The sequence below is a fragment of the Cellvibrio sp. ATLC23 genome, from assembly GCF_057196725.1.
Window position 1 is genome coordinate 115,343 of sequence record NZ_JBXUOS010000009.1, and the last position, 91,208, is coordinate 206,550.

The 91,208-nt window shown below is 48.1% G+C and carries 69 protein-coding genes (1 of these 69 cut by a window edge); 43 read left to right on the plus strand and 26 right to left on the minus strand.

From position 1 onward, the window contains the following. The 3 genes from AC2CG4_RS14820 to prsK all read right to left on the minus strand — a co-directional run. Positions 1-10: the 5' portion of a fibronectin type III domain-containing protein gene (locus tag AC2CG4_RS14820; protein WP_484487006.1), read on the minus strand. Its footprint begins 935 nt before the window's first position; the window shows 10 of its 945 coding nt (coding positions 1-10); its start codon is at positions 8-10; its stop codon lies off the left edge, out of view. Between the two features lie 266 nt (positions 11-276). After that, positions 277-1,668 (minus strand): PEP-CTERM-box response regulator transcription factor, encoded by a 1,392-nt coding sequence (prsR, locus tag AC2CG4_RS14825; protein WP_484487007.1) that lies wholly within the window; start codon positions 1,666-1,668, stop codon positions 277-279. Continuing rightward, positions 1,665-3,722 (minus strand): XrtA/PEP-CTERM system histidine kinase PrsK, encoded by a 2,058-nt coding sequence (gene prsK, locus AC2CG4_RS14830; protein ID WP_484487008.1) that lies wholly within the window; start codon positions 3,720-3,722, stop codon positions 1,665-1,667. The genes prsR and prsK overlap by 4 nt, the downstream gene beginning before the upstream one ends. 236 nt (positions 3,723-3,958) lie before the next feature. Between prsK and AC2CG4_RS14835 the strand changes: the two genes are divergently transcribed. Beyond that, the gene (locus AC2CG4_RS14835; RefSeq protein WP_484487069.1) at positions 3,959-4,360 is read left to right on the plus strand and encodes a c-type cytochrome; all 402 of its coding nucleotides are present in this window, start codon (positions 3,959-3,961) and stop codon (positions 4,358-4,360) included. A gap of 63 nt (positions 4,361-4,423) precedes the next feature. Here AC2CG4_RS14835 and rep read toward each other — a convergent pair whose 3' ends face one another. Beyond that, on the minus strand, positions 4,424-6,442 hold the full coding sequence (rep, locus tag AC2CG4_RS14840; protein WP_484487070.1) for a DNA helicase Rep: 2,019 nt from the start codon (positions 6,440-6,442) through the stop codon (positions 4,424-4,426). A gap of 218 nt (positions 6,443-6,660) precedes the next feature. On the opposite strand from rep, the gene AC2CG4_RS14845 reads away from it, so the two are divergent. Further along, positions 6,661-8,376, plus strand: coding sequence for a putative bifunctional diguanylate cyclase/phosphodiesterase (locus tag AC2CG4_RS14845; protein WP_484487009.1), 1,716 nt, complete (start codon positions 6,661-6,663; stop codon positions 8,374-8,376). Between the two features lies 1 nt (position 8,377). On the opposite strand, the gene AC2CG4_RS14850 is transcribed toward AC2CG4_RS14845, so the two are convergent. Both AC2CG4_RS14850 and AC2CG4_RS14855 read right to left on the minus strand, forming a co-directional pair. Then, positions 8,378-9,889, minus strand: a complete 1,512-nt coding sequence (locus AC2CG4_RS14850; protein WP_484487010.1) for a YifB family Mg chelatase-like AAA ATPase — start codon at positions 9,887-9,889, stop codon at positions 8,378-8,380. Positions 9,890-10,009: 120 nt separating this feature from the next. After that, the gene (locus AC2CG4_RS14855) at positions 10,010-10,234 is read right to left on the minus strand and encodes an accessory factor UbiK family protein (protein WP_484487011.1); all 225 of its coding nucleotides are present in this window, start codon (positions 10,232-10,234) and stop codon (positions 10,010-10,012) included. Positions 10,235-10,678: 444 nt separating this feature from the next. Here AC2CG4_RS14855 and AC2CG4_RS14860 point away from each other — a divergent pair, with 444 nt between their 5' ends. From AC2CG4_RS14860 to AC2CG4_RS14870, 3 genes are all read left to right on the plus strand, one after another. Next, a complete protein-coding gene (locus AC2CG4_RS14860; protein WP_049631555.1) occupies positions 10,679-11,017 on the plus strand; it encodes a P-II family nitrogen regulator in 339 nt (112 codons plus the stop codon). Between the two features lie 31 nt (positions 11,018-11,048). Then, positions 11,049-12,317: an ammonium transporter gene (locus AC2CG4_RS14865; RefSeq protein ID WP_484487012.1), complete on the plus strand. Its 1,269-nt coding sequence runs from the start codon at positions 11,049-11,051 to the stop codon at positions 12,315-12,317. A 185-nt stretch (positions 12,318-12,502) separates the two neighbouring features. Next, positions 12,503-12,841, plus strand: coding sequence for a P-II family nitrogen regulator (locus tag AC2CG4_RS14870; RefSeq protein ID WP_007639554.1), 339 nt, complete (start codon positions 12,503-12,505; stop codon positions 12,839-12,841). 153 nt (positions 12,842-12,994) lie between these two features. On the opposite strand, the gene AC2CG4_RS14875 is transcribed toward AC2CG4_RS14870, so the two are convergent. Then, a complete protein-coding gene (locus tag AC2CG4_RS14875) occupies positions 12,995-13,318 on the minus strand; it encodes a hypothetical protein (RefSeq protein ID WP_484487013.1) in 324 nt (107 codons plus the stop codon). A 301-nt stretch (positions 13,319-13,619) separates the two neighbouring features. Here AC2CG4_RS14875 and AC2CG4_RS14880 point away from each other — a divergent pair, with 301 nt between their 5' ends. From AC2CG4_RS14880 to AC2CG4_RS14975, 20 genes are all read left to right on the plus strand, one after another. Further along, a complete protein-coding gene (locus tag AC2CG4_RS14880; RefSeq protein WP_062059966.1) occupies positions 13,620-13,931 on the plus strand; it encodes a hypothetical protein in 312 nt (103 codons plus the stop codon). A gap of 282 nt (positions 13,932-14,213) precedes the next feature. Next, complete coding sequence (gene potA / locus AC2CG4_RS14885; protein ID WP_484487014.1) at positions 14,214-15,314, plus strand: spermidine/putrescine ABC transporter ATP-binding protein PotA; 1,101 nt, start codon at positions 14,214-14,216, stop codon at positions 15,312-15,314. After that, positions 15,304-16,176, plus strand: a complete 873-nt coding sequence (potB, locus tag AC2CG4_RS14890) for a spermidine/putrescine ABC transporter permease PotB (RefSeq protein WP_484487015.1) — start codon at positions 15,304-15,306, stop codon at positions 16,174-16,176. Before potA ends, potB begins: the two co-directional genes overlap by 11 nt. Beyond that, positions 16,160-16,927: a spermidine/putrescine ABC transporter permease PotC gene (gene potC, locus AC2CG4_RS14895; protein WP_484487016.1), complete on the plus strand. Its 768-nt coding sequence runs from the start codon at positions 16,160-16,162 to the stop codon at positions 16,925-16,927. The genes potB and potC overlap by 17 nt, the downstream gene beginning before the upstream one ends. A gap of 1 nt (position 16,928) precedes the next feature. Beyond that, positions 16,929-18,026 (plus strand): extracellular solute-binding protein, encoded by a 1,098-nt coding sequence (locus AC2CG4_RS14900; RefSeq protein WP_484487017.1) that lies wholly within the window; start codon positions 16,929-16,931, stop codon positions 18,024-18,026. A gap of 157 nt (positions 18,027-18,183) precedes the next feature. Continuing rightward, a complete protein-coding gene (hemC, locus tag AC2CG4_RS14905) occupies positions 18,184-19,128 on the plus strand; it encodes a hydroxymethylbilane synthase (RefSeq protein WP_484487018.1) in 945 nt (314 codons plus the stop codon). Between the two features lie 3 nt (positions 19,129-19,131). After that, positions 19,132-19,980, plus strand: coding sequence for a uroporphyrinogen-III synthase (locus AC2CG4_RS14910; protein WP_484487019.1), 849 nt, complete (start codon positions 19,132-19,134; stop codon positions 19,978-19,980). A 4-nt stretch (positions 19,981-19,984) separates the two neighbouring features. Beyond that, on the plus strand, positions 19,985-21,082 hold the full coding sequence (locus AC2CG4_RS14915; protein ID WP_484487020.1) for a uroporphyrinogen-III C-methyltransferase: 1,098 nt from the start codon (positions 19,985-19,987) through the stop codon (positions 21,080-21,082). Then, complete coding sequence (locus AC2CG4_RS14920) at positions 21,082-22,305, plus strand: heme biosynthesis HemY N-terminal domain-containing protein (protein ID WP_484487021.1); 1,224 nt, start codon at positions 21,082-21,084, stop codon at positions 22,303-22,305. The genes AC2CG4_RS14915 and AC2CG4_RS14920 overlap by 1 nt, the downstream gene beginning before the upstream one ends. 58 nt (positions 22,306-22,363) lie before the next feature. Next, on the plus strand, positions 22,364-25,492 hold the full coding sequence (locus AC2CG4_RS14925; RefSeq protein ID WP_484487022.1) for a hypothetical protein: 3,129 nt from the start codon (positions 22,364-22,366) through the stop codon (positions 25,490-25,492). Then, on the plus strand, positions 25,489-26,277 hold the full coding sequence (locus AC2CG4_RS14930; protein WP_484487023.1) for a mechanosensitive ion channel family protein: 789 nt from the start codon (positions 25,489-25,491) through the stop codon (positions 26,275-26,277). Before AC2CG4_RS14925 ends, AC2CG4_RS14930 begins: the two co-directional genes overlap by 4 nt. A gap of 64 nt (positions 26,278-26,341) precedes the next feature. Next, the gene (locus AC2CG4_RS14935; RefSeq protein WP_484487024.1) at positions 26,342-27,163 is read left to right on the plus strand and encodes an ion transporter; all 822 of its coding nucleotides are present in this window, start codon (positions 26,342-26,344) and stop codon (positions 27,161-27,163) included. Positions 27,164-27,190: 27 nt separating this feature from the next. Beyond that, positions 27,191-28,111 carry a mechanosensitive ion channel family protein gene (locus tag AC2CG4_RS14940; protein ID WP_484487025.1) on the plus strand — a complete coding sequence of 307 codons (921 nt, stop codon included), beginning with the start codon at positions 27,191-27,193 and terminating at the stop codon, positions 28,109-28,111. An 87-nt stretch (positions 28,112-28,198) separates the two neighbouring features. Continuing rightward, the gene (pbpC, locus tag AC2CG4_RS14945; protein ID WP_484487026.1) at positions 28,199-30,526 is read left to right on the plus strand and encodes a penicillin-binding protein 1C; all 2,328 of its coding nucleotides are present in this window, start codon (positions 28,199-28,201) and stop codon (positions 30,524-30,526) included. Positions 30,527-30,589: 63 nt separating this feature from the next. After that, positions 30,590-31,279, plus strand: a complete 690-nt coding sequence (locus AC2CG4_RS14950) for an SDR family NAD(P)-dependent oxidoreductase (protein WP_484487027.1) — start codon at positions 30,590-30,592, stop codon at positions 31,277-31,279. Between the two features lie 108 nt (positions 31,280-31,387). Next, positions 31,388-32,767 (plus strand): MATE family efflux transporter, encoded by a 1,380-nt coding sequence (locus tag AC2CG4_RS14955; protein ID WP_484487028.1) that lies wholly within the window; start codon positions 31,388-31,390, stop codon positions 32,765-32,767. A 32-nt stretch (positions 32,768-32,799) separates the two neighbouring features. Continuing rightward, a complete protein-coding gene (locus AC2CG4_RS14960; RefSeq protein ID WP_484487029.1) occupies positions 32,800-33,198 on the plus strand; it encodes a hypothetical protein in 399 nt (132 codons plus the stop codon). Between the two features lie 2 nt (positions 33,199-33,200). Continuing rightward, the gene (locus AC2CG4_RS14965; protein WP_484487030.1) at positions 33,201-33,662 is read left to right on the plus strand and encodes a GNAT family N-acetyltransferase; all 462 of its coding nucleotides are present in this window, start codon (positions 33,201-33,203) and stop codon (positions 33,660-33,662) included. Between the two features lie 302 nt (positions 33,663-33,964). Beyond that, positions 33,965-34,489, plus strand: a complete 525-nt coding sequence (locus tag AC2CG4_RS14970; RefSeq protein ID WP_484487031.1) for a hypothetical protein — start codon at positions 33,965-33,967, stop codon at positions 34,487-34,489. Then, the gene (locus AC2CG4_RS14975; RefSeq protein ID WP_484487032.1) at positions 34,479-34,811 is read left to right on the plus strand and encodes a hypothetical protein; all 333 of its coding nucleotides are present in this window, start codon (positions 34,479-34,481) and stop codon (positions 34,809-34,811) included. The genes AC2CG4_RS14970 and AC2CG4_RS14975 overlap by 11 nt, the downstream gene beginning before the upstream one ends. 49 nt (positions 34,812-34,860) lie before the next feature. Here the strand turns inward: AC2CG4_RS14975 and AC2CG4_RS14980 are convergent, their stop codons facing one another. The 9 genes from AC2CG4_RS14980 to AC2CG4_RS15020 all read right to left on the minus strand — a co-directional run bounded on the left by AC2CG4_RS14980 (position 34,861) and on the right by AC2CG4_RS15020 (position 43,955). Further along, positions 34,861-35,298, minus strand: coding sequence for an MAPEG family protein (locus AC2CG4_RS14980; RefSeq protein WP_484487033.1), 438 nt, complete (start codon positions 35,296-35,298; stop codon positions 34,861-34,863). 32 nt (positions 35,299-35,330) lie between these two features. Continuing rightward, positions 35,331-35,783: a hypothetical protein gene (locus AC2CG4_RS14985; RefSeq protein WP_484487034.1), complete on the minus strand. Its 453-nt coding sequence runs from the start codon at positions 35,781-35,783 to the stop codon at positions 35,331-35,333. Between the two features lie 14 nt (positions 35,784-35,797). Further along, positions 35,798-36,415 carry a LysE family translocator gene (locus tag AC2CG4_RS14990; protein WP_484487035.1) on the minus strand — a complete coding sequence of 206 codons (618 nt, stop codon included), beginning with the start codon at positions 36,413-36,415 and terminating at the stop codon, positions 35,798-35,800. A gap of 288 nt (positions 36,416-36,703) precedes the next feature. Beyond that, positions 36,704-37,717, minus strand: a complete 1,014-nt coding sequence (locus AC2CG4_RS14995; protein ID WP_484487036.1) for a hypothetical protein — start codon at positions 37,715-37,717, stop codon at positions 36,704-36,706. A gap of 197 nt (positions 37,718-37,914) precedes the next feature. Beyond that, a complete protein-coding gene (locus tag AC2CG4_RS15000) occupies positions 37,915-39,618 on the minus strand; it encodes an AIPR family protein (protein ID WP_484487037.1) in 1,704 nt (567 codons plus the stop codon). A 607-nt stretch (positions 39,619-40,225) separates the two neighbouring features. After that, positions 40,226-42,151, minus strand: a complete 1,926-nt coding sequence (locus AC2CG4_RS15005; RefSeq protein ID WP_484487038.1) for a putative bifunctional diguanylate cyclase/phosphodiesterase — start codon at positions 42,149-42,151, stop codon at positions 40,226-40,228. A 177-nt stretch (positions 42,152-42,328) separates the two neighbouring features. Continuing rightward, positions 42,329-42,679, minus strand: a complete 351-nt coding sequence (locus tag AC2CG4_RS15010; RefSeq protein WP_484487039.1) for a DMT family protein — start codon at positions 42,677-42,679, stop codon at positions 42,329-42,331. 13 nt (positions 42,680-42,692) lie between these two features. Continuing rightward, positions 42,693-43,082: a hypothetical protein gene (locus AC2CG4_RS15015; protein WP_484487040.1), complete on the minus strand. Its 390-nt coding sequence runs from the start codon at positions 43,080-43,082 to the stop codon at positions 42,693-42,695. A gap of 27 nt (positions 43,083-43,109) precedes the next feature. Then, positions 43,110-43,955 (minus strand): 23S rRNA (adenine(2030)-N(6))-methyltransferase RlmJ, encoded by an 846-nt coding sequence (locus AC2CG4_RS15020; protein WP_484487041.1) that lies wholly within the window; start codon positions 43,953-43,955, stop codon positions 43,110-43,112. A 232-nt stretch (positions 43,956-44,187) separates the two neighbouring features. On the opposite strand from AC2CG4_RS15020, the gene AC2CG4_RS15025 reads away from it, so the two are divergent. The 3 genes from AC2CG4_RS15025 to AC2CG4_RS15035 all read left to right on the plus strand — a co-directional run bounded on the left by AC2CG4_RS15025 (position 44,188) and on the right by AC2CG4_RS15035 (position 50,938). After that, positions 44,188-45,906, plus strand: coding sequence for an autotransporter assembly complex protein TamA (locus AC2CG4_RS15025; RefSeq protein ID WP_484487042.1), 1,719 nt, complete (start codon positions 44,188-44,190; stop codon positions 45,904-45,906). 2 nt (positions 45,907-45,908) lie between these two features. Next, positions 45,909-49,739: a translocation/assembly module TamB domain-containing protein gene (locus tag AC2CG4_RS15030; RefSeq protein WP_484487043.1), complete on the plus strand. Its 3,831-nt coding sequence runs from the start codon at positions 45,909-45,911 to the stop codon at positions 49,737-49,739. Positions 49,740-49,843: 104 nt separating this feature from the next. Continuing rightward, positions 49,844-50,938, plus strand: coding sequence for a glycoside hydrolase family 5 protein (locus AC2CG4_RS15035; RefSeq protein WP_484487044.1), 1,095 nt, complete (start codon positions 49,844-49,846; stop codon positions 50,936-50,938). A gap of 261 nt (positions 50,939-51,199) precedes the next feature. Here the strand turns inward: AC2CG4_RS15035 and AC2CG4_RS15040 are convergent, their stop codons facing one another. Next, complete coding sequence (locus AC2CG4_RS15040; RefSeq protein WP_484487045.1) at positions 51,200-52,093, minus strand: hypothetical protein; 894 nt, start codon at positions 52,091-52,093, stop codon at positions 51,200-51,202. A 309-nt stretch (positions 52,094-52,402) separates the two neighbouring features. Here AC2CG4_RS15040 and AC2CG4_RS15045 point away from each other — a divergent pair, with 309 nt between their 5' ends. The 5 genes from AC2CG4_RS15045 to AC2CG4_RS15065 all read left to right on the plus strand — a co-directional run bounded on the left by AC2CG4_RS15045 (position 52,403) and on the right by AC2CG4_RS15065 (position 62,401). Then, positions 52,403-55,687 carry a glycosyl hydrolase gene (locus AC2CG4_RS15045; RefSeq protein ID WP_484487046.1) on the plus strand — a complete coding sequence of 1,095 codons (3,285 nt, stop codon included), beginning with the start codon at positions 52,403-52,405 and terminating at the stop codon, positions 55,685-55,687. 378 nt (positions 55,688-56,065) lie between these two features. Continuing rightward, positions 56,066-59,011: a TonB-dependent receptor gene (locus AC2CG4_RS15050; RefSeq protein ID WP_484487047.1), complete on the plus strand. Its 2,946-nt coding sequence runs from the start codon at positions 56,066-56,068 to the stop codon at positions 59,009-59,011. Between the two features lie 99 nt (positions 59,012-59,110). After that, the gene (locus AC2CG4_RS15055; RefSeq protein WP_484487048.1) at positions 59,111-59,833 is read left to right on the plus strand and encodes a SapC family protein; all 723 of its coding nucleotides are present in this window, start codon (positions 59,111-59,113) and stop codon (positions 59,831-59,833) included. Positions 59,834-59,872: 39 nt separating this feature from the next. Continuing rightward, complete coding sequence (locus AC2CG4_RS15060; RefSeq protein ID WP_484487049.1) at positions 59,873-60,874, plus strand: cupin-like domain-containing protein; 1,002 nt, start codon at positions 59,873-59,875, stop codon at positions 60,872-60,874. Between the two features lie 42 nt (positions 60,875-60,916). Next, positions 60,917-62,401: a tryptophan halogenase family protein gene (locus AC2CG4_RS15065; RefSeq protein WP_484487050.1), complete on the plus strand. Its 1,485-nt coding sequence runs from the start codon at positions 60,917-60,919 to the stop codon at positions 62,399-62,401. A gap of 69 nt (positions 62,402-62,470) precedes the next feature. Here the strand turns inward: AC2CG4_RS15065 and AC2CG4_RS15070 are convergent, their stop codons facing one another. Further along, complete coding sequence (locus AC2CG4_RS15070; protein WP_484487051.1) at positions 62,471-62,932, minus strand: hypothetical protein; 462 nt, start codon at positions 62,930-62,932, stop codon at positions 62,471-62,473. A 157-nt stretch (positions 62,933-63,089) separates the two neighbouring features. Next, a complete protein-coding gene (locus AC2CG4_RS15075; protein ID WP_484487052.1) occupies positions 63,090-63,797 on the minus strand; it encodes a hypothetical protein in 708 nt (235 codons plus the stop codon). A 630-nt stretch (positions 63,798-64,427) separates the two neighbouring features. On the opposite strand from AC2CG4_RS15075, the gene AC2CG4_RS15080 reads away from it, so the two are divergent. The 3 genes from AC2CG4_RS15080 to AC2CG4_RS15090 all read left to right on the plus strand — a co-directional run bounded on the left by AC2CG4_RS15080 (position 64,428) and on the right by AC2CG4_RS15090 (position 70,611). Next, complete coding sequence (locus AC2CG4_RS15080; protein WP_484487053.1) at positions 64,428-66,980, plus strand: glycoside hydrolase family 3 protein; 2,553 nt, start codon at positions 64,428-64,430, stop codon at positions 66,978-66,980. A 28-nt stretch (positions 66,981-67,008) separates the two neighbouring features. Next, positions 67,009-69,150, plus strand: coding sequence for a family 16 glycosylhydrolase (locus AC2CG4_RS15085; RefSeq protein WP_484487054.1), 2,142 nt, complete (start codon positions 67,009-67,011; stop codon positions 69,148-69,150). Between the two features lie 105 nt (positions 69,151-69,255). After that, on the plus strand, positions 69,256-70,611 hold the full coding sequence (locus tag AC2CG4_RS15090; protein WP_484487055.1) for an ADP-ribosylglycohydrolase family protein: 1,356 nt from the start codon (positions 69,256-69,258) through the stop codon (positions 70,609-70,611). A 149-nt stretch (positions 70,612-70,760) separates the two neighbouring features. Here the strand turns inward: AC2CG4_RS15090 and AC2CG4_RS15095 are convergent, their stop codons facing one another. Further along, positions 70,761-71,039 carry a hypothetical protein gene (locus tag AC2CG4_RS15095; RefSeq protein WP_484487056.1) on the minus strand — a complete coding sequence of 93 codons (279 nt, stop codon included), beginning with the start codon at positions 71,037-71,039 and terminating at the stop codon, positions 70,761-70,763. Positions 71,040-71,043: 4 nt separating this feature from the next. Here AC2CG4_RS15095 and AC2CG4_RS15100 point away from each other — a divergent pair, with 4 nt between their 5' ends. Beyond that, positions 71,044-73,287 (plus strand): hypothetical protein, encoded by a 2,244-nt coding sequence (locus AC2CG4_RS15100; RefSeq protein WP_484487057.1) that lies wholly within the window; start codon positions 71,044-71,046, stop codon positions 73,285-73,287. Positions 73,288-73,382: 95 nt separating this feature from the next. Here AC2CG4_RS15100 and AC2CG4_RS15105 read toward each other — a convergent pair whose 3' ends face one another. The 3 genes from AC2CG4_RS15105 to AC2CG4_RS15115 form a co-directional block, all read right to left on the minus strand. Continuing rightward, positions 73,383-75,053: a ShlB/FhaC/HecB family hemolysin secretion/activation protein gene (locus tag AC2CG4_RS15105; RefSeq protein WP_484487058.1), complete on the minus strand. Its 1,671-nt coding sequence runs from the start codon at positions 75,051-75,053 to the stop codon at positions 73,383-73,385. A gap of 19 nt (positions 75,054-75,072) precedes the next feature. Further along, positions 75,073-81,198 carry an MBG domain-containing protein gene (locus AC2CG4_RS15110; protein ID WP_484487059.1) on the minus strand — a complete coding sequence of 2,042 codons (6,126 nt, stop codon included), beginning with the start codon at positions 81,196-81,198 and terminating at the stop codon, positions 75,073-75,075. A gap of 230 nt (positions 81,199-81,428) precedes the next feature. After that, a complete protein-coding gene (locus AC2CG4_RS15115; RefSeq protein WP_484487060.1) occupies positions 81,429-82,592 on the minus strand; it encodes a helix-turn-helix domain-containing protein in 1,164 nt (387 codons plus the stop codon). A gap of 166 nt (positions 82,593-82,758) precedes the next feature. On the opposite strand from AC2CG4_RS15115, the gene AC2CG4_RS15120 reads away from it, so the two are divergent. The 4 genes from AC2CG4_RS15120 (at position 82,759) to AC2CG4_RS15135 (ending at position 85,483) form a co-directional block, all read left to right on the plus strand. Next, on the plus strand, positions 82,759-83,760 hold the full coding sequence (locus AC2CG4_RS15120) for an alpha/beta hydrolase (RefSeq protein ID WP_484487061.1): 1,002 nt from the start codon (positions 82,759-82,761) through the stop codon (positions 83,758-83,760). 99 nt (positions 83,761-83,859) lie between these two features. Further along, positions 83,860-84,816, plus strand: coding sequence for a DUF368 domain-containing protein (locus AC2CG4_RS15125; RefSeq protein WP_484487062.1), 957 nt, complete (start codon positions 83,860-83,862; stop codon positions 84,814-84,816). Between the two features lie 47 nt (positions 84,817-84,863). Beyond that, entirely contained in the window at positions 84,864-85,157 is a 294-nt protein-coding gene (locus AC2CG4_RS15130) for a type II toxin-antitoxin system RelE/ParE family toxin (RefSeq protein WP_484487063.1), read from the plus strand. A gap of 8 nt (positions 85,158-85,165) precedes the next feature. Next, positions 85,166-85,483 carry a HigA family addiction module antitoxin gene (locus AC2CG4_RS15135; protein WP_484487064.1) on the plus strand — a complete coding sequence of 106 codons (318 nt, stop codon included), beginning with the start codon at positions 85,166-85,168 and terminating at the stop codon, positions 85,481-85,483. Positions 85,484-85,581: 98 nt separating this feature from the next. Here the strand turns inward: AC2CG4_RS15135 and serA are convergent, their stop codons facing one another. Further along, a complete protein-coding gene (gene serA, locus AC2CG4_RS15140; RefSeq protein ID WP_062064759.1) occupies positions 85,582-86,811 on the minus strand; it encodes a phosphoglycerate dehydrogenase in 1,230 nt (409 codons plus the stop codon). 281 nt (positions 86,812-87,092) lie between these two features. Here serA and AC2CG4_RS15145 point away from each other — a divergent pair, with 281 nt between their 5' ends. Next, positions 87,093-88,307 (plus strand): MFS transporter, encoded by a 1,215-nt coding sequence (locus AC2CG4_RS15145; RefSeq protein WP_484487065.1) that lies wholly within the window; start codon positions 87,093-87,095, stop codon positions 88,305-88,307. 20 nt (positions 88,308-88,327) lie between these two features. On the opposite strand, the gene AC2CG4_RS15150 is transcribed toward AC2CG4_RS15145, so the two are convergent. Both AC2CG4_RS15150 and tsaA read right to left on the minus strand, forming a co-directional pair. Further along, entirely contained in the window at positions 88,328-89,059 is a 732-nt protein-coding gene (locus AC2CG4_RS15150) for a DUF4197 domain-containing protein (RefSeq protein WP_484487066.1), read from the minus strand. Between the two features lie 30 nt (positions 89,060-89,089). After that, positions 89,090-89,812 carry a tRNA (N6-threonylcarbamoyladenosine(37)-N6)-methyltransferase TrmO gene (tsaA, locus tag AC2CG4_RS15155; RefSeq protein WP_484487067.1) on the minus strand — a complete coding sequence of 241 codons (723 nt, stop codon included), beginning with the start codon at positions 89,810-89,812 and terminating at the stop codon, positions 89,090-89,092. Between the two features lie 306 nt (positions 89,813-90,118). On the opposite strand from tsaA, the gene AC2CG4_RS15160 reads away from it, so the two are divergent. Further along, positions 90,119-91,054, plus strand: coding sequence for a choice-of-anchor A family protein (locus AC2CG4_RS15160; protein ID WP_484487068.1), 936 nt, complete (start codon positions 90,119-90,121; stop codon positions 91,052-91,054). The last annotated feature ends 154 nt before the right edge of the window (positions 91,055-91,208 follow it).

Genomic DNA, 91,208 nt, shown 5'->3' on the forward strand with positions numbered 1-91,208 from the left:
GCATGTACATCAATAAACACCTGCTGAAAAATTACATCGATATGTTTGTGTGACAGCGAACCAAACTATTGAAGTAGACGTGATATGTTTAGCACCTTCTTGTGTAAGTAGAATGGTGAATATTCTATTTTTGTTAATAATGCGACTGTTTATTCACTTGTTGTGCGGGATTGATTGCTAAGGGACGGATGCCATTATGTCTTTTTCTTATATTGGTGTGGAGGTCGCATGGGTAACTTCGGCCGCTGTATTTTTATAAGTATTCATTCATACGTCTTAATTTTCGTCTAAATCATTATTTCCGCTTGGACATTCCTGACTCATTCCGTATTTTTTGATTAAATCATAAAACGTTGGGCGCGTTACGCCGAGCAATTTAGCCGCGGCAGAAATATTGTTATCGGTCATGCTGAGTGCGCGCAATATGGCGCCTCGTTCTGCTTCTTGGCGCACATGACGCAAGTTTAGTGACAGCTCACCTGCCTCAGCCAAGCCTAAATCTTCGCGAGTAATATGTTTGCCATCGGCCATAATGACTGCGCGTTTTATTTTATTTTCCATTTCGCGAATGTTGCCGGGCCAGGTGTAATTTTCAATGGCGGCTATGGCATCTGGTGTAAATCCAGTGACATTCTGGCCGTGTTCCTTGGCAAATTTGAGTTTGAAATGGCGCGCGAGTAACACTTTGTCGCCCAGACGATTGCGCAGCGGTGGAATCATTACCGTCATTTCACAAATGCGATAGAACAAGTCTTCGCGAAAACTGCCGTCTTTTACCATTTCTTCAAGATTTTTGTTGGTTGCGCAGATCACGCGTACATCAACCGGAATCTCGGAGCGCCCGCCCACACGCTCAATAACCCGTTCTTGCAAAAAGCGCAAAAGCTTTGCTTGTAGATTGAGAGGCATGTCACCAATTTCGTCGAGAAACAGTGTCCCTTCATTGGCGGTTTCAACTTTGCCAATGGTCATTTTGTTTGCGCCGGTAAAGGCGCCTTTTTCGTAACCGAAGAGTTCGCTCTCTATTAAATTCTCTGGCACTGCTGCGCAGTTGATTGCCACAAAGCGTTTGTTTTTGCGCGGGCTCAGTTGATGGATGGCGCGTGCCATCACTTCTTTACCTGTGCCGCTTTCGCCCAGCAGGGTGCAGGTGACGGTGGTGGGAGAAATTTTTTCCAGTTGACGGCAGATTTTCAGCAGTTGCGGGTCATTGGTGATTAATCCTTCCAGTGGTTCCTGCTGCGATACACTGAGGCGGCGGTTGTAGTCTTCCAATTCATGGATGTGAAAGGCGCGCTGGACGATTAAGTCGAGCGTGTTGGGATCAACCGGTTTTTGATAAAAATCATAAGCGCCCATGGCGACGGCGCGCAGGGCGTTGTCGCGGTCGGTTTTACCGGTCATCACTATGACTTTGCTGTTGGGGGCGATACGCAAAATATCCTGAATACATTTGAAGCCTTCATCGACACCATCTTCATCGGGCGGTAGGCCCAAATCCTGAATAATGACGGATGCTTCGTGCAGGCGCAGCGCGGCGATTGCATCCTGGCGGTTATCGGCGACTATGGTTTCGTACTGATCAAAATGCCAGCGCAATTGGCTTTGCAGCCCGCTGTCATCTTCAACAATGAGTAAGATGGGTTTGGACGAGGTCGATTTGCTCATGCGCTGGGCTGATCCTTATTCAACGGGAGGGTGATGGTAATGGTGGTGCCTTCGCCGGGTTCACTGGCGACATTCAGTGTGCCGCTCAGCTCGCTGATATATTCGCGTGACAGGTAGACACCAATACCCATACCTTTGCCGGATTTAGTAGTTTCAAATGGCTTGAATAGACGGTTGTGAATGAAATCCCAATCCATGCCGGAACCGGTGTCTTCGATAGTGATGATCGCCGAGTTGCTGTCGATTTGCAGTGTAACATGAACTTTTCCATCGTCAGGCGTGGCTTCCTGCGCATTTTTGATGAAGTTGGTAATGGTCATCACCAGACGTACCTGATCGGCATTGATGGTGCGCTGGGTGGGTTGTATCTCAGCTGTAAGTGAGCGGCCGCCGCGCTGGCACTCCTGTACCGCCTGATACACCACGTCCATAATCGATAAACGCTTCACCAGATCCGAGTCATCGCGGCGCAGTTTTTTCAGCAGGTTGTTCATGCGATCAACCGAGTTGCTGATGGTTTTGATCGCATCTTCAAAAAAGGCTGGATTGCCTTTGTGTTTTTCAGCGTTGCGCACGACCAATGCCTGTTGTGCGATCAGGTTATTCAAGTCGTGGATAATAAACGCCACTAGCTTGTTATAGGTATCAAACTGCCGTCCTTCTACTAATTGTTCTGCTTGCTGATGGCGCTTGAGATAGCTGGCGATTTGGCGCCCCATGGTTTTGAGCAAGTCCAGATCTTCCCAAGTGAGGGTTTCATCGCCTGCGGGTTTGGTCAATGCCATAAAGCCCACCAGCTCCTCACCTACAATCAAGGGGAACATCAGCCAAAGATTAGGAATGTTATGCGCCCAACTGGGCAGCAGCTCATTGTGCTGGCTCAGTGCTTCGTTATCGCCGCTGTCGGGGATAAACACCCATTCGGACTCGATAAAGGCGCGACAGAAAGGGCTATCAACTGGCTCTTCTTGCAGCTCGATAAAATTGGGCAAATTGGCGCGATAAACCGGTTCATAGAAGCCCTGTTTACGCAGCCAAATCGCACCTGCTGGTGCTTTGGTAGTAGACGCGACGGCAAAAAATGCGCGCTGATTTACTTCGCTGGCCTCTGCCGGTTGCGCAAGATAGTTGATCAGGCGCAGCCACTCATTGCGATAATCATATTTGTAGCGAAACAGATGTTTATTGATCAAAACCGACAGCTTCATGCGTATACGGCTAGAGATAAACACGGTGGTGATCAATAAAACGGCGCCCACCAGTAACAGGCTATAAAAAACTGTGCCCCAGTTGCCACCATAGAGGCGCACGTAATAGCCGCCGAGAGAAAGCACGGTGATTAATATCCCCACTGCGACCAGTGAGGTGGTGTAAAAGGCAATCGGCCGGGAGAGATTAAAGTTGGCGGGGCGGTCATTGCGTTGCAGCAATAACATTCCGCCCAGTGCCATAAATAGACAGGTGGCAATGGACACGGCGGCGCGTGATTGCCAGAGCATGGGGTCGAGCCCCTTGAAGATCAGCGCATGGGTAAATAAGTAGATGTCGTAGAGAAAAATCGCCGCTAGATTCATGCACAGCAATTTGATCTGACGGTCATTTTCTGCAGCATAGCGATAAAGCTGCTCAACGCTGACCAGCGCGATCACCGCCAGTCCCAGCGCAAACCACACCGATAATCCCGCCTGATTCATATTGGGGAGAAACAGCATCGCAATTGCGAGCGCAGTGATTGGCCAGCCGCCGCTAAACAACAACTGCAAGCTGGTCGGCAGTTGTTTGCGCTGGGTATTGTGTTTGAGGCTAAGTCCGATACAGAACACCCAGGCGTTAAAATGCAGGTATTCAAAAATGATCAGCAAGTAAAGCGGGATTGACTGCTCGGAAAACGACAGCGCGATAGTCCCGAGGTGCAGAGTATGGACGGCGGCAGCGCCGGCAAATAGCCAGGTTTTTTGATTGCGTACCAGTTGCAGCAAATAGGCGACAGTGAGCAGGGCGGACACGACTGCGGCACTAAAATAGGCTACAAAAGTAACGCTGTTATATTCCATACTGACTAGAATCCTATGCGGCGGTATAAAACGTGGCAATAAGCATAACAGTTGGCACTGGCAGATCAAAACGTCACAAGATTCTTAAGTGTCTATTGAATACCGCCATCGCCTGTGTGGGTATTTGCCGCTATAATGCGCGCCCTAAAGATCGTTTGATCACCTGAATTTACACTGGGCAGACTGAAGCTGGGTTTCAGTCGCCTTATATCAACGAGGAAAATGCCGTGAGTCATATGAAAACATTGGTTGGAATTCTGTTAATGACTGCTTTAGTCAGCGGCGCTGCTGTTGCCAGCGATGAAGCCGTGCAGTCGCGTATTGCGCCAGTGGGCGGTAGTTGTATGCAGGGTGATGAATGCGCTGCCGCTCCTGCACCCGCTGCTGCTGCGGGCCCAAAGTCCGGTAAAGATGTCTACGGTAGCTTTTGTACCACTTGTCATGGCGCCGGTGTAATGGGGGCTCCCAAACTAGGTGCTGCCGCCGACTGGGCGCCGCGGTTGAGCAAAGGGTTGGATACGCTCTACACCCATGCAATTGGTGGGTTTAATGCTATGCCGCCTAAGGGAATGTGCGCCGCTTGCTCCGATGATGAAATTAAAGCTGCAGTGGATTACATGCTGGACGGCAGTAAGTAATCAGTTCAGCACTATTGATGCAAAGGCGGCACTGAGCCGCCTTTGTTGTTTTTGTCGCGACGATTAATCAAACAAATTGAGCAGGTTGGACAGCGTTTCTTCACCCTTAGCGATATTCTTTTCCGGGCTCTGCTCGCCAAACCCCTCCCATTCCACATCTTCTTTTGGCAGCTCATCCAAAAAACGGCTGGGGGTGGTTTCGCTCATTTCGCCAAACTGTTTGCGTTTTCCGGCCAGTGTCATCGACAAGGTGCGCTGGGCGCGGGTGATGCCAACATAAGTCAGGCGTCTTTCTTCTTCTATATTATTGTCTTCAATGCTGTTGCGATGGGGCAGTAAATCCTCTTCCATACCCACCATAAACACATGGGGAAACTCTAAACCCTTGGATGCGTGTAGTGTCATGAGTTGCACCTGATCGCTTAAGTCCTCTTCCTCTTGACGCTCCATTAAATCGCGCAGCACCAGTTTGGCGATGGCATCTTCAATACGGGATTCTTGCTCCTCATCGTCATTGGCATTTTTATCCAGACTTTTTTGCAGTGACTCGACCAGATAGAACACATTCTCCATGCGCTTCTCGGCCGCTTTACTGCTCGCCGAGTTTTGGTGCAGCCAACCTTCGTAATCTATGTCGCTCAGCATCTCGCGGATGCTATCAACGGGTTTGTCGCCGCGACAGTTGTGGGTAATCTGTTTGATCCAGTGCGCAAAACGCTGCAAACGCTCCAGGTTTTTTTCAGGAATGCGACTCTGTAAGCCCATCTCATCCAAAGCAGCAAATAAACTGATTTCCCGTTCGCTTGCATAACTGCCCAAGGCTTCCAGCGTGCTGGTGCCGATCTGGCGACGGGGGGTGTTGATGATGCGCAAAAAAGCATTGTCATCATCCGGATTAACAATCAGGCGCAGATAAGCCATCACATCCTTGATTTCAGTTTTGGCAAAAAACGAAGAGCCGCCACTGATTTTGTAGGGAATTTGGTGATGCTGGAATTTCATCTCTAGCAATCGCGCTTGATGGTTGCCGCGATAGAGCACGGCAAAATCGCGGAACTTGTATTGCTTTTGCAGGCGCTGGGTGATGATTTCGGTGGCGATGCGCTCGGCTTCGGCCTCTTCGTTTTTGCAACGCAGCACACGAATCGGGTCGCCCAAACCCATTTCGCTCCAGAGCGCCTTATCGAATTCGTGCGGGTTGTTGGCGATGAGATGGTTGGCTACCCGCAGGATGCGGCTGGTGGAGCGGTAATTCTGCTCCAGTTTGATCACGCGTAAGCTCGGATAATCCTGCTTGAGCAGGCTCATATTTTCCGGCCGCGCGCCGCGCCAGGCGTAAATTGATTGATCGTCGTCTCCCACCACGGTGAGCGCGCCGCGATCGCCTACAATCAGTTGTACGAGTAAATATTGGCTGGAGTTGGTGTCTTGGTATTCATCTACCAGCAGATAGCGGATCTTGCGTTGCCAGCGGCCAAGTACCTCCGCATTGGTTTGAAATAGCTCCACCGGGATCAGGATTAAATCGTCAAAGTCCACTGCGTTGTAGGCGCGTAGCGCTTGGTTATAACGTTGGTAAATGATGGCGATGGTCTGTTCAGCGGGACTTTGCGCCATGCTTAGTGCACGCGCGGGGTTAACCAAATCATTTTTCCAGTTAGAGATTTGGTATTGCACCGTATCCAGATGATCGCTATCCAGATCGCCTTCTTTTAGCATCAGCTCTTTGAGCAGTGAGCGAGCGTCTTCGGAATCAAAGATGGAAAAGCCAGGTTTAAACCCCAGGCTTTTGTGTTCGCGGCGGATGATGTTGAGGCCGAGGTTGTGGAAGGTGGATACAGTGAGTCCTCTGGACGCACTGCCTTTCACCAGTTTGCTGGCGCGCTCTTTCATCTCGCGTGCAGCTTTGTTGGTAAAGGTGAGCGCAGCTATGTGACGTGCAGGCATATCGCACTGCTCGATCAAATAGGCGATCTTACGGGTAATCACGCTGGTCTTGCCGCTGCCGGCACCGGCCAGTACCAGACAGGGGCCATCGATATAGAGCACGGCTTCTTTTTGGCGTGGATTGAGTTGAGTCACAGTGGCGGCCTTAAGCAGAAGGGTGAGCATTCTAACAAGCTCGCTTGCGCATGCAACGTTGATCTTGGCTGCTATAACCACAAGGCAAGACAGGAAAGGTTCTAGCTGTTATTTGTTATATCGCAAAGCGTTTAGTTTGCTCGGTGCGACTGTTACCATGATGTTGATTTGTGTGCGGGATTTTGTGCCCAACAAGCGCTTGAAAGGGATCGAGAGCAATGGACAAGAAAATAAAAATTTTATTTATTGATCGTGAGCAGGGCGAGTATCTGCTCATCGCTGAAGTGTTGTCGCATATTCGTCATGTTGAGTACGAACTTGTCTGGTGCGATCAGCTGGATCTCGCACTGAATAAAATTTTATCGCAAGAATTTGATGTGGCGCTGCTCGATTATTATTGGGGCGATTCCAATGCGCGCGAACTGTTAAATACCGCTCGCGTGCAGGCCTGTCAGACACCGATTGTAGTGATGACCGATGAGATGGAAACCGAGGTGGATCGCGAAGCGATTCGCGCCGGAGCTGCCGATTATTTAATTAAAGGTCAGATCGATCACCTACTTTTAGAGCGCACATTGCGCTATGCCATCGAGCGCAAACAAACCGAGCAACACCTCACTCGCCTCGCACATTACGACCCTCTTACCGATGTGCCCAATCGCATTTTGTTTCGCGATCGCCTCGAGCACGCAATTCATTTGGCCGAGCGCGATAGCGCCAGTTTTACTTTGATGTTTATCGACCTCAACGGCTTTAAACAAGTTAATGATAATTTTGGCCACGACGCGGGCGATGCGATTATTCGTATCTGTGCTGAGCGGTTAAATGCCTGTTTGCGCCGCAGCGATTCTGTCGCCCGAATGGGGGGCGATGAATTTACGCTGTTGCTGCAAAAAATTGCGATCAATACCGATGTTGCACACATCGCCGAAAAAGTTATTGGCGCGATTGAGCGGCCTGCTGACATTAATGGTCATGAAGTGGTGGTGGGCTGCAGTATCGGTATTGCTATTTATCCGCAGGCGGGGCGCGATGCCGATACCTTGCTCAAGCACGCCGACATGGCGATGTATAAGGCCAAACAGGAAAGTGGCAGCAGCTATCGATTTTTTACCGAAATGATGAATCAGGACGTGCGCCGTCAATTATTGTTGGAGTCTGATTTACGTGCGGCGTTAAAAAAACAACAGTTTATATTGCACTACACTCCGCGCGTTGATGTCACTTCCGGCAAAGTCATAGCGCTTGAAGCTCTGTTGCGCTGGGACAAACCCGGTGTGGGTATAGTCAATGCGAGCGATTTTATCGCCACTGCAGAAGAAACGGGCATTATTACTGCTTTGGGTTACTGGGTGATACGTCAGGCCTGCAATGATTTAAAAATGTTGCAAGAGTTTTGGGATGGCCCGTTGATGATGGCGATTAATCTCTCCATGCGTCAATTCAAGGATGACAATCTGGTGCATGAAGTTGCGCAGATTTTTGCGGACAACGATATTCAGCCGGGCGATATTGAATTTGAAATTACCGAAACAGTGTTTGCCGATAATATAGAGTTGGTGTCGCTGTGTATGCGGCCACTGTCTTTTTTTGGGATTAATTTTTTGCTCGATAGTTTCGGTGCGGGCAATTCATCGCTGTTGCATTTACAGCGCTTGCCGATCAGCACAGTGAAGATTGATTTGGGCTTTTTGCAGGAATTAAATCGCAGTCATACCGACAAACGGTTAGTTTCGGCCATGATCACGCTCGCGCACAATCTTGGAAAATTGGTGGTGGCTGAAGGTGTGGAGACTAAAGAAGAAAAAGAATGGCTGAAGGAAATGGGCTGCGATTTGATGCAGGGCTATTATTTTTCCGCGCCCAAGTCCTACGCTGAAATTATCAATTGGTTGCAGATGTCGGCTTCACATCAGCATTTAATGCTGAACTGATTTAGGTGCTGCTGCTCTGGCGATCCAGTGTACGATAACTCAAGGCTTCACTGATATCCACGGTATTAACCTGTTCACGGGCGGCCATATCGGCCAAGGTGCGCGCCAGCTTTAGTACGCGATGATAAGCACGTGTCGATAGCCCCAATTTTTCAATCGCCTGTTCCAGCAGGGCTTTGTCCGCAAGTGTAAGTTCGCAGTGCTGCTCTAATTCGGGTGCGCTCAATTGGTGATTGGCTTTGCCCTGCCGCGCGATTTGCCGCGCACGCGCCTGCTCCACCCGCGCGCGAATGACGCTGCTGCTGTCCCCCTGCGTTTTGTTCTGCAATTCGCCTTGGCGCAGACTTCTCACTGGCACGTGCATATCGATGCGATCAAGCAGGGGGCCGGAGATCTTGTCGCGGTAGCGTCTAACCTGGTCGGGCGTGCAGCGGCAGCGATTGGCGTCGCTGCCGTGATAGCCGCAAGGGCAGGGGTTCATTGCGGCCACCAGCTGAAATCGTGCGGGGAAACAAGCTTGGTTGCGCGCGCGTGAGATGCGTACCTCGCCACTTTCGAGCGGTTCACGCAGTACCTCGAGCACTTTGCGCGGGAACTCGGGTAATTCGTCGAGAAAAAGCACACCGGCGTGGGACAGTGAAATCTCCCCCGGTTTGGGATTGCTGCCACCGCCAACCAGCGCAATTGCCGACGCTGTATGGTGTGGGGCGCGAAAAGGGCGGCGGCGCCCGTGGTAATCCTGCCCTTGTGCGGCGACTGAGTAGATCGCCGCGACATCTAACATTTCCCGCTCGCTCAGGCCCGGCAGTATTCCCGGTAAGCGGCTGGCGAGCATAGTTTTTCCGGTGCCCGGTGGGCCGTAAAACAGCAAGTTGTGACCGCCGCTGGCCGCGATCTCCAGTGCCCGTTTGGCTTGCGACTGGCCTTTTACGTCGAGAATATCGAGCATATCTTCAGTGAATTTGCCGTCATCCTGGGTATATTCGGCTTGCTTGAGTAGTTCGCGTTGGTGCAAGTGCGCGCAGACCTGCAATAGGTTATCTGCACCAAATACGCGCGTAATACTGCTAAACGCGGCCTCTTTGGCATTGGCGTTACTGATAATCAAGTCGCGTGCCGCATCACCACAGGCAAGCGCTGCCGGTAGCGCCGCGCTAATAGGGCGCAATTCGCCGGAAAGTGCCAGCTCCCCCAAAAATTCGTAGTGCGCTAACTGCGCCACAGGGATTTGACCTGATGCGGCGAGTATGCCGAGTGCTATGGGTAAATCGTAGCGCCCACCCTCTTTGGGCAAATCAGCGGGCGCTAGATTGACGGTGATGCGCTGGGCGGGAAATTCCAAATGGCTGTTGATCAGCGCGCTGCGCACCCGATCTTTGCTTTCTTTTACTGCTGTTTCGGGTAGGCCGACGATGGAGAGGCTGGGCAAGCCATTGGAGATATGTACTTCAACGGTAACTTGCGGGGCATCTATGCCGAGTTTGGCGCGTGAGTTTACGATGGCGAGAGACATGGACAATCCTTGTGGTTGTTTTTGAACAGTTTTTTTATTTCGCCACAAACCTTGCAGCGAAATATTGGCCGACTATAAAGCAATCAGTCGGCATAAAACAATTGGCTGTTGGGCCTTTCTTTATTGTTCCAGGCGCGTCAGTTCCTGTTCTAGTGCTTCCAGTTTTTGGCGGGTGCGCAGCAACACCGCCGTTTGTGCGTCAAATTCTTCGCGGGTAACCAAATCCAGTCGCGCCAGTGCTGCCTGCAGTGCGAGATGTAACTCGCGCTTGGGGATGAGGCGCTCGGCATTGGGGAGTTGTGTGTGCAGCTCTTCCAGTAAGCGCTGCGCTAGATCATTTATCATCAAAGGTTATCCTGTCAGTAAATTTATTGCAGTCTACCTCCTGCCCAATCCCGCTGCATCCATCGTTTATCTCCTGTTTTGTTAATTTGCCGGCAGCTGTGGCTGTCAAATGTTGCTTTTGACGTCGATGTGCATAAATGGTGCTTGCTGTTTATTGCATTGCTCAAAAATGGTGCAACACTTGTATGCGAACTTGGATATTTTTGCGTCTCGCTATGGGGGTATATCGTAACATATTGATTTTTATCGGGTTTATGAAATTGGCCTGCTCTGTGCAAAATTGCAAATGAATCATTTACGAGGCTAGGTTAGTTGTTTTCGCATTGTTTGCGTTGCCCAAAGTGTTCAGGTAACCAGGTTTGTGCGATATCCACTCACCTCTTGATAGTTTTTCCGGTGTTTCCCGCACCTCCAGGTGCGGGGATTTTTTTAGGAGCGGGATGAATGAAATTGGTAACAGCGATCATCAAGCCATTCAAATTGGATGTGGTGCGTGAAGCACTCTCCGACATAGGTGTGCACGGCATGACCGTGACCGAAGTAAAAGGTTTTGGTCGTCAGAAAGGCCATTCCGAACTCTACCGTGGGGCAGAGTACGTGGTGGATTTTTTGCCGAAAACCAAAGTGGAGATTGCCGTCTCAGACGCTGAAGCTGACTCAGTGGTTGAGGCTATCAGTAAGGCTGCCAACAGCAGCAAGATTGGTGACGGCAAAATCTTTGTATCTGATTTGGAGCAGGTGGTGCGAATTCGTACCGGCGAAACCGGCGACCAAGCGTTGTAATTCACTTTAATAAACAGACGGGGAAAGACCAATGGAAGAGAATATTTTTCATCTTCAGTACGCGATGGACACCTTTTACTTCTTAGTATGCGGTGCCTTGGTGATGTGGATGGCGGCTGGTTTCGCCATGCTCGAAGCGGGCTTGGTGCGCGCTAAAAACACCACTGAGATTTTGACCAAAAACGTAACGCTCTACGCCGTTGCTTGCACTATGTACATGGTGTGCGGTTATGCCTTTATGTACGGCGGCGACTTCTTCCTGTCTGGTATCGCCAGTGTTGATGTTGATGAAACCTTGAAGGGCTTTGCCGAGCGCGAAGATGGTTTCACCGGCGGCTCTATCTATTCCGGCGCATCAGATTTCTTCTTCCAGGTAGTGTTTGTTGCGACGGCCATGTCGATCGTTTCAGGTGCTGTTGCTGAGCGTATGAAGCTCTGGGCATTCCTGTTGTTCGCAGTTGTGATGACCGGTGTTATCTACCCAATCGAAGGTTCCTGGACTTGGGGTGCCGAAGGCATGTTTGGTTTGAACATCGATGACCAATTTGGCTTCAAAGACTTTGCTGGCTCAGGCATTGTACACATGGCGGGTGCCGCTGCGGCGTTGGCTGGTGTGCTGTTATTGGGTGCGCGTAAAGGTAAATACGGTCCAAACGGTGAGATTCATGCAATTACCGGTGCAAACCTGCCCTTGGCAACTTTGGGTACATTCATCCTGTGGATGGGCTGGTTCGGTTTCAATGGTGGTTCTGTATTAAAGCTGGGCGATATCGCTAATGCTAACTCTGTTGCTATGGTATTCCTCAACACTAACGCTGCTGCTGCTGGTGGTTTGATCGGTGCGTTGTTGGTTGCCCGTATTCTATTTGGTAAGGCTGACTTGACCATGGCGCTCAACGGTGCCCTTGCTGGTTTAGTTGCCATTACCGCCAGCCCGGATACTCCAAGTGCTCTTGCTGCAACAGTGATTGGTGTGGTTGCTGGTGTGCTGGTAGTGTTCTCTATTCTTAGTTTGGATAAAGTGCGTATCGATGACCCAGTAGGTGCTATCTCTGTGCACGGTGTGGCCGGTTTGTTTGGTTTGTTGGTTGTACCTTTCACAGCTGAAGGTACTACTTTCTTTGGTCAGTTGGCGGGCGCTGCGATTATCTTTGCTTGGGTGTTCGGTGCTAGTTTGCTGGTCTGGTTTGTGATCAAGTTGGTGATTGGTATCCGCGTCTCTGAAGAAGAAGAGTTCGAAGGTGTGGATATTGCTGAATGTGGTATGGAAGCTTATCCAGAATTCACTCGCAGCAAGTAACATTCATCGCCACTGCCAAATCGCTTAAGATTTGGCAGCAGTAAAAACTCTATCCGCTATAAAGTTGTTGTTGATGTGCGAAGCTTGGGTGTATCTTAACCCCAAGCTTCCGGATTCAGACTAATCGCAAATTGGTATGAATTTCCGGCACCGGCACTCACAAAACTCCAGCAAAGGAATTAATAATGAAACTGATTACCGCTGTTGTAAAACCGTTCAAACTCGATGATGTGCGCACTGCATTATCTGACGTAGGCGTTCAAGGCATGACTGTGACTGAAGTAAAAGGCTTTGGTCGTCAAAAAGGTCACACTGAGCTGTATCGTGGTGCTGAATACGTTGTAGATTTTCTGCCGAAAGTAAAAATTGAGTTGGCTGTAGATGACTCAATGGTCGAGCAGGCAGTAGAGGCTATTACCAAAGCGGCACAGACTGGAAAAATTGGCGATGGTAAAATTTTCATCGCTCCGCTCGATGAAATTATTCGTATCCGTACCGGCGAAACCGGTTCCGATGCTGTTTAATTGAGCAGCTAGGCACAACTTTATTAAGTTGTTGTGAGTAACAAAAACGCCACTTATACCGTGGCGTTTTTTTATGGTTTAGTATTGATGCTCGATTTCGATACTCTTCGAGCTATTGCTAAACAACCCTAAAAAATAATTTCCGATTATTTTTTAGGGTAAAAGTTTTTGTAAGCTATGGCGCAATTGTTTGATAAAGCGGCGCTGCTGAATAAAAAAATAGGTTGGCAGCGCGACCAACATCAAAATAAGTGCGCTGGTTTGCTGTGACATGCCCAGCGCTGGCCGCAGCACCAGAACAAACAAAAAGCACAGACTTAGCATAATAGCGGCGCTAACCAGATTGTTGCGCCAGTTTTTCATTTTATGCTCTGTGGCAAAGGCATTTTGGTAAGCCTGAGTGAGCAGCGCTTGTTGTTCTGCTGGCTCCATTGCTGCCAATTCTGGAAAATGTTTTGCAAGTTGTTTGTAGTTCATAAGCTTAATAAATAGTCGTTTGAAGGGTACTTGGCGTGCAAAAATTTAGCTATAACTGAAGCTTTTCTGTAACTTTTATTCACGCCTCTGATGGGTGCTAGACTTGCTTAAGGTTAATAACTAAAATCCGCCGCAATGGCTGTTGGTAAGACAAAAAAAGCCTAAAAATTCATCACCAAATATCATGACGTTTAAAAGAGTCTGCGCTATAAATTAGCCCAAGCCTTTATCGAAATACGCTAGGCTTTGGTTGGGATGAAAATACTAAGAACTCACATTGTACAAGTTTTCAGGTGACATTATGACTGATGAAGACCCCATTAACGACGAAGAGATTGAAGATACTGGCGTAGAGGGGGAGGACGACGCCGATGAGGTGGACGGTGCGCTCGATAGCGACGAAGTGAGCTATGCCAGTCCGGCCGCCAAGGTGGTTGAGTCTGAAGCACTGGAGGATTTCAGTATCGCCTCGCGTCAAAAGGCGCGCGATGAGCTAGAAGCGCAAATTGCCGCCTTCCTTGCGCGTGGTGGCAAGATTAATGAAGTGCCGGCTAATGTCACCGCTGATCCACCGAAAAAACCGACCCCGGATTATGGTGGTCGCCCTATCTAAAGAGTCTCTATCCTCTGTCGGCCCCGCACTGGGGTCGACGTGTTTTTGCCAGTGAATATCTCTCAATCTTTTTTGCTTTAAATCCATAGGCTTAGCCAATGTGGCCAGGCTGTTTTTTGCGCCGCTGAATGCTGGATTTTTAGCTGCTCATTTGAGTAGAATGGCCGCTCTTTTGCGTAGGTTCGCAGCTGAATTTTTCTCTGTTGCTAACCTGAACCGTCCCGAGCGCGCCTGCACGTGACATCTGATCCCTTGCCAAATAACCAGAGGAGCTCTGTCGAGGTGAATGAATCGCGCGCCTTGCTAAATCTCAATAATTTGTCCAAAACCTATGGTACTAACCGGGTTCTCGATAATTTTGATCTGACTATCTTTGACGGTGAATTTTTTACCTTACTAGGCCCTTCTGGTTGCGGTAAAACGACCGTGCTTAGAATGATTGCCGGGCTGGAAGATACAGACACCGGCGACATTCAATTGGATGGCCACAATATTGGCCAGGTTCCTGCCGAAAAACGCCCGATCAATACCGTATTTCAGAGTTATGCGCTGTTTCCGCATATGACGGTATTCGATAACGTCGCCTTCGGTTTGCGCATGAGCGGCGTAGCAAAAGAAGAAATTGCACCGCGTGTGACCGAGGCGTTGGAGATGGTGCGCTTGGGTGATTTTGCCCAGCGTAAACCGGCCCAGCTTTCTGGCGGACAACAGCAGCGTGTCGCCATCGCCCGTGCGGTGGTGAATCGCCCCAAGCTTTTGTTGCTCGATGAATCACTCTCTGCGCTCGATTACAAACTGCGCCAGCAAATGCAGATTGAACTGAAACGCTTGCAGCGCAAACTCGGCATCACCTTTGTCTATGTAACCCACGATCAGGAAGAAGCACTTTCCATGTCGGATCGCGTAGTGGTAATGAACAAAGGCAAGGTGCAGCAGTTGGGCACGCCGCGCGAAATTTACGAGCAGCCTGCAAACTTATTTGTGGCCAAATTTATCGGTGAGATCAACCAGCTTGCTGGTGAAATTGTGGAAATTGACGGCAATCACGAATACGAAGTGAAAGTGGAGGGGCTGCAGTGGCGTTTGCATGCGGAGCACAATTTTAAAGTGGGTGATAAGGTCAATGTATTGTTGCGCCCGGAAGATGTGCGGGTAGAGTACATTGATGATCCGCATCCCGACCAGTATTTGGTGGGTACAGTTGTCGAGCGCAACTACAAAGGCAAAACGCTTGATTCACTGATTCGGTTGCCCTCTGGTATTGAAGTCATCGCCAGTGAATTTTTTGATGAAGATGATCCCTCGTTCGATTACAGCTTGAATCAAAAAGTCGCGATCAAGTGGGTGCCAGGCTGGGAAGTGGTGTTGCCCCATGAAGTCTAATATTGGTCAATTCCGTTTCTGGGCAATTGGGCTTGCCAGTGTCTGGCTGACGCTGTTTGTCTTGTTTCCCAATGTGCTGGTTGTTTTGACCAGTTTCCTAACGCGCGACCCGCAAGCCACGGTAAGTTTGCCGATCAATGCTGACAGTTACGTGCGCACCCTTGATCTACTGTATTTGCGGGTATTGTGGGACTCGCTGCGCATGTCGCTGTTAGCGATGATTGCTTGCTTACTGATTGGTTATCCCTTTGCGATGGCCATTGTGAGTCTGCCCAAACGCTGGCAACCGGTGATTCTATTTCTGGTGATTCTGCCGTTTTGGACTAACTCGCTGGTGCGTACCTATGCGATTCAATTTATCCTGGGTAATCAGGGCATTATCAATAAAGCCTTGCTTGGTCTGGGGGTGATCGATAAGCCGCTGCAGCTGCTCTACACCCAATTCGCGGTGATTCTCGGTCTTTGTTATATCCTTTTGCCGTTTATGGTGTTGCCGCTTTATTCGGCATTGGAAAAGCTCGACGTGCGTTTGCATCACGCCGCCAAAGATCTGGGGGCTGGGCCCTTAAGCCGCTTTTGGCATATCACTGTGCCGCTCACCTCACCGGGTATTGTGGCCGGTTGTTTGATGGTACTCCTGCCAGCGATGGGTATGTTCTACATCTCTGACTTACTTGGCGGTGCAAAAAATCTGCTGCTCGGTAATGTGATCAAAACCCAATTCTTGCACACCCGCGATTGGCCGTTCGGCTCTGCCTTCAGCGTGATTCTGATTGTGCTGCTCGGTTTTATGTTGTGGCTCTATTTCCGCGCCTCCCGTTTTGTCAGCAAACAAGGAGGACTCAATGGCTCCGATTTTTAGATGGGGATTCACCGGGCTCATCCTGTTTGTAATTTATATCCCCATTTTGGTGCTGGTAGTGAACTCCTTTAATGCATCCAAATACGGCATTAAATGGGGCGGCTTTACCTTCAAGTGGTATGAAAAGTTCTGGAATAACGATGGTTTGATGACGGCAGCGCTCAATTCGCTAACGGTATCCATTGTTGCAGCCACTGTGGCAACCGTGATTGGCACGCTTGCTGCTGTTGCATTACATCGCTATCAGTTCAAAGGAAAGGCACTTTTATCGTCCATGGTGTTTGTGAGTATGCTCACGCCGGAAATTGTGATGGCAATTTCGCTGTTGATTGTGTTTATGGCGCTTGGCATTCAATTAGGATTTATCTCCTTGGTGATAGGTCACATCACTTTTTGTCTGCCGTTTGTCATAGTAGCGGTCTACTCTCGCCTCAAAGGCTTTGATATGAAAATGCTCGAGGCTGCGCGGGATTTGGGGGCGTCAGAAAGCAGTATTTTCTGGAAGATTATCCTGCCTTTGGCATTGCCAGCGGTAGCATCGGGGTGGCTGTTGAGTTTTACCCTGTCGCTGGATGACGTTATAGTCAGTGCTTTCGTCACTGGCCCAGGTTACGAAATCCTGCCGCTGAAGGTTTACTCCATGGTGCGCGTAGGTGTTTCACCCGAGGTAAATGCAATTTCGACGATTTTATTGGTTGTTTCTTTGGTTCTGGTTGTTATTTCCCAACTACTCTTACGTGAGGATAAATAAGATGAAAAAATGGTTGGCTTTGGCCGCAGCACTGTTGATTGGCGGATGTTCCGATAAACCCGAAACCCAAGCTCCTGCAGAAACTACCGCAGCGCCTGCTGCTACAGAAGCGGCGGCACCGGCAGGCCCGCAAAAAGTGGTGATCTACAACTGGACCGAATACATTCCTGCTGCGGTATTGGAAGAATTCACCAAAGAAACCGGCGTCGAAGTTGAGTACGCCACCTACGAAAGTAACGAGGCGATGTACGCCAAAATCAAATTGATGGACGGCAAGGGCTACGATATTGCTGTACCGTCGACTTTCTACGTTGAAAAAATGCGTAAAGAAGGTTTGATTCAACCGGTGAAAAAAGAGTTGCTGACTAACTACGGCAATCTCGACGCCAATATGATGAACAAACCCTACGATCCCAATAATGATTTCAGCGTTCCCTATTTGTGGGGCGCCACCTCCATCGCGATCAATAATAAAGATGTTGATGCCAGCAAAATCACTAAATGGGCTGACTTGTGGAAGCCTGAATACGCTGGCAAGTTGATGATCATGGACGACGTTCGCGACAATTTCTATGTTGGCTTGCGTGTAGCCGGTTTCCAAAACAACAGCACTAACGAAGAAGAAATTAAGGCCGCTTACGAGAAATTAAAAGCACTTTGGCCAAGCATCAAGGTGATCAACTCTGACTCGCCCAAAACCCCATTGATCCAAGGCAACGTCAGCATTGGCGCAATCTGGAACGGCGAAGCCTATATGGCGCAACAAGAGATGGAAGACCTGCAGTACATTTATCCGGAAGAGGGTGCGGTACTGTGGGTTGACAGCTTTGTGATTCCGAAAGGCGCTGCTAATGTCGACAACGCGCACAAATTCATCGACTTTATGTTGCGCGCTGAAAGTGCAAAAGCGGCAATTGAAGAATTGGGTTATGCAGCACCTAACACCGCTGGTATTGCGCTGTTGGACGAAGAGTTGCGGAATAACAAAACGGTATTCCCTGCGGCAGAAGATATTGCCAAAGGCAGTTTCCATCAGGATCTGGGCGATACAGTTTTGGTATACGAAAAATACTGGGAATTGTTGAAAGCGGGTCAATAAGCGCCGGTATTTCAAATATGCAATTCACCTGAAGCGCCAGTCATACGACTGGCGTTTTTTTTGGAACTCATTTCAACTCAGTAAGTATCTGCTAATCCCTAGCGCAAGTCAGAGTGTTATCATGGCCGCTATTATTCGAATAGTGTGAATTTCTATCATGACTTACTCTGCCGCGCGCCCATTGCGTATCGCCACCCGTAAAAGTTTGCTTGCCCTGTGGCAGGCTGAATATGTCAAAGCTGAGTTGGAAAAGCATCATCCCGGCCTGTTGGTTGAATTAGTTCCGCTCACCAGCCGCGGTGACAAAATTCTCGACGTTCCGCTGGCGAAAATAGGCGGCAAAGGCCTCTTTGTGAAAGAGCTGGAGCAGGCACTGCTGGCGAATGAGGCGGATATCGCAGTGCATTCGATGAAAGATGTGCCGATGGATTTTCCTGAAGGTCTGGGGCTGTCCGTCATTTGTCCACGCGAAGATGCGCGCGATGCGTTTGTCTCCAATCGATTTAACTCGCTGGATGATTTACCTCAGGGTGCGGTAGTTGGCACCTCCAGCTTGCGTCGCCAATGCCAATTGTTGGCAAATCGCCCGGATTTAAAGATTAAATTTCTTCGCGGCAACGTACAAACGCGTCTGCAAAAATTAGACGATGGCGAGTACGATGCAATTATCCTCGCCGCCGCTGGCCTGATTCGTCTGGAACTAAAAGAGCGTATTCGCGCTTACATTACACCCGAGCAAAGTTTGCCAGCGGGCGGGCAGGGTGCAGTGGGGATTGAGTGCCGGGTGGACGACGACGCCACTATTGCGTTGCTCAAGCCACTGCATCATCAAACGACCGCCGAACAGGTGCTCGCCGAGCGCGCGCTCAATCGCCATTTACAGGGCGGCTGCCAAGTGCCTATCGCCTGCTATGCTATTCATCGCGGCGATCATTTATGGCTGCGCGGATTAGTTGGCTCGCCCGATGGCAACCAAATGTTGTTTGATGAGATCACCGGTTCGGTTGCCGATGCAGAAAAAATGGGCATCGAATTGGCTGAGCGTTTGCTAGTGGCCGGCGCGGATAAAATTCTCGCTAAGGTTTACGCAAGCGCGGAATAAACCATGGCCGATGCAGCGCAAGATTATTTTATTGTCATCACCCGCCCTGATGCGCAGGCTGCACCTTGGGCTGAGCAGTTGCAAGCGTTAGGTTTTAACTGCGCGCGGGTGAATTTGCTCGATATAGTGGCGGTGAGCGACGCGGAAAAAATTCGCGCCATCAAAAATAGAATTCTGGATGTTGATCTCTATCAGAAAATTATTTTTGTCAGCCAAAATGCGGTAGATTTTGGTATGGCGTGGCTAGAGGATTATTGGCCGCAAATGCCTATAGGCATAGATTTTTTTGCGGTAGGCGCCACCACCGCAAAAAAATTAGCGAGCTATGGCGTGGCCGTGCAAGATTTGGCGGCGAGCACTGGCGGCGGCATGACCAGTGAAGACCTTTTAAGTGCGGAGCATTTACAGCAGGTCGATGGCGAAAAAGTTCTTATTTTTCGCGGCTGTGGCGGGCGCGGTCATCTCGCCGATGAATTGCGTAAACGCGGCGCCAAGGTAGATTATTGTGAATTGTACGAGCGTGTTTTACCTGCGGCAGCGCAGGCCCAATTGCTGCAATTAATTGCCGACACCGAGGCGAGTTCTGCGCAACGGTTGGTGAGCTTACACAGCGGTGAAAGTCTGCAAAATTTGTTAGCGGTGTTGGCGCAATTTGCACCGCCTGAACAGCAAAGAGTGCAAGCATGGATGAACAACAGTGTCTTTCTGGTGCCAAGTGCGCGCATAGTTGCGGCAGCGCAAGCAGCAGGATTCAAGCGCGTTATATGTGCCGAAAATGCCACCGATAAGGCGATGACGGCAGCCTTGCTAGAATATTGTCGCACGCAAGAGTGCATTTTATTACAGGATTAACACAGTGACTGATTCCGATACGACAACTCAACAACCTGCTGCTAGCTCTTCCGTGGCAGTGCCCGCACCAGCAAAAACGCACGTCGCCAGTTTTGCGCTGCTGTGGTTATTTGTAGTGCTGATTGTTGCAGCGGTGTGCTACGGCGCACTGTTCGTTTTGCAACAATCCAAGAATCAACAGCAAATTATTGAAAGCTTGCGCATTCAGGTTGAGCAGCAAGCGCAGGCAACAGAAGCGCGCCAGCAAATGTTGGAAGACAGCTTGGACAAAGAGTTGGTTGAGCAGCAGTCTGCGGTGCAGGCAAGCCTGAATGATCTGGCTGCGCAAGTTAATAGCAATAATGCACGTTTGCTGTCACTGTCGAGTGTCAATCGCGATGAATGGAAACTGCAAGAGGCGCAGTACTTATTGCGTCTCGCCGATCAACGTATTTTGTTAGAACAGGATAGCCAAAATGCAATCGCTCTTGCGCTTTCAGCCGACGATATTTTGCGCGATATGGATCAGGCAGATTTAGTCGGCGTGCGCAAACTGTTGGTTGAGGAAATTGCCGTGCTCAAGCTAGCAGGTGTGATTGATAGGGAAGGTATTTATCTGCGCTTGTCGGCCCTGTCCAATCAAATTGAAGCAATTCCTTTTATTGAACCTTTAGGCAGTCAGAATCAATTGTTAGAAGAGACTGTAGTGCCGCCAGAAGAAACCCTAAAACAAAAAATCACCCGCAATCTGTACGATCTGTTGCATAAGCTAAGTTCTTATGTGCGGGTGCGCGACCACGGCAAAACGATTAATGCAGTACTGCCGCCTGCTGAGCAAAAGTATTTGCAGCAAAATTTGCGTTTGATGTTGGAGCAGGCGCAAGTTGCACTCCTGCGCAATGAAGAAAATATTTATCTTGAAAGCTTGGTAAAAGCGCAAAACTGGATTAATCAATATTATAGCTTGAACGAAAAAGCGACTGCCGTATTGCAAGAGCTGGAGGCATTACAGCAAGAAGAAATCTCTCCTGAATTGACTAATTTCAGTAATTCTTCTGCCGCCTTGACTGAATACATCGCCAAGCGGGAAAAAATGGCTGCAGCACGTCGCGGGGTGCGCTAATGAGACGTCGTCTGTTAAAAGCTATTTTCTTTTTACTGATTGCCTGTGGTCTGGTGTTTTTTCTCTGGCGTGGCGACGGTTATCTGTTAATTGCCTACGGTACTAAAACTATTGAGATGACCTTGTGGGTCGCCGCCTTAGCGCTTGTATTGCTATATGTCGCGTTTTGGTTTGTGCGTAAATTTATGCTCGGCAGTGTGGAGATGGTGCGCCGTTTCCGTGAAATGTTTTTATTTGGCAGTGTTGAGCGCGCACAAAAACGTGCGGCAACCGGAATGGTTGATTATCTCACTGGCGACTGGCTCGCTGCACACAAGAAGTTATTGCGCACACTCGACAAAGTAGAATATCCGCTGGCGAACTATATTGCCGCTGCGCGCAGCAGTTTTGAAATGGGTGATGAAGCTGAGGCCGACAACATCCTCGACAAAGCGCTTGCCCTTGCCCACAGTGAACTACCTGTTGCGTTGACCCGTGCGCGTTTGCATGTGCAGTCCGGTCGCTATGAACAAGCCATCGAAATTCTAAAACCCATCGATATCAAAATGCCACGCCAGGCGGCGGTATTGGATTTGATGCACCATATTTATATTGCGCAGAAAAATTGGCGTGCCTTGGAAGATATATTTCCAGCCATGCGCAAAGCGAAAGTATTATCGAACGTGGAATTTGAAGCGCTGGAGGTGCTGCTCGCCTGCGAAAAAATGCAGGCGCAGAGCGTACAAAGTAAATCTCTACTGATTGCCGAGCGTCTGCCTGCATTGCAAACCCTGTGGAAATCCTATTCGCGCAGCGTGCAAAAGCGGCCTGCGGTAATTGCCGCTTATGCCCAAGCATTGGTTGAAAACTATCAAGATCAGGAAGCAGAAATAATTGTGCGCAAGGCACTTGCTAATACCTGGTATGAGCCGTTAGTGAGCCTCTACGGGCGCCTGCAAGTAAAAGAGATTCACAATCAAATTCGCACGCTTGAAGGTTGGCTGAAAAACAATCCGCAAGACCCAACACTGTTGCTCAGCATGGGGCGTGTTATGTTGCGCAATCAGCAGTGGGAGTTGGCACGAGAGTATTTCCAACGCAGTTTGAATTTGCAAAAAAGCATGGAGGCGAGCATGGAGCTAAGCAATCTCATGGAGAGGCTGGGCGAGCATCAGCGCGCCAACGAATACTATCGCTTGAGTGTTGAGTTAGCAGGTCAGCATCAGGAGCCCAATAAAGGCTGATAATTGCTATTGGCAGAATGTTTTCAATAATGCCGGGTTGTAAACAGAGAGTATTGGAATGATAAACAAAACGGCATTGGTACATATTTGTATTCTGTTGGTGCAGATCAATATTGCAATATCTGCTGCGGCAGAGACTATAGTAGCCCCCCCCCCTCCGACATCTAATTTCCATTCATCATCTGCTGCGCAGGTCACCACACTGGCGCAGCAGATTGCGGTGTTGGAAAAATTCCTTCAAAAAAAATTAGTAGGTATTGAATCCTTAGAGGGGGTAATACCTTCCGCGTGGTTGGCTGAAAGTTTTTCCACAAAAAAAGAGCGCAGAGTTGCCGAAGAACAGCTGACTCAATTGTTGTCGCAACAGGCTGCTGATTCGCTTTCTGCTGATCGACTCGCTGAGCTCAAAGAATCCATCTTGCTGTGGCAATTAAAACTGCAATGGCTGAAATATTCTGCGCCGCAACGCAAGCAATTAGTGATGGAGGCGCAAGCTAAAGCCTTGGCGTTACGTACCCAAGTTCAAGCCGAAGCCGCGATGACCCAAGCTGAAGAAGTAACGCGGGAATCGAACGATAATAAACAAGCTATCAGCGGGGCGATTGAGCGCAGTCAGTCAGCCCGTGAAACTCAATTGTTAGAGTCGCAACTAGCCCTTGAAGATGCGATGGGTGAAATAGGCTTGCAACTTCGGCAGCTCGCGCAAGCTAAAAAAATATTTGCCCGCGATATAGATGAGTGGCGGCAAGAATCCGCAAAATTGAGTGGTCTATCTGCCCCAGCGAATACTCAGGAGGAGTTTACCAGCGCACGTTATCTGCAGCGTAATGAAATAAGGATGTTGTTGCGCAAGTTGTTGTATTCAAGCAATGACCGCCTTTGGAGTCGGGCGGATTTTTTTGCCCACTATCAGGGGATCAATGAAAACGATTGGAATCCACGGATTTCTCTATCCTCTCTGCAAATTGAAGAGCAAGACTCGGAGCAAGTGCAGGCGCTAATTTTTGCTTTGCAAGAAAAACATCTAGTGCTCATTGCGCGCGCTAAAGAATTGAAACATGAACGCGAAAATCTATTACATGAAGTGCTGCGCTGGAATCAGCAGCAACGCGATGAATTGTTGGCATTACGCGGCGTTGTTATTGGCCAATTCATTGAAGAGGGTGCGTATCAATTAGGCAACACTGAGCCCTTGTGGCTGGAAATAAAAACCTTGGCGACGCGCACTTCATTTGCACTCTGGTCTATGCAATATGGCTGGTGGCGTGAATCATCGAATGGTGTATTTGCAGTTAGCAATCTGGCGCATCTGATTAATTTGCTCTTGTTGTTGTTTTTAACCACGATTTTATTAATCAAAAAAACGCCCTTGCTTGCCTCTCTGCGCAAACGTCTAAATAGTCGTGCCCAGACCGAGACCACGCGTCGCATGCTTACCTTGGGCTTTGATTTATTTAGATATTTTTACGTGTTTCTGGTGTTAATCCTGATGGGCAAGTTGGTGATTGATTTTATCGCCAGTTTAGGCTTTTCTCCGATTCTAGAACTCTTGCCAATCTATGATCATTTAGTATTGTTTTTTTTAATGTCGGGCGCGTTAAATTATTTTGTGCCGCTGCTCAGCCTACGCAATTCCAATGCGCACAGTGACAAAACTCAAGCGATTGAAGGTGCGTTAACTCTTTTACCCAAAGTGCTGCTCTATTACTGGCTGGTCGCTGGATTGGTGGAGTTGGCGCTGTTTAAAATCTTAAATGTAAATCTACTGCAACTCTATTTGATTACGCTTTTAAGGTTTGGTTGTTTTGTGGCGGTGTATATTGTAATTGCTCGTCATATACAACAGTGGCGACTTATTGGCGTCCCCATAGTTAAAGAGGGGCGCTGGGCAAAATTAATAGTTGAATCTCACAATCGCTGGTGGGAGCCATTGGTGTTATTGGTTAGCGGTGGCTTGGGTGTTTATCGCGTGTTATGGGATTTAATATCTGCACGCTTATCCGAGCTGGATATGACACGCAGTTTGCAGGCGACCCTGAGCCGCGCAATTTTGGAGCGACAAAAACCGCGCCTGCTCTTGCACGAAACACTCAATGAAATGCCTGCGGATTATCGCGATCTGTTTGATTATCGTCAGCGCATCGCGGGTGATGCTTATGTCAAACGTCCGGAGCAGGATGAACAACTGCAGACTGTGTATCGCGAATGGAAAAGCACGGGTATAGGTGCGCGGGTTATTATCAGTGGTGATCGCGGGATTGGTAAGTCGGCTTTAATCAACCATTTTCTGGAACAGGTAGATAATGCCGAAATCAGGCAATTACATCTCAATCCTGCGATGGCAAATATAGAGCTATTGCAAAACTATTTGAACAACAGTTTCCCGCTCGTTGATGGCGGTGAGAGCGATAAACTGAGTGAGCGAATAGACCAGCTGCCGCCGTCGATTATTGTTGCAGAAAATATAGAAAATTTACTGCTGCGTAAGATTGGTGGGTTTGAAGCAATTACCTTATTGATCGATATCATTTTGCACACCTCAGCGCGTCATCTGTGGTTGGTCAGCTGTAACTCCTATTCCTGGACTATCGCTAAACAGGGAGTGCGTGGCATTGATTGTTTTACTGATGCCATTGATATGGAGGGCATGACCGAAGAGGAAATTGCACATATGGTAATGGAGCGTCATGGGCTGGCGCATACGCACAAACCTGATTTCACCCAGTTGCAATTCTCCGCCAAAAGTAAAAAGTATGTTCACTCAGCCGAAGGCAATCAAAAGGCGCAGCAATTGTATTTTCGCATTTTGTGGAGCTATACCCGCGGCAATCCACGACACGCGCTCTACCATTGGAAGAATTCCTTAGTGTGGGACAAGGATCAGATTGCAGTGCAATTATTTGCTGTGCCACAACAAAAAATTTTAGAGCGTTTGCAAGATGGTTCGCTCATGTTGTTGGCCGCGCTGATTGAACACAATGGTCTCACGCTCACCGGTCTGGGTGAGGTGATGAACACAACCGAGACTATTGCACTGCGCAGAATTGAAGAGATTTCATCTTATTCAATGGTGTATGCAGTAGATGATACGGACGGTGAAAGCTGGCACGTAGACAGTTTCTGGTTTAAATCGGTAGAGAATTATCTGGTGAAAAGACAGTTTCTGTTTCATGGAGGTCAACTGTGAACCCCAATCCTTCAGAGTTATTTGAAGCCTTTGACTTCTCGCGTGTCAGTCTCTCGCTGATAGTCATTGTTATCTCACTCATTATTGCAAAAGCGGCCAAGATTTTTAGCAGCCGTATGAGCAAAGCCTTTCCTGATTATCGTTTGCGCATTGAACAGAGCATCACAGTGGTAAATTTTGTGTTGATTATCGGTTCAGTAGCACTCGCTATATTTTTATTGTTTCGCTCAAAAGAGGCCGCCATTGCGATTGGTGGCTCCATCGGTTTGGCGTTTGCGATTGGTGCAAAAGATGTGGCTGCATCGCTGCTCTCCGGTTTTATTATTATGTTTGACCGCTCGTTTCGTGTAGGTGATCGCGTCAAGTTTGGCGATATTTATGGCGATGTTATTTCCATTGGTGTGCGCTCAACCCGTATCCGCACCTTGGACGATTCGATTGTCACTGTGCCCAATAGCCAGTTTATGAATATGCCGGTCACCTCGGCTAATGCTGGTGCGCTCGACATGCAAGTGGAAGTAGAAATCTTCATTGCGCCCGATAACGATTTTATGCTGGTCAAAAAATTGGTGCGCGAGGCGGCAATTTCCAGTCGCTGCATTTATTTAGAAAAGCCGATTGTGGTATTGCTAAAAGATCAGGTGGCGGAAAATATGTTTTTTACCCGCGTCTTGCTTAAAGCGTATGTGTTAGATGTGACCTATGAAAAGCGCTTTGAATCGGAAGTGATTGAGCGCCTGCATATTGCATTTAACGAGCATAACATTCGCTGGCCCAATCAATAGCCTGTTTTGACTCACCAGCGTTCTGTTGGTGCAATTATCCTAATTTGATTTATTTGAGTGTGTTATGACCGAGTCTCTACGCGATCGCATCTATACCATTATTTTTGGTACAGATACCCCGGCAGGAAAATTATTTGACGTGGTATTGATTTATACCATTTTGTTGAGCGTGGCGGCGTTGATGCTCGACTCGATTGAAGTGGTTAATCAGCGCTTTAGTTTGTACCTGAAAATTGCTGAGTGGACCTTTACTGTGTTGTTTACGCTGGAATATGCCACGCGTATATACTGTTCGCAGAATCGATGGCAGTACATCAAAAGCGTATATGGCATTGTGGACTTATTGTCGATATTGCCTTCTTATTTGGGGCTGTTTTTTGCCGATATCACGTATCTATTAATTATTCGCTTGCTGCGGGTTCTGCGTATTTTTCGCGTGCTTAAGCTGATTAACTATTTGGATGAGGCGAATGTTCTCATTCGCGCACTGTTCCAATCGCGCAGAAAAATATCAGTATTTTTCTTTGTGGTAATTGTATTTGCCACAATTTTCGGCTCGGTCATGTATGTTGTTGAAGGCCCTGCTAATGGTTTTACCAGTATTCCGCGCAGCATCTATTGGACTATAGTCACTATTACCACAGTAGGTTATGGCGACATCACGCCGCAAACACCGCTCGGGCAGGTGGTGGCATCGCTCGCGATGTTGACCGGTTATTCGATTATTGCGGTGCCTACCGGTATTTTGACAGCGGAATTGGCACGTGAAATGCGCCGCGATGAGTTATTAATTAAGTGCCCTAATTGCGGAAAAAAAGGCCACGAGCAAGCAGCCGATTATTGTTCGCGCTGCGGCAGTGAGTTGAACAATCCTGCAGAAAATTAATGCTTTCTAAATTGAGATAAATTATTCGTGGATAATTTCTTTATGGATACGCTGGCGAGCAGTTTAAAAATAATGCAGCAAATTATGGATATTAGTCTGATTGAAATGGATGACTACAACCTAAAAGTGAGCGGGTTTTTATTTGCTGTTTTTTTATTCTTTGCTGTGTTGTTTGGCAGTAAAATATTGCAGAGAGTATTGCAACGGGTTTTCTCGGCATCCCATCGCACTACACCCGCGCAAGTCTACACCCTAACCCGTATTATTCACTATGTAATGATCGGCTTGGCAATTATTCTCACTGGGTCGGCGCTGGGTCTAAATTTCAGTAAGCTGACCTTGATCGCCGGTGCGCTGTCGGTTGGTATAGGGTTCGGCTTGCAAAATGTAGTGAGCAATTTTATCTCCGGCATTATGATTTTGTTTGAGAAATCATTAAAAATTGGTGATTTAATTGAACTTGAATCGGGCGTGTTTGGTGAAGTAATAGAAATTAATATCCGCAGCACTTTGATTCGCACGTCAGACAATGTAGATATTCTGGTGCCCAACTCGGAATTTGTCAGTGGCCGAGTAACTAACTGGACGCTTACCGATGCAGTGCGCCGTTTTCGCATTCCGTTTGGGGTTGCCTATGGCAGCGATAAAAATCTGGTGCGCACTGCCGCCTTGGAGGCAGCGCATTCAGTGGGTTGGACCTTAAATGACGAGGCCACCAACCGTTTGCCTTCGGTATGGATGACAGGTTTTGGCGATAGCAGCTTGAATTTTGTATTGGCGGTTTGGGTAAGTGCCGATGTAGTGAAGCGCCCGAGCTCCATGACATCTGAATATTTGTGGGCACTGGATGATGCATTTCGCAAGTATAAAATTGAGATTCCGTTTCCGCAGCAGGACCTACACATTAAATCTTCCCCTTTTATCATAGGCTCGCCACCGAAGAATTAATTAACAATAATAATGACAATGCGAGCAAATGAAAAAAAGCGCCGCGCAGTAAAAAGGCGCTTTATACCGCGCTACTGGCGCGGTCTAGTGGTAATCGCTGTCATAATATTTTCTGCGTTGTCATTTGCGCCGCTTCCTCCCGCGTTACAACAACAATCTTACGCCACGTTATTACTCGCGCGCGATGGCAGCTTATTGGGCGCGACTATTGCTGCAGATCAGCAGTGGCGCTTTGCACCGGTAGAATCCCTGCCCGATAAATACCATAAAGCACTGTTGTTATTTGAGGATCAATATTTTTATCGCCACCCGGGCATTAATCCGTTGGCGATTGCGCGCGCTCTGCGTGGAAATTTTTCGGCGGGAACCGTCACCAGTGGCGGCAGCACAATCACCATGCAGCTGGCGCGCTTATTGCGCCAGGAAAACTATCGCCAGCAAGATAAAAATAAACCCGCGCGCAACCTGTGGAGTAAAACGGCAGAGGCACTGCGTGCGCTGCAACTGGAGTGGCGTTTTACCAAAGATCAACTCTTAATTCACTACGCGAGCCATGCACCTTTTGGCGGCAATATTGTCGGTTTGCGCGCGGCGGCTTGGCGCTATTTTGGCAGGCCGCCAGAAAATCTATCCTGGGCGGAATCGGCGCTTTTAGCGGTGTTGCCCAATAGCCCGGCAATGATTCACCCGGGGCGCCAGCGCGACAAATTAAAACAAAAGCGCGATCGGCTATTGCATCGTTTGCATCAGCGCAATTATTTTTCTGATCTGGATTTGCAGTTGGCTCTGTTAGAGCCTCTGCCGGAAAAACCGCACGCCTTACCGCAATTAGCGCCGCATTTATTGGCGACCTTAAAACAACAATATCCTTCGCAATTTGTATTGCACAGCAGTATTGACCTGTTTGCCCAGCGCAGTGCGCAGCAAATTGTGTCGCGCCACAGTGCGCGCCTTGCCAATGAAGGGGTAAATAATATTGCATTGGTATTAATTGATCATGAAAAAATGGAGACGGCTGCCTATATAGGCAATGAAGCCTGGCGGCAACAACAGCGCTATGCGCCCAATGTAGATATAGTGCAGCGCCCGCGTTCTACTGGCAGCATTTTAAAGCCGCTGCTGTACGGCTTAATGCTGCAGGACGGTGAATTGGCTCCGACCAGTTTGATTGCCGATATTCCCACACAATTTGGCGGCTATAGCCCAAAAAATTACGACCGCAGTTTTCGCGGTGCAGTACCGGCGCAATTTGCGTTGGCGCACTCGCTTAATATTCCCGCTGTGCGTATGTTGCGCGATTATGGCATTGGAAAATTTCAACAAAAATTACAAGCCATGGGCATGAGCACTTTATTTCGCCCGGCAGATGATTATGGCCTCACTTTAATCTTGGGTGGTGCAGAAGGCACGCTGTGGGAATTAACCAGCATTTATGCGCGGCTTGCGGCCAGCGCACGTGACGGCGATAAACAACAACTTATGCCCCACATTTTACTGAATGAAAAAAAACAGTTTGCCAAACCGATCATTAAACAGGGCGCCGCTTGGTTAACCTTGCAAGCATTGATTGATGTGGCGCGCCCCGGTAATGATAATTACTGGCGCGATTTTTCTGGCAGCCAAACCATTGCGTGGAAAACCGGTACCAGTTATGGCTTGCGCGATGCCTGGGCGATTGGCAGCAACGGGCGTTATACGCTCGGCGTTTGGGTGGGCAATGCGGGCGGTGAACCGGGGAGTTTTATTAGCGGGCAAAGCAGCGCCGCGCCGGTTTTATTTGATCTGTTTGATGCGCTGCCCAGTGTGAATTGGTTTAATAAACCCGTGCAGGCGTTAAAAACAATTTCTGTTTGCGCTGACGATGGTTATCTCGCAGGAAATCAATGTGCGGCCATCGATAAAGAAATTCCCATTACCAGCCATTTTGATAAGGTCACACCCAATCATCGCCGAATCCATTTAGATCAAGCGCAACAATTTCGTGTGCATGCGCGCTGTGAAAGTATTAACAAGATGAGTGCGCAGGATTGGTTTGTATTACCACCGGTACAGGAATTTTATTGGCGTCAACATCATAGCGATTATAAAACCCTGCCGCCCTGGCGCAGCGATTGTGTTGCCGGTCTGTTGCAGGTTGATGAAGATCAGCCGATTGAATTGATTTATCCCAATGAAGAAAGTCGCATTTATATCCCCATGGATTTGGATGGCAAGCGCAGTCGCGCAATTTTAAAAGCAGTGCACCGCAATCCTGCCGCGCAATTGTATTGGCATCTCGACGATGAATTTATCGGCATAACCAAGGTTTTTCACGAGCGCGAAGTTGCGCTTGAACCCGGTGTGCATAAATTATCAATTGTCGATAAACAAGGTTACCGACTGGAGCGTCGCTTTCGGGTGATCGGCAAAGAGTAAAGATCCAAAAATGCCCGGCATTCGTATCAGTCTCATAGGCACACAACTGATGCGAGAAAACTTATGGGGCACTATTTAATTGTTGGCGGTACACGCGGTATAGGCGCAGCACTCGCTACCCAGCTTGTTGAGCAAGGTCATGAGGTAATTATCTGGGTGCGCAATTTGATAGACCTGGCCGGTGCACAAGTCTTTGTTAATAATCCCGCCGAGTCCGCACCTGATCTCGCCGGTCTACCTGCTGTTTTAGATGGCCTTGTGTATTGCCCCGGTAGTATTAATCTCAAACCCTTTGCGCGTTTAACACAGGAAGATTTTCTACAGGATTTTCAAACCAATGTACTGGGCGCTGTGCGCACCATGCAAGCAGTAGCGCCCTTGTTAAAAAAATCAGAGCAGGCCAGTGTGGTGTTATTTAGCAGTGTAGCCGCTAGCTTTGGTATGCCGTTTCACGCGAGTATTGCGAGTAGCAAAGCCGCGATTGAAGGCTTGGTCAAAAGTGTAGCGGCGGAGTGGGCACCCAATATTCGCGTAAATGGTATAGCGCCTTCGTTAACCAATACCTCGCTAGCCGAAAAGTTGTTAAATAGTGCGGATAAAATTGATGCGGCCGCTAAACGCCATCCGCTGCAAAAACTGGGCAGCCCAGAAGATATTGCCGCAATGGCGGCATTTTTAATATCGCCACAAGCCGGCTGGATCACCGGGCAAATTTTGCATATTGATGGCGGTATGTCTGCGTTAAAAACATAATCTCTCCCTGATATGCGCAGCCGCCTTACCACTTTTTAACAATCGTCTGCACCAAGAAGCTTTATACTGCGAGCGTATTATTTGTGCTCTCACTGTCAGGTGTCTCTCTTGGTCGCATCCCCCGCATTAATTTCCCTTAACGATAAGCGCGCATTTTGGCGTGCGGTGATTTTGTTATCCCTGCCTGTAGCTGCGCAAATGTTGCTGCAGTCGCTATTGGGTATGGCCGATGTAATTATGGTCGGCGATTTGGGTTCCACTGCGATAGCCGCCGTGGGCTTGGCCGCAAAAATTCATTTTCTATTATTGGTGTTGATGAGTGGCCTGGCGACGGGCTGCAGCATTTTGGTCGCGCAATATATTGGTGCAAAAGATTTTACCAGTTGTCAGCGCACGCTGGCGGTGACGCTGTTAGTAGGCACACTGGTGATGATTCCGTTTGCGCTGGTGTTTGGTTTTGCCTCTACTACCTGGGTGGGTTGGATTAATCCCGATGAAACTGTTGTAGCGCTCGCCGCGCAATATCTCATCATCACCGCGCCAGCGTTATTGTTTACCCAATGGATTGTAATTTACGAGGCATCGCTGCGCGCACTGGGCAGCACTACTATGCCGCTAGTCGCCGGAGTATTTGCAGCGGCGCTCAATATTTTGGGTAACTATGCACTGATCGGTGGCAACTGGGGTTTTCCTGCGCTGGGTGTTGCCGGTGCCGCTTGGGCAACATTGGGTTCTCGCGCTTTGCAGTTGTTGATTGTAGTGGGCTGGGTCTATGCCAAAAAACACGGCTTTGCGTTAAACCTTGCGCAATTGCGCATGGGCTTGGATAAAACACAAATCCATCGCTACCTCGCCTTCTCATTGCCGTTGGTGGCTAACTATGCGATTTGGGCAGTGGGCAATTCTACCTATCATTTGGTCACTGGTTTTGCAGGCACCGAAGCGCTCGCAGTGATGGGTGTTATCGTACCGATTGAAAGTGCATTTTTTGCTTTGTTTGTCGGCCTTGCCAATGCCTCTGCAGTATTAATCGGCCGTGAACTGGGCGCGGGGAATAATGACACCGCATGGCAACTGCATAAATTTTTTGATCGCATCACCTTTGCCTTGCTTATTATTTTTTGCACCGCACTTTGGTTTGCGCGCCCGCTAATGTTAAATATTTTTGATCAACTGGATGCAACATCTACCGAATTATTATTTAACACCCTCGGCGTGTTTTGTTTGTTGGTGTGGGTAAAAATTATTAATATGATGCGTATTATCGGCGTGCTGCGCGCCGGTGGCGATAATCGGTTCACCTTGATAACCGACACCATCGTTATGTGGGTATTTGGCTTGCCCATTTATATCGCCGTGGTCTTCCTCACTAAAATATCGTTTGTTTATATTTATGCGCTGATGTTTTTAGAAGATGGGTTGAAGTTTATTCCGGTGATTAAACGTATTGCTAGCCGCAAATGGATGAATAATTTAACGCGGTCATAATTACCAAGGCGCTTGGTTTGCTGGGGATCAATATGCACAGACTTAATCTGCTCGATGCCTGGATTCTATTGGCTATCTATCGCGCCGGAAAACAGCACAAGCTTGACTATGCGGCAATAGTGTCCTGCTTGCCCGATGTATCCCTGCCGGTTCCAACACATCAAGAATTTAAAAATGCCTATAATAAATTTCTCTATATTAAATTTATTGTGGCCGATGGCGCTAACACGGTGCTTTCGCCAGCAGCGCAGCAACTGGTTGAAAGCAGCATGCCCATCGCTGCGACTTCTGCCAACGCAATAGGCTGGGTAGAGGCATTAAACCAAACATTGTCGATATATAAATTTAGCAGCATCTGTAATCGCCACGAGTGGCAAGAAGATCAGTATGCGCATGGGCTTGAATTGTTAACTGAAACCACAAGGAGATAAATGTGTTAATTAAAATTGATGACCTGAGCGGCCCAGAAGTTGCGCAAATATTAATGGAACATCTGGAGGATATGTACGCCGTATCGCCACCGGAAAGTGTACACGCGCTCGACTTGAACAAGCTGCGCCAGCCCAATATCACCTTCTGGTCAGTATGGGACGGCACACAGCTGGCAGGCTGCGGTGCAATCAAAGAATTTGAAGTGGGGCACGCTGAAATTAAATCCATGCGCACTGCTAACGCGTATCGCGGCAAAGGTGTGGCAGTAAAATTGATGGAGCATATTTTGGCTGTAGCTGTAGAGCGAAAATATCATCGCTTGAGTTTGGAAACTGGACCGCAGGAATTTTTTCTCCCCGCCAGAAAACTCTACGAACGTTTCGGTTTTGAATACTGCGGGCCATTCGGCGATTACAAAGAGGATCCTTACAGCGCGTTTATGACCAAAGCACTTCTGGAATAACAATCTATTCCCATCCTACTGGCGCCTCCACTTCATCGGAGAAGTGGCGCGCCATTCTTTAAAACAAAAAATACTCTTGCTTATCTTGTGACGTCAGCAGCAAATTTTATTCTGGGTGGTTGATCTGCACCGTGTATTCAGAACAACATGCGATCAGCTGATTAATAGTTAATAAATCAAGGATCTGAATATGCTTTTTTCTGCATTACCTCTCACCTAAAAATCCTCTATGTCTACTAAAAAGCTATTAATCATGGATTAATAATGGGCGCATTCCAAAAACCTATATTAGGGAAATATCGATGAAATATTGCATGCTTTTTTTGCTGGCAATCTTGGTCGCATCTTGCGCGACTAATAAGCCTGTAGAGTTTTCTTATAGCGGTACATTTAAAGCATCACTGCCCATAAATTTAATGTCGGGTGCAACGGTGTTTACTGCGGACGCACTCAGTATCAAAACCCATGAAGGAAAAACAATCTCCGGGGTCGTCGCCTACAGGGAAGCTGACAACTTACCAGAGGATTTTGATATGCGCTCCTATCCCGAAATTGTTTTTGGGCTTAAACAATACACAGGCTCAAGTGCAGAAATAATGGAAAAGTTTTCAAACACCAGAATGGCATTTGAGCATTCCTATGATCTAACCGGTGTTAGTGCTGAGAATAACAATGGCGTTACACGCTATAGCACATGCAAAAATGAGCGTTGTTTGGGGTTTGTGGTAAAAAATTCATTCCCTGACCATATTCTGATGGTGTTTACGGAAAGTCTAGCTAAAGAAGATTTTGTAAAGCTTTTAAATGGAGCGTTTTATGTTAAGTAGTGAAGAAAAGGAATACCTGTATCAAATAATAGCAGCGATTGTGGGAGAGGATGCGTCCATCAAATCCTACACTCTGTATTTTAATGACCAAACAATTGTTGCAGTTGAGCAGATGGCCGAAGAAAACTTTAAGTGCAATGCAAATATGAAGGAGCTAATAAAAGGCCTGTTGGGTGGGGCAGCTAATCTGTCGCGTGGATGGTTGCGCCGACTATTAAAGAGCACCAAGAAAAAACTATCCAAAAGCGAATTAAAAGGCTACGGATGTTTGGTGCAAAGCAAGGCCATCTGGAAATCTACAATTATAGCGACGACTATTTGATAAATAGAATGAAGCGGTTCCGTATTGCGAGCCGCTTATTTCAAATAACCTAAGCGCTAAACCCCAGCACTACCCACATACACATCACAGCAACAAAATTTATTGTAAAAATAAGGCCGCGCAGGCGAATGTTTGTGGTAAAAATTTGCACAATGCTGTGAATAATTCGGCCAACTATAAACAGCCACGCAAACCATAAATAAATGGGTTGATAGAAGTCTGGGCGGGCAATTAGTAGGGTGCAGATTGCATAAAACAAAACCGGCCATTCAAATTGATTGCTCAAATTTGCGCTTGCTCTAGGTTCAATTTTAGCAAAGGGATTGGTGCCATCAGCCTTGGCACCAATGCCCCAAATTTTAGGCGCGCGCATTACCGTTAACAGCACGTAGAGCATTGCCACCCACAAAATGTGAAATAACATTGGTGCAATTAATACATCACTCATGGTGTGGCTCTGCGCAAGTTGTGCTGGTTGGTCTAGCATCCGATTAAAAAGTACCTTTTAAAAAGTACCTTTTAAAAAGTACCTTTGGTATAGGTTCCTTTCATTAGTTCGCAGCCAGACTGCAAACTAGCGGCTTCATCGGCTGCTCTTTTGTAATAGAAGAAAATCGTTTTTGCGGTTTTGGTGTTGTCGCATTTAGCTTGAAATGGTACAGGGCAACTGGCGAGGTAAGTGATTTTAGCCGCAGGCCCGCCCATCGCAACCGCCGCCTGAGACATACCTTCGCACTGCGCTTTAAAATTAGCCTCGGAAAGCCCTGCATTTTGTACGCAGTCTTTAATATCCAGCTTTATACCCATCATTGTCCCTTTTCCTTCAAGCAAACAAGCTTTATTGGCGTTGGCGAGGTTGCAAAAAAACAGGACACCAATCATAGAAAGGGTAGACATTTGTATACGCATAATGAGCCTCATATAAGGTTGTGGAGTACTCAGGCATAGTAAAACTAAAACCGGGGTTTTCAAATACTTATTATTTTTTAGGATTTGATAATGAGATAGGCGCCAGCACCAATCATAAAACTACCAGCGAAGATTTTTATGGTTTGTTCGCCTTTGAAGCCTTTGCTAAAAGTTACCACTTTGCTGGCTGAATATGCATAAGCTAATTTGATGCCGCCTACGGCGATAATCGTTACCAGCGTAATCGTTGCAATATCTGAGGCCGTTGTCGCGGTAAGATCAATGAATGCAGGAAATAAACTGGCGTAGAAAAATATGGCTTTAATATCACCCAGAGTAAGAATTAATCCAGAGAGAAAGCTGGTCACCAAGTTGGCAGATGGGCGTGTAGAAATATTTATTGGAATTGATGGCTTTGCGCGCAAAATTCCAAGGCCAAACCAAATCAGATAGAGTGCCGCCAAATACCGCAGCAGCAAGAAAAAACCTCCGGCCACTTCAGCCAATACCGTCATACCTAAAATGGCGAGAAAAACAAAAACCAAGTCACCCGTCACTATTCCTGCAGTAACCGCTGCGCCGTGTTTAAATCCCGCAGTAGATGCCCGTACAACAACCAACACAACACTAGCGCTGGGAACCAGCGCTAGTACTGTCATTACGGAAAATAAAATTGTTATCTCAGTCAAGCTCATAGTGAACTCAGTGTGGGATTGGCTTATATTTTGGTCGCCCTATTTAAATTTCTGATAAGCCCTGAAACTATTTTAACGAAAATTATTTCCATTTTTGTAGCTCTGGCCTCGCGAAGCCAGTCGCCGGAGGTTGCAGTTCCGCCAAAAAAGTAGGGCGTGCCTCGCGGAGCAGGCCGCCGAACTTCGCAAAAGGCCAAAAAGCGGACATTGACATCATTATATAAATGGGCTTTATCAAGTGATTTTTTAAAAAATCTAAAAGTAAAATTCCAGCTGAAATATTTCAAACTAATCTATACTTATATTTAAGTATTCAAATTTTATTTTGATATTTTCCTTAATAAATTTAAAGTAAGAGTTATCATAATTTGATGGCTCCCTTTCGCCAACTACGACAATATTTTTCTTCTTTAATGAATTAAATTTATGTGCATAGTGTAGAGCTTGACCTAGAGCTTCTCTGACACAATATGTAGGGCTGTAACTAGATTTCACTTCGTAAAAATAAATTGATTCACTATTTTCTCGAAAAATATCGATGTAGTTATTTTCTATCTTTATATTGTCATTTGGATATTCATATTTTAGCCATCTAAAAAGATTGTTTTGAATTATGTTGTGTCTCATTTCGGAAGTATATGAAGCTTTTTTACGAAATATTAATTTAGTGTCTTCATTTTTATATCGATCGTCACTGCCACTCATGAAACTGTCATAATCAAATGCTTTAAATAAATTGAATACAAATTCAAATCGACATTCACTTTCAGGAATCCCATTCATGATGAAGTTAAGCACAGGAACTCTATCATTTTTGTTTATTTTTATCCCATATTCATTTGCTATATTTTTGATTACATCCATTTTAAAAATTGGTGGAATTCGGCCCTCAGAATATAGTGAGGCCAGCTTCCACTTATACCAAGAATTCAATGTGATACTCTCTATTGCTTCTAAATCGCAAGTCTTTGCAGCATCAATAATCTCACATACTTTTTCAATTAAATTGAAAAAGGCCGCTTTCCTGGAAGATCCTAGCTTTTTATCCCAAGCATATTTGGAATCATGAATCGACCTTTCTGATTGTTGATTAAAGCTCCTTCCCCAGCGGAAAAAACCAAATTTAGAACTTGGATATCCTCGAATAGTTCCAAGCTTAAGGGTTCCATGTTCTACTGAATAGCAAAATGTGTTTGCATCCTCCAAACCACTATATTCTTCATAGGTCATGACTCTAATTCTTTCTATAGGCCAATTCGATAAAAACTCATTCAATATTTTACTCTTTTCTGCTGAAATCATAATTTCACACCGAAGACCTCAAAAAAATCTACCATCTACGATAAAAACTAAAAATAAATTTTGGTGCTGGAAAGCTGTTCACATTGAAAACATATATGCCAATTACAGCGTAATACAGCCATGACCGGACGTTCAGAACAGACTATTTATGGAGCAATCTAGGAGCCAGCACTTTGTTATTTGAGAGCAGTCATTGGCTATATGCTGCCCTGTATTAATTCTCTCAGCGATTCAGTAAATTCTTTATTTCTAATAGCATCGCGCCTGCTAATATGGCTTTTGTTTAGAGCAGTACTTATTGTTTCGCACGCACTAGAAAATAGTTTTCGATACTGAGTGTCGTCACAATAGAAATCAATCATCGAATCGTACCCATATCCCTTCTTATTCTTTCTTAGGTAATCGTGATAACAATGGGCTATGTACATCATTTGAAATTTAAATGGCTTGTAACTGGAATTTAAATGTCCGCCTCTGAACTCTTTTTCAATTCGGTTGTACGCTAGGCAAGCAACGTAATATGGATCTTTTGAATCAGAATCCCTAAACATTTTATTTCTATTGGCGTCTAAAAGTTCCCCATAATATCGATGCGTGCTATGAGGTTGTGCAAGAACGGATGCAACATATGATTTTATTTGAGCGGTTAAAGTCATTACTTGTCCTGCGGGAACAGACGATACACCTTCATATTGTTTAGATCTTCGTTCATAATAAATTGGCGCGCGCATATTGCTCGCTTTAGCCTTATAATACTCTTCTAAATCTTTATGAAACGCAGACAGAGACTCAAACGCCTCGTCAGTTATTATTGTTTGCTTGTTCGTCGCCTGAATAACTTTAGAAGAAAGTTCTTGATCTGTAGTTTCAATAACTTTTAAAACAATATGTGTTTCATCTGAAAGAATTGATCTGTTCTCATACAGCATATGCGATGTTTGACAGCCGTTTACTATTTGAAAATCTGTCAGCTTCATTTTACTTCCAATTGGCTCTACTTTTTTGGCAATAACCGTGATTCCGTTATTCAAAATAGCAAGGGCTGCCTGAAGCTCAGAGCTTTTCAATGTCTTATCGATATCTTTGTTTACTTTATTTTTTCCTTGAAAATCACGAACATTATCTTCAAATAGATTTTTTTGAAGTCCTCCATCAGAATCCGTTATTAGCTTTATGTACTCCTTAGCAGAAACGCTCCCAACAAATGACTGCCTAACTTTTTGTATATCTGGAAGAGCAACATGGTTATTAAAGCTAATTTCCTTGATTGTCTTTCTTCTGATTTCTCTATAATTGTCTTTTAGTTTTTCCGCATCTACAAAATTAAATCCGATATCAGAAAATAATCTAGATTCATAAAACTCTTTTAGCTCCCTCTTGACTCTTCCAGTAATTGCTTCTGGCTCCTTCCATTGACCTGTTGTAACAAAATATATTTCAAGAATAGGTGGGTCCTCTAAGTTAATAGAATTTTCGTATATTTTTTCTTTTATTAGCCTTAGGTTTTGTATGTTTTCATTCTCGGGAATCGCAGGGTTTGAATCAAAAAAGCTTTTAAGCCCAAAGATGACCGTTCCGACCTGATCGCCTTTAAATTTTGCGGAATTTTTCGACTGCACAAAAACAAACTTAACGTCTAGATATCCATTCTTCTCGACTAGATAATCTATTTCTTGTTTATCTTGCACTATATTTCCATTGACAATTATTGCTGCCCCGTCAAAACCACTATCATCCCCTCCGCCAACTGAAATATCTTCAACTTCGAAATCTCTAGGGTACTGCTTCGAAACAATGCAGTAGTTTACGAATCGCTCAAAACTATCATCGGCTGATAAATCCTGATAAGAAAATTCCTTTGTGAAATCATCTAGGTAGCCCTTCAATATTTGATCTTTCATTAATTTCTCTCAATCTATTTTTTGGTTAATCTTGTTTGTATTAATGTGATTTTCGGAAAATTTACAGCGTAAAAATATTTAATTTACCAATTAAAAATCTTATCTCAAACTTTTTCGCAACTAAGTTGTCGTATCCCAACTTCCGCTTTTGGCACCTTTGCGACCTTCGGCGGCTTGCTTCGCGAAGCGCTACCATTCTGTTGTTCTGGCTTGGGAATCCCCTTATCGCTCTTGGAGCGATAAGAAAACTGTTGAATTCAATACCAGCGATAATTAACCCGAAAACAAAACCCAACGCAATTACACAATATAACAGGCTGAAATATCAGCTGTATTACAACGATCAGCCCTCTTTAATCTCAATCCACTTTTTATTTGCGTTGGCCATAATCGCCAAATAGCGCTGTTCAAAATCGGTGGGATTGAATTTTGTGTTGCGTAGGGCGAGCAACTCTAATTCGGTTTTTAAATTCGGTAGTCATTATTTACGCGATGAGTATTGGCCACAAAGTATGTGCTTGTTAAGTGATTTTGCCAATATGGTGCTGAGGGTTATGAATGTCCGCTGTCGCGGGCATGAGAAAGCAGAGTATTTTTTAGTGCGACTTTAGTTTTGATCCTTGCGCCAAAAATCAATAAAACCGGCGACTTCATCGGCGGGCATGGGGCGGGCCCAGTAGTAACCTTGGGCTTGGTTGCAGCCGAGGCTGCGGAGGAGGGCGGCGGTGCTGGCGTCTTCTACACCTTCGGCGATGGTTTTTAAACCGAGGCTGGCGGACATTTGAATAATGGCGCGGACGATGGCGGCGTCGCCGGTTTGGTCATCCATTTTGCGCACAAAAGATTGATCGATTTTAAGTGCTTCTACTTCAAATTTTTTCAAATAACCCAGATTGGAATAACCTGTACCAAAATCATCAATTGATAAATGCACACCTTCTGCACGTAAATTTGACAGTGTGGTGACCAGCCGTTCGCTGTCTTCAATCAAGAGCGATTCGGTTAACTCTAATTCTAAATATTGTGGTGGCAAGCCGCTGGCGGATAGGGCACCTAACACAATGGTATCTATATTGCCGCGCTTAAATTGAATGGAGGAAATGTTTACCGCGACGGCAAATTCGAGTAGGCCTGCGTCGTACCACGCTTTGGCATGTTTACAGGCTTCGCAAATTACCCACTCGCCCAATTGAATAATTAAACCGGAAGATTCTGCGAGTGGGATAAACGTAGCGGGAGAGATAAAGCCCTGCTCCGGGTGATGCCAGCGCAGCAACGCCTCAAAGCCGCAGAGATCATTGGTTTGCAAATCAATTTTAGGTTGGTAGTGCAGGCTAAATTGATTGTCGGTTAAGGCTTTGCGCATACCGGAAATTAAACTGATGTGATCCAACATGCTGCAGCTGATGGTGGGATTAAAAAAGCGAAAACTATTGCGCCCTGAATCTTTGGAGTGATACATGGCGATATCGGCTTTTTTAATCAGAGTGTCCAGGTCGTCACCATCTTGCGGTGCGAGCGCGATACCAATTGAACAGGTACAAAAAATTTCGATATTGCGATAGAGATAATTTTCTGACACCAATTTCAATATTTCCAAACTGGCTTGCGATACCTCTTCTGCCGATTGGATGTGCGGCATAAATACAATAAATTCATCGCCGCCGTAGCGACAAACTCTGTCCACTTGTTTGGTGTAACCTAATAATCGCAGCGCAACTTCTTTGAGAATTTGATCGCCCGCTTGATGGCCGAGTGAATCATTGATGGGTTTTAGATTGTCGAGGTCGATAAAAATAATACCCAACAATTGTTTGTTGGAGCGTACATCTTGATAGATCTCATCGAAATTGCGTTGCGCCATTATGCGATTGGGCAGACCGGTGAGTGGGTCGTGCATCGCCATATGTTCAATATGAGTTTTCGCGGTTTTAACCCGCTCATTTTCCCGCGCGAGTTCGTCGAGTGTATTGCGGTAGTCGTGCGCAAGCATCCAGACCGCGGCGCCTATCACAATTAAAATGACTATTGCGATAGCACCAGTGGCTAGATTAATTGGCTCGATAATATTGAAATAAATACCGTATTCGTTGACATAAGCGCTAGCGCCGAGCACCAGTACCATCATGGCCAGTAACACAACGAGCAGCCGTTTATTGCCAAGCATGGCGGCAAATACTAATACGCTGCAATAGCCCAGCAGCCCGCTGTCGCGAATACCACTGCCGACCCAAATCAGATAAGAGAGCATCAGGGTAAGGGAAACTAAAAAAATGGTGGCCGCGACTACCGGGTGTTTTTTATAAACTGCCCAGTCCACACTGAATAAAAAAATCCCGGTGGCGAGCATGGTAATCGAATCGCCGTAGCGCTCGGTGCTAATGGTGATAATGCTCACCAGTAAGAGCGCCATTTGGGTGATGCGCAATAATTGAATCAGGCGTTTGACTTTCTGCCGGCTAAAATCCTGCTGGATTTGCTGGCTAAGCGCAGTTTGCACAGTTGGAATAGTGTTGTTATTAGCGTTAGTCACGTGACACCTTGATTGAATGGGCGGTCTAACCGACGGGGTAAAAGTGTCGCCGTGATCTGGGTGATCAGCCTTACTCCTGTGATCTGTCCCAGGCAAAACCCCGAGGTCAATACTGATGGTAGACGATCTGACGTGAACTGCTAGCGAGGCGGGGAAATAGCGGCATTATTTGGGAGATTAGGTAATTCTTTCTCTAAAAATAAAAAAGACTGCACCTAAAAGGCATAAGCCCGCCCAGAGATAATCGAGCTTTAGCGGCTCTTTTAAATAGAGCACCGCAAAAGGGACAAATACACTCAGGGTAATCACCTCTTGCAAAATTTTTAATTGGCCGACATTCATTACGGTATAGCCAATACGATTGGCCGGTACTTGCAAGAGATATTCAAATAGCGCAATGCCCCAGCTCACTAGTGCGGCGATAATCCACGGCTTGTGATTTAATTCCTTTAAATGCGCATACCAGGCAAAGGTCATAAAAATATTGCTGCAAAACAATAACCCAATTGCGATTAGTGAGGCTTGCATAACACCGCTCCGGTTAATTTTTTTGCGCTGCGAGTTCGATTTTTTTGCCCGCAAAATAGGAGCTGATAATGCTCAGCAACCAGCTGGCTAATAATATCCACTTACCTTGCTCCCAATAAGGCGAGGCAAAGATGGCACCGTGCAGGGTATTCCACATATGACCGATATCAAGCGCAAAATTACCTTTTGCCGCTTCCGCGCTCAGCTCCGCATTTAATTGGAATGCGACGCTGAATAAATTAATGAACAGCATAATAACCACCAAGAGTGCGGGTAGGGCGAAAATACAGCCGCGCACATAGTGGCGTAAAAAAAATAGCCCGGCACCGGGGAAGATGGTAGCCGAGAAAAGAGCGGCACGTTTTGCCAAACTGAAACTATCGGATGGTGTTGCGTTTGCCATAAATGGAGTCCAATTTTTTTGGATAAATTATTTTTCTGGAACCAGTTGTTCCAGGCGATAAAAACCGCTGTTGTTTTCAGTAAGGTTACTCACTAACCAGGGCAGCGTTTCTTCCATCGCGCGCCAGAGTGTCCAGGGTGGATTAATCACAATCATACCGCTAGAGGTCATGCCGTATTCGGGGTTGTCGGCCTGCAAGCCAAATTCCATCAACTGAATATTTTTAATGCCGGATTTTTTTAAGGCTAATTCCATTTCATCAATGCGCTGACGCAATACTACGGGGTACCAAATAGCGTAGGTGCCAGTGGCAAACCGTTTGTGTGCTTGAATGAGTTGTTTGATCAGATGTTGATAATCACTTTTAACTTCGTAAGAGGGGTCAATCAGCACCAGCGCGCGACGATCTGGCGGCGGCAAGAGCGCCTGCAAACCGGCAAAGCCATCTTCATCGGCGACTTTAATGCGTTTATCGTCGCGCATGCAATCGCGCAAAAATTGATAATCTGCCGGGTGTAATTCGTGCAGATACAGGCGATCAATACTGCGCATAAGTGTCTGTGCGATCAGTGGTGAACCTGGGTAGAGTTGCAATTGTTTGCCATCATTGACGGTACGCACTAATTCGACTAACCGAGCAATAGCTGCGGGCTGTTGCTCGCTCGCCCACAATTGCCCAATGCCATTATCAAATTCGCGATTTTTTTGTGCTTGTGGGCCGTTTAATTTATACACACCGGCACCGGCGTGGGTATCAATAATACGCAGCGGTTTGTCCTTTTGTGTCATGTACTCCAGCATGTGAATCAAGACGGTATGTTTGAGTACATCGGCAAAATTACCGGCGTGAAAGCCGTGGCGATAGCTGAGCATAAAGAAATTCCAACAAGATGCAGAATGTGTGCTGCGGCACAGAACTCGACTGGGCAGCACAAGAAGCCGAATTATAACGATCTGCAGGAACAATTACCTGAAATAGATTGTCACAAAATTAGCCTTTTAGCCGTGGTGTTTAGCGGTTACAGTAGCGCCTTATACCCACCTCACCAAGAAGATTCTGGAATTGTTGACTTCTGTTTCCCCCTTTGTTCGTGGATTCGTGCTTATGCTGACCTTGGTCAGCCTGCCTGTGTTAGCTGATGAGCCTGAGATCAAGCTGAAAGGTGGCACTAAGAGTCTGCGCGAAAATATTCGCCAACATCTGACCCTCGCCGACGAGAGTTGTAAAACGCCCCTGTGGCGTTTGAATGCATTGCTGAATGATAGCGAAAGTGAAATTACAGCGGCGGCGCAAGCGCTCGGCTTTTATGAACTTGAGTATCAAACTAGCTTGCGCAATGACAAAGAGTGTTGGGGGTTGGATATAGCGCTCACCCCCGGTGAGCCAGTATTGGTCAAAGAGGTGCGCATTGTTATTAACGGCGAGGGCAGGTTGGACGATATTTTCCAAAGCCTGTACGACAAGCCCGGCATTAAAGTGGGCAATCGCTTAAACCACGGACGCTATGAAACATTAAAAGCGCGTTTTGGCACGTTGGCTTCGCTGCACGGTTATTTTGATGCTGAATTTGAGCACTCGCAAATTTCAATCAATACTGCAGAAAAAACCGCCATTATTGAATTGATTTACAACACCGGTAAACGCTATCGCATTGGTGCGATTAATTTGCAGCATGAAATTTTAAGCGATGATTTTTTGCGGCGCTATTTTAATATCGCCGAAGGGGATTATTACGATTCCGATAAGTTGCTGGAATTAAAAAACCTCTACAACGCCAGCAATTATTTTTCGGTGGCAAGCATTAGCCCCAACTTACAAGCGCTCAGCGATAATCAGGTGCCCATTGATGTGCAATTAGAAGCGCGCAAACGGCGCGAATATTCTATTGGTGCGGGCGTGGCGACAGACACAGGTCCGCGCGTGCTATTGGGGTTTGAAGATCGCTATGTTAATTCACACGGCCACTCTATCGCGGCCGATATGAATATGGCAGAAAATAATACCTCAGCAAAGCTGGCGTACACCATTCCCATGCGGCGCCCTGCCTATGAGTTTTTGCGCGTCTATACCGGTTACGAAAAAGAAATTACCGATACCTCCAGCAGTTATAAAGATACTTATGGCACCAGTTATACTTATTATCAGGACAATAAATGGCTGCAGACATACGCACTGGATTATGTGCAAGAAGATTCCACCATTGGTCTTAATGCCGAAAACCGAACCAATTTAATTATTCCTTCCGTGGCGATAACGCGTACTAAAACCGATGGTGCTCCCTACCCCTTAGCGGGTTGGACGCTGCAAGCCAAACTATCCGGTTCACCGCAAAGCCTGGGTTCGGATTTTAGTTTTGTGCAGTTACATTTGCGCGCGAAATACGTCAAAGGCTTTTCTTTTGGGCGCGTTCTGTTGCGCTCGGAATTAGGTACAACCCAGTTGGACGATTTTAGCGAGTTGCCTGCATCGGTGCGTTTTTATACCGGTGGTGATTCCAGCGTGCGTGGCTATGACTATAAGTCTCTCGGCCCAACCGAAAAGGTTGAGGTGAATGGGGTAACCAAAGAAGTGGTAGTGGGCGGCAATAATTTATTGGTTAACAGTATTGAGTACGACTATTTATTTAACGATACCAAATGGGCTGCCGCTGTTTTTTTTGATGCAGGTAATGCGGCCGATGATACCAATCTGGATGTAAAACGCGGAGCCGGAGTGGGCGCGCGCTGGATTTCTCCCATAGGGCCTATTCGTATGGATCTTGCTAAAGCACTGGATGGCGACAAGGGGTGGCGGTTGCATATCACCATGGGGCCGGATTTATAAACATGATTTTAAGAAAAGTAAGGAATATATTTTTTAGTCTGTTGGCGCTGTTATTAATTCTGCTCGCCAGTGTCAGTGCGCTTGTTGAGACTGAAACCGGCAGCCGCTGGGTAGTTAAACGGCTCGCCAGCGCGGTGAATATTTCTCTGGGTGAGATGAGCGGTAATTTACGCAGTGGGATGGACCTTGCATTTATTGATTACACTCAGGGCGAGCATCACTATCATGCGGAGCAAGTGTCTTTTCGTTGGCGCCCGGCGGCGATGCTATACAGTGCAGTCGCGATTCAATCCTTGCGCGCGCAAAATGTTTTAATTCAACTTCCGGCGGCAAGTGATGCAAATAAAAATGCACAACCTTTTAGTCAGTGGCCGTCGCTGGCCTTACCTGTGCGGATTTTTCTCGATCAAGTACTTATTAATAATATTGATTATGTGCAGGGTGATACCCGGCTGCACTGGAAAAAATTAAGCGGCACCTTGAGCTTGGGCACTTTTCATCTGCGCTATAAAAAATTTGCAATCGAACACGCCGATTATCAATTGCTGCTCAGTGGCGCAACTAACTTACGCTTTCCCTATGACACCAGCGCTAATTTACAGTGGCAATGGCAGAATACGGCTGTTGCCGAATCCCTCGCCTATATGGGCGTGACCGAATTAAAAGGTGATTTAACCAAGCTGCAATTGCACAATCAAATCAGTTTGCCCGTGGTATTTAATGCCGACGCCAGTGTGCAGCTGGTGAATGAACAACAGCAATTGCAAACTGCACCACCTATGACGCTGGCTTTGGCGTGGCAAGAGCAAACTCTGCCCGCGCCCTGGTGGATTCCCGCCCAGCCGCAGCCTATGACCAGTGGCAAATTAACCGCGACGGGTAACTGGCAAGCCTATAGTTTACAGTTGGATGGCGATATTCATTTGCCCGATGCCCCTGCCTTGGCCATCAGCGCGGCGGCCGATGGTGATTTGGAAAAAATTAACATCGCCAATTTATTTGTCCGCGAATTACACCAGGCTATTGCACTTAATAATAATGCGTTAGGTGCTGCACCACCTGCGGTTGCTGCGGCACCATTGGCGCCTGGCAATAATAATGAGCGGGAGCTGCAACTGGCCGGTGAAGTGCGTTGGTTGCCGCAATTGGAGTGGCAGCTGCGCGCGAATGCAAAACGCTTAAACCTCGCCAGCGTAATTGAAAATTGGCCCAGCGATATTAATGTGGAGTTTGAAACTCGCGGCGCGCGTACTAAGGGTGAGTGGCATGCTGAGGTGCAGCATTTGCAAATGTCGGGCGAGTTGCGCGGTGTGAATGTGCAGGGTGATGGCGATCTATATCTGCAAGGGAAAAAAATTCGCAGCAACGCACTACATTTTATTGTAGGTGCCAATCAGTTGCGGATAAACGGTGACTTGGGTGAAGAATTTAATCTGGACTGGACGCTTAATGCGCCCTTGTTGGGTCAGCTGGATGAAAGCTTGAGTGGTAGTGTTGCTAGTCGCGGAACCTTGCGCGGCAATTGGAAAACTCCGCGTGTGCAAATGCAAGCCAGCATGGAAAAGTTTTCCTTTGCGAATTATGCCGTAGATAAATTAGAACTCGATTTAGCGCCTGACATAGCGACGGTCACCCCGCCAAGTACGGCTATTGATAATAGCGTCTTGCCAATGGATAAGACGGTGTTGAGCGCGGTGGTAGATGAGTTATTGAATAAGCATTATAAGCTGACGTTTAATGCCAAACAGTTGCGTATTGATCAGCAGCGTTTTTCTACCATAAAGATCGATGGCTCAGGTTCAATCAATCGGCATCAATTAGCAGCGGTGATAAAAAGTTCAGCCTATGGTCACACCGATTTTAAATTGGCAGGCAATTATGATGGTAATGAATGGCAGGGAAAATTAACCCAGTTAGCGCTTAAAATAAAACGTGTTCCGCGCTGGTGGCTCACCGCCAGCAAGCCAATAAAAATTAACGCAAATTCAGTTTCTTTAGGTTCGCAATGTTTCACCACGCGCAGTAATTTAACGGCGGTGGTGGAAAATGCGGAGTTGTTAGAGCGTGAACAATTGATTGGCGAGTGGATTCCCAATCAATCTCCGGTGAAAAATCCTTACGCTTGGTTGGATCAACGGCAAGCTCTGCCATCCTCGGGCATTGAAAAATACACGCTGCCGCAATTGTGTATCGATGGTGAATGGGCGAGTGCGGCGGGCGCGAGTGTGAATGCAAAACTGGATTCGATTCCGCTGCGACAATTTCTTGCGCTGTTTAAAGTAGAGGTATATTTCGCTGGAGTAATGGACGGATCACTGCACCTGACCAGTAAGGATTTTTCGCTCGCCACTACCAAGCTTCATAGCAATATCAGCACGCGCAATGCAGAGCTGCGCTACCAGTATGCCGGTGGTGCTACCGAGGTTTATGCCTGGCGCGATTTTGATGTGCGCGCAAGTTTGGACAAATCTCTCTTGGATGTTGTGGCCGGAATGGAGTGGGTTGGTTATGGCAAGATCAATGCAAACGCACAGTTAGATTTGGCGCAACAAAAAATTGTGCAAGGGAAATTGCAATCGCAGTTTGACAACCTCGCGCCGCTGGAAACGCTGATCACTTATGCCAATGATGTGAAAGGTGATTTTCGCGCGGATTTAAGTTTGAGTGGCAGTTTTTCCCAGCCTAACCTGTTGGGTGAGGTGAGCTTGCGCAATGGGACGGCCAACTTGCCACGTCTGGGTTTGGACCTCACCAATATCGAATTGCAAATCAACTCTACCCAAGCGGGCAATATTAATTTGGTGAGTCAATTGCAATCGGGCGATGGGCGTTTGTCGCTAGTTGGTGATGTGACTCAATTTGGTACGCCGAATTGGCAGCTCCAGGGTTTTGTAAATGGTGCAGATGTAAAAGTCATTTCACTGTCGCAATTAAAAGCCACACTCAGCCCCGATCTTAAACTTACGGCTAATCGCAAGCAGGTGAATATAACCGGCACAGCGGTTATTCCTTGGGCGCGGGCTAATATCAAACGTTTGCCTGAATCTGCGACACAGGTGTCGAGTGATGCTGTTATTGTCAATGAAGGTACAGTGCGCGGTGAGGCGGCCGACGCGATTGAATTTTTAACTAATTTAAAATTATCGCTGGGCGATGATGTGCAATTTAAAGGCTTTGGTTTAAACAGTAAGTTGTCGGGTAAGTTGAGTTTGTTAAAAGAATCCCAGCGACCTTTTTTTACCAACGGTTATGTCAGTGTGGCGAATGGTAGTTATAAAGCCTATGGGCAAACGCTCACGATTGATCGCGGCCGTTTAGTATTTCAAGGCCCCTATGAAAATCCGGGGCTGGATATTCGCGCGTCGCGCATTATTAAAGGAGAGGATGGCGTTAAGGTGGGCTTGGATATTAACGGCACTTTACAGCGTCCGATTGCCGATGTGTTTGCAGTGCCGGCAGAGTATCCAGAAAGTCAGATGATGATGATGTTGCTCACCGGTAAACCGGCGAGCGAAGCCACCAAAGCCGATGCTTCCATGTTGGTTGGGGCTATGGGTGGTCTGGGGATGGATTCTGACGGTTCTATAGCTACTGAAATTACGCGTTTTTTCCGCTTGGATGAATTGGAAGTAAAATCCGATGACGGTATAGACCAAAGCCAATTGTGGATTGGAAAATATCTCACGCCGAAATTGTTGGTGCGTTATGTGGTGGGCATTTTTGACAATGCATTTAGTTTGGGTATGGAGTACCAATTGACCAAACAATTTCGTTTGGAGGCGGAATCTGGTGAGGCACAAAGTGTGGATGTGGTCTATAAAATAGAGCGGTAATGATTGTGTTGTGCGGGCTGGGTAAACTTGGGTTATTCACGCTGCATTGTGTTTTTAATTGTGTTATGTCTAGCAGCCCTAATAAAAATCATGGAGGCGCCACTATGAAATTTTCCCGCTATTGCATGAAAGTGTTTTTAATTCCCATTCTGTTTTTTACCTGTGCAAACGTGCTGGCCGATGATGCCTGGCAAAACGCAAGTGGCTGGTGGAATGCAACCGATATTCCCGCATTTGATAAAAGTAAAATCACCCAGCAGCTTTCACTGGTGAAGGTTCAGGGCAATAAGTTTGTTGATGCCAATGGCAAGGTGGTGGTATTTCGCGGGGTGAATATTGCTGACCCGGATAAAATCACCAACGATAAACGCTTTACCAAAAAACATTTTGAAGCGATTAAAGCCTGGGGCGCTAATGTAATACGCGTGCCAGTGCACCCTTCTGCTTGGCGTAAACAGGGCAAAAAAGCCTATCTTGCACTACTCGATCAAACGGTTATTTGGGCGAATGAATTGGGTATGTATGTGATTATCGATTGGCATTCAATTGGCAATTTGAAATCGCAAATGTTCCAAAATAATTCCTACTACACCGATAAGGGCGAGACCAACGATTTCTGGCGCACAGTCTCCGAGCGTTACGCCGGTGTCAACGCAGTGGCCTTCTACGAAATTTTTAACGAGCCCACTGTGTTCAATGGCCGTTTAGGTGTGGTGAGTTGGGCGGAGTGGAAGGTAATTAATGAAGAAATTATTACTGTCATTCAAGCGCACAACCCAAATGCAATTTCACTGGTAGCCGGTTTTAATTGGGCTTACGATTTAACGCCAGTGGCGGCAGCACCCATCGAGCGCGACAATGTAGCCTATGTGAGCCATCCCTATCCGATGAAAGTCGGCGCGCCTTATGAAAAAAATTGGACGCGGGATTTTGGTTATCTCGCCGATAAATATCCTATCTTTGCCACTGAAATTGGCTATCAATTAGCGACTGACAAGGGTGCGCATATTCCAGTGATTGACGATGGTAAATACGGAAAACGCATCACTGATTATTTTGGCAGCAAAGGTATTAGCTGGGTAGCTTGGGTGTTTGATCCGGACTGGTCGCCACAATTAATCAGCGATTACGACACCTATTCACCAACTATGCAGGGCAAGCATTTTCGCGAAGTGATGCTGCGCGAAAACAAAAAATAACACATAGATAAAGTTGCTTTGTATACCAGCACACAAGTTGTTTGTGTGCTGTGTCCTGCTTTTAGATATTGGCGCTTAAGTGGAATTGTCTTTTGCTGCTGGGTACGTAGACTCGCTCTCAGCCTATCTTTCCCGGGCTGTGCCCAACCCTTAAGCGCTTCATCGTCCGTAGCGCATTGTTTCTGCCCGGCCTGAAAAGGCCGGGCAGTTTTTTTATGTGTGCCATCTGCCTCGGGTTATTTTAGTCGGACTCGGGTTATTTTAGTCGGAATAGTCCAGCCGTTTTTCGCATTGGCCTTGCGCAGGCAGGTAGGGTGATTTCAAGCAGAATATTTTGCGTTGGTTGAGGCGCAATTGTGCAATATCGGCGGCGTGATGTTGTTTGAACAGTCGATCAAACTCACCGCTGCGCTGCAATTTTTGTAAACCCAATTCTACTCGCTGTGCCAATCGCGGAAATTGTTTGCTGATGTGTAAATAAATCGGGTAGTCGTAGTAAATGAGCAGGTTGGGCTCTACGGCTAAAAAGGTGTATTTCGTTTTTTTGTCGCGCCAGGTGTACATGACTTCATCGGCGCCCAGCGGCAGGCATTCATAGCGTTTGGCGGCGAGCATATCAAACAGCCCTTCAAAGCTCGGGGCTTGTTTGGGGTGTATGTCATTGTGTTTATAAATTTCATTGTCGGCCCAGTTGAGCCCTTGAGCGATACGCACTTGATTGAGTGACATTAACTTTTCGCTAGTGGGAAAGTTGGCGGGGTTGATCAGGCACACCCGGTAGCCGAGCAGGCCGCGCAGTATATCGACCGGAATGGTGATCACATCGGCGCGTGCGATAACAGTGCCGGGTGAAGCCCATAGTAGGTTGAGGATCTTGCCTTCGCTGATGAGCATCGCTTGACGTTTGGCACTGGGCTCCTCGCCAAACGGCTCGGTGCGATAGTCGCCAAACTCGGGGCGAGTCACCTCTAAAATGCGTTTAATTAATTCAAATTTGTAGGCGTGGCGCGCATCCTTTAAACCGCGGTCGTAATAGCGCACCACCATAGGGGTGGCGACGGGCTCGGTTATATCAGCCCTGGTTTGCGCGCTGGTGTTGCAACTCGCCGCAAGGGTTAGTAGCCATCCACACATTAGTTGGCGCCATCTAGGCATACGCGATTCCATTGGTTGCAGTCTGACTTCGAAACTATAGCAGTAGATTGATGGCTTTCCCTCTTTGCGATTTTGCAAAGTGAGACAGGCCCAGTTTGTGTTTTGCTATCAACCTGGGACGACCTGATTGAAACAGAGGTAGAAGATGACAAGACTGGAGTGCATTCCGCTAGTCTCTCTGGCTTTCCCAAAAATAAAAACAATAACCATTACAGTGACGTTTACCTGGTTCTCCATCAGAGACGCTGTGCTCCCGGTTTTGATGACTAATTACCACGAATAATCAATAACAACCATTGGGTCACTAATATGAAACGATTCAACAGAGTTCTGCTGTTGCTGGGCGCTATCGGCTTTGCCCATGTCAGCCAATCTGCCATCCTTAATTACGGCGCTGGCAATATCAGCGATACCATTAACAGCGCTAGCTGGAAATGCACCGTTGACCACGGCAACTGGATCCACAATGCCGGTGTGGTTAAACCCGGCGTCAGCAGTTGCAATCCTATCGGCGCACCAACGCCTCTCACTCCGCAAAAAGTCGCACCGGCGACCAGTAAACCGACCATGACTCACCGCTGGTGGGGTTCGATCCCGTTTATGGGCGAGATGCGGGTGGGTTCCTCAAGTGATTCCGGCTATATCACTCCCGACCCGATTACCGCGCGGATTACCGAGCGCGGGGTGCGTATTTTAGGTATCCCAACAGGTTTGCGCACCGGCACTAACGAAACAATTTATGCGATTCCCGATCCTTTTAGCGAGGTGTTTGATGGCATCGCCGTAGGCAACTCGTCCTACTCCAATCTCGATGCCTTCCTCAAAGATTACAGCGATGGCTCGGTGACTGTGCAGTGGAAAAGCGGCGCTACTGCGGTGATGGAAGCGACCTTTGTACATGGTTCACCCTATGTGTATTTCACCGCACTGCAGGGCAATCTGGTGGTGCGCACCAAATCTGCCGATGGCGGTGAAAAGGGGGTATTCCATCAAAGTGGCAATAATCTGGGGATCTGGACTGAGGTGGCGGGCAACCGCAATGCGTTCCTGATTGTCGGCCACGATGCGACTACATTCACTGGTGTGAATACCAACAGCATTGGAGTGAACAATGGCACCAAGCGTATGACGGTGGCCTGGTTGCCCCAGTTAACCGGTACGCCATCGGCGGCAATGATCTCGGCTTTTGCGCAATACGCTACCCAGCGGGTAGACAAAGTGAATATCAACTATGCCGTTAATCGCGCCACCAATATGGTCACCGTCAACCATCAGTACCAATTTAATGGTGCCAATGTGACCACTATGGCGGGTCTGCTGCCGCTGCACTGGAAGAATTCCAGTCAGGCGGTGACCAGCTATAAAGTCCGCTCCGCCCGTGGGGTTACCAAGTTTGCTACCACTAGCAATTACAGTTACACCATTCCTTATGTGGGGGTATTGCCTTACTTCCCGGAAAACATTGGCGATTACAACGCCACCCAACTGCGCGCGCTGGTCAGTGAATTTATCAACCAAGGCAGCGCCAAGTGGAATACTGCGACCGACACCTACTGGGCCGGTAAAAACTACGGCAAAGTCGCCGAACTGGCAGCGATTGCGCGCTCAATTGGCATGACTGCCGAAGCCAATCAGCTGATCACCTGGCTCAAAGGCGAATTGCAGGATTGGTTCCGCGCCAATACCACGGGTGCTTTGGATACCACCAAATACTTCGCCTACGACAGCAACTGGAACACGCTGCTCGGCTTTGATGAATCTTTTGGCGCGCAGCAACAATTGAACGACCACCACTTCCACTACGGTTATTTTGTACGCGCAGCCGCTGAGATTTGCCGGGTTGATGCCAGCTGGTGTGGATCTACCCAATACGGCCCCATGGTGGAATTGCTGATCCGCGATTACGCCGCTGGCCGCGATGACAGCATGTTCCCCTACCTGCGCAACTTTGATCCGGCCTATGGTTTCTCTTGGGCATCGGGCCACGCCAACTTTGCCTTGGGCAATAACAACGAATCCACCTCGGAAGCGGCCAACGCTTACGGCGCAATCGTGTTGTACGGCATGATCACCGGCAACAATGCCCTGACTGAGCGCGGTATGTATCTACATGCCTCATCTACTGCGACTTACTGGGAGTATTGGAACAATATCGACCGCTTTAAAGGTCTGGGTGGCGATTACGATAACTTCACCGCCAGCTATACCAAGCCCACCACTTCAATTATCTGGGGCAATGGCCATGTATTCTCCACCTGGTTCTCGGGTGCCTACGCGCACATCCTTGGTATTCAAGGCCTGCCGCTTAGCCCGTTGGTGCTGCATATCGGTCAGCATGCTGATTATCTGAATGGCTATGTCAGTTTGGGGTTGAGTGAATCCAGCAACGGCAAGCCATCTGGTTTACCGAATGGCCAATGGCGCGATGTATGGTGGAATATCTGGTCGATGACTAATGGCCAAGCGGCGGTAGACGATATGCTCGCCTATGGTCTGAACAATCTGATTCCGGAAGAGGGTGAAACCAAAGCCCATACCTATCACTGGGTGTATACCCTGAAGCAACTGGGCCATCTGGCGACGGGTACTGGGGCGCTTACCGCCAACCATCCAGCGGCGGTGGCGTTTAACAAAAATGGCACGCTGACCTATATCGCCTACAACTTTGGCTGTTCGGCCATTAATGTTGCTTATTCAGATGGCACCAACTTCTCGGTTCCGGCCAAAGGTTATGCCTTGAAGCGCACTGGTCAATCGGTAGTTTCTAGTGGAGCAGGTTGTAGCGGCACCAGCAGTTCGGCGCCAAGTTCAGTTGCGCCGAGCAGTGTGGCCTCTTCGTCCAAATCATCGGTTGCCCCTAGCTCTGTCGCCAGTTCCACCGCGGCCACGCTTTATGGCTATACAGTGCTGACCAGCAACAGCGTGCGCTTCCATGCAAATAATGCGGCCTGGGCGGATATCCACTACACCATCAACAACGGCCCGCAACAAAATATCCGCATGACCCACAATGCCGACAACTCCAATACCTATACCCTGGGTAGCATTCCGGCGGGCGCCACGGTGCGCTACTTCTTCACCATCGCCCAAGGCGCGGGTGCAATGGATACCGCATGGGCGCAATTTGCCTGCTGTTCCGGTGGCAGCACCTCCAGTACGCCAGCCAGCAGCACACCGTCAAGCAGTGTTGCGGCCAGTAGTTCTGCTCCCGCCTTTACCCAGTTGGTGCAAGCCGAGGCATTTACCGCGATGAACGGCGTACAAACCGAAGCCACCACCGATACCGGCGGAGGTCAGAATGTGTCCTATATAGACGCAGGCGATTGGATGGCCTACGCCAATATCACCATTCCGACCACCGGCAGCTATCGCATCGAATATCGCGTTGCCAGCCCATCGGGTTCACTGCTGTCATCCGACCTGAATGCGGGCACCACTCAACTGGGTAACGTGACTATTCCGGCAACCGGCGGTTGGCAAAATTGGGTGACGGTGAACCAAACCGTGACCCTCAATGCGGGGACTGTGAGCTTCGGCATCTTCGCGCAACAGGGTGGCTGGAACATCAATTGGTTCCGCATCACCAAACTCTAAACGCCACTACGCAGCCCGTGACAAGGGCTGCAATAAACGAAATATGACGCTTAACCCCTGACAAAAATCGCTTTGTCAGGGGTTTTTTATGGGTGCCACTTTTTTCACTGAGTAGAACTTACACACCCTGCGTAGCGTGCAATTTTTTATTAAGTTATTGAAATATATGAATATTATCGGTTCCCACTCAGGGTGATAAAAAGTGACAAGCCTCAGGTTTGGGTAATTTTGAAGGTGGGACGACACGTCTGATGGCACCTGTGATTATCAAATGGCTAGAAAAGCGGTCGTGATCCTGCAGAGGGTGATTTGTGAGAGCCATCAATAACAATGCAGGCAGACAAATAAGTCCATACCAATAAATAAATGGAGAACTCCATGAGTAAGACACTAACAATGACTCAATCAACAGGCTTTAAAAGAAAATTAATTGCAACCGCAGTAGCGTCGGCCATGCTTGGCGCCAGTGGTATCGCACTTGCGCAAAACGATAATGTAGAAGAGGTTTTGGTTACCGGTATTAAAGGCAGCTTGCAGCGCGCGATGGACGTAAAGCGTGAGGCCAAGGGTGTAGTTGATGCCATCTCTGCAGAAGACATAGGTAAATTCCCAGATACCAACCTGGCGGAATCCCTACAGCGTATTTCGGGTGTATCTATTAGCCGTAACAACAATGAAGGCAGTCAGATCACCGTGCGTGGTTTTGGTCCCGACTTCAACCTGGTGACGTTGAACGACCGTCAGATGCCTACTAATGGTTATAGCCGCTCATTTGACTTCTCTGACCTTGCGGCAGAGAGTGTTAGTGGTGTCGAAGTATATAAAACCTTCAGTGCTACCCGTGCCAGTGGTGGTATCGGCTCGTTGGTTAACATCAAAACTGCTCGTCCACTGGACAATCCTGGCCTGAAAGCTTCCATCGGCGCCAAAGCTGTAATGGATACCACCAATGAAGTGGGCGAAGACCTGACTCCGGAAGTGTCTGGTATTTTCAGTAATACTTTCGCCGATGACACCTTCGGTGTGGCGATTTCTGGCTCCTATCAAGAGCGTGACAACCGCGCAGTCAATGCCGATATCGCTAACTGGCGGAACAATATCGCCTTTAACCCTAATGCCACAGTGCAAGACAACCGCGAAGACAAATCCGGGAATGTTTATTACCCCAGAAACTTTGGCTATGGCATCGAAGATTTCCATCGCGAGCGCACCAACGGTCAATTGGTACTGCAATACGCACCTACCGATACACTGAAAACGACCCTCGACTACACCTATTCAAAAGTTGATTTAACGGCGTTAAACACCGGTGTGGGTATCTGGTACAACGATGACGGCAGCGATGCGCGCGATGTTGTTATCGATAAAAATGGCACAGTGACCAAGTTGACCTCTGCGGGTGATGACTTTGCCTCTAACATCCGTTTAAACACCTCTGAAACTGAAAATAAATCCTTCGGTTTTAACACTGAGTGGCAAGCGACAGACAACTTGACGTTGGAGTTTGATGCGCACAACTCTACCAATGAGAATGGCGGCACAGGTCGCGGCCACAACGCCTTCCTGATTCTGGCGGCGGCATCTATTGATCAGAAAACTTACGATGCTACCTCAGGCCAAGACATTCCCTACATGCACGTGACCTTTAAAGACAATGGTCCTGGTATAGAGAATGGGTTCCCAACCGCTGCTTCATATGACTCGCTGTTTGGTGAAGCCAACCTCAACATCAATAAATCAGAAGTTAACCAATATCAAATCAAAGGTACTTTTGATACCAACGAAGACACCGGTATTACCTCAATTGATTTTGGTGTCGGTCAGTCTGAAATTGCCAACCGCTGGCGCGGATACAGTACTGGTCAATTGCCTGCTGGCTGGTACGGTGGCAATGCTAACTTGTTTCCGGATGAAGTCTTTAAACAAGAAAAACTCAATGGTTTGACGCCTTCATTCTCCGGCGGTGGCTCCAACGTACCTTTCTACCACTCATGGGATTTTGAAACCAACGTGGGTGTATTGGAAAACGGCAAGTGGAAAACGCCGCAAGATTGGGCTTGGGGTTCAGGCCCTACGGCATGTAATCCCTGCGTAATGCGTCCAAATCTGAATGGCGATCCGGTTAGCGATCACAAAGTAACGGAAGAAACTGTTAGTGCTTATGTAGAGTTTAATAACGAAGGCAGTTTGGCCGGCATGCCAATGCAAGTCACCACTGGTTTGCGCTATGAGTCTACAGATATTGAAGCTAACAGCTTCCAAAAAGACCCCACTGAATTGGTTTGGGTAAGCTCAACCGAGTGGAGCCTTAACCGCGCTGCTGCGAGTAGCTACACTTCCGAGAAGGGTGATTACGACATCTGGTTGCCAAGTTTGGATGTAGGTCTGGATATTACTGATGATGTTAAAGGTCGTCTTAGCTACAGTAAGTCGATTACCCGCCCATCACTGGGTTCGATGATTGGTACCTTCGACGTAACTTCACGTCCGAAACCGGGCGAAAGAACGGGCACTGCCGGTAACCCTGATTTGACCCCGTATTCGGCAAATAACTTTGACTTATCGGCCGAGTGGTATTACGACGATTCAAGTTATGTGTCCGCCGGTTTTTTTGTTAAGCAAGTGGATGACTTTATTGTTAATCAAATCGTTGAGCGCCAAGTGGGCAACCTGCGCGATCCGGCACAGGGTCCGCGCACTGCACAAGCAATTGCTGATTTGAAGGCGGCTGGACTCGATTCAACCGATACAACAAATATCCTTAACCAAATTCGCACCAATACCGGTCTCGCTCCGACTGATGCGGTTGTGCAAAACAACAACGACCCATTGGCCATGTTTAATGTGTCGCAACCGATTAACCAAGAGCAAGCACAGCTTTACGGTTGGGAATTTGCGGTACAGCACATGTTTGGCGAATCAGGTTTTGGTGTGCAAGCTAACGCCACTATCGTAGATGGTGACCTGGAAGTGGATAACGCATCAACTGACTTCCAGTTTGTATTGCCTGGCATGAGTGACTCAGCCAACTTGATCGCGTTTTATGATAAAGACGGCCTGCAAGCGCGTATCGCTTACAACTGGCGCGATACTTACTTGAACGGTGTGGGCGAGGGCAACGCGCCTTACTACACTGAAGAGTACGGTCAAATCGACGTGACTGTCAGTTACGAGTTGCCTTTTGTGGACGGTATGACTGTGTTCGTAGAAGGTATCAACGTCAACGATGCATCACAGCGCGTTTATGCCCGTTATGAAAACCAGTTTAAATCCGCCTACCAATACGGTGCGCGTTACAACCTGGGTGTTCGTTACAACTTCTAATAACTTCAGGGTTATATAAGACAGGGAAAAGCCGCTGCTCTTGGCGGCTTTTCTTTTTTTAAAAAATGCTCATTAACCTTGATATCCCGGGAGCCATGTGTGGCCAAGAATGAATTGCTCAATAATGTCACTCATAAAGATTTAAAAATTATTCAGGAGCGCTCAGTTCAGCACGGAGATAATATTGGCTACAGCGCAATAATTCCGTTGGAGTTTCGTCAGGCGGCGTCCTGCTATCCTATTTTTTTCCGTAAAACCAACAGTGAAAATCAATTTGAAGCCATTGCGCTATTTGGTTTTGCGCCCAATGAAAATTTATTTTTAAGTGATCAGCGCAAGGACGATAACTATATTCCTCTATCGATCATGCGCATTCCCTTTGCTATTGGCTATACTCAAAATTCTGCAACCGGTCAGCGCGACCCAGTAGTTCATGTGGATATGGATCATCCCCGTGTTAGCACTACACAAGGCGAACCGGTGTTTTTGGAGCACGGCGGAAATTCCCCTTATCTGGATCATATCAACAGCATACTGGCGGAGTTGATTAGCGGAGTGACTGTGTGTAAACGTTTTACCGATATTTTGCAGGCAGAGGATTTGCTGGAACCCTTTGTATTAAAAATAACACTGGATAACGGTCAGCAAATTGAAACGGGTGGTTTTTACACTATCAATGAAAAAGTGTTGCGCGAATTGAATGCGGAACAATTATCGCGCTTGCACAACCAGAATTTTTTGGAATTGATTTATATGTCGATTGCGTCATTGGCCAATATAAAAAAATTAATCCATAAGAAAAACCTGTTGTTGCGCAGCTAAATATTATTTTTTTAAAAGAAGGCATCTATGTTGGAGAGCATGCAACCAATCAAAGTGCTCGAAGGTATCGCCCCCGATGCAATACCTGCGGCGGTGTTAACGTCGCCGGTGCCACTGGTGTTAAAAGGGTTGGTTAAATCCTGGCCCATTGTGCGCGCTGCCGACCAGTCGGCGCGCGTAGGTTTTGATTATCTTTGTCAGTTTTACAATGGCGAACCGGTCAATACCGCAATTGGCGATAGCAGTAACACCGGCGCAATTTTTTATAATCAGGAATTTACCGGTTTTGCTTATGAGCGCGCCCGCTCATCGCTCACCGGTGTGTATGACAACATTAACAATTTGCAGGCCAGCGGTTCAGCGCGTGCCTATTATGTTGATTCCGCACCAGTGGATTTTTGCGTGCCCGGATTTCGCGCGGAAAATGATTTAAATCTTGGCTCCTTTACTCCGCGAGTCAGTTTGTGGATGGGGAATAAAACCATAGTGTCCGCCCACCACGATATTCCCGACAACATTGCCTGCGTGGTGATTGGTCGCCGCCGCTTTGTCTTGTTTCCTCCCGCGCAATTAAAAAATCTGTATATCGGCCCGTTGGATTTTAATCCCGCTGGTCCCGCCATCAGCATGGTGGATTTACATAATCCCGATTTTGAAAAATACCCACGCTACCGCGAGGCATTAGCGCATGCACAAATAGCAGAATTGGAACCGGGCGATGCCATTTATATTCCGAGTATGTGGTGGCACCATGTAGAAGGTCTAATGCCTTTCAATTTAATGGTGAATTACTGGTGGACGGCTTTCCCTTCTTATTTAGGTTCACCGCAAGATGCTTTCACTCACGCCCTAATGAACATTCGTTCATTGCCAGAGGATGAGCGCGCGCATTGGAAAAATCTATTCGACTATTACATTTTTGATTCTAATCCCGACAATACTGCGCACATCCCACAGGAAAAACTGGGCGTGCTGGGTGAACTGGATGAAATGGCCGCGCGCCGACTCCGCTCACAATTGCTCAATCGTTTGAATCGTTAATTTTGCTGCATTATTGATATCTATAGTGACAACGGTTACCCAATGAAAAAAAATGAAACCATTATTATCGTTGGCGGTGGCTCCGCCGGTTGGATGACCGCCGCGGCACTTTCCAATGCGTTCGGCGCAACCAAAAAAATCATTCTGATTGAGTCCGATGCTATCGGCACCGTGGGTGTGGGCGAGGCGACCATTCCTGCGGTTAAATCATTTAATACACTATTGGGTATCGATGAAGCAGAATTTATGCGCAATACCCAAGGCACCTTTAAATTGGGTATTCAATTTGAAAACTGGGGTGCCCAGGGCGATTCCTATATGCACCCCTTCGGGTTGGTGGGGAAAGATTCCTGGATGGCCAATTTCCAACACTTTTGGCTAAAAGCCAAACGCAAAGGAGTAGCCAAAAGTTACTTTGATTACTCACTCAATATTCGCGCGGCCTATAGCAATAAATTTTTTATCGACTCCAATTCGGGAGTGGATTACGCCTATCACTTTGATGCGGGGCTCTATGCGGCTTATTTGCGTAAATACAGCGAAGCACGCGGTGTGGTGCGCATTGAAGGTATGATTGATCAAGTGCAAACCCGCAGTGATAATGGTTTTATTGAATCGGTCAGCTTGACTTCTGGCGAAACAATAGCGGGCGATATTTTTATCGATTGCTCAGGATTTCGCGCGCTGTTAATTGAGCACACATTGCACACTGGTTTTGAAGACTGGTCGCACTGGCTTCCCTGCGACCGCGCGGTTGCGGTGCAAACAGAATCAGTCGGAGAGCCAGTTCCTTATACACGTTCCATCGCGCATCAGAGTGGTTGGCAGTGGCGGATTCCATTGCAGCATCGTGTTGGTAACGGCTTGGTTTATTGCAGTCGTTATCTCAGCGATGATGACGCGAAAAAATTATTATTAGAAAACCTTGAGGGCGCGCCAAGGGCAGAGCCGCGCCTGATTAAATTTAAAACCGGGCGCGCGCTAAAACAGTGGAATAAAAACTGTATTGCAATTGGCCTATCAAGTGGTTTTCTGGAGCCGCTTGAATCCACCAGTTTGCATCTGATCCAAACCGGTATTGTGCGGCTGATCAGAATGTTTCCAGGTGATGAGATTAATCAAAGTGAAATTGATGAGTACAATCGTCAATCGCAATTTGAATACGAGCGCATCCGCGATTTTATTATCTTGCATTATTGTGTCACCCAGCGTACCGATAGCCCCTTTTGGAATTATTGCCGCACTATGGACATTCCCGAAACTCTCGCGCGCAAAATTCAGGTCTATAAAAATACCACCAGTGTATTTAAAGAACAGGATGAGCTATTCCATGAAGGCTCATGGCAACAAGTCATGCTCGGGCAAGGCATAACACCGCAGGATTATCATCCGGTGGTGGATAAATTATCGGATGATGAGTTGATGCGTTTAATGAATAGTATCGAAAAAGAGCATGATCAATATCTGATACGTTTTCCCAGTCATCAGCAATTTATTAATCATTATTGCAGCGCAAGCGCACCTTAAATGGAAAAAATCCGGGTGAATTGCATCACCCGGATTTACCTATCTCAAATGAATAAATTAATCTGCGATTTAAAGGCAGGTATATTTTAATGCAGGATAAGAGTAAGGGGATTGTGGTTGCACACTGTAGGGGCAACCGGTGCCACAGAAAGCGGCTACATTAAATGAGCCAGCATTAGGGCCTGTTTGAAATAGAGTAGTGGCACCTGTATTACAGCTACTTACTGGCGTGGTAACAACTTTAAGAATTTGTGCGGAATCACATGCCCCGCTTGCTGTGTAACCTGAAGCAACCCAAGTGATGTTGCATGAGGCCGGCGAGTAGGCGCTATATTTTTGTTCGCGGGTCGCTAGTGAAGTTCCATTTAATTTACATGCGGTGTTAATAATAGCGCCGCTATAGCTTGATTGTTGACTTACTAGTGTCCAGCTGCAGCCAGAAGCTACTGTGGTCGTCTGTGCATTTACACTCACTGCTATGCTGCCCAAAATTGTAAATCCAAGACTTGTTATTAATTTTGATAATGTCATAAAAAATTCCTATTAATTTAAGGTTATTGTCCAGGTGAAGTCACAATGGCATCCGTTTTTGCGTTCACGGTAATGGTTGTTTCATTACCTTGCTGTGGTTGCAGCGCATCGACATCCATGCCGATGTTTGAATTAATTAATCGTGGTGATGGCCGCGTTAATTAAATTCAAAACTGTTTGCTTCTCTTTCGATATACAAGGTAGTAACCCCCTGTTGTTCGTCCGGTGTGGCGATAATCATTGGGTATTTATGTTGTGCTTTTAAGGTTTGACTCATCTTCCCCATTAATTCATTCGCTTGATCAAGGTCTCTAATGCTGATGGTCAGCGCGCATAGCCGTGTGCGGCACTGTGTTTCGCGCAAGGCTATGCCGGCCAGCTCGGGGTTTTGGCTAAACATTGTTAGATAATCTTGTTCTTGCGTTTCTGCCCAGTTGGTATCTATATTTTCTGCATCAAATCGTTGTTGCATCTCTTTGTGCAGGTCAAAACTCCCTGTTGTTTTGTGCGAATTAGCTAGCCAGTTGCTGAATTTTTCTGCTGTACGCAGCAGTTCCTTTTCTTTTAATTGCGCTAGTGACGTAGATTGCTTTGAATTTTCGGACCGCCCAGCTGAAGTAGGCGAAGGTACTTTTATCGTTGTGTTGGGCGCGGCTAGAGGCGTTTTTTGTTGATCTATTAGCTGCAAGCTTAATTGTGTGTTTTCTGCTTTCAATTGTGCAATTGTTGCATTTAGCTTTTCGGTTTTTTGCTGCACGAGTTGGGCATTTTTTTCGAGTGCCTGATTGTTGTAGTAATTCGCTATATATGCCCCTGCAAGCGCCGATGCTGCGCCAATAGCGAACATGGTTATCTTTTTTGCCATACGCTCTAAAGCTCCTTAAGTCATGGGGTATCAATCAATGTTGTTCGTATTATCCATTGCGAACGACTCTAACAAATTTAGGCTTCTCTGTTAGTCCCACTTTTAGCTGAATGGAAAACTGGGTGTGATGTGCTGAGAAATAAGCAATTAAGTGCGCCAAAAGCACGCTGATCAATGATTGTTTTAGCGTGGTGTTTGATTGCGTCTGAATAAGTGTTTTTAGTCGAACACTAGATGGGGGCGGGATATATGCAAAAGTGAATCGCCCCACGTTAAGTTATCTGCAAAAGTGGGACGACTCCCCAATCATTTCAGTGCCATTATCAGCTTACAGATTCTTGATTGCGCCCGTGGTTGAGCCGTTCAAGAATCGTTGCTGAAGTGTGTTTCAGCAGATGAACCCCTGGGTGATGTCAGGTCCCCTTGGGTGTTAACGAATTTAGTTAGGTGCATATGCTGACCCTGATTGATTTGTTAATTCTCCTTGCTTAGCCCCCGCGTTCTTCCTCTCAGCAGAAAGCGGGGGCTTTTTTACATCAGCAATTGTTTTTTATTTTCCAATCAACCTGTACCCCTGACTCTGACAACAACAATATTCTTACAACTACAGTTTTAATGGCGAGGTAATTTATGCCTAATTTGTATAGACCGGGCGCTTTAGCAGCCTGCAGTTTGGCCGTGCTAGCCGTGTTGAGCGGTTGCGATAAAAAATCTAATGAGGCAACCGACAGTACAGCAAGCAATTCAGCTGCAACAACGGAAGCATCTCTCTGGCCACAAGTGCAAAGTGCGGTTAAAAAAGATCCGGCTATTGAAGCAAAAATTACCGAGCTGCTCGGACAATTGACCCTTGAGCAAAAAGTGGGACAACTGATTCAGCCGGAATTGCGTCAGGTGACACCGGCGGATATCACTGAGTATTCAGTCGGTTCGATTTTGAATGGCGGCGGCTCGTTCCCCGGCGAAAACAAACACGCGAAAGTGGAAGATTGGCTTGCACTGGCGGATGGTTTTTATCACGCCTCCATGAGTACCGAGGGCGGCCGTGTGCCGGTGCCAGTCATGTGGGGAACCGATGCAGTGCACGGCCACAATAATATTATTGGTGCAACGTTATTCCCGCATAACATCGGGCTAGGTGCTGCGCGCAATCCGGATTTGATTCGCCAAATCGGCGCGGCAACAGCTGCTGAAATTGCGGTGACTGGCATAGATTGGAGTTTTGCGCCAACACTGGCCGTGGTACGCGATGATCGCTGGGGGCGCACTTACGAATCCTATTCGGAAGATCCGGCGGTGGTGAAATCCTACGGCGGTGCGATGGTGGAAGGCTTGCAGGGTATTGCCGGTAAGGATTTGCTCAGCGAACGCCATGTAATCGCTACGGCAAAACATTTTCTTGCTGATGGTGGCACCGAAGGTGGACAAGATCGCGGCGATGCGGTGATTACCGAAGCAGAACTGGTGAGAATTCATAATGCGGGTTATGAAACCGCTTTGGCCGCCGGCGCACAAACCGTGATGGCATCATTCAATAGTTGGAATGGTGCGAAAATGCACGGCAATAAATATTTGCTCACTGATCAATTAAAACATCGTATGGGTTTTGATGGGCTGGTGGTTGGCGATTGGGCGGGTCATGCATTTGTACCCGGCTGTACGCCGGTGAGTTGCCCGCAATCCATCAACGCCGGTCTGGATATTTTTATGGCGCCAGACGCGAATTGGAAAGAGTTGTATCACAACACGCTCGCGCAAGTGAAAAGCGGCGAGATTCCAATGGCGCGTTTGGATGACGCAGTGTCGCGCATTTTACGAGTGAAGCTGCGCGCTGGTTTATTTGAAAAAGGCGCGCCCTCTACCCGTGAATTGGCGGGTAAACGCGAAGTGATTGGTTCGCCTGAGCATCGCGCAGTTGCACGTCAAGCGGTGCGTGAATCCATTGTGTTGTTAAAAAATAATGGGCAAACCTTACCGGTCAATGCGAACAGCAAAATTTTGGTGGCGGGTGATGGCGCTGACAATATCGGCAAACAATCCGGCGGTTGGAGCATTACCTGGCAGGGCACCGGTAATGTGAATGCGGACTTCCCCGGTGGCACTTCTATTTATCAGGGTATTGCCGATGCAGCAAAAGCAGCCGGTGGTTCAGCCGTGTTGAGTGTGGATGGCAGCTACAGTGAAAAACCCGATGTGGCCGTTGTAGTATTCGGTGAAGATCCCTACGCGGAAATGCAAGGTGATGTAGGTGCATTAATTTATAAAGATGAAACCAATCTCGCGCTGCTGAAAAAATTAAAAGCCGACGGTATCAAAGTGGTTTCATTGTTTATCACTGGTCGCCCACTCTGGGCCAACAATTTTATCAATGCGTCTGATGCGTTTGCCGTAGTTTGGCTGCCTGGTTCGGAAGGTGTTGGTATTGCCGATGTAGTGCTCAGCAAAAAAGATGGCTCAGTGAATTTTGATGTAAAAGGTAAGCTGCCTTTCTCTTGGCCATCATCGCCGACGCAGTCGCCGTTGAATGTGGGTGATGCAGATTATCAACCACAATTTGCCTATGATTTTGGTCTAACCTACAGCGATAAAATCGAAACCGGTTTGCTCGATGAAACTGCTGCGCAAGCGATTGCGACTAACACGCCTGATGTTGCATCAATTTTTAATCAGCGAGTGCTGAATCCCTGGGCGTTAGTTTTGCTTGATCATATGAACAACATGTTGCCGGTCACCACTAGTCGCGGTGAATTGGGTTCAGTGATTGTTTCCTCTGAAGATAAACAGGTGCAGGAAGATACCCGCCGTTTGCAGTTTGATGGCTCTGCCAAAGCGACGGTGACCTTAGGTTCTACTACCCGAACTGACTTTTCTGCCTATGCCGAAAGTAAAGGTGCGCTGATATTTGATGTGAAAGTAAATAGCAAACCTAATGCAGACGTGAACCTGGGTATGTATTGCGGTAGTGATTGTGGTGGCGAGATTGCAATTACTGAGCAATTAAATGCTGCAAATCCGGGTGAGTGGATAAGTGTCGGTATTGCACTTGAATGCTTCGCGAAAAAACGCGTGAAAATGGATATGGTGCTGGCCCCCTTTATGTTGAGTACCGCGGGTAGCTTGGATGTATCTATTTACAATGTACGCATCGAGAAAAACGCAACGGCTCCAGCCTGCGCCGAATAATTTTTCAACAATAACAATAGAGGTAATTATGAAAAATCACGAGCTCAGCGTTAAACCCCTGTTAACAAAAATCTGCGCGGCTATTGCGTTGGTCAGTTTAGCTGGCTGTGGTGGTTCGGGTGGCGGCGGCAACAATAAATCCAGTGCGGCGCTCTCCTCCGCAGCACTTTCATCGGTGGCGCCATCTTCAACCGCAGCGAGCAGTTCATCTGCACCGGCTACCGCTGAATGGAAGTTGGTGTGGAGCGATGAATTTGATGGTGCCAGTATTGATACCAGCAAATGGAATTTTGAAAAAAATTGCTGGGGCGGTGGTAATAACGAACAGCAGTGTTACACCGATCGCGCGACCAACGCTTACGTTGCCGATGGTGTGTTGAATATTGTTGCCCAACGCGAAGATTTTACCGGTTCCGATTCACCGGAAGGTGACAGCCCGAGCACTAAAACCCTGCCTTATACCTCGGCGCGTTTGCGCACCAAAAATATTAAAGAGTGGACCTTTGGTCGCTTTGAAATTCGCGCAAAATTACCGGCAGGCCAAGGTACCTGGCCCGCGATTTGGATGTTGCCGACCAACTCGCCTTATGGCACCTGGGCGTCTAGCGGTGAAATCGACATTATGGAAGCGGTCAATTTAAAGGTAGTAACTAATGGCAGCGAACCGGAAGCCAATGTACACGGCACCTTGCATTTTGGTCGCAATTGGCCGGGCAATGTAAATTCCGGTGCAGCTTATAAATTGCCGAATAAGGCTAACCCTGCTGACGATTTCCACACCTATGCGGTTGAATGGGAAGAAGGCGAAATTCGTTGGTATGTGGACAATGTACATTTTGCCACCCAACGCGAAACCGGTTGGTATGGGCAATATATGCAAGACGGTGTATTAAAAGATGCGCCTTTGGGCGCGCCGTTTGATCGCCATTCAAAATTCCACTTGTTGTTAAACCTGGCGGTTGGCGGCAGCTGGGCCGGTAACGTGAATAATAAGGGTATCGATGAATCCGTATTCCCGCAAAAAATGTTGGTGGATTTTGTGCGCGTGTATGAATGCACTGGTTCACCTATAACCGGTAAAGGCTGCGCCACGATTGATGCCAATGCTGAAATTGTTGCCGGTCATCAGCGCCCGGTAATTGGCGCGGTGAAATTGCCAGAGCCACCATTATTTTTGATGTACGACAATGCACTGGCGAGTGTGTTGCAATTTGATTCCTACAATCCCGATGGCGCCATCAGCCATTCACAAGTGGAAGAAGCTGGCCGGGGCAATGTATGGAGTGTGGTAAAAACCGGCGCTAACGGCAATGTGTATTTCAAAATTAAAGGCGACCCTGCCGATATGAGCAATTGGTCAACCGATAGCGAAATTGTTTTTGATTACAAGGTAAATAGCAAAGCTGATGGCGCAAAGTTATTGGTGAAAATTGATAGCGGTTGGCCCAATGTGAGTGATGTAAGTGTGCCTGTTGCTGAACTGGGTGTGTGGAAAGAATTTCGCATCACTCTTGCCAACTTAATCGCCAACGGTAATTCCTTGGCGAGTGGAAAAGCGACCTTGAGTTCGGTGCTGAACAGCTTTGTTGTTGATCCATCGGCAGCGATGAATGTTTCGCTGGATAATATTCGTCTGGAAGGTAAAGCCGCGTCAGGTGGTGCAACAGAATTTGCAGCACTGCCCCTGTTTACCGCCTATGGCGATGCAATTGGCAATGGTTTGCAAGTGCAAAGCTATAACCCAAGCGGCCATATCAGTTCATCTGAAAAAGATGAAGCTGGACGCGGAAAAGTATTTAACGTGGTAAAAACCGGCACCGATGGCAATGTGTTTTTTAACGTGATTTCCAATCCCGTCAACTTGACCAAATGGAGCGCGCAGGGAAAATTAAAATTTGATTTTAAAGTCAATAGCAAAGCCGAAGGCACTGCATTGTTAATTAAAATGGATAGCGGCTGGCCCAATGTGAGTGACGTCAGTGTGCCGCTGCCTGCCAATGGTGTCTGGACTTCATACAGTATTGGCGTAGCTGAGTTAATCGCTCGTGGTAATTCAGTTGCTTGCTGCCCTGGCATCGCCAAACTAAACGCTATCACCAATTTGTTTGTAGTAGAACCATCGGGTGCCATTGATGTTTCCTTTGATAATGTCCGTTTGGAAACTGAATAAACATACGCAACAAAAATGATAGATTGCTTTAAAGCCGGGACATTCCCGGCTTTTTTGTATCGCAATTAAGTGCAGTAAATAATGCATGGAAAGGATAATGACGTTATGCGTTTAGTGAATTTTCTATTGCTTGTATGTCTCTTAAGTGGGTGTGTCAGTGTTAATAAAAACGCAACTGAAACACCAAAAACAATTACGTTGTCGCGCGCTGAGTATCGCGATGCACTCTATGGCTTTTGGTTGGGGCAATGTATTGCCAATTGGACTGGGCTGGTCACGGAGATGGATAAGATTGGCAATATTGGCGAGATAAAAACCGGCGAATTTTATACGCGCAATGACTGGGGCAGGCCAGATCAACCGAGTATTTGGGGGCAGGGCGTGCCGAGTGATCTGTCGGCGACTATCGATTTTGTCACGGTCAAACCCGATGGAATTTGGGGTAGCGATGATGACACCGACATTGAATACATTTATCAATATTTATTAAAAAATAGTGAGTCAGTATTATTAACGCCTGAGCAAATTCGCGCGGGTTGGATGAAGCATATTTATTCGTCCGCTGAGCCAACACCTTTCGGGCGCGACCCCGAAGGCAATTACGAAAATTTTCTCTGGGTTTCCAATCAAAAGGCGTTTGATTTAATGCAGGCGGGTACGTTGCCGCCGCTGAGCGGTAGTCAGTATCTCAACGAACATTACGATATGATCGATGCGCAATTGACCACCGAAATTTTTGGCTTCTATGCTCCGGCACGAGTAGATATAGCATTAAAAATAAGTGATCTACCGGTAAGAGCTGTAGCTGACAAAGAGGCTGCTGATATCGCACGCTTTTATATCGCAATGTATTCCCTTGCCTCGGCAGTGGATAAAACCCCGCCGATGGCGGAGCAACTTAACTGGATGGCGGAGCAGGCGCGCAAGCAATTACCCGATGATCAATATCCTGCCGCCATGTACGATTATGTCAAAGCATTGTATCTGGGGAATACTCCCTGGGAAAAAACTCGCGATGCCATTTATCAGCGCTACCAAGTACAACAATTAGACGGCTACACCATCAGTTCACGCAATCTCTATTGCAACGGGTGTTTTGCTGCGGGAATTAACTTTGCGGCGAGTTTGGTGAGTTTATTTTATGGTGAAGGCGACTTAAAACAGACAATAAAAATTGGTGCACTGATGGGCTGGGATTCCGATAATCCAACCGCAACCTGGGGTGGTTTACTGGGTTTTATGTACGGCAAAAATGCCATCGAACAGGCGTTTGGACAAATCTTTTCTAACCGCTTTAATATTCATCGCACGCGCAAGAATTTCCCAAACAATGGCATAGATACTTTTGAAAATATGGCAGATGACGGTGTCGCGATTGTGGATAAAGTGGTGGTTCAGTTGATGGGCGGGCGAATAAATCCCGATGATGACAGGTGGGTGATTCCTCTTGATAAGAACTAGTTATTTGTGTTTGGAGTGACTAATAAAATCCGGCCGCAAGCCGGCTTTTTGCTTTTGAGTGATCACAAAACGATGGTCTATATGATAAGGTGGTTGCCTTTTTATAGGCTCGCGAAAGCTGGTTTATCAAAAGCGTCTACTATCAGGATTTATTCTTCAGGAGCATAACGTATAAAAATGGATAGCTTATTTTCGCGGTCTTGCGGTTTAGTACTCTGCCTTAGTTTAGGGTTGGTTGGTTGCGGTGGGGGAGGTGGCAATAAGTCAAGCTCTACACCGGTTTCGTCTGCGGCATTGGGTTCCGCTGTTTCATCTAGTGCGACACCTTCCAGTATTTCTGTATCGAGTTTGGCGTCGACTAATTTTTCATCTTCCCTTTCTACTCCTTCTTCTAATGCAGCTGTGTCGAGTTCAGACTCGAGCATCACTGTGATGTCTTCCTCTTCTTCATCGTCGATAGCTTCGCCAAGTTCTTCCAGTAGCGCTATTGCGCGCCTAACGATTCAAGGCAAAGTTGGTGCAGATGCATTGGCTGGGGGTAGCGCTAAAACGATAATCGGGGGGCGTGAGTTTATAGCTCTAATAGACGACGCCAGAAATTACTCGTTGGAACTAGATATACCTGACAGCGAATGGGATAAACCATTCAGTGCTATAGCAACTGGCATTGGTAATGAAAAATGGGCAGTCCTAGCCGCGCTATTTCCTTCGGGGGGCGCTCTAACTGAACTAGCTGGAGCGGATAAACTGCTGACATCAGCCGAGTATTCTGGGGTTAACCTGACTCCCTTGACGACAGCGGAATACGCTGAAGTTATCAATAATGGTTTGTCGATCACATCTGATGCAGAGCGAAAGTCGGCGTTGCTCAGTATGTATCCGGCGAAAAGTTTGGAGCAAGCCGCAGTACTTTCACGTTTGTTTACCGATATAAGTGCTGACCTTCCCATTCAAAAATCGACCACGCTGGATTATCTATTGGATGCAGACCTTGCAGATGCTTACCTTGAGATTCTGCGTTTAAAAAACAAGAATGAGCTGGTGAGTGAAATTGAATCTATACAGAAAGATTCAACTCAATCATTTGTCTCGTCAAAAAAAATCATTGGTAATTATTTTCTGGAAGCGAAAAATTCTCGCTATCTCTTGACCTTCAATAGTGATGGAACGGGAGTGCTTCGCACAGGAACTATTCATGCTGGGATATTGGCTTCTGCCAATACTACTGCCAAATTTGCTTGGCAACGAAAAGCCAGAACAATATCCTTGAGCCTGATTGATCAGCAGAATTATCGCGTGAGCAGTATTGCTGCAAATGTAGCAGCTGATGAAGTGGCACATGGTTGCGATGATTCATCTACTTCAAATAGCATCGAGACCTGTACTTTGCGGTTGAAATCAATTCAGTTGGATTTGATCGATGAAACTGAATTGCGTTATTTTGCACAGCTACATATTGATCTCACTGCAGCACGAGATAGTGGCGTCAGTATTTATGATGGTGTGATTCAATCCCAGTCGGCAAGATTGGTCAGACTGGACGATACGCTTGTTGTTGCACCTACCGATATCATCGGTGTTGAGTGGTATAGCGAAAATTACTTATTTGTTTTCAGTGCAGACGGCAAAGTAAAACGAACGGAATTGCGCACAAAAAATGCGAGCACTTTGAATTGGATGTTGGATAAAAGCCGTATTCATATTGATGGTCTTGATTTGTGGATAACGCATCAGGACTCGGTTGGGTTCGGTGTTGTCTACCATGATTCAGATAATGTGTATCGCACCTCATTGATAAAACGTCATGCTGTAGCTTTACAAGATGTTGATTGGATAGGGCGTTGGACATCTTACAGGAATGGCTTGCCGGTTTCTGCTTATGATGTACTTGTCGATAAATCCTGGCGGGATGGATTTGAGAACGGGTCGTTGGGAAATTGGTCGCGTGTAAATGGGCATACCCAGAGCGCAATTTCTAATGGTGTCTGGCGCATGGTGCGCGATGTGCTGGCTGTGCATAATGGTGTTCATTACTTTAGTGTTTGCCAGGGGATCGAGGCTGAAACTCCAGTGAATTGTTATCTATCCCGCGACACTCGTGCAGTGAATTTTGATTCGCGTGTATTCTGGAATAGCTGGTCGTTTCCTGTTTTTAATGAGCAATCTGGCAGTGGCATCTGGACCTATTTATATGATCGGGCGGTATTTGCCGATACGCCGGGCGGTGCACTCAACGGACGCGGCTATTCAAAGGTGTCACCAGCGCATTTGTTTAATGAGCGAACCGATACTATTCTGGAAATGACCGATGCATCCGCGAATACTATTGTTCTTTGCGAATACGCAGTAAATGATGCCTGTCGCAATAAAGATAAGCGCACGTACGAACGTGGACTAGAAATTGGTGTGACGCTCAGTGCTGGTGGTAGCCTTGTTTATACGATGGATTATCGCGATCTTGATACAAATATTGGCCTTAGTACTAGTATTTCACGCAGTGTAGACAAAGTATTTATGGTTCCGAAGCTGCGGGCACAAGAGCTATCGGTGCTCCCATCGAGCGGATACCAATTGGGAGCGATCAACGGTTGTGGTGGCACTCTTAGTGGATCTATCTATCGTATCCCGGCGTTAACCAACAATTGCCAAATCACGGCTAGCTTTATTAAAAAGTAGAATAAGCTAGGATAAAAAAGGATGCGTCGGCATCCTTTTTTGTTTAAAAACCGGCATTAAACGCCGGGTTTTCTATTTCAATTTTACTCTGGCGGTTAAAACGCCCAAACGGCTTGCCCCCAAACGCGCGGGTCGCGGTCATCAATTGTTGACTCTTCACTGCCAATCGGTGTGGCGAGGGTTGCGGTTAAATTAAAGCCACTGAGATTCCAGCGCACGCCTAAACCAGCGCCAGATAAACTGCGGTAATTATCACCAGCAGCCCACGGATTTTTATTGCGTTTTACTTCGCCGTGATCCAGCAAACCGTACGCCTGCCAGTGTGAATTAATCGTATAGCGCAGTTCCATATTGCTCATCCAACCCTGGTCGCCGGTTGCTTCACCTTGTGGATAGGCGCGCACACCGTAGTTGCCACCAATGCTGAACTTTTCTGATGAGTCCAAATTTTTATTGGCAAATTGGCCGTGAATTTGTGCGTGCAAACTCCAGTTGTCGCCCAGATTTTGTAGGCGTGTAATCGATGGTGTCCAGCGACCAAAACTGCCTGCTGTTTTGGCGGTAACACTGTCGATTGCACTATCCAAATAACTGTTGATATCCAAATCGCCGTGGGTATACGCCAAGCTCGCACGGGTAATACCGCCACCGCCGAAGGTGTCCCGTAAATCGCCAGCGAAGGTCAGGGTGTAGAGCGTGGATTCTTTTTCGCTGCGGCTGCCAAAGGTGGCAATTTTGTCTTCCAGTGCTTTGCCATCGTATTGCAGTTGTACTTCCAGGTTCATCTGGCGGCTGCGCAGCAGTGACTGGCGTGCAAACGCGGTGGTGATTTGCGCATTGCCGGTCGCGCCAATATCGGCAAACTCTTCGGCCAATTCGTATTCCATGTCGGAATACGCAGCGCCCAATTCGGTCGCCCAAGTGCCGACGGGAATGGCGTATTGCGCACGGTAAAACACATGGGATTCATCGCTGCCCATCGCGCGCAGGTCGAAACGATCACCCCTGCCGAGCGGATTATTAACTTGCAGGCTGCCGCCCAGACGTGCCTCGCCGGTGTATTTGTTGCCGAAGTTATCCAGCTCCAGGGTGCCGGTAATCAGCGGTGCGGCAGTCACATCGACTTTTAAGTCGCTGGTGCCGATGGCCTCGCCGGGCACCAGTGTGGTGGTGGCGTGCATACCAACAATATCGGACAGTTTTAATAGTGGCGTTTCTAAATCCTCCGCCACCATCATTTGACCCGGTTTAATATCGCGCAGTGGGCGTTGCACAATGCTGTCGTGTACACGGGATGTATTGTCGATCAACACTTTCCCTAAACGACCTTCAAGTACCGCAATAGTGATAATGCCTTGGCTGACATCTTGTTCAGGCAAATACGCGCGCGACAAGAAATAACCCTGCGTGCGGTAGTGTGCAGTAATGCGTGCCGCCGCTTGATGCAGTTCCGCCAAGGTGAGGTTTTGACCGGCAAGATCTGCGACCAGAGCCTCCAATTCTGCTGCTGTAAACGCTTTTGCGCCGGTTACGGTAAAGCGCTCTACCTTGAGGGCTAAACCACCACTGGCTGGTTCCGCTATAGGTGCCGCAGCGGGCAGGGTAACTTCAGTGGCATTAGGCGCCTGAGCGGGTGTCTGCATTGTTTCAATTTCACGGATCAAGGTGCCCGAATCCGGTACGGCTTGTGCCAATACCGCAGCGCTGCTGAACAGTAATCCGTTGATAAGCAGCAGAGTGATGCCGCCGGTTGTGTGCAAAGTCATGTGTCTTTCCTATCTTGAATTACCGAGTGATGGGTTCTTCTACAACCACAGCACGTTGATTTTTTAAGCGACCTTCTTCAGTTTGATTACTGGCCACAGGGAACTGGTAATCAAAGCCTTCGGTGCGGATGCGGTCTGCTTCCAGCCCCATGCTTTGCAACACTTGAGCAACCGACTTGGCGCGCTCACTGGATAGGCGTTGGTTCAGCGCAAGTGAGCCGGTGCTGGATGAGTGACCTTCCACTAATACCTGTACTTCTGGATAGCGCTGTAATTGCGCGACAAACTTGCGTAGTTCGTTTAGGTAATGCTGGCTAACGGCGACACTGTTTGTGGGGAAGAGCACCGCTTCTGGAAACTGAATACCCAGCGCTCTAAGAGTGTCAGGATCTAATTTCACGCCACCGTCCAATACTTGCAGCACTATGCCGTCTTCGCTGCCATCCAGCAGTGGGCGACCCTCGTAAATGTTGGCGCGCAACTCGCGCCCCAAGGCTTCGCGTGCGGGTAACTGGGTGCTAGTTAAAGCCTCAATATAATTGCCACCGGGGTTGGAGCTCAGTAGGTTCAATAGCCCATCAACATAGTTAACTTGGTAGTTTTGACCTATCTGGCTAGCGGTTGGCGTGAGGTTGTAATTGCCCGGTAAGGGGAGTGATAGGTTGCTCCGCACTTGTATGCTGTTGCCAAAAACACTGGCTTCGGTATCGCCGTTGACTAAGCCGTCGACCGCTGCGGTAAATGCGGGCATGAGATCCCAGTAACTGGTGACATCATTTGCCGTCACCGTTAAAGGCGCCGGGGTGATTTGCAGTTGGCCGTCCACCATCGTCAGTGCGTAATTGCTATTGGTTGCAGTACCACCGGCAGTCAGGGAGATCGCGTAAGTCCCCACATTGCTGCCATCGGCGCGGCTGATATTAACCATTAGGGTGTCGCCTTCAACCAGCGTGCCGCTGCTAATGCGCCAAGTTAGTGCCGGATCTTCTGCGCCATAGATTTTCATCAAACTATCGGCGGTTAACACTAATGGGCGCTGGTTAATGGTTAATTGGCCATTGTTGATGGTGTAGGTGTAATTGCCATTGGCTAAGTCACCATCCACCACACCGCTAATGGCGTAGTGACCGACATTTTCACCCGCAACACGGCTGAGCGCGCCGCTTAAGCTGTCGTCACCTACCAAGCCGCCACTGGTAACCGCCCAAGTGAAGCTGGGGTCGGCATCGCCGTAGATTTTATCGAGGTTACTAATGTCGATCACAATTGCGCGGGGGGTAATGTTTAACACCCCGTTATCAAGGGTGATGGCATAGTTTCCGCTTGCCAATGCACCGCTGAAATTGGGAGTAATCGCGTAACTGCCCACGTTTTCACCAGAGGCGCGAACCATGCTGGCCACTGTCGCGGTTTCGTTAAAAGCCATATTGCCGCTAGTCACTCCCCAGCTGAAAGTGGGGTCTAGTTCGCCGTAGACTTTGCTGGCATCTGAAACGCTAATGGTGATGGGGCGCGGGTTAATGGTGAACAGGCCGTTGTTCATGGTCACCACATAGTTGCCGTTGGTGAGGTCGCCATTGGGGGTGCCGAAAATGGTGTAGTTACCGACGTTTTCACCGGCGTTACGGCTTAGGGTGCCGGTTAAGGTATCGCTACCGAACAAGGCTCCAGAGGTGATTCCCCAGCTAAAAACAGGGTCGCTATCGCCATAGATTTTGTTGGCATCGTCGACTGTCACGCTAATGCTGACGGCAGCAGGATCAATAGTCAGTGCGCCGTTGCTAGTCACAATATCGTAAGCCTGTTGGCTTGACCAAAGTCCGCCTGGAGTAAGCGTATGACTACCCGCATTAGTTGCGCCTTGCGCGGTACCTACATATTTCAGATCAGTGCTGCCGAGCTTGTCAGCTCCGCTATAAGGCGTGCCGTTTTCACCAAAAGCGGCGAGGAATTGCGCGTAGTTAGTGCCGTAGCGCACACCGTTGCCACTGGTGCCATTGATTTGATGTAAACCTTGGTAGGCATTGCCGTTATAAGTCTTCGAGTCGTTGTAGGCAGTGACGTTGATTTGCGTCAGGAACGAGCGCAACAAGGGCGTGCTCTTACCTTCGTAGATGCGCCAAGTGGCGCCGGTACCGCCGACGGCATCGCTATTGGCGCCCCATGCAGCGAAGTTGGTCGAGTCCTTAAACCCGGCGCTATTCAGGCCAGTGGCGCCAGTGAGATTACCGCCACCCACACCGGTGGCAGAGACGTCGGTATTCCAAAAGGTATTGACCAAGGTGCCGAGATTATTGTTAACCAGCGCCGAGGTATCACCCGTTAATGACCCCAGTGCATAACTGCGCGTAATGGTGCCGGTCGCGTCGTTAATACTGGCAAGGCCACCAATATCGCCGCCCATGGCAGTCATATTCACCTGTGCATAAGTATCGGTAATAGTGCCGGCATTGGTGGACACCAAGCCGCCGCCGCGCGCCATATTGGCGGTAACGCTACCGGTGGCATACACATTGGCGATGGCGCCGCGATTCAGACCCACCAAGGTCGCAACATCAAAGTCGCCGCGAATACTGGCATTTGTCAGGGCAATATTGCTGATGCTGGCGGTGTTGGCGGTGTGGCCAAACAAGCCGATAAAGTCGCGCTCTGTGCGGTTCATGCTCAGGTTTTTAATGGCGAAATTATTGCCGTTCAGGCTGCCCGAAAAGCCGGTAGTGGCATGACCCACTGGTGCAAAACCGCGCCCACCCCAGGTGTCGGAATAGTTGCCGCCATTGCCAGCGGTCACGCTCGCGGCAGTGGCCGAAGCATCAATATTGTTCAATAGGGTATAGCTGCCGCCTAAGTTTGCAGCCATGCCTTGCAAGTCATAGAGATTGTTAATGTTGCCGCCACCGCTGAGGAAGCTGCGCAACATGGGGCGGGAAGAGCCTTCGGCGATAAACCAAGTGGTACCGAAATTAAAGCCTGCATAGGTGGCTTGGTTGTAGGCATTTTCTGCGATAGCCCAATTGCCGTTAACCGCTGTGCCGCCACCGACGGAGGTTGCCTGCCCAGTGGTGAAACTGTCCCAATAACTGTTGGTAACTGTTACTTCTGCGCCTGGAGTCGGGTCTTGATCACCCACTAAACCACCGGTGGTACCACCGCTTACCGCACCACTGGCCCAAGAACGGTTCACATTGCCATAAGCGCCGTAACCCACGAGTCCACCCACATCATTGCCGCTGGCAGTTACCGAACCTGTGGCATAACTATCGTTAATAACCGTATCGTTGATCGCCCCTGCAAACCCACCCACATTTGAACGGCCCTGTACCGAGCCAGTTGAATAGGACCGATCAATGGAATGGCCGTTAAAATATCCGACTAATCCCCCTGTCTCATCCCCCGTAGAGGTGACATTGACCGCTGCATAGCTGTCGGTAATTGCCGCAGTGCCCATAAATCCAGCAAGACCACCGATATAGTCACCGCTGCTGTTAACTTCACCTTGTGCATAAACGTTGCTTAAAAAGGTTGTGCCTGCGGATGATCCCGAACCGATAAAACTGCCAACACGGCTGCCTCCGGTAATATCTACGTTGGTTAACCCTAAGTCTTTGATGGTAGCCGTCAACCCCATGTAACCCATGAGACCTACGCCTGTCTGGTTGGCTCGTTTAATGGTTAAATCATCGATTACGTAATTTTTTCCATCCAAACTACCGGTAAATGCACCGCCGCTGATTCCTACCGGTGCAAAGCCACGCCCGCCCCACACATCGGAATAATTACCACTATCACCAGCGGCGACACTGGTCGCGGTGGCTGAGGCATCGATATTCTTAGTGAGGGTATAGGTGCCCGCGAGGTCGGCGGCCATGCCTTGTAATTGATAGAGGTTGGAGATGTTGCCGCCATCTAAAAAGGCGCGCAGCATGGGGCGCGAAGCACCTTCGGCGATAAACCAGTCATTGGTGAAATCAAAGCCAGTGTAGGTGGCTTGGTTGTAGGCATCCGGTGCGGCTGCCCAGTTGCCGTTGATGGCTGAACCTCCTGAGGATGTTGCTTGGCCGGTGGTAAATGTATCCCAATAACTATTGCTGACAGTTCCGAGATTAGCGCCTGATATAATACCGCCGCTAAAGGAGCCTCCTCCTAAGGTAACTTTTCCCGAAACGTAACTCGTGTTTATAGCTCCGTTATTAGTCCCTGTTAGACCACCAACAAAACTTTCTCCAGTAATTGCACCGGTCGAATAACTATTGTTTATTGTTCCGTAGTTGAGCCCCGAAAAACCACCCACAAAACCTTCTCCGGTTACAGTACCGGTCAAAAAACTATTGCTTATCGCGCCGGAATTACGCCCTGCAATGCCACCCACATAGAACTGTCCAGTTATCGATACATCTGTTAAGCCGGTTCTCTCAATACTGGCGGTATTACCGGTGTAGCCAAACAGGCCTACGTAATTTTCAGTGGGGCGATTAATGGTGAGGCCGCTGATTACATGGCCCTGGCCATTGAAGCTGGCATTGTAGGGAGTGGCGTTGTTCCCTAGAGGGTTGAATCCTGCGCCGGCATTCCAGCTGGCGGTACCTGAAGCATCAATATCATTCACTAACACGGCATTAAGTGTGGGGGTGGTATCTAAGCCCTGTAGGCCATAGATATCAGCAATTTGTAACGGGCTGCCACCGGTGCCATCCCCGCCTGTAGCGCGGGTAAAGGTGCCGCCGTTAAGGGTAAAATTATCGGCCGTAAACTTGGGCAAGGTGGCTGCTATTTGACTCCAGTCGCCATCGTTGAGAGTGAAGGCTGCGACATTGATATGCCCCTCTGCTCCGGTAGTAATTGCACCACCGGCATCTAAGGTAAAGCCGCCATTGGGGGCGTGAAGATAGTCATTCAAGCTGATGTTATTGGCCGCTTGCAAAGTCAGCCTGTTGTTGCTCGCCCAAATAAGCGGATCAGTCAAAGTGATATTACCCGCTTGTGCACCCGCCGCTTGGGTTTGTACTGTGACATTGCTGCTCGTCAAGCCGTTTTGCAGTGCTTGGGTACTCAGGTGACTGGTGCCATTGTTGCTGCCGACGTAGCTGATATCCAAATCGGTCGGGTCGACTAACCAGGTGCCGGTCTGGCCATCAGCTGAGGCGGTTGTCACCCGTAGATCGTTGTTGAGATTAACTATCGCGCCGGAGGTTTCGATAAACCCGCCATTGCCACCGTCGGGTGCCGATGCGTCGAGTGTGCCGCTGACATTCACGGTGCCGCCATTGAAGCCACCGAGCAGCATGATTTTGCCGCCTTGTTCTTGCAGAGTGCGCGCTTCAATTACACCGGTATTGTTGACTACTGTTTGCAAGAGTGCATCGCTGGCATGGGCGGTCATTAATACATTGCCGCCATCAGCTTGAATCAGGCTACCGTTGTTGGCCAAGGCTCGAGCTGCGCTTTGATCTATTTGTAACTTTAGTAATCCATCGCCCGCAAAATCAAGAGTGATCTGATTACCTGCCGCTAAAGCCACATTGCCCAGCTGTGCGCGAATCACGCCTTGGTTGCTGACTTGCCCACCGAGTAAAACCACTGCGCCGCCATCGGCTGCGGTGATTTGCCCAAGGTTAACCACGGCCGCGGGTGCGCCATTGCCAGAGAATTCGAAATGGTTGTGGGCCGCGTTGGCTGAGGTTAAATCCAATGTAGACGCGACCAGCGACCCCACATTGACTTGGGCGTTGTTGCCGAAGAGCACACCGTTGGCATCGAGAATAAAGATCCGGCCATTCGCGTTTAGCTGACCTTGAATGTCAGTGCCGTCACCGGTGAGCACCCGGTTCAGCGCCAGTGAATTGCTGTCGGGTTGATGGAAGGTCACGCTTTCATCGGCGGCTATATCAAAATCGAGCCAGTTGATGGTGACTGCATCTGTTGTTTGATGAATAACCGTATCGTTACCGTTGGTGTTAATGATGGCATTGCCGTCAACCACATTGCCGCCTGCGGGTGTTGCTTGCACACCGCTAGATGCAGCTGCAATTGCAATAGCTAAAGCCAGCTTGCGGTGGCGCCCTTTGGCGCGTGAGCGAGCATTTTCAGGTGCCGGACAGTAACTTTGCGACGCGGAGTTCCATATCAAACTAAAAATGTGATTCATAACAATCTCGGAGCTTAACAATGGTGGTTATTGCAAGCGCCTACCCTACGCATGAGGTTGGGCTGGCACTACACAAAAAAATATAAAAAAACGCATTATAACCTCGAACGGAGATAAGTGGCGTCAAGATCGACGTGTGTAATGGTCTGGGGGTAGCTTGCTATTTGATATGGCTGAGGAATGTGGCATGTGGCCACAATAGGCGATTTGGCGTTGGCCGCGTGCGCGGCTTACAGTGAAGAACCTGCTTCTTTTTGCAATTGCTGCTTACGAAACTCCGTTGGCGACATGCCCACTAAGCGATTAAAGAAACGGTGAAATGCCGACTTACTGTTAAAGCCCGCGTGTAACAATACATCCATTACGGTCATGTCGGCGTGTTGGGCATCGCCTAATAAACGTTTCGCCTCTTCTACTCTGTAGCTATTCATAAATTCAAAAAAGTTGGTGCCATAGTGTTTGTTGATCACTGCGGATACATCTTTCACGGGCAGATTGATGCGTTTGGAAAACTCTTCGATATTGAGATTTTGTTTTAAAAACAATTTTTGCACTTGCATGCCCAGCTGAACCTTTTCGATCGCTGAGTCGGTTAATTTTTCGTCTGTTTTGTCTTTGGCTGCTTCTGGTTTGGTGGTGAGCAGTTTATGGGTGTGTACCACACTGTTGATAAACAGCGCGTTGATCAAAATAAAAATAATGTAGTTTTCAGTGATGCCAAATAAATCGGCTATCTCCGGTGCACCCAAGGCTACTGTATTGGCAATAACATGCACGAGAATGGAAAAACTCCAGGTAAACAAAAAGCCCAAACTCAGCATATTTAGCCAAGTGGGTTCAGTGGGTGAAAAATTGGAGTACTGGTTGTGCAAGCTAATACGGTATAAGCGCACGCGATTAGCTGCGGCAAGGGCGTAAAAGAACGGCATGATTTTAATAAAGTGCCAGACTGAATTGGCAATTTGCCGCTCTGTTTCAGTTTGCCCCGGCGTTTTAAAACGCAGATCAGAACTATCGATTTGAAACACAAGTAACCAGACTAGTGCGAGCACGATTGGAGCCAAGTGCGGCAAGTGGCGTCGGCCAAATTGAAACGCATCTTCCGTCAGGGCAATCACATAAAACAGTAGCATCGGCCCCTTGAGTAATTGCGTCGTGGCCAAAAAGTAGGGTAGTAGGGCTTCATCAAATAAATTAAAGAGTCTTACGTCATCGTTCCAGAGCACCATAATGCAGGCGGAACTTATGGCAATTGAAAGCAGGAATATACTTAATAAACGATTGGCGAGTTGATTTTTGACCGGTAGTATCGCTTGAAAGATTACCAACAGGATACATTCGGCGACTGTCATAAACAGAATCACGTCGTGTATGTTGAAAATATGTTTTTGCATGTGCTCAAGCCCTGTCTGTCATTGTTATGTGTTTTTTATTCTGGCTTTATAGTTGATTGGCAGATTATAGAGGATGGCATTGGTTGTGTCGCATCGAATTCCTGATCGCTGTGATTTCGTTGCCATTTGTGTTGCATCACTTTTTTACTGGATACCCAAACACCGTATGAGTGACTCCCGTTCTACCTCTGTTGGTTTCGATGCTGCAACGCGCGATCTTTTGTTAGCGCAGCTGCCTGATCTTTTATTTGATGCTGAGCGAGACTCAGAGTGGTGTGCGAGCCCGCCGGCGCAGGCCTATCTCAACTTCTACGGTATCAATTTTGCCAAAACTATGCCCAATGTCATCCAGGGGTTTGGTGCGCTAAAGACCCATGGTTTTCGCATCGCCAGCCATTATTGGTTGCCCGCCAATCCCAAGGGTACCTTGATTGTGGTGCACGGCTACTACGATCACATGGGAATTTTTGGCAATGCGATTCAATTCGGGTTGGAAAATGGCTTGGCGGTACTGGCGTTTGATCTGCCTGGTCACGGTTTGAGTAGTGGCGAACAGGTGGCGATTGATTCGTTTAATCAGTATGCCGATGTGTTGGATGCGCTGTTACTGGCGGCGCAGAAACTCTTGCCTACACCTTATTTTGCCGTGGGGCAGAGTACCGGTGGCTCGGTGCTGCTGAATTATCTCTGGCGCTATGACGCGTTGCGCAGCGAACCTTTGTTAACTCGCATCGCCTTGTGCGCCCCTTTGATTTTGCCCAGAGGTTGGCGTTATTCAGGCCGTTTGTTGTACGCGCTGGTACATCGTTTTATCAAGCGCTTGCCCCGTGGCCGTTCGCACAGCTCACACGATGAGCGCTTTAACCGGTTTATCGATGCACAGGACTGCTTGCAATCGCCCACCTTGTCGGTGCGCTGGGTGAGTGCGATGAAAGAGTGGGATAAGCAGTTTCGCCAATTTCCACCTTTGTCGCAGCCAGTGTTGGTGGTGCAGGGGGATGAAGATATGACCGTCACCTGGCGCTACAACTTGCGGCAGATTCAGCGTGTTTTGCCCAATGCTCAAATCGCGATGGTTCCCGGCGCAGGCCATCAGTTAGTGAATGAAACAGATGAGTTGCGAGCGCCGGTGTTTAGTGCGATTAGTCGCCACTTCTTCGGCAAGTGACTTGTCGATCGGCGTGGGTATCAGGCACACTCGCGCCAGTTTTTATTTCCCTCTTTTCCTTTTATCGCTCTGCAGATCCCTGTAGAAAAGGAGCTTGTTTTGCATCAGCCCAATCGCACAATTAAAGATTATCTACTCATTATGCTGAAAGGCCTGTGCATGGGCGCCGCCGATGTGGTGCCCGGTGTATCCGGCGGCACTATCGCGTTTATTACCGGTATTTACGACGAGTGGCTCGATTCACTCAAACGCTGCACCCCCGCCGTGCTGCTCATGCTCAAGCGCGATGGTTTGGTCAAAGCCTGGCAGTACATCAACGGCAATTTTTTATTGGCGGTGTTTGGCGGTATTTTGATTAGCCTTAAAACCTTTGCTGCCGTGGTGTTAATCGCGTTAGCGGCCTACCCCATTCTGGTCTGGGCGTTTTTTACCGGTTTGATTCTTGCGTCTATTTACCTGTTGGCCAAACAGCAGGCCGGCTGGACGATTAAACATTGGTTGGCTTGTGCGCTGGGTGCATTGATCGTGTTGGGCATTTCCCTGTCCGCACCGGCCCAGCTGCCGGGCTATTGGTGGGTATTGTTTCTGGGGGGCTTTGTCGCCATCTGCGCGATGATTCTGCCCGGTATTTCCGGCAGTTTTATTCTGCTGCTAGTGGGTTTGTATCCGGTGTTTTTAAATGCGATTAATAGCTTCGATATTATCGCGCTCGCCTCGTTTGGTGCGGGTTGCATCACCGGTTTGGTTGTGTTTTCGCGCTTCCTATCGTGGCTGCTGAGCGCCTACCACACCGTCACCTTGGCAACTTTAATCGGCTTCTTGGTGGGTTCACTCTACGTTACTTGGCCGTGGAAGGAAGTGCTGCAAACTGCGCTTAATCGTCACGGCGAAACGGTCGTGCTGCAACAAGCGAGCGTCAGCCCCGCGCATTTTGCCCAGCTGACTGGCAATGACCCCATGCTAATCGCCGCCATCGCCTGCGCCTTGGCGGGTGTGTTGTTAGTGGTAGGAGTGGAGGTAGTAGCGGGTTGGATGAAAAAGCCCGCTGCGGTTTAAGATTAGAGAAAATTGAAATAGCATGATAGCCGTGATACCGTTATAGCATGATTAACTCTTTCAAGGACAAAGCCACTGAGGATATCTTTAGTGGTATCGACTCAAAATTGGCGCGCAAAGCTTGCCCTCAAACGCTTTGGCGTATTGCGGCTAGAAAGCTCGATTTGCTTGATTCCGCTGCGTATCTGGATGATTTAAAAATTCCTCCGGGCAATAAACTAGAGGCTTTATTGGGGGATCGTAAAGGGCAGTACAGCATACGTATTAACGAGCAATATCGAATCTGTTTTCGCTGGACTGACGCCGGTGTTGAAGAGGTCGAAATTGTTGATTATCACTAGAGGTGAATATGGTTCGTATCCCAACAAATAGACAGCCGACCCACCCCGGCGAAATGCTGGTGGAGGAGTTTCTCAATCCTATGCAGATCACTCAGCGTGAACTGGCTGATGCGATTCATGTTCCCTATCAGCGCATTAATGAGCTGGTCAATCAAAAACGCGGTGTCACACCCAGCACTGCGTTGCGCTTGGCGCGCTTTTTTGGGGTGTCGGCTGATTTTTGGTTGAATCTACAGGTGCGCTGGGATTTGTATAAGGCCGAGCAACTGGAGGGTTCAGAGTTAGACACGATTCTGGATTATCACCATTTGCGCCAATTAGCTTAACCTTACAACTAGTCAAAACAAAAACGCCGCGCTCATTGCTGAGCGCGGCGTTTTTTATCGTGCTGGTGTTATTGCTTAGAGCATTACGTGGCAGCGACCTAGAACAACACTCTGCAACGCACAGTCCCTTCAATATTTTTCAACTGCTCCAGTGCGATCTCATCGTAAGGCGAGTTGATGTCTACTACTACGTAGCCCACTTTCTCATTGGTTTGCAGGTATTGTGAGACGATGTTGATCTGATTGTCGGAAAAGATTTTATTGATCTTCGACAACACACCGGGAACATTGGCGTGAACGTGCAGCAAACGGTGGGCGTCCGGGTGGCCGGGCAAGGCGACTTCGGGGAAGTTGACCGAGCTGGTGGTGGTGCCGTTGTCGGAGTATTTGATCAGCTTTTCAGCTACTTCAATGCCGATGTTCTCCTGCGCTTCCATAGTGGAGCCGCCAATGTGTGGGGTCAGGATCACATTGTCCAAACCGCGCAACGGGCTGATAAATTCATCGCCATTAGCTTTGGGTTCTTCGGGGAATACGTCAATTGCGGCGCCAGCGATATGGCCGGACTTAATCGCATTGGCCAGTGCATCGATATCCACAACGGTGCCGCGTGAGGCGTTGATCAGGATTCCGCCTTGTTTCATCAGGCCGATTTCGCGCGCGCCAATCATCATTTGGGTAGAGGCATTTTCGGGCACGTGCAGGCTGATGATGTCGGAGGTGGCGAGCAGTTCATCCAATTCGCGCACTTGGCTGGCGTTGCCCAGTGGCAGCTTGGTGACTACATCGTAAAAGCGCACTTTCATGCCGAGGGATTCGGCCAATACACTGGTTTGGCTACCAATAGAGCCGTAACCGATCAGGCCGAGGGTTTTGCCGCGAATTTCAAATGAACCGTTGGCAGATTTGTCCCAGCCGCCGCGATGGCAGACAAAGTTTTTCTGCGGAATATTGCGCAGCAACAAAATCGCTTCGGCGATGACCAATTCAGCAACCGAACGGGTATTGGAGTAGGGCGCGTTAAATACCGCTACACCATGTTCTTGTGCGGCTTTCAAATCGACCTGATTGGTGCCGATGCAGAAACAACCAGCGGCGATCAGCTTGGGCGCATTTTCAAATACGCGGCGGGTCAGTTGGGTGCGTGAACGCAATCCAACAAAGTGCGCGTCTTGAATGCGTTCGATCAGCTCATCTTCACCCAGTGCGGTTTTCAGGTAATCGATGTTGGTGTAGCCCTGTGCGTGCAGCGTGTCTACTGCTGACTGATGAACGCCTTCCAGCAACAGAAACTTGATCTTGCTTTTGTCTAACGAGGTCTTGCTCATGGGAACAACTCCTAAAATGGGAAATCGGTGCAGCGTGTCTCCGGGAGTAAGGTCATCGACGGGAGACAGAGGATGCCGGACAGGAGGCCCAGCAGGCTGAAAAAGGCGCGCATCATACCACAGGCTGCAGCGTTTGCTGGTGGGCGACCTAGCGGGAACAGATAAAAAAGCAGTCCAGATGGCTTATAGTTATTTTCAACATTACTCGGATCGAGTCGGGGCTTATAATTCCGGCTCGGATTGTCTGCTGTAGAAGATCCCCCTTCCTGAGGTTCTAGGATTTGTTATCGTCGTCACCTGATTCATCATCTCCACATTTATCACGCGAAAAACCAACTCCCACTTTTTTTATTGCACTGCTCGCGATGGGCTTGGGCAGTTTTGCGATTGGCGTGGGCGAGTTTATTTCCATGGGGCTATTACCCGAAATTTCCTCATCGCTCGGGATTAGCATCCCGCAAGCTGGCCACACCATTAGTCTCTATGCGCTGGGAGTGGTGATTGGCGCACCGGTGCTGGCTATGCTCAGCACCGGGCGGTCGCGCACCCGTATGCTCGTCGTGCTAATGGGGCTTTACGCCATCGCCAATATCGCCAGTGCGATGGCGCCCAACTATGAAGCTATGTTGGCGCTGCGCCTCGTCAGCGGGCTGCCCCATGGAACCTTCTTTGGTATCGCCTCGTTAGTGGCGGCCACACTTGCGCCCGCTCATATGCGCACCCGCGCGGTGGCCTATGTGATGTTGGGGCTCTCTACGGCGACGCTCGCGGGTGTACCTATAGCAACCGCGCTGGGGCAGTGGCTGGGCTGGCGTGCTGCATTTGTATTGGTGGGGGTAATTGCACTGGCATCGGCTGTGTGCATTGTGAAGTTTGTCCCCTACGAGCCGCCGCAATCCGGTGGGCGCGTCTCCCATGAACTATCGATGTTTACCAATCGTCAGGTGTGGATCACCCTGGGGATTGGCGCTATAGGCTCCGGCGGATTGTTCGCCATCTATTCCTACGTCAAACCCACGTTGATGAGCTTGGCGGGGTTGACTGAAATGGGGGTGCCCTTTGTCTTGGCACTGTTTGGTGCGGGCATGGTGACGGGCAATATTTTTGGCTCGCGTATGGCCGATCGGGATCTGCTCGGCACCATCAAGCGCTGCCTTATTTGGTCGATGATTGTGTGTGGCGTTTTTGCCTTGGTTGCGCCGATTCTCTGGCTCGCCTGCATCGCCGTGTTCTGTGTGGGCACTGTGGTAGTGATTGGCCCTGCGGTGCAAATCCGCCTGATGGATGTGGCGGGCAAAGCACAGACCATGGCTGCCGCCATGAATCACTCCGCGTTTAACTTTGCCAACGCCGCCGGTGCTTTTTTTGGGGGGTTGGTGATTGATGCGGGGATGGGTTACGCCGCGACCGGTTGGGTGGGGGTGTTGTTATCCGCGGCTGGGTTGGCGATGTTTTACTGGATGGTAATTGATGCCAGGCGCGCGCTTAAACACTAGCCGCTCGCCCGGATATCAGTTTATTTCTGCGCAAATACCGCGCCGATAATCTGACTGCCGCGCCCGACCGGGTCTTTACGGATCAGCTGCTCTTCCACAGCGACTTGTTTAAATAAACCATCCAAAGCGGCATTCAAGACATGCTGCTCCAAATCCAGATCGGGCTTGTTGGCGATGGGTAGCATCTTGTAAGTGCCAAGCAGTTGTTGGTACTGATTGTAGAAACCAATTTGTTGCAGGTTCTGTTGAATGATGGGCAGATAGCGCTGGCGCAAGCTGGCTTCCGTTTGTGCGCGGAAATAATCGGTCGCTGCCGTGCTGTTGCCGCGAATAATGCCCAACGCATCGGTCACGCTCATCTTGCGCACTGCATCGACAAACACCGCTTGCGCTTCAACTGCCGCTTTTTCGGCGCCCTGGTTCATCAGGCTTTCTACTTTGTCCATTTGGCTGCCTAAACCTAACTGCCGCAATTTGCTCGCAAGCGGTTGTACATTGTCCGGCAATTCAATGCGATAGAGTGGGTTATTGGCGTAACCACCGGTGGCGGACAAGCTGCTAGCAGCGCGATTGCTGCCCAGCTCCAGTGCTTCTTTAATAGCGCGAATCAGCTGCGCCTGATTGTTGTAACCCGCAGCGCCCGCCACGGCCGCACCGGTTTCCGCCATTTGCGGCAGAGTCGCGTTACAGGCGGCAAGGCTGAGTGGCAGGGCTAATAGGCAGGTTTTAAGAAAAATCGATTTGCTGGTCATTGCGGATTCTCCATGCGTAGTTGGAATGAATTAAGTGATGAGTTCGGTGAGTTGGATTCGATAGCCTTCTGGCGCAAGGGCATAACGCCAGCGCACATCCAGATCCAATAATTTCATGCCGTAAATCCGCTCGGGTTCGGGCTGTTGGTATTGCGGGCGCGGGTCTTGCTGCAGGATTTGGGTAATCAGTCCGGCGAGGTCAGTGCCGGTGCGCTTCCAATATCCGACACAGACTGCCATCAGTGGCGCGGATATATCGACTGGGATCAACTCCGGCGCTGCGGCGGCAAAGCTGTTTTCGGCTTCCAGCACGCAGTCCACATAGGGTACGTAGGGTTTGATATCCAAAATCGGCGTGCCTTCGAGTAAATCCACGCCACTGATTTGCAGCAACAATTTGCCTTCGCGCTCGATAACTCCTTCAAAGCGCACCACCGATAAGCCTATAGGTGCTGGGCGGGTGGGGGAGCGGGTGGCAAATACGCCGAGGGTTTTGTTGCCGCCCAAGCGCGGCGGTTTAACCTTGGCTTTCCACTCATCGCGTTTGTTGGTGTACTTATTTGCATGGAACACAAATTGAATCCACAGGTGCGTGCAGCCTTCCAAACCATCAAATGCCGAGCGCTCGTTATAAGGCGGGATAAGTTCGATTTCCGCCCGCGCCAGTGGCGCCAATCCCGGCTGGCGGGGAATGCCGAACTTCTCTTTGAAGCATGAGTGAGTGATGCCGATGGCGGGGAAGCTGAATTCCATAACAAGTGGCTGCATAAAAGGTGAGGCGCAAGGCTAGGCAAAATAGTGGGTTGGCTCAACCATTTTCATCGTTTTTTCGTTTTCTGCCGGCTTGATTTCTCGATGAAATGTGATTGTTAATTTTTATCAATAAAAACATGTCTTGCGCTGTCATTTTATAAGTGTCGGTTAAATTGACAGTTTTGTGTGACGCACTTCGCAACTTTTGCTGTGAATTATTGATGCCAAAAGAAAATCTAAAATAGGCACTAAATATGCATTAGTGACTGACATAAATAATATGACACTACTACAAAGGCATTTTTTATGAACTTTTATTCCAAGCTATTGGCAATCGCCGGTGTTGCTGCTATGCCGATGATGGCGTTGGCGACCCCCATGAGTGATTACAACCTGATGCTGTTTGGTGATTTAAATACCACCAGCAACGTCAAGGTCTACGGCAAGGCATTAATTGGTGGCAACCTGAATTCCAGTGGCGAGTTTGGCTCGCATCTGACCGATGCCTCCTTCAATGCCACCAATAATGTTGAAGTGATTGGCAATGTTTCATCGCCTAACTTGACCATTCAAAATGGTTATTTGGGTTATGGCGGCAGCAAAAGTATCGGCAATCTGAGTTGCAATGAAGCTGGGCTGGCGCAAAATGCGTGTGTCAGAGCACTTGAGAATACCGGCGCAGTAGCCGCGCAGCTTGCAGATTTCTACAATGTGCTGGACGCAGAGTCAGCTTACTACCGCGACTTTGCACTGACGGGCGATGTAACTGGCACTACCTTGAGTTACAGCGGTTTTGCGGCCGACTTGGTGGCGTTTAATATTGCCGGTAGCGATCTGTTTGCGATGAACTCAAATTGGCAGTTGAACTTTGGCAATGCTGCCAAGGTTGTTATCAATGTGTCGGGTGCTAATTTAAGCAACCCAGGCTCGGTCAATTTGAGCGGTAGCGGTTTTACTTCCAGTACTTACTCCAACATTCTGTGGAATTTCTACGATGCCACCAGCTTAAATCTGGGTAATGGCTGGAAAGGCAATGTGATGGCTATTGATGCCGATGTAAGAATCATGAACGACATCGACGGCTCTCTGGCTGCTAAATCCTATACCGGCGCTGGTCAGATCCATCACTACTACTGGGATTTCACGCCGCCAGCAACCGAGGTTCCCGAGTCTTCAATATTGATGTTGATGTTGGCAGGATTGGGGTTGATTGGTTTGGGGCGTTTGCGTCGTCGCGGCTAATCTCGCCATGCTATACAGATAAAAAAAACCGGGTTTGCCCGGTTCAGATCGCTGACAAACCCCACCCTAAAAAGTGGGGTTTTGTTTTTTTAGCCCGCGCTGTGCATAAACCACATTTCTTGAGATTTATTTCCAATCCGCTCATTTTTCCCGG

Coding starts and splice junctions, on each gene's coding strand:
- prsR (WP_484487007.1), bottom strand. CDS start 1,668: ATGAGCAAATCGACCTCGTCCAAACCCATCTTACTCATTGTTGAAGAT.
- prsK (WP_484487008.1), bottom strand. CDS start 3,722: ATGGAATATAACAGCGTTACTTTTGTAGCCTATTTTAGTGCCGCAGTC.
- AC2CG4_RS14835 (WP_484487069.1), top strand. CDS start 3,959: ATGAAAACATTGGTTGGAATTCTGTTAATGACTGCTTTAGTCAGCGGC.
- AC2CG4_RS14845 (WP_484487009.1), top strand. CDS start 6,661: ATGGACAAGAAAATAAAAATTTTATTTATTGATCGTGAGCAGGGCGAG.
- AC2CG4_RS14850 (WP_484487010.1), bottom strand. CDS start 9,889: ATGTCTCTCGCCATCGTAAACTCACGCGCCAAACTCGGCATAGATGCC.
- AC2CG4_RS14855 (WP_484487011.1), bottom strand. CDS start 10,234: ATGATAAATGATCTAGCGCAGCGCTTACTGGAAGAGCTGCACACACAA.
- AC2CG4_RS14860 (WP_049631555.1), top strand. CDS start 10,679: ATGAAATTGGTAACAGCGATCATCAAGCCATTCAAATTGGATGTGGTG.
- AC2CG4_RS14865 (WP_484487012.1), top strand. CDS start 11,049: ATGGAAGAGAATATTTTTCATCTTCAGTACGCGATGGACACCTTTTAC.
- AC2CG4_RS14870 (WP_007639554.1), top strand. CDS start 12,503: ATGAAACTGATTACCGCTGTTGTAAAACCGTTCAAACTCGATGATGTG.
- AC2CG4_RS14875 (WP_484487013.1), bottom strand. CDS start 13,318: ATGAACTACAAACAACTTGCAAAACATTTTCCAGAATTGGCAGCAATG.
- AC2CG4_RS14880 (WP_062059966.1), top strand. CDS start 13,620: ATGACTGATGAAGACCCCATTAACGACGAAGAGATTGAAGATACTGGC.
- potB (WP_484487015.1), top strand. CDS start 15,304: ATGAAGTCTAATATTGGTCAATTCCGTTTCTGGGCAATTGGGCTTGCC.
- potC (WP_484487016.1), top strand. CDS start 16,160: ATGGCTCCGATTTTTAGATGGGGATTCACCGGGCTCATCCTGTTTGTA.
- AC2CG4_RS14900 (WP_484487017.1), top strand. CDS start 16,929: ATGAAAAAATGGTTGGCTTTGGCCGCAGCACTGTTGATTGGCGGATGT.
- hemC (WP_484487018.1), top strand. CDS start 18,184: ATGACTTACTCTGCCGCGCGCCCATTGCGTATCGCCACCCGTAAAAGT.
- AC2CG4_RS14910 (WP_484487019.1), top strand. CDS start 19,132: ATGGCCGATGCAGCGCAAGATTATTTTATTGTCATCACCCGCCCTGAT.
- AC2CG4_RS14920 (WP_484487021.1), top strand. CDS start 21,082: ATGAGACGTCGTCTGTTAAAAGCTATTTTCTTTTTACTGATTGCCTGT.
- AC2CG4_RS14925 (WP_484487022.1), top strand. CDS start 22,364: ATGATAAACAAAACGGCATTGGTACATATTTGTATTCTGTTGGTGCAG.
- AC2CG4_RS14935 (WP_484487024.1), top strand. CDS start 26,342: ATGACCGAGTCTCTACGCGATCGCATCTATACCATTATTTTTGGTACA.
- AC2CG4_RS14950 (WP_484487027.1), top strand. CDS start 30,590: ATGGGGCACTATTTAATTGTTGGCGGTACACGCGGTATAGGCGCAGCA.
- AC2CG4_RS14960 (WP_484487029.1), top strand. CDS start 32,800: ATGCACAGACTTAATCTGCTCGATGCCTGGATTCTATTGGCTATCTAT.
- AC2CG4_RS14970 (WP_484487031.1), top strand. CDS start 33,965: ATGAAATATTGCATGCTTTTTTTGCTGGCAATCTTGGTCGCATCTTGC.
- AC2CG4_RS14975 (WP_484487032.1), top strand. CDS start 34,479: ATGTTAAGTAGTGAAGAAAAGGAATACCTGTATCAAATAATAGCAGCG.
- AC2CG4_RS14980 (WP_484487033.1), bottom strand. CDS start 35,298: ATGCTAGACCAACCAGCACAACTTGCGCAGAGCCACACCATGAGTGAT.
- AC2CG4_RS14990 (WP_484487035.1), bottom strand. CDS start 36,415: ATGAGCTTGACTGAGATAACAATTTTATTTTCCGTAATGACAGTACTA.
- AC2CG4_RS14995 (WP_484487036.1), bottom strand. CDS start 37,717: ATGATTTCAGCAGAAAAGAGTAAAATATTGAATGAGTTTTTATCGAAT.
- AC2CG4_RS15000 (WP_484487037.1), bottom strand. CDS start 39,618: ATGAAAGATCAAATATTGAAGGGCTACCTAGATGATTTCACAAAGGAA.
- AC2CG4_RS15010 (WP_484487039.1), bottom strand. CDS start 42,679: ATGCAAGCCTCACTAATCGCAATTGGGTTATTGTTTTGCAGCAATATT.
- AC2CG4_RS15015 (WP_484487040.1), bottom strand. CDS start 43,082: ATGGCAAACGCAACACCATCCGATAGTTTCAGTTTGGCAAAACGTGCC.
- AC2CG4_RS15020 (WP_484487041.1), bottom strand. CDS start 43,955: ATGCTCAGCTATCGCCACGGCTTTCACGCCGGTAATTTTGCCGATGTA.
- AC2CG4_RS15025 (WP_484487042.1), top strand. CDS start 44,188: ATGCTGACCTTGGTCAGCCTGCCTGTGTTAGCTGATGAGCCTGAGATC.
- AC2CG4_RS15030 (WP_484487043.1), top strand. CDS start 45,909: ATGATTTTAAGAAAAGTAAGGAATATATTTTTTAGTCTGTTGGCGCTG.
- AC2CG4_RS15035 (WP_484487044.1), top strand. CDS start 49,844: ATGAAATTTTCCCGCTATTGCATGAAAGTGTTTTTAATTCCCATTCTG.
- AC2CG4_RS15040 (WP_484487045.1), bottom strand. CDS start 52,093: ATGCCTAGATGGCGCCAACTAATGTGTGGATGGCTACTAACCCTTGCG.
- AC2CG4_RS15045 (WP_484487046.1), top strand. CDS start 52,403: ATGAAACGATTCAACAGAGTTCTGCTGTTGCTGGGCGCTATCGGCTTT.
- AC2CG4_RS15050 (WP_484487047.1), top strand. CDS start 56,066: ATGAGTAAGACACTAACAATGACTCAATCAACAGGCTTTAAAAGAAAA.
- AC2CG4_RS15060 (WP_484487049.1), top strand. CDS start 59,873: ATGCAACCAATCAAAGTGCTCGAAGGTATCGCCCCCGATGCAATACCT.
- AC2CG4_RS15065 (WP_484487050.1), top strand. CDS start 60,917: ATGAAAAAAAATGAAACCATTATTATCGTTGGCGGTGGCTCCGCCGGT.
- AC2CG4_RS15070 (WP_484487051.1), bottom strand. CDS start 62,932: ATGACATTATCAAAATTAATAACAAGTCTTGGATTTACAATTTTGGGC.
- AC2CG4_RS15075 (WP_484487052.1), bottom strand. CDS start 63,797: ATGGCAAAAAAGATAACCATGTTCGCTATTGGCGCAGCATCGGCGCTT.
- AC2CG4_RS15080 (WP_484487053.1), top strand. CDS start 64,428: ATGCCTAATTTGTATAGACCGGGCGCTTTAGCAGCCTGCAGTTTGGCC.
- AC2CG4_RS15085 (WP_484487054.1), top strand. CDS start 67,009: ATGAAAAATCACGAGCTCAGCGTTAAACCCCTGTTAACAAAAATCTGC.
- AC2CG4_RS15090 (WP_484487055.1), top strand. CDS start 69,256: ATGCGTTTAGTGAATTTTCTATTGCTTGTATGTCTCTTAAGTGGGTGT.
- AC2CG4_RS15100 (WP_484487057.1), top strand. CDS start 71,044: ATGTCTTCCTCTTCTTCATCGTCGATAGCTTCGCCAAGTTCTTCCAGT.
- AC2CG4_RS15105 (WP_484487058.1), bottom strand. CDS start 75,053: ATGACTTTGCACACAACCGGCGGCATCACTCTGCTGCTTATCAACGGA.
- AC2CG4_RS15110 (WP_484487059.1), bottom strand. CDS start 81,198: ATGAATCACATTTTTAGTTTGATATGGAACTCCGCGTCGCAAAGTTAC.
- AC2CG4_RS15115 (WP_484487060.1), bottom strand. CDS start 82,592: ATGCAAAAACATATTTTCAACATACACGACGTGATTCTGTTTATGACA.
- AC2CG4_RS15120 (WP_484487061.1), top strand. CDS start 82,759: ATGAGTGACTCCCGTTCTACCTCTGTTGGTTTCGATGCTGCAACGCGC.
- AC2CG4_RS15130 (WP_484487063.1), top strand. CDS start 84,864: ATGATTAACTCTTTCAAGGACAAAGCCACTGAGGATATCTTTAGTGGT.
- AC2CG4_RS15135 (WP_484487064.1), top strand. CDS start 85,166: ATGGTTCGTATCCCAACAAATAGACAGCCGACCCACCCCGGCGAAATG.
- serA (WP_062064759.1), bottom strand. CDS start 86,811: ATGAGCAAGACCTCGTTAGACAAAAGCAAGATCAAGTTTCTGTTGCTG.
- AC2CG4_RS15150 (WP_484487066.1), bottom strand. CDS start 89,059: ATGACCAGCAAATCGATTTTTCTTAAAACCTGCCTATTAGCCCTGCCA.
- tsaA (WP_484487067.1), bottom strand. CDS start 89,812: ATGGAATTCAGCTTCCCCGCCATCGGCATCACTCACTCATGCTTCAAA.
- AC2CG4_RS15160 (WP_484487068.1), top strand. CDS start 90,119: ATGAACTTTTATTCCAAGCTATTGGCAATCGCCGGTGTTGCTGCTATG.